The 114209-nt window shown below is 61.4% G+C and carries 105 protein-coding genes, 3 tRNA genes and 1 other annotated feature (2 of these 109 only partly in view); of the genes, 78 read left to right on the top strand and 30 right to left on the bottom strand.

Translation table 11 applies throughout. From position 1 onward, the window contains the following. Together ACSBQQ_RS15750 and ACSBQQ_RS15745 are read right to left on the bottom strand one after the other, a co-directional pair. Nucleotides 1–602 carry the 5' portion of an MFS transporter gene (locus ACSBQQ_RS15750; protein WP_060428705.1) on the bottom strand. It extends 586 nt beyond the left edge of the window, so the window shows 602 of its 1188 coding nt (coding positions 1–602); its start codon is at nucleotides 600–602; its stop codon lies beyond the left edge, outside the window. 139 nt (nucleotides 603–741) lie between these two features. Next, complete coding sequence (locus ACSBQQ_RS15745; RefSeq protein WP_033636963.1) at nucleotides 742–1389, bottom strand: helix-turn-helix transcriptional regulator; 648 nt, start codon at nucleotides 1387–1389, stop codon at nucleotides 742–744. Between the two features lie 482 nt (nucleotides 1390–1871). Here ACSBQQ_RS15745 and ACSBQQ_RS15740 point away from each other — a divergent pair, with 482 nt between their 5' ends. The 7 genes from ACSBQQ_RS15740 (at nucleotide 1872) to ACSBQQ_RS15710 (ending at nucleotide 9333) form a co-directional block, all read left to right on the top strand. Beyond that, nucleotides 1872–3584: an arylsulfatase gene (locus tag ACSBQQ_RS15740; protein ID WP_060428703.1), complete on the top strand. Its 1713-nt coding sequence runs from the start codon at nucleotides 1872–1874 to the stop codon at nucleotides 3582–3584. Continuing rightward, on the top strand, nucleotides 3581–4765 hold the full coding sequence (locus tag ACSBQQ_RS15735) for an anaerobic sulfatase maturase (RefSeq protein WP_060428701.1): 1185 nt from the start codon (nucleotides 3581–3583) through the stop codon (nucleotides 4763–4765). The genes ACSBQQ_RS15740 and ACSBQQ_RS15735 overlap by 4 nt, the downstream gene beginning before the upstream one ends. 129 nt (nucleotides 4766–4894) lie before the next feature. Beyond that, nucleotides 4895–6388, top strand: coding sequence for an APC family permease (locus ACSBQQ_RS15730; RefSeq protein WP_033636966.1), 1494 nt, complete (start codon nucleotides 4895–4897; stop codon nucleotides 6386–6388). Continuing rightward, nucleotides 6363–6953 (top strand): DUF3156 family protein, encoded by a 591-nt coding sequence (locus tag ACSBQQ_RS15725; protein WP_060428699.1) that lies wholly within the window; start codon nucleotides 6363–6365, stop codon nucleotides 6951–6953. The genes ACSBQQ_RS15730 and ACSBQQ_RS15725 overlap by 26 nt, the downstream gene beginning before the upstream one ends. Continuing rightward, the gene (locus tag ACSBQQ_RS15720) at nucleotides 6946–7728 is read left to right on the top strand and encodes an SDR family NAD(P)-dependent oxidoreductase (protein WP_033648535.1); all 783 of its coding nucleotides are present in this window, start codon (nucleotides 6946–6948) and stop codon (nucleotides 7726–7728) included. The genes ACSBQQ_RS15725 and ACSBQQ_RS15720 overlap by 8 nt, the downstream gene beginning before the upstream one ends. 11 nt (nucleotides 7729–7739) lie before the next feature. Then, nucleotides 7740–8537, top strand: a complete 798-nt coding sequence (locus ACSBQQ_RS15715; protein WP_060428698.1) for a MoaF C-terminal domain-containing protein — start codon at nucleotides 7740–7742, stop codon at nucleotides 8535–8537. Between the two features lie 4 nt (nucleotides 8538–8541). Then, nucleotides 8542–9333 carry an SDR family oxidoreductase gene (locus ACSBQQ_RS15710; protein WP_060428695.1) on the top strand — a complete coding sequence of 264 codons (792 nt, stop codon included), beginning with the start codon at nucleotides 8542–8544 and terminating at the stop codon, nucleotides 9331–9333. Between the two features lie 56 nt (nucleotides 9334–9389). Here the strand turns inward: ACSBQQ_RS15710 and hpaR are convergent, their stop codons facing one another. After that, nucleotides 9390–9842: a homoprotocatechuate degradation operon regulator HpaR gene (gene hpaR, locus ACSBQQ_RS15705; protein ID WP_004933183.1), complete on the bottom strand. Its 453-nt coding sequence runs from the start codon at nucleotides 9840–9842 to the stop codon at nucleotides 9390–9392. A gap of 327 nt (nucleotides 9843–10169) precedes the next feature. Between hpaR and ACSBQQ_RS15700 the strand changes: the two genes are divergently transcribed. Next, nucleotides 10170–10802, top strand: coding sequence for a fumarylacetoacetate hydrolase family protein (locus ACSBQQ_RS15700; protein ID WP_060428693.1), 633 nt, complete (start codon nucleotides 10170–10172; stop codon nucleotides 10800–10802). Then, nucleotides 10799–11563 (top strand): fumarylacetoacetate hydrolase family protein, encoded by a 765-nt coding sequence (locus ACSBQQ_RS15695; RefSeq protein WP_033648528.1) that lies wholly within the window; start codon nucleotides 10799–10801, stop codon nucleotides 11561–11563. Before ACSBQQ_RS15700 ends, ACSBQQ_RS15695 begins: the two co-directional genes overlap by 4 nt. A 58-nt stretch (nucleotides 11564–11621) precedes the next feature. On the opposite strand, the gene ACSBQQ_RS15690 is transcribed toward ACSBQQ_RS15695, so the two are convergent. Beyond that, complete coding sequence (locus tag ACSBQQ_RS15690; RefSeq protein ID WP_071883866.1) at nucleotides 11622–12743, bottom strand: RNA-guided endonuclease InsQ/TnpB family protein; 1122 nt, start codon at nucleotides 12741–12743, stop codon at nucleotides 11622–11624. A 108-nt stretch (nucleotides 12744–12851) separates the two neighbouring features. Here ACSBQQ_RS15690 and hpaE point away from each other — a divergent pair, with 108 nt between their 5' ends. From hpaE to hpaC, 9 genes are all read left to right on the top strand, one after another. Beyond that, the gene (gene hpaE, locus ACSBQQ_RS15685; RefSeq protein WP_039567503.1) at nucleotides 12852–14306 is read left to right on the top strand and encodes a 5-carboxymethyl-2-hydroxymuconate semialdehyde dehydrogenase; all 1455 of its coding nucleotides are present in this window, start codon (nucleotides 12852–12854) and stop codon (nucleotides 14304–14306) included. A gap of 37 nt (nucleotides 14307–14343) precedes the next feature. After that, the gene (gene hpaD / locus ACSBQQ_RS15680) at nucleotides 14344–15417 is read left to right on the top strand and encodes a 3,4-dihydroxyphenylacetate 2,3-dioxygenase (protein WP_004933173.1); all 1074 of its coding nucleotides are present in this window, start codon (nucleotides 14344–14346) and stop codon (nucleotides 15415–15417) included. A gap of 50 nt (nucleotides 15418–15467) precedes the next feature. Next, nucleotides 15468–15854 (top strand): 5-carboxymethyl-2-hydroxymuconate Delta-isomerase, encoded by a 387-nt coding sequence (locus ACSBQQ_RS15675; protein WP_004933172.1) that lies wholly within the window; start codon nucleotides 15468–15470, stop codon nucleotides 15852–15854. 14 nt (nucleotides 15855–15868) lie between these two features. Then, nucleotides 15869–16672 (top strand): 2-oxo-hept-4-ene-1,7-dioate hydratase, encoded by an 804-nt coding sequence (gene hpaH, locus ACSBQQ_RS15670; protein ID WP_033636984.1) that lies wholly within the window; start codon nucleotides 15869–15871, stop codon nucleotides 16670–16672. 76 nt (nucleotides 16673–16748) lie between these two features. Further along, on the top strand, nucleotides 16749–17543 hold the full coding sequence (gene hpaI / locus ACSBQQ_RS15665) for a 4-hydroxy-2-oxoheptanedioate aldolase (RefSeq protein WP_060428691.1): 795 nt from the start codon (nucleotides 16749–16751) through the stop codon (nucleotides 17541–17543). Between the two features lie 3 nt (nucleotides 17544–17546). Then, nucleotides 17547–18917, top strand: a complete 1371-nt coding sequence (gene hpaX, locus ACSBQQ_RS15660) for a 4-hydroxyphenylacetate permease (protein ID WP_033636986.1) — start codon at nucleotides 17547–17549, stop codon at nucleotides 18915–18917. Nucleotides 18918–18951: 34 nt separating this feature from the next. Then, a complete protein-coding gene (gene hpaA, locus ACSBQQ_RS15655) occupies nucleotides 18952–19848 on the top strand; it encodes a 4-hydroxyphenylacetate catabolism regulatory protein HpaA (RefSeq protein ID WP_033636987.1) in 897 nt (298 codons plus the stop codon). Nucleotides 19849–20026: 178 nt separating this feature from the next. Further along, nucleotides 20027–21589 carry a 4-hydroxyphenylacetate 3-monooxygenase, oxygenase component gene (gene hpaB, locus ACSBQQ_RS15650; RefSeq protein WP_033636988.1) on the top strand — a complete coding sequence of 521 codons (1563 nt, stop codon included), beginning with the start codon at nucleotides 20027–20029 and terminating at the stop codon, nucleotides 21587–21589. 16 nt (nucleotides 21590–21605) lie between these two features. Continuing rightward, nucleotides 21606–22121, top strand: coding sequence for a 4-hydroxyphenylacetate 3-monooxygenase, reductase component (gene hpaC / locus ACSBQQ_RS15645; protein ID WP_033648527.1), 516 nt, complete (start codon nucleotides 21606–21608; stop codon nucleotides 22119–22121). A 33-nt stretch (nucleotides 22122–22154) separates the two neighbouring features. Here the strand turns inward: hpaC and ampH are convergent, their stop codons facing one another. Both ampH and ACSBQQ_RS15635 read right to left on the bottom strand, forming a co-directional pair. Then, nucleotides 22155–23297, bottom strand: coding sequence for a D-alanyl-D-alanine-carboxypeptidase/endopeptidase AmpH (ampH, locus tag ACSBQQ_RS15640; protein WP_060428689.1), 1143 nt, complete (start codon nucleotides 23295–23297; stop codon nucleotides 22155–22157). A gap of 125 nt (nucleotides 23298–23422) precedes the next feature. Continuing rightward, complete coding sequence (locus ACSBQQ_RS15635; RefSeq protein ID WP_033648525.1) at nucleotides 23423–24181, bottom strand: FadR/GntR family transcriptional regulator; 759 nt, start codon at nucleotides 24179–24181, stop codon at nucleotides 23423–23425. A gap of 235 nt (nucleotides 24182–24416) precedes the next feature. Here ACSBQQ_RS15635 and ACSBQQ_RS15630 point away from each other — a divergent pair, with 235 nt between their 5' ends. The 7 genes from ACSBQQ_RS15630 to fucP are packed head-to-tail and all read left to right on the top strand — an operon-like array spanning nucleotide 24417 to nucleotide 30578. Beyond that, a complete protein-coding gene (locus tag ACSBQQ_RS15630; RefSeq protein WP_016929185.1) occupies nucleotides 24417–25157 on the top strand; it encodes an SDR family oxidoreductase in 741 nt (246 codons plus the stop codon). Nucleotides 25158–25182: 25 nt separating this feature from the next. Next, a complete protein-coding gene (locus ACSBQQ_RS15625) occupies nucleotides 25183–26028 on the top strand; it encodes a fumarylacetoacetate hydrolase family protein (RefSeq protein ID WP_033648523.1) in 846 nt (281 codons plus the stop codon). Between the two features lie 14 nt (nucleotides 26029–26042). Then, nucleotides 26043–27320, top strand: a complete 1278-nt coding sequence (locus ACSBQQ_RS15620) for an L-fuconate dehydratase (protein WP_060428687.1) — start codon at nucleotides 26043–26045, stop codon at nucleotides 27318–27320. Nucleotides 27321–27334: 14 nt separating this feature from the next. After that, the gene (locus ACSBQQ_RS15615; protein ID WP_060428685.1) at nucleotides 27335–28198 is read left to right on the top strand and encodes an amidohydrolase family protein; all 864 of its coding nucleotides are present in this window, start codon (nucleotides 27335–27337) and stop codon (nucleotides 28196–28198) included. Beyond that, entirely contained in the window at nucleotides 28176–28952 is a 777-nt protein-coding gene (locus ACSBQQ_RS15610) for an SDR family oxidoreductase (RefSeq protein WP_060428683.1), read from the top strand. Before ACSBQQ_RS15615 ends, ACSBQQ_RS15610 begins: the two co-directional genes overlap by 23 nt. Then, nucleotides 28949–29308: an L-rhamnose mutarotase gene (locus ACSBQQ_RS15605; protein WP_060426860.1), complete on the top strand. Its 360-nt coding sequence runs from the start codon at nucleotides 28949–28951 to the stop codon at nucleotides 29306–29308. Before ACSBQQ_RS15610 ends, ACSBQQ_RS15605 begins: the two co-directional genes overlap by 4 nt. A 40-nt stretch (nucleotides 29309–29348) precedes the next feature. Beyond that, nucleotides 29349–30578, top strand: coding sequence for an L-fucose:H+ symporter permease (fucP, locus tag ACSBQQ_RS15600; RefSeq protein WP_047569422.1), 1230 nt, complete (start codon nucleotides 29349–29351; stop codon nucleotides 30576–30578). Between the two features lies 1 nt (nucleotide 30579). Here fucP and ACSBQQ_RS15595 read toward each other — a convergent pair whose 3' ends face one another. Further along, nucleotides 30580–31782 carry an MFS transporter gene (locus ACSBQQ_RS15595; protein ID WP_060428681.1) on the bottom strand — a complete coding sequence of 401 codons (1203 nt, stop codon included), beginning with the start codon at nucleotides 31780–31782 and terminating at the stop codon, nucleotides 30580–30582. 108 nt (nucleotides 31783–31890) lie between these two features. Between ACSBQQ_RS15595 and ACSBQQ_RS15590 the strand changes: the two genes are divergently transcribed. Next, nucleotides 31891–32802, top strand: coding sequence for a LysR family transcriptional regulator (locus ACSBQQ_RS15590; protein WP_060428679.1), 912 nt, complete (start codon nucleotides 31891–31893; stop codon nucleotides 32800–32802). Nucleotides 32803–32812: 10 nt separating this feature from the next. On the opposite strand, the gene ACSBQQ_RS15585 is transcribed toward ACSBQQ_RS15590, so the two are convergent. Beyond that, on the bottom strand, nucleotides 32813–34009 hold the full coding sequence (locus tag ACSBQQ_RS15585; RefSeq protein ID WP_060428677.1) for an MFS transporter: 1197 nt from the start codon (nucleotides 34007–34009) through the stop codon (nucleotides 32813–32815). Between the two features lie 137 nt (nucleotides 34010–34146). On the opposite strand from ACSBQQ_RS15585, the gene ACSBQQ_RS15580 reads away from it, so the two are divergent. Next, the gene (locus ACSBQQ_RS15580) at nucleotides 34147–34743 is read left to right on the top strand and encodes a TetR/AcrR family transcriptional regulator (RefSeq protein ID WP_060428676.1); all 597 of its coding nucleotides are present in this window, start codon (nucleotides 34147–34149) and stop codon (nucleotides 34741–34743) included. Between the two features lie 13 nt (nucleotides 34744–34756). On the opposite strand, the gene ACSBQQ_RS15575 is transcribed toward ACSBQQ_RS15580, so the two are convergent. After that, nucleotides 34757–35659, bottom strand: coding sequence for a GGDEF domain-containing protein (locus ACSBQQ_RS15575; RefSeq protein WP_370739131.1), 903 nt, complete (start codon nucleotides 35657–35659; stop codon nucleotides 34757–34759). Nucleotides 35660–36101: 442 nt separating this feature from the next. Here ACSBQQ_RS15575 and ACSBQQ_RS15570 point away from each other — a divergent pair, with 442 nt between their 5' ends. Then, a complete protein-coding gene (locus tag ACSBQQ_RS15570) occupies nucleotides 36102–36386 on the top strand; it encodes a DUF1435 domain-containing protein (protein ID WP_033637006.1) in 285 nt (94 codons plus the stop codon). Between the two features lie 89 nt (nucleotides 36387–36475). Here the strand turns inward: ACSBQQ_RS15570 and ACSBQQ_RS15565 are convergent. From ACSBQQ_RS15565 to ACSBQQ_RS15550, 4 genes are all read right to left on the bottom strand, one after another. Then, nucleotides 36476–36562 (bottom strand) — tRNA-Leu (locus ACSBQQ_RS15565). A gap of 42 nt (nucleotides 36563–36604) precedes the next feature. Continuing rightward, nucleotides 36605–36691, bottom strand: a tRNA-Leu gene (locus ACSBQQ_RS15560). Between the two features lie 36 nt (nucleotides 36692–36727). After that, nucleotides 36728–36814 (bottom strand) — tRNA-Leu (locus ACSBQQ_RS15555). A 72-nt stretch (nucleotides 36815–36886) separates the two neighbouring features. Continuing rightward, entirely contained in the window at nucleotides 36887–37831 is a 945-nt protein-coding gene (locus ACSBQQ_RS15550; protein WP_041037819.1) for a LysR family transcriptional regulator, read from the bottom strand. Between the two features lie 118 nt (nucleotides 37832–37949). Between ACSBQQ_RS15550 and ACSBQQ_RS15545 the strand changes: the two genes are divergently transcribed. Next, a complete protein-coding gene (locus ACSBQQ_RS15545; RefSeq protein WP_033649117.1) occupies nucleotides 37950–38942 on the top strand; it encodes an aldo/keto reductase in 993 nt (330 codons plus the stop codon). Nucleotides 38943–38992: 50 nt separating this feature from the next. On the opposite strand, the gene rsmC is transcribed toward ACSBQQ_RS15545, so the two are convergent. Then, nucleotides 38993–40033: a 16S rRNA (guanine(1207)-N(2))-methyltransferase RsmC gene (gene rsmC / locus ACSBQQ_RS15540; protein WP_060428674.1), complete on the bottom strand. Its 1041-nt coding sequence runs from the start codon at nucleotides 40031–40033 to the stop codon at nucleotides 38993–38995. Between the two features lie 146 nt (nucleotides 40034–40179). Here rsmC and ACSBQQ_RS15535 point away from each other — a divergent pair, with 146 nt between their 5' ends. From ACSBQQ_RS15535 to yjjJ, 14 genes are all read left to right on the top strand, one after another. Next, nucleotides 40180–40617, top strand: coding sequence for a DNA polymerase III subunit psi (locus ACSBQQ_RS15535; RefSeq protein WP_033637012.1), 438 nt, complete (start codon nucleotides 40180–40182; stop codon nucleotides 40615–40617). Beyond that, nucleotides 40562–41005 carry a ribosomal protein S18-alanine N-acetyltransferase gene (rimI, locus tag ACSBQQ_RS15530; protein WP_033649119.1) on the top strand — a complete coding sequence of 148 codons (444 nt, stop codon included), beginning with the start codon at nucleotides 40562–40564 and terminating at the stop codon, nucleotides 41003–41005. Before ACSBQQ_RS15535 ends, rimI begins: the two co-directional genes overlap by 56 nt. A gap of 151 nt (nucleotides 41006–41156) precedes the next feature. After that, nucleotides 41157–42746, top strand: a complete 1590-nt coding sequence (gene prfC, locus ACSBQQ_RS15525) for a peptide chain release factor 3 (protein ID WP_004933094.1) — start codon at nucleotides 41157–41159, stop codon at nucleotides 42744–42746. A 516-nt stretch (nucleotides 42747–43262) separates the two neighbouring features. Then, nucleotides 43263–43877 carry a molecular chaperone OsmY gene (osmY, locus tag ACSBQQ_RS15520; RefSeq protein WP_033637016.1) on the top strand — a complete coding sequence of 205 codons (615 nt, stop codon included), beginning with the start codon at nucleotides 43263–43265 and terminating at the stop codon, nucleotides 43875–43877. Nucleotides 43878–44038: 161 nt separating this feature from the next. After that, nucleotides 44039–44200, top strand: a complete 162-nt coding sequence (locus tag ACSBQQ_RS15515; RefSeq protein WP_004857650.1) for a DUF1328 domain-containing protein — start codon at nucleotides 44039–44041, stop codon at nucleotides 44198–44200. Between the two features lie 68 nt (nucleotides 44201–44268). Continuing rightward, complete coding sequence (locus ACSBQQ_RS15510; protein WP_033649120.1) at nucleotides 44269–44454, top strand: CsbD family protein; 186 nt, start codon at nucleotides 44269–44271, stop codon at nucleotides 44452–44454. 10 nt (nucleotides 44455–44464) lie between these two features. Then, nucleotides 44465–45583, top strand: coding sequence for a patatin-like phospholipase family protein (locus ACSBQQ_RS15505; protein WP_033649121.1), 1119 nt, complete (start codon nucleotides 44465–44467; stop codon nucleotides 45581–45583). Then, nucleotides 45580–46362 (top strand): TatD family hydrolase, encoded by a 783-nt coding sequence (locus tag ACSBQQ_RS15500; protein WP_033649122.1) that lies wholly within the window; start codon nucleotides 45580–45582, stop codon nucleotides 46360–46362. Before ACSBQQ_RS15505 ends, ACSBQQ_RS15500 begins: the two co-directional genes overlap by 4 nt. Before the next feature lie 183 nt (nucleotides 46363–46545). Beyond that, entirely contained in the window at nucleotides 46546–47823 is a 1278-nt protein-coding gene (locus ACSBQQ_RS15495) for a NupC/NupG family nucleoside CNT transporter (RefSeq protein WP_033637021.1), read from the top strand. Nucleotides 47824–48193: 370 nt separating this feature from the next. Then, nucleotides 48194–48973 (top strand): deoxyribose-phosphate aldolase, encoded by a 780-nt coding sequence (deoC, locus tag ACSBQQ_RS15490; protein WP_033641793.1) that lies wholly within the window; start codon nucleotides 48194–48196, stop codon nucleotides 48971–48973. Nucleotides 48974–49039: 66 nt separating this feature from the next. Further along, nucleotides 49040–50362, top strand: a complete 1323-nt coding sequence (deoA, locus tag ACSBQQ_RS15485; RefSeq protein WP_033649123.1) for a thymidine phosphorylase — start codon at nucleotides 49040–49042, stop codon at nucleotides 50360–50362. 70 nt (nucleotides 50363–50432) lie between these two features. Then, entirely contained in the window at nucleotides 50433–51656 is a 1224-nt protein-coding gene (gene deoB, locus ACSBQQ_RS15480; protein ID WP_033637026.1) for a phosphopentomutase, read from the top strand. Nucleotides 51657–51822: 166 nt separating this feature from the next. Next, a complete protein-coding gene (deoD, locus tag ACSBQQ_RS15475; protein WP_004933059.1) occupies nucleotides 51823–52554 on the top strand; it encodes a purine-nucleoside phosphorylase in 732 nt (243 codons plus the stop codon). Between the two features lie 137 nt (nucleotides 52555–52691). Further along, complete coding sequence (gene yjjJ / locus ACSBQQ_RS15470; protein ID WP_033649126.1) at nucleotides 52692–54035, top strand: type II toxin-antitoxin system HipA family toxin YjjJ; 1344 nt, start codon at nucleotides 52692–52694, stop codon at nucleotides 54033–54035. Between the two features lies 1 nt (nucleotide 54036). Here yjjJ and ACSBQQ_RS15465 read toward each other — a convergent pair whose 3' ends face one another. Beyond that, nucleotides 54037–54720: a YtjB family periplasmic protein gene (locus ACSBQQ_RS15465; protein ID WP_033637029.1), complete on the bottom strand. Its 684-nt coding sequence runs from the start codon at nucleotides 54718–54720 to the stop codon at nucleotides 54037–54039. Nucleotides 54721–54830: 110 nt separating this feature from the next. On the opposite strand from ACSBQQ_RS15465, the gene serB reads away from it, so the two are divergent. From serB to ACSBQQ_RS15445, 4 genes are all read left to right on the top strand, one after another. Continuing rightward, complete coding sequence (serB, locus tag ACSBQQ_RS15460; RefSeq protein ID WP_016929162.1) at nucleotides 54831–55808, top strand: phosphoserine phosphatase; 978 nt, start codon at nucleotides 54831–54833, stop codon at nucleotides 55806–55808. A gap of 19 nt (nucleotides 55809–55827) precedes the next feature. Next, the gene (gene radA / locus ACSBQQ_RS15455) at nucleotides 55828–57213 is read left to right on the top strand and encodes a DNA repair protein RadA (protein WP_025159617.1); all 1386 of its coding nucleotides are present in this window, start codon (nucleotides 55828–55830) and stop codon (nucleotides 57211–57213) included. Between the two features lie 58 nt (nucleotides 57214–57271). Then, nucleotides 57272–58546, top strand: coding sequence for a multifunctional transcriptional regulator/nicotinamide-nucleotide adenylyltransferase/ribosylnicotinamide kinase NadR (gene nadR / locus ACSBQQ_RS15450; protein WP_049213066.1), 1275 nt, complete (start codon nucleotides 57272–57274; stop codon nucleotides 58544–58546). A 132-nt stretch (nucleotides 58547–58678) separates the two neighbouring features. Further along, complete coding sequence (locus tag ACSBQQ_RS15445) at nucleotides 58679–60112, top strand: glycosyltransferase family 39 protein (RefSeq protein WP_043148175.1); 1434 nt, start codon at nucleotides 58679–58681, stop codon at nucleotides 60110–60112. 31 nt (nucleotides 60113–60143) lie between these two features. Here ACSBQQ_RS15445 and ACSBQQ_RS15440 read toward each other — a convergent pair whose 3' ends face one another. After that, on the bottom strand, nucleotides 60144–61145 hold the full coding sequence (locus ACSBQQ_RS15440) for a zinc-binding alcohol dehydrogenase family protein (RefSeq protein ID WP_049213067.1): 1002 nt from the start codon (nucleotides 61143–61145) through the stop codon (nucleotides 60144–60146). Nucleotides 61146–61242: 97 nt separating this feature from the next. Here ACSBQQ_RS15440 and ACSBQQ_RS15435 point away from each other — a divergent pair, with 97 nt between their 5' ends. After that, nucleotides 61243–62154, top strand: a complete 912-nt coding sequence (locus tag ACSBQQ_RS15435) for a LysR family transcriptional regulator (protein WP_033637033.1) — start codon at nucleotides 61243–61245, stop codon at nucleotides 62152–62154. Nucleotides 62155–62195: 41 nt separating this feature from the next. On the opposite strand, the gene ACSBQQ_RS15430 is transcribed toward ACSBQQ_RS15435, so the two are convergent. Both ACSBQQ_RS15430 and ACSBQQ_RS15425 read right to left on the bottom strand, forming a co-directional pair. Then, complete coding sequence (locus ACSBQQ_RS15430) at nucleotides 62196–63191, bottom strand: NADP-dependent oxidoreductase (RefSeq protein WP_049213068.1); 996 nt, start codon at nucleotides 63189–63191, stop codon at nucleotides 62196–62198. A 13-nt stretch (nucleotides 63192–63204) separates the two neighbouring features. After that, entirely contained in the window at nucleotides 63205–64173 is a 969-nt protein-coding gene (locus ACSBQQ_RS15425; RefSeq protein WP_060428672.1) for an SDR family NAD(P)-dependent oxidoreductase, read from the bottom strand. Between the two features lie 163 nt (nucleotides 64174–64336). Between ACSBQQ_RS15425 and ACSBQQ_RS15420 the strand changes: the two genes are divergently transcribed. Then, on the top strand, nucleotides 64337–65242 hold the full coding sequence (locus ACSBQQ_RS15420) for an AraC family transcriptional regulator (protein ID WP_060428670.1): 906 nt from the start codon (nucleotides 64337–64339) through the stop codon (nucleotides 65240–65242). Between the two features lie 29 nt (nucleotides 65243–65271). On the opposite strand, the gene ettA is transcribed toward ACSBQQ_RS15420, so the two are convergent. The 4 genes from ettA to ACSBQQ_RS15400 all read right to left on the bottom strand — a co-directional run bounded on the left by ettA (nucleotide 65272) and on the right by ACSBQQ_RS15400 (nucleotide 69473). Beyond that, complete coding sequence (gene ettA / locus ACSBQQ_RS15415) at nucleotides 65272–66939, bottom strand: energy-dependent translational throttle protein EttA (protein ID WP_033649135.1); 1668 nt, start codon at nucleotides 66937–66939, stop codon at nucleotides 65272–65274. A gap of 142 nt (nucleotides 66940–67081) precedes the next feature. Next, nucleotides 67082–67579, bottom strand: a complete 498-nt coding sequence (locus ACSBQQ_RS15410) for an OmpA family protein (protein ID WP_033649136.1) — start codon at nucleotides 67577–67579, stop codon at nucleotides 67082–67084. 38 nt (nucleotides 67580–67617) lie between these two features. After that, entirely contained in the window at nucleotides 67618–68865 is a 1248-nt protein-coding gene (locus ACSBQQ_RS15405) for a diguanylate cyclase domain-containing protein (protein ID WP_033649137.1), read from the bottom strand. Beyond that, on the bottom strand, nucleotides 68862–69473 hold the full coding sequence (locus ACSBQQ_RS15400) for a YfiR family protein (RefSeq protein ID WP_369783288.1): 612 nt from the start codon (nucleotides 69471–69473) through the stop codon (nucleotides 68862–68864). The genes ACSBQQ_RS15405 and ACSBQQ_RS15400 overlap by 4 nt, the downstream gene beginning before the upstream one ends. Nucleotides 69474–70106: 633 nt before the next feature. On the opposite strand from ACSBQQ_RS15400, the gene sltY reads away from it, so the two are divergent. Then, a complete protein-coding gene (gene sltY / locus ACSBQQ_RS15395) occupies nucleotides 70107–72035 on the top strand; it encodes a murein transglycosylase (RefSeq protein WP_060428669.1) in 1929 nt (642 codons plus the stop codon). Nucleotides 72036–72089: 54 nt separating this feature from the next. Beyond that, nucleotides 72090–72419: a trp operon repressor gene (gene trpR, locus ACSBQQ_RS15390; protein WP_004933017.1), complete on the top strand. Its 330-nt coding sequence runs from the start codon at nucleotides 72090–72092 to the stop codon at nucleotides 72417–72419. Between the two features lie 11 nt (nucleotides 72420–72430). On the opposite strand, the gene yjjX is transcribed toward trpR, so the two are convergent. Continuing rightward, a complete protein-coding gene (gene yjjX / locus ACSBQQ_RS15385) occupies nucleotides 72431–72949 on the bottom strand; it encodes an inosine/xanthosine triphosphatase (RefSeq protein WP_033637040.1) in 519 nt (172 codons plus the stop codon). A 101-nt stretch (nucleotides 72950–73050) separates the two neighbouring features. Between yjjX and gpmB the strand changes: the two genes are divergently transcribed. Next, complete coding sequence (gene gpmB, locus ACSBQQ_RS15380; RefSeq protein ID WP_025305227.1) at nucleotides 73051–73698, top strand: 2,3-diphosphoglycerate-dependent phosphoglycerate mutase GpmB; 648 nt, start codon at nucleotides 73051–73053, stop codon at nucleotides 73696–73698. Here gpmB and robA read toward each other — a convergent pair. Further along, on the bottom strand, nucleotides 73695–74564 hold the full coding sequence (gene robA / locus ACSBQQ_RS15375) for an MDR efflux pump AcrAB transcriptional activator RobA (protein ID WP_033637041.1): 870 nt from the start codon (nucleotides 74562–74564) through the stop codon (nucleotides 73695–73697). The genes gpmB and robA overlap by 4 nt on opposite strands. 342 nt (nucleotides 74565–74906) lie before the next feature. Here robA and creA point away from each other — a divergent pair, with 342 nt between their 5' ends. Continuing rightward, nucleotides 74907–75386, top strand: coding sequence for a protein CreA (creA, locus tag ACSBQQ_RS15370; protein WP_033637043.1), 480 nt, complete (start codon nucleotides 74907–74909; stop codon nucleotides 75384–75386). A gap of 51 nt (nucleotides 75387–75437) precedes the next feature. Here creA and arcA read toward each other — a convergent pair whose 3' ends face one another. After that, nucleotides 75438–76154 carry a two-component system response regulator ArcA gene (gene arcA, locus ACSBQQ_RS15365; RefSeq protein WP_004933003.1) on the bottom strand — a complete coding sequence of 239 codons (717 nt, stop codon included), beginning with the start codon at nucleotides 76152–76154 and terminating at the stop codon, nucleotides 75438–75440. Nucleotides 76155–76783: 629 nt separating this feature from the next. Here arcA and ACSBQQ_RS15360 point away from each other — a divergent pair. The 5 genes from ACSBQQ_RS15360 to thrC all read left to right on the top strand — a co-directional run bounded on the left by ACSBQQ_RS15360 (nucleotide 76784) and on the right by thrC (nucleotide 82515). Continuing rightward, nucleotides 76784–77470 carry a tRNA/rRNA methyltransferase gene (locus ACSBQQ_RS15360; protein WP_033652888.1) on the top strand — a complete coding sequence of 229 codons (687 nt, stop codon included), beginning with the start codon at nucleotides 76784–76786 and terminating at the stop codon, nucleotides 77468–77470. 194 nt (nucleotides 77471–77664) lie between these two features. Beyond that, nucleotides 77665–77751 (top strand): thr operon leader peptide, encoded by an 87-nt coding sequence (gene thrL, locus ACSBQQ_RS15355; protein ID WP_071525951.1) that lies wholly within the window; start codon nucleotides 77665–77667, stop codon nucleotides 77749–77751. Further along, nucleotides 77690–77807: a sequence feature (Thr leader region), on the top strand. Its footprint overlaps the gene before it by 62 nt. A 24-nt stretch (nucleotides 77808–77831) precedes the next feature. Then, nucleotides 77832–80291, top strand: a complete 2460-nt coding sequence (gene thrA / locus ACSBQQ_RS15350) for a bifunctional aspartate kinase/homoserine dehydrogenase I (protein WP_041033169.1) — start codon at nucleotides 77832–77834, stop codon at nucleotides 80289–80291. Nucleotide 80292: 1 nt separating this feature from the next. Continuing rightward, entirely contained in the window at nucleotides 80293–81222 is a 930-nt protein-coding gene (gene thrB, locus ACSBQQ_RS15345; RefSeq protein ID WP_016929148.1) for a homoserine kinase, read from the top strand. Between the two features lie 3 nt (nucleotides 81223–81225). Further along, a complete protein-coding gene (gene thrC / locus ACSBQQ_RS15340; protein WP_033649143.1) occupies nucleotides 81226–82515 on the top strand; it encodes a threonine synthase in 1290 nt (429 codons plus the stop codon). A 46-nt stretch (nucleotides 82516–82561) separates the two neighbouring features. Here the strand turns inward: thrC and yaaA are convergent, their stop codons facing one another. Further along, on the bottom strand, nucleotides 82562–83338 hold the full coding sequence (gene yaaA, locus ACSBQQ_RS15335) for a peroxide stress protein YaaA (RefSeq protein ID WP_033638662.1): 777 nt from the start codon (nucleotides 83336–83338) through the stop codon (nucleotides 82562–82564). Nucleotides 83339–83444: 106 nt separating this feature from the next. Next, nucleotides 83445–84881, bottom strand: a complete 1437-nt coding sequence (locus ACSBQQ_RS15330; RefSeq protein WP_033637048.1) for an alanine/glycine:cation symporter family protein — start codon at nucleotides 84879–84881, stop codon at nucleotides 83445–83447. Between the two features lie 383 nt (nucleotides 84882–85264). Between ACSBQQ_RS15330 and tal the strand changes: the two genes are divergently transcribed. From tal to ACSBQQ_RS15315, 3 genes are all read left to right on the top strand, one after another. Then, a complete protein-coding gene (gene tal / locus ACSBQQ_RS15325) occupies nucleotides 85265–86218 on the top strand; it encodes a transaldolase (protein WP_043148160.1) in 954 nt (317 codons plus the stop codon). A 150-nt stretch (nucleotides 86219–86368) separates the two neighbouring features. After that, nucleotides 86369–86956, top strand: coding sequence for a molybdopterin adenylyltransferase (gene mog, locus ACSBQQ_RS15320; protein WP_004932980.1), 588 nt, complete (start codon nucleotides 86369–86371; stop codon nucleotides 86954–86956). Nucleotides 86957–87080: 124 nt separating this feature from the next. Continuing rightward, entirely contained in the window at nucleotides 87081–88388 is a 1308-nt protein-coding gene (locus ACSBQQ_RS15315) for an MFS transporter (RefSeq protein ID WP_033637050.1), read from the top strand. Between the two features lie 44 nt (nucleotides 88389–88432). Here ACSBQQ_RS15315 and satP read toward each other — a convergent pair whose 3' ends face one another. Then, complete coding sequence (gene satP, locus ACSBQQ_RS15310) at nucleotides 88433–89032, bottom strand: acetate uptake transporter (RefSeq protein ID WP_043148271.1); 600 nt, start codon at nucleotides 89030–89032, stop codon at nucleotides 88433–88435. Between the two features lie 325 nt (nucleotides 89033–89357). Here satP and dnaK point away from each other — a divergent pair, with 325 nt between their 5' ends. The 4 genes from dnaK to nhaR all read left to right on the top strand — a co-directional run bounded on the left by dnaK (nucleotide 89358) and on the right by nhaR (nucleotide 94997). Further along, the gene (gene dnaK, locus ACSBQQ_RS15305; protein WP_004932972.1) at nucleotides 89358–91271 is read left to right on the top strand and encodes a molecular chaperone DnaK; all 1914 of its coding nucleotides are present in this window, start codon (nucleotides 89358–89360) and stop codon (nucleotides 91269–91271) included. 106 nt (nucleotides 91272–91377) lie between these two features. Then, complete coding sequence (dnaJ, locus tag ACSBQQ_RS15300) at nucleotides 91378–92502, top strand: molecular chaperone DnaJ (protein WP_033637051.1); 1125 nt, start codon at nucleotides 91378–91380, stop codon at nucleotides 92500–92502. A 236-nt stretch (nucleotides 92503–92738) separates the two neighbouring features. Then, nucleotides 92739–93905 carry a Na+/H+ antiporter NhaA gene (nhaA, locus tag ACSBQQ_RS15295; protein ID WP_033649145.1) on the top strand — a complete coding sequence of 389 codons (1167 nt, stop codon included), beginning with the start codon at nucleotides 92739–92741 and terminating at the stop codon, nucleotides 93903–93905. Between the two features lie 192 nt (nucleotides 93906–94097). After that, nucleotides 94098–94997, top strand: coding sequence for a transcriptional activator NhaR (nhaR, locus tag ACSBQQ_RS15290; protein ID WP_004932962.1), 900 nt, complete (start codon nucleotides 94098–94100; stop codon nucleotides 94995–94997). A 71-nt stretch (nucleotides 94998–95068) separates the two neighbouring features. Here the strand turns inward: nhaR and rpsT are convergent, their stop codons facing one another. Then, on the bottom strand, nucleotides 95069–95332 hold the full coding sequence (gene rpsT, locus ACSBQQ_RS15285; protein WP_004932960.1) for a 30S ribosomal protein S20: 264 nt from the start codon (nucleotides 95330–95332) through the stop codon (nucleotides 95069–95071). A gap of 390 nt (nucleotides 95333–95722) precedes the next feature. Between rpsT and ribF the strand changes: the two genes are divergently transcribed. Genes ribF through ispH form a run of 5 tightly spaced genes read left to right on the top strand, consistent with a single transcriptional unit; the run spans nucleotide 95723 to nucleotide 101439 of the window. Further along, nucleotides 95723–96661: a bifunctional riboflavin kinase/FAD synthetase gene (ribF, locus tag ACSBQQ_RS15280; protein ID WP_033649147.1), complete on the top strand. Its 939-nt coding sequence runs from the start codon at nucleotides 95723–95725 to the stop codon at nucleotides 96659–96661. Between the two features lie 32 nt (nucleotides 96662–96693). Continuing rightward, a complete protein-coding gene (gene ileS, locus ACSBQQ_RS15275; RefSeq protein WP_033649149.1) occupies nucleotides 96694–99510 on the top strand; it encodes an isoleucine--tRNA ligase in 2817 nt (938 codons plus the stop codon). 13 nt (nucleotides 99511–99523) lie between these two features. Further along, nucleotides 99524–100033: a signal peptidase II gene (gene lspA, locus ACSBQQ_RS15270; protein WP_033637056.1), complete on the top strand. Its 510-nt coding sequence runs from the start codon at nucleotides 99524–99526 to the stop codon at nucleotides 100031–100033. A 1-nt stretch (nucleotide 100034) separates the two neighbouring features. Further along, complete coding sequence (gene fkpB, locus ACSBQQ_RS15265) at nucleotides 100035–100505, top strand: FKBP-type peptidyl-prolyl cis-trans isomerase (protein WP_033637057.1); 471 nt, start codon at nucleotides 100035–100037, stop codon at nucleotides 100503–100505. Then, nucleotides 100486–101439 carry a 4-hydroxy-3-methylbut-2-enyl diphosphate reductase gene (gene ispH, locus ACSBQQ_RS15260; RefSeq protein WP_033637058.1) on the top strand — a complete coding sequence of 318 codons (954 nt, stop codon included), beginning with the start codon at nucleotides 100486–100488 and terminating at the stop codon, nucleotides 101437–101439. Before fkpB ends, ispH begins: the two co-directional genes overlap by 20 nt. A gap of 274 nt (nucleotides 101440–101713) precedes the next feature. Here the strand turns inward: ispH and ACSBQQ_RS15255 are convergent, their stop codons facing one another. Next, nucleotides 101714–102619 carry a LysR family transcriptional regulator gene (locus ACSBQQ_RS15255; RefSeq protein WP_223182365.1) on the bottom strand — a complete coding sequence of 302 codons (906 nt, stop codon included), beginning with the start codon at nucleotides 102617–102619 and terminating at the stop codon, nucleotides 101714–101716. A 211-nt stretch (nucleotides 102620–102830) separates the two neighbouring features. Between ACSBQQ_RS15255 and pvcA the strand changes: the two genes are divergently transcribed. The 8 genes from pvcA to kefC form a co-directional block, all read left to right on the top strand. Beyond that, the gene (pvcA, locus tag ACSBQQ_RS15250; RefSeq protein WP_033649152.1) at nucleotides 102831–103796 is read left to right on the top strand and encodes an L-tyrosine isonitrile synthase; all 966 of its coding nucleotides are present in this window, start codon (nucleotides 102831–102833) and stop codon (nucleotides 103794–103796) included. A 96-nt stretch (nucleotides 103797–103892) separates the two neighbouring features. Beyond that, nucleotides 103893–104756 (top strand): TauD/TfdA dioxygenase family protein, encoded by an 864-nt coding sequence (locus tag ACSBQQ_RS15245; RefSeq protein ID WP_033649154.1) that lies wholly within the window; start codon nucleotides 103893–103895, stop codon nucleotides 104754–104756. Nucleotides 104757–104780: 24 nt separating this feature from the next. Next, a complete protein-coding gene (locus ACSBQQ_RS15240; RefSeq protein WP_033649155.1) occupies nucleotides 104781–106040 on the top strand; it encodes a glycosyltransferase in 1260 nt (419 codons plus the stop codon). 263 nt (nucleotides 106041–106303) lie between these two features. Next, nucleotides 106304–107125, top strand: a complete 822-nt coding sequence (gene dapB, locus ACSBQQ_RS15235) for a 4-hydroxy-tetrahydrodipicolinate reductase (protein ID WP_033649157.1) — start codon at nucleotides 106304–106306, stop codon at nucleotides 107123–107125. Nucleotides 107126–107595: 470 nt separating this feature from the next. After that, a complete protein-coding gene (gene carA, locus ACSBQQ_RS15230; RefSeq protein ID WP_071883765.1) occupies nucleotides 107596–108744 on the top strand; it encodes a glutamine-hydrolyzing carbamoyl-phosphate synthase small subunit in 1149 nt (382 codons plus the stop codon). Nucleotides 108745–108761: 17 nt separating this feature from the next. Then, entirely contained in the window at nucleotides 108762–111986 is a 3225-nt protein-coding gene (carB, locus tag ACSBQQ_RS15225) for a carbamoyl-phosphate synthase large subunit (RefSeq protein ID WP_060428667.1), read from the top strand. A 176-nt stretch (nucleotides 111987–112162) separates the two neighbouring features. Further along, the gene (kefF, locus tag ACSBQQ_RS15220) at nucleotides 112163–112720 is read left to right on the top strand and encodes a glutathione-regulated potassium-efflux system oxidoreductase KefF (protein WP_033637069.1); all 558 of its coding nucleotides are present in this window, start codon (nucleotides 112163–112165) and stop codon (nucleotides 112718–112720) included. After that, nucleotides 112713–114209, top strand: partial view of a glutathione-regulated potassium-efflux system protein KefC gene (gene kefC / locus ACSBQQ_RS15215; protein ID WP_033637070.1) — the 5' portion only. The gene runs 357 nt beyond the window's last position; only the first 1497 of its 1854 coding nucleotides appear in the window; it begins with the start codon at nucleotides 112713–112715; its stop codon lies beyond the right edge, outside the window. The genes kefF and kefC overlap by 8 nt, the downstream gene beginning before the upstream one ends.

Here is a 114209-nt window from a genome sequence, read left to right as displayed (position 1 = left end):
GCGGCGCGGGCAGCGGTGAAACCGTTGGGGAACGCCGGGATGAGCGGCAGGCAGCACAGCATGATGGCCGCCAGAATCAGGTAGACCGCCATCAGGCCGAAGTGCGCGAACAGCGGCGGCAGCACCAGCAGCCCGACCGCGCCCAGCACCAGCTGGCCGAGCACCCAGAAGGCATAGACCCGGCTGGGATTGGCGGTGCCGGCGGCGCAGGTGATGCACAGGATCATCAGGGTGCCGCCCGCCAGCGAGGCGATAAAGCGCAGCGGCAGCAGCAGGGTAAAATCCTGTGCCAGCGCCGAAGCCAGGTTGCCGGCGATAAACACCAGCGCCGACAGCGTAGCGACCCGCCGCCAGTTGATGCGCCCGATCCACCACCACGCCGGCAGCGTGGCCAGGCTCATGGCGCCGAGTTCGGTGGAGAACAGGTGGCCGATCTGCGCCGGGCCGAGCTGCCACTGCGCGGCGAGCTGGGCGGCCACGGCGGGGGCGGTCATCAGAATGCCCGGCGCGATGGCGGCGAAGACGATAATGGCGGTCAGCAGCCGCGGCGGGCAGGGGAGCGCCGCGCCGACGGCGGGCGCGGAAACCGAATCACTGGACATAAACCTTTTCCCCAAGCGTTGAGTGACGATGAAATATCCCGCCCGGCCCGATTGCGGGCAGGGGGAGGCCGCGCCATAAATGGCGAAGACGTTTTGGCGTTATTTTCCGGCCGTCGGCAGCGGCGGCCGTTATCGGGCGTTAACCGTGGGCGAGAAAGCCGCCGGCGACCAGTTCGGTGCGGTTCACCACGTCGGTTTTGGCGAAAATATTGCGCATATGGGTTTTCACCGTGGACAGCGAAATGCCCAGCTTCAGGGCGATGCGCTTATTGCTGGCGCCTTCGCGCACCAGGTTGACGATCTCTTGCTCTTTGGCGGTCAGCATCTGCGCCTCGCCGTCGGGCAGCAGATCGCGCGTCGCCAGCTCGATCAGCGGCAGCACCGCGCGCAGGCGGCCGCGCTCCACTTCGGTAAACGGCGTATCGCGGATCAGCGATACCCCGGCGACGATGCGCTTGCGCTGGCGGATGAAGATCTCCGTCATGTCGCGCATATCGTTCGGCAGCATAAAGTCGTGGTAATAGCGGCGGTTGCCGGCGATCGCCGCCGGGCTCATGCCGACCATGGTGATGTCCTGGCGATGGAAATTGGCCGGTTGCAGCGGGTCTATCTGCTGGAAGTGGTTCAGATACTGCTGATGCGTTTTATCGGGCATGCCATACAGGATGTAATGATCCGGCCGCAGGTCGCGATCGACCAGATAAAACACCCCGGCGGACACCGGGATCAGGTGCGTAATGGTCGCCAAACAACTGTTGATAAAGGCATCGGATGCTGTGCTGTGCATGATTCGTGTTCCTCCCTTTATCGTTCAATCTGGAGAAGGTTGGCGGTCAATATATGAACGATACAAGCATAGTTGTAGCAATTTGGCAACACAATAAAAACATATTAACAACGTGAGGCCGATTGCAATAAAACACATAAATAACAAGATGACACTGCGTTAATCAGGGCTTTTCGGTTCGGATTTATCGCGATTTTCATTAATAGGTTAATGAAATAATTCACCGCTTTTCCCGCTGAATTTACAGCGCTTTTCAATGTTTGCCCGGACGAAGCCCTCACCGCCCTGCGCGTGCTACAGCCGATGCCGTCGCCGTCGTCCCTCGTTCTTAAGAACGATAGCCAGGCTTTTCCGCCGCTTCCTACACTGCGAATTGAAGATAGCGCCAGGCGGCGCCAAACGTATAAGACGAAAAAATGATGACCTTTCTCGGGCTGAGGCGTCGGGTTGTTCAGTCCGCATGACCATACGGGGAACGAACGATGCAGAAAAAAACGTTGGCGGTGGCGTTGAGCGGCGCCTTATCGGGCCTGGCGCAGGGGGCGGACGCCGATCGCCCCAATGTGCTGATCATTCTGGTGGACGACATGGGCTACTCCGACATCAGCCCGTTCGGCGGTGAGATACCGACGCCCAACCTGCAGGCGTTGGCCGAACGGGGCGTGCGCATGAGCCAGTACTACACCTCGCCGATGTCGGCGCCGGCGCGGTCGATGCTGATGACCGGCAACACCAATCAGCAGGCCGGCATGGGCGGCATGTGGTGGTATGAGAGCACCGCCGCGCAGCCGGGCTATGAAATGCGCCTGACCGACCGCGTGACCACGCTGCCGGAGCGCTTTCGCGACGCGGGTTATGCCACCATGATGGCGGGCAAATGGCACCTGGGCTATGTCGACGGCGCCAAACCGACCGATCGCGGCTTCGAGCGCGCCTTCGCCTTTATGGGCGGCGGCACCAGCCATTTCGACGATGCGAAACCGCTGGGCACCGTGGAGGCGTTCCACACCTTCTACACTCTGAACGGCAAACGCGTGTCGTTGCCCAAAGATTTCTACTCCAGCAAGGCCTATGCCGATCAGCTGGAACAGTGGATCCGCGATACGCCGCAAAATAAGCCCGTCTTCGCCTATCTGGCCTTCACCGCGCCGCACGATCCATTGCAGGCGCCGGATGACTGGATCGCCAAATTCGACGGCAAATACGACGCCGGTTACCAGCAGGCCTATCAGCAGCGCATTCAGCGCCTGAAAGCGCTGTGGCTGATTTCCGAGCGCACGCCGATGCCGACGCTGGCGCTGGATAAGGCCTGGAACGCGCTAACGCCCGAGCAGCAAAAATATGAAGCCAAGACCATGCAGGTGTACGCGGCGATGATCGCTTACATGGACGATCAGGTCGGCGCGGTGCTGAACACCCTGAAGCAGACCGGCCGCGACCAAAATACGGTGATCGTGTTCGCCACCGACAACGGCGCCAACCCCGCCAGCGGCTTCTACTACGGCTCGAAGCCGGAGTATTGGCGGCAGTTCGACAACAGCTACGCCAACCTCGGCCGCAAGGGCTCGTTCATCTCCTACGGGCCGCACTGGGCCAACGTCAGCAACGCGCCGTACGCCAATTACCACAAAACCACCAGCGCGCAGGGCGGCATCAATACCGATTTCATCATCTCCGCGCCGCGGCTGAAGGGGCGCGGCGGCATCGACCGCACGCCGATGGCGGTGTATGACATCGCCCCGACGCTGTATGACTATGCCGGCATCGACGCCAACAAACCGCTGAAGGCCAAACCGACGCTGCCGATGGTCGGCGTCAGCTTCAAACGCTATTTCAGCGGCGAGGCTGACCGCGTGCCGCGCGCGACCTACGGCGTGGAGCTGCATAACCAGGCCGCCTATGTGGACGGCGTCTGGAAGCTGCGGCGGTTGGTGAAGGCCGGGCCGACGGCGCAGATGGCGCCGTGGGGGCTGTTCAACCTGCATGACGATCCGCTGGAAACGCGCGATCTGGCCGCCGCCAACCCGGAGCGAGTCAAACGGCTGAGCGAGGCGTATCGCCGCTTTGCGCAGCAGGGCATGGTCATTGAAGCCAAAGGCGCAGCGATCGACTACCTCGGCGTCGACGCCAGCACCGGCGACTACATCGGCCTGGATCCGTTGACCCACAAACCGTTGCCGCAGGCGGCGCCATGAACCTGGCCCAGCTGCGCGCGCAGCAGATCCCGGTAGAGAGCGAACCGCGCGCGGCGGTGCCTTTTCATCTGTTGGTGAAGCCGATCGGCGCCGGCTGCAACCTGGGCTGCCGCTACTGCTACTATCCGCAGCGCCAGCAGGAGCGGACGCGCAAGATGGACGACGACCTGCTGGCGGAATTTATCCGCGGCTACATCGCCGCCCAGCCGCGTTACAGCCGCGAGATCAACTTCGTCTGGCAGGGCGGTGAGCCGCTGCTGGCGGGGATCGGTTTTTACAAGCGCGCGCTGGCGTTGCAACGCCGCTACGCGCCGCCGGGCGTGCGGATCAGCAACAGCCTGCAGACCAACGGCACCCTGCTGAACGACGCCTGGTGCCGGCTGTTCCGGCAGCATCACTTTATCCTCGGCGTCAGCCTGGACGGCGATCGCGAGGTGCAGGACGCCCACCGGCCGGACAAGCGCGGCGGTGCCAGCTATGACGCCGCGCTGCGCGGCATTGCGCTGTTGCAGCGCCATCAGATCGATTTCAACCTGCTGATGGTGGTGCACGACGGCGTCGCGGATCGCGCCGAGGCGATCTACGATCATGCGGTGGCGATCGGGGCGCGCTATCTGCAGTTCCAGCCGCTGATGCTGGAAGGGGATGCGCCCACCGCCGGCTATGGGCTGAGCGCCGCCAACTGGGGGCGTTTCATGCTGGCGGTATACCGCCGCTGGCGCAGCCGCGGGCACGTCGGCCAGGTGTTTGTGATGAACATCGAACAGGTCTACGCGCAGTATTTCACCCACGTCAGCCCCAGCTGCGTACACGCCGAACGCTGCGGCGGTAATCTGGTGATGGAGCCGGACGGGCGGCTTTACGCCTGCGATCATCTGATCAACGCGCAGCACCTGCTCGGCCATGCCGATCGCCACACGCCGCTCGCCACCCTGGCGGCAAGGGCGGCGGAGATGCCGTTCGGTAAAAACAAGAGCCTGCGCCGCGAGTGCCAACGCTGCAGCGTGAAAAGCGTCTGCCAGGGCGGCTGCCCGGCGCATGTGGGCGAAGATCGCTACAACCGGCTGTGCGCCGGCTATTACGCCTTCTTTTCCGCGCTGCTGGCGCCGCTGCGCGCCTACCCGCGCAGCCCGCAGGGAGCGATGCAGTGGCGCGCCGCCGTGAGCGCGGCCGCAGGTTGAAACCGTCTCGTCCTTAAGGACGATAGTCAGCATTTTCCTTTCCTCTCTATAGTGAGATGACCGCCGCTGGCGGTGAAAAACCTGCAAGCACCTGCATGCATCAGGCCAAAACTATAAGAGGAAATAACCATGAACCTGTCGTCGCGGTTGCACGCCCACCTGGCTCGAGGCAAGGTCGGCTTTCCCACCACCCTGGCCAGTTCGGTCGGGGTGATCATGGCCAGCCCGGTGATCCTGACGGTCACCAGCGGCTTCGGCATCGGCGGCGACACCTTCGCGCTGGCGATGCTGATCGCCTTCATCATGATGCAGGCGCAGCTCACCACCTTCTCCGAAGCGGCGGCGCTGCTGCCGACCTCCGGTTCGGTTTACGACTACATCTCCTGTGGCATGGGGCGCTTTTTCGCCATTACCGGCGCGCTGTCGGCCTACCTGATCGTGCACATCTTCGCCGGTACCGCCGAGACCATTCTCTCCGGCATCATGGCGCTGGTGAACTTCGAGCACCTCAACACCCTGATGGAAAGCCACAACGCCTCCTGGATGGTCGGCGTCGGGCTGGTCATCGTATTCGGCCTGCTCAACGCGTTCGGCATCGAGGCCTTCGGCAAGGCGGAGATCGTGCTGACCTTCGCCATGTGGAGCACGCTGGTGATTTTCGGCATCGTCGGGCTGCTGTCGCCGCATGCGGTGCCGCTCGAGGGCTGGTTCGGCAGCACGCTGAGCCTGAACGATCCCTTCGCGGTGTTCAGCCTGATCGGCATGGCGATGTTCATGTTCGTCGGCTGTGAGCTGGTGACGCCGATGGCGCCGGAGATCAAACGCTGCGATCGGGTGATCCCGCGCGCGATGGCGCTGGGGCTGTGCGGCGTGGCGGTGTGCATGGCGCTGTATGGCGCGGCGCTCAGCCACCAGGTGGAAAACGTGGTGATCGACGCCGCCAGCGGCGCGCGCCTGCTGGAAACGCCGATGGCCATCCCGGCGTTCGCAGGCCAGGTAATGGGCCAGTTCGGCAAATACTGGCTCGGCGTCGGCCTGCTGTTGGCGGGCGCGGCGACCATCAATACGCTGATGGCGGCGGTGCCGCGCATTCTGTACGGCATGGCGCTGGACGGCGCGCTGCCGCGCATGTTCGCTTATCTGCACCCGCGCTTTAAAACGCCGGTGGTCGGCATTCTGGTGGCGGTATTGATCCCCTGCGTACACGCCTTCGCCATTCAAGGCAACCTCGACAGGATCATTCCGCTGGTGCTGGCGGCGGTGTGCGCCTGGGGCGTGGCCTACCTGCTGGTGACCTGCTCGGTGGTGATCCTGCGCGTACGCCGCCCCGATCTGCCGCGCGCCTATAAATCGCCGTGGTTCCCGCTGCCGCAGATCGTCTCCAGCGTCGGCATCGTGTTGGCCATCGTTTACATCACGCCGCCGGGAATGAACCCGAGCGACATCTACATTCCCTTCGGCTGGATGATCGGCCTGACCGCCGCCTATGCGCTGTTCTGGACGCTGTGCGTGCAGAAAGTGAATCCGTTCAAGCCGGTGCCGGTCGAGCAGGTGCTGGAAAACGCGTTCGCCAAAGGTGAAAACGAGGAGGCGCAGTTTGATCGGCTTACTTCCCTCACTTAATCGCGCCTGGCGGCGAGCGCCGTCGGGCTATCGGCCGGGCGCCGCGCTGGATCGTCTGGCGCGCAACCTGGAACCCTACGCGTGCGAACGCCTGGCACCGGGCCTGCTGCGGCTGACGCTGCCGCAGGGGCCGCAGATCGAGATCGGCGAACAGGTCCAGGGGCTGTTTATGGCGCATATCGTCAGCCACCGCTTTCGGTTGCAGGGCGCGTGCGCAGCGCAGCCCCCGTTGACGCTGGACGTGGTGACCGGCGGCTGGCTGCGGCGGCGCGGGGTGCGTTATCTGCTGCGCCAGCGCCATGCGGCCGCGCAGCGGTTGCTGGACGGCCTGCAGCGCTACCCGCAGATCGGCGAGACGCTGGCGCAGCTGGATTTTCGCCGCGTGCGGCTGACGGCGAACGATGGGCGCTGGCAGGTGGATATTGAGCATTTCGCCGCGTCGGAGGTGGTCAGCCGTTTGCCGGCCGGCCGCCGCTACCTGCGGCTGGATGCCGAACAGCGGCGGCTGCTGTTGAGCAGCCTGCTGATGATCGGCCAACTGATGGAGAAGCTGAATCATGAATAGAGTGGTTGTGATTACCGGCGGCGGCACCGGCGTCGGTGCCGCCTGCGCCCGTCTGCTGGCGGCGCAGGGCGATCGGGTGTTCATCATCGGCCGCCGCCCGGAACCGCTGGCGGCGCTGGCGCAAGAGATCGGCGCGCAGGCGCTGGTGGGCGATGCCGCCAGCGGCGAGAGCTGGAACCACGCGCTGCTGCCGGCCATTCTGCGCGAAGCCGGGCGCATCGACTGCCTGATCGGCAGCGCCGGCGGCATGGGCTTCAAGCGCATCACCGAGATGACCGACGCGCAGTGGCAAGGGGCGATGGACAGCAACCTCAACAGCGCTTTCGCCAGCGCGCGCGCCTGCCTGCCGGAGCTGATTAAAAGCGGCGGCAACCTGCTGTTCGTGGCCTCGATCGCCTCGCTGGCCGCCGGGCCGGAGGTCTGCGGTTACGTCACCGCCAAGCACGCGCTGATCGGGCTGATGCGCTCCATCGCCCGCGACTATGGCCCGCTGGGCGTGCGCGCCAACGCGGTGTGCCCGGGCTGGGTGACCACGCCGATGGCGGACGAAGAGATGCAACTGCTGATGGACGCCCATCAGATTTCGCTGGAGCAGGCTTACCAGATGGTCTGCCGCGACGTGCCGCTGCGCCGCCCGGCCAGCGCCGAGGAGATCGCCCGCGTCTGCCGTTTCCTGTGTTCCAGCGAGGCTTCAATCATTACCGGCGCGGCGCTGGTGGCCGACGGCGGCTCCACCATCGTCGATGTGCCGACCCTGGCTTTCACTTCCCTGTAAGGAGCATTTCCATGAGTTCAGAAGCGGTATTCATTCAGGTTGGCGCGTTGGCGGAAGGCTTTGCGCCGCACAGCAATACGCTGGAACGGCAGCACGGGCTGGCGGGCGCCACGCTGACGCTGTGCTTTAGCGACGGCGCGACACAGCGCTGCCGGTTTACCGACGAGCAGACGCTGGAGTGGGGCGAACGGCGCGGCGTCGCCTATCGCGCCACCAGCATTCGCCCCGGCGTGCTGTTCATCGATTTTCTCGATCCCGCCCGCGCCAACGCCAGCATTACGCTGGTATGCGACCGCAATCAGGGCAACTTCACCGCGGTATACGGCCAGCTGCCGGACGAAGCGCAGGCGCGGCTCGATGCCTTCAGCCGGGTGGAGCAGGGGCTGCCGCTGACCGCGGTCGGGGCCGAATTCCGCTTCGGTACGCTGGACGACGCCGACGTGGCGCCGCCGGGCTTTACCGATGAGCTGATCGGCATGCGCAACATGTACACCTACAGCCCGACCGAGCGGTACGAGCACATCTACCTGAACGATAACTTCTACGCCTGGCAGTGTCTGGACGGGGTGGAGAAAGGGCTGGCGGACGTCGATCGCTGCCACTACGTGAAGGTGGCGGAGCAGCTTTATCTGTTCGTCTGGCGCGAGAAGATCATCCCGACGTTGGGCGTGGTGATGATCGATCTGCAGGGCATGCGCACCGACGGCAAGATCCTCGGTTATCAGGGCAGCGATTTCAGCGCGCTGAGCAACTTTGCGGTCGGCGCCCATGCGCAGGTGCTGAACACCACGCGCCACCCGCGAGAATAGGGCGATGAGCGCAACCTATGCGGCCGACGCCTTCGCGGGGCAGGCGGTGCTGGTGACCGGCGGCGCGCAGGGCATTGGGCTGGCGATCGTCAGCGCCTTTGCCCGGCTGGGCGCCGAGGTGACGATCGCGGACGTGCAGCTGCCGCAGGCGCAGGCGGCGGCGCAGGTGCTGCGGGATGAAGGGCTGAGCGTGCAGGCGCTGGCCTGCGATCTGGCCGAACCGGGGCAGATCGCCGAGCTGGTGGCGGCGGTGGGCGAGCGGCATCAACGGCTGGACGTGGTGATCCACAACGCCGCTTACTTTCCGCTGACGCCGTTCGCCGCCATCGACGCGGCCCTGCTGCAACGCACGCTGAGCGTCAATCTGATGGCGCCGTTCTTTCTGGCGCAGGCGGCGCTGCCGTGGATGCGCCGCCGGGGCAGCGGCTGCCTTCTGGTGACTTCGTCGGTGACCGGCCCGCGGGTGGCCTACCCGGGGCTGGCGCACTACGCTGCCTCCAAGGCCGGGGTGAACGGGTTTATTCGCGCGGCGGCGCTGGAGCTGGCGGCGGAGAAAATTCGCGTCAACGGCGTGGAGCCGGGGATGATCCGCACGCCGGCGATGGCCAACCTGGGTGACGCGCAGGTGAATCAGGCGATCGCCGCCTCGGTGCCGCTCGGGCGGCTGGGGGAACCGGAAGACATCGCCGCGGCGATGGTGTTTCTCGCCTCGCCGGCGGCGGCCTACATCACCGGCCAGACGCTGGTGGTGGACGGCGGCGCGCTGCTGCCGGAAACGAATTCTCTGCTTACCTGACGCTGCAGCGTTGTTGGCTGCAACGTCAATTAATTTGAGAATTCCGGTTGGTTAAATCACTGCTTGGCGGGATGCGCGGTAACGTTGGCGGGCAGGCTGTCGCCCAGGGTGATCAGCTCGTCCAGCAGCGTCATCAGCTGATCCATCTTCTGCCGCGAAAAGGCGGCTTCAATCTCGGCGTAGCCCTGTTCCACCTGGTGGCGCGCCACTTCATACAGATCCTGGCCCTGCTGGGTCAGCGACACGTACAGCTTGCGCTGATCGTTGACCGGCTTGAGGCGGAAGATCAGCTTGTCACGCTCCATGCGCGACAGAATGCCGGTCAGGCTGGGGCGCAGGATGCAGGTTTCCGCCGCCAGCTCGTGGAATTCGATCGAGCGGCTGTTGGCCAGCACGCGGATGATGCGCCACTGCTGTTCGGTCAAATTGTGGCTTTTCAGGATCGGGCGGAAGAACCCCATGGCGGTTTCACGCGCCTGCAGCAGGGCGATGGTTAACGATTCATGCATAAGTTTGGCCTTAGCTATCAAGGTGTTCGTTGTTACGGCGCTCGTTATGGGGGCGCCCGCCCCGCAAAGCCCGATTTTGTTAATAACTTAATAGTAGCCAAAGTTACCCGTAGGGATAAAGCAAAAATGCGTGCCGCAGCGAAAAATGGCGATAAAAATGATTAATACGTTGAATAATCACGCTAATGTTCGTTATTTGTGAATATTTTGTTATCACGATCACAAATCACTCCAAGAGCGTTGCGTAAAAGCTGCACAGCGTATAAAAGTAATCATTAATATATTAATGAATGCCGGTTGTCATGTTTTGCCATTGGAGGAGTTCGCATGAAAGGCACCGTATTTTCCGTTGCGCTGAACCACCGCAGCCAACTGGACGCCTGGAATCAGGCGTTTCACCAGCCACCGTATCAGACCCCGCCCAAAACCCCGGTGTGGTTTATCAAACCGCGCAACACCCACCTCGCCAACGGCGGGGCGATCCCGTTTCCGGCCGGTGAAACCGTGCAGAGCGGCGGCACGCTGGCGGTGATCATCGGCGATACCGCGCGCAAGGTGCCGGTTGAGCAGGTGAGCCGTTATCTGGCCGGCTACGCGTTGGCCAACGACGTCAGCCTGCCGGAAAGCAGCTTCTATCGCCCGGCGATCAAGGCCAAATGCCGCGACGGGTTCTGCCCGCTGGGGGAGATCGGCCAGCTGGAGGCTGCCGATCGGCTGGAGATCGTCACCGAGATCAACGGCGTGGAGCAGGATCGCTGGTCCACCGCCGACCTGGTGCGCTCGGTGCCGGAGCTGATCGCCGCCATCAGCGATTTCATCACCCTGCAGCCGGGCGATGCGGTGCTGATCGGCACCCCGCACCAGCGGGTGGAGATCAAACCGGGGGATGAGGTGACGGTGCGCGCCGCCGGCCTGCCCACGCTGACCAACCGCGTCACCCAAGCAGGAGCCGCATCATGAAACATGCCCGTATTCGCCATCATGGCCAGGCCGTCAACGTCCAGGTGGACGACCAGCTGCGCGTCACGCTGCCGAACGGCGAGGTGCTGCAGGAGCGCGAAGTGGAATGGCTGCCGCCGGCGCAGGGCACGGTGTTCGCCCTCGGGCTGAACTATGCCGACCACGCCAGCGAGCTGGAATTCAAGGCGCCGGAGGAACCGCTGGTGTTCCTCAAGGCGCCGAACACCCTGACCGGGCACCGCCAGGTGTCGGTGCGCCCGGCCGGCGTGGAGTACATGCATTACGAAGCCGAGCTGGTGGCGGTGATCGGCAAGACCGCGCGCAACGTCAGCCGCGAGCACGCCATGGAGTACGTGGCGGGTTACACCCTGTGCAACGACTACGCCATCCGCGATTACCTGGAAAACTACTACCGGCCGAATCTGCGGGTAAAGAGCCGCGACACCCTGACGCCGATCGGACCGTACATCGTCGATCGCGACGACGTCGCCGATCCGCACCGGCTGGCGCTCAGCACTTACGTCAACGGCGAGCTGCGCCAGCGCGGCAGCACCGCCGACATGATTTTCGACATTCCGTTCCTGGTCGCCTACCTGAGTGAATTCATGACGCTGCAGCCGGGCGACATGATCGCCACCGGCACGCCGAAAGGGCTGGCCGACGTGCAGCCGGGTGACGAAGTGGTGGTGGAGATCGAGGGCATCGGCCGTCTGGTTAACCACATTATCAGTGAAAAAGATTACGAGGAGAGCCTGCGTTGACTTCCCTGGCTTCAAAGAAACAAGGGTTCCCATTTCAGTGCAACGAACCAAGGCCGCATCACGCGACTTGAGGATTTACCGTCGCTCCATGGGCTAACACTGCCAGCCCGGCAGCTTTGATATTTCGGGCCGCGTTGATATCGCGGTCATGGTGACTCTGACATTTGGGGCACAGCCAAAAGCGAATATTCAGGGGTAAAACTTGCATGGTGTATCCGCAGCAGGAACAGCGCTTAGATGATGGGAAGAATGGGTCGACCGCGATGAGACGACGGCCAGCCCACTCACTTTTATACCTGAGCTGTCGGATGAGTTCCGACCAGCCTGCATCAGCAATGCTTTTTGCCAACTGTGGATTACGCATCATGTTTTTCACGCTTAGCGACTCGACGCACACAACTTGGTTTTCGTTAATGAGTGTGCGGGACAACTTATGCAGGTTGTCCAGGCGGCAATCCGCAATTTTTGCATGCAACCGGGCAACTTTTTGGCGAGCTTTAGTGCGGTTTTTTGAACCCAGTTGTTTCCTGCTTAATCGGCGCTGTAGCAATGCAAGCCGCTTGGCATTCTTGGCTGTATTGCGTGGGTTGTCAGCTTTAAATCCGCTGTCCGTGACCAATAGACGAGTTAGACCAACATCTATTCCCACTATTGATGACGTAACAGGTAATGGCTCCGGCTGGACTTCGCATAGACAGCTGACGAAGTATCGACCTGCAGAGTCCTTGCTCACAGTGACTGTCGAAGGGGACGACGGCAGTTTACGCGACCAGCGGATGTTCAGAGGCGTTTTGCTTTTCGCTATGTATAGATGCCCTTCTCGGTACCTAAAAGCACTGGCGGTTAACTCAGCGACTTGCTTGTGGCGTTTAGATTTAAAGGCCGGATATGAAGTTCGACCTTCAAAGAAGTTTTTAAAAGCAGTCTGTTGGTGGCGTAAGCATTGCTGGAGTGGGACGCATGAAACGTCATTTAACCAAGCGAATTCAGGTGTTCTCTTGAGGATGGTTAATCGTGCGCTAGCTTGGGCATAACTGACTTTTTCTTTCCGTTGACGAAAGGCATCGGTGCGCCAATTCAGGATGAAGTTATAAACGAAACGTACGCAGCCAAATGTATGAGCTAAAAGTTGAATTTGCTCAGTTGAGGGATAGAACCGGAACTTATAGGCACGTTTCATGGCGTAACAAATTACAGAGAGATGTGGACAGATGCAAAGAGATTTTAGGTTAAAAATTACTCAGTCCCTTTTTTGGCTTTCACGCCAAAAGTTGCAGGAGAAGTGCTAATGAAAACCATCAACCATTGGATCAACGGCAAGAATGTCACCAGCAAAGAGTATTTCACCACCACCAACCCGGCGAACGGCGAGGTGCTGGCGGAAGTGGCCTCCGGCGGCCAGCTGGAGATAGACCAGGCGGTGGCGGCGGCGAAAGAGGCGTTTCCCAAGTGGGCCAACACGCCGATGAAAGAGCGCGCGCGCCTGATGCGTCGCCTGGGCGAGCTGATCGACCAGAACGTGCCGCAGATCGCCGAACTGGAAACCGCCGACACCGGCCTGCCGATCCACCAGACCAAAAACGTGCTGATCCCGCGCGCCTCGCACAACTTCGAGTTCTTCGCCGAGGTGTGCCAGCAGATGAACGGCAAGACCTACCCGGTGGACGACAAGATGCTCAACTACACGCTGGTGCAGCCGGTGGGGGTATGCGCGCTGGTGTCGCCGTGGAACGTGCCGTTCATGACCGCCACCTGGAAAACCGCGCCTTGCCTGGCGCTGGGCAACACCGCGGTGCTGAAGATGTCCGAACTGTCGCCGCTGACCGCCGATCGCCTGGGCGAGCTGGCGCTGGAGGCCGGCATTCCGGCCGGGGTGCTGAACGTGGTGCAGGGCTACGGCGCCACCGCCGGCGACGCATTGGTGCGCCATAAAGACGTGCGCGCGGTCTCCTTCACCGGCGGCACCGCCACCGGCCGCCGCATCATCGAAAGCGCCGGGCTGAAGAAATTCTCCATGGAACTGGGCGGCAAGTCGCCGGTGCTGATCTTTGAAGACGCCGACATCGAGCGGGCGCTCGACGCCGCGCTGTTCACCATCTTCTCGATCAACGGCGAGCGCTGCACCGCCGGTTCGCGCATCTTCATTCAGGAGAGCATCTACCCGGAATTCGTCAAACGTTTCGCCGAGCGCGCCAACCGTCTGCGCGTGGGCGATCCGCAAGATCCCAATACCCAGGTGGGGGCGCTGATCAGCCCGCAGCACTGGGAAAAAGTCTCCGGCTATATCCGCCTCGGGGTGGAAGAAGGGGCGACCCTGTTGGCCGGCGGTCCGGACAAACCGGCCGGTTTGAGCCACGGCAACTTCCTGCGCCCGACGGTGCTGGCGGATGTCGACAACCGGATGCGCGTGGCGCAGGAAGAGATCTTCGGGCCGGTGGCCTGCCTGCTGCCGTTCAAGTCGGAAGAAGACGGCCTGCGCATGGCCAACGACGTGGAATACGGCCTGGCGTCGTACATCTGGACGCAGGATGTGAGCAAGGTTCTGCGCCTGGCCCGCGGTATCGAAGCGGGCATGGTTTTCGTCAACACCCAAAACGTACGCGATCTGCGCCAACCGTTCGGCGGTGTGAAAGCCTCCGGCACCGGCCGCGAAGGCGGCGAATACAGCTTCGAAGTGTTCGCCGAAATGAAGAACGTGTGCATTTCCATGGGCGACCACCCGATCCCGAAATGGGGCGTCTAAGCCTCGGGCCACAATAATAACGAAAGAGATGAGAACAATGACGACAAAACTTACCACTAATGCTGTCCCTGCTCCCGACGTCGTGCGCTGTGCCTACATGGAAATTCAGGTCACGAACCTTAAAGCCGCACGCGAATTTTACGTCGATATCCTCGGCCTGGTCGTGACCGCCGAGGATGACAAAACCCTCTACCTGCGTTCGATGGAGGAGTTCATTCACCATAACCTGGTGCTGCGCGAAGGCCCGGTCGCCGCCGTTGCGGCGTTTGCTTTCCGCGTGCGCACGCCGGAAGACGTCGATCGCGCCGAAGCGTATTTCAAGGCGCTTGGCTGTCGCACCGAGCGTCGGGTGAACGGGTTCGCCAAAGGCATCGGCGATGCGGTGCGGGTCGAGGATCCGCTCGGCTTCCCGTATGAGTTTTTCTACGACGTGCAGCACGTCGAGCGTCTGGCCTGGCGCTACGATCTGTATACGCCGGGCGCGCTGGTGCGCCTCGATCACTTTAACCAAATCACCCCTGACGTGCCGCGCGCCGTGGAATACATCCAGGGGCTGGGCTTTCGCGTAACGGAAGACATCCGCGATGAAGACGGCGTGGTTTACGCCGCCTGGATGCGCCGCAAGGCGACGGTGCACGATACCGCGATGACCGGCGGCGCCGGGCCGCGCATGCATCACATCGCCTTCGCCACCCATGAAAAGCACAATATTTTGGCCATCTGCGACAAGCTCGGCGCGCTGCGCAAATCCGATTTGATCGAACGCGGCCCCGGCCGTCACGGCGTCTCCAACGCGTTCTACCTCTACCTGCGCGATCCCGATGGTCACCGCGTGGAGATCTACACGCAGGATTACTACACCGGCGATCCGGACAACCCGACCGTGACCTGGGACGTGCATGACAACCAGCGCCGCGACTGGTGGGGCAATCCGGTGGTGCCGAGCTGGTATACCGAAGGATCGCTGGTGCTGGATCTCGATGGGCAGCCACAGCCGGTCATCGAGCGCAGCGCGCCCAGCGAAATGGCCGTCACCATCGGCGCAGACGGTTTTTCCTACACCCGTGAGGGCGATACGGAAAAAGGTTTCAAACTTGGCAATACGCTGTAAATGCCGCTGCGCGGGCTGCGCCCGCGCCTATGCGCCGTCTGGAGAACGCTATGCCCCATTTTTACGCTGAATGTACCGACAACATCCGCCGCGAGGCGGATTTGCCCACCCTGTTCGCCAAGGTCAACGAGGCGCTGGCGGCGACCGGCATCTTTCCGCTGGCCGGCGTACGCAGCCGCGCCATCTGGCTCGACACCTGGCAGATGGCCGACGGCAAGCAGGACTACGCCTTCGTGCACATGACGCTGAAGATCGGCCACGGCCGCAGTCTGGAAAGCCGGCAGCAGGTGGGCGAGATGCTGTTTGCGCTGATCAAGGAACACTTTGCCGCGCTGATGGCGCAGCGTTACCTGGCGCTCTCTTTCACTATGGAAGAGCTGGATCCGGTGCTGAATTACAAACAGAACAATGTCCACGCGCTGTTCAACAAGGCGTGAATAAGGGGTCGTAAATGCTGGATAAAGAGCAGGTTAACCGCGCCGTACAGCGCCTGCATCAGGCGGAAAAGAGTCGTGAACAGATCCGCGCGCTGTCGCTCGATCATCCCGAGATCACCATCGAGGACGCCTACGCCATTCAGCGGCAGTGGGTGGAGCTGAAGATCGCCGAGGGGCGCACGCTCAAGGGCCACAAGATCGGCCTGACCTCGCGCGCCATGCAGGTGAGCTCGCAGATCACTGAGCCGGACTACGGCGCGCTGCTGGACGACATGTTCTTCAACGACGGCAGCGACATTCCGATCGATCGCTTTATCGTGCCGCGGGTGGAGGTGGAGCTGGCGTTCGTGCTGGCCAAGCCGCTGCGCGGGCCGAACTGCACGCTGTTCGACGTCTACAACGCCACCGACTACGTCATTCCGGCGCTGGAGATCATCGACGCGCGCAGCCACAACGTCGATCCCGAGACGCAGCGGCCGCGCAAGGTGTTCGACACCATCTCCGACAACGCCGCCAACGCTGGGGTGGTAATGGGCGGGCGGCCGATCAAGCCGGATGCGCTGGACCTGCGCTGGATAGCTGCGCTGCTGTACCGCAACGGCGTGATTGAAGAGTCCGGCGTGGCGGCGGCGGTGCTCAACCACCCGGCCAACGGCGTGGCCTGGCTGGCCAACAAGCTGGCGCCGTATGAGGTGGAGCTGGAAGCGGGGCAGGTGATCCTCGGCGGCTCCTTCACCCGGCCGGTGCCGGCGCGGCGCGGCGACACCTTCCACGTCGACTACGGCCCGATGGGCTGCATCAGCTGCCGCTTTGTCTAATGCAGGCTCGGCGAACCGGGCCGCAATAAACCGGGCGGGGAGCCATGCGCTACGCCCGCTTGTCAGGGAGAATGCGATGTTAACCAACCACTTCAAGCGTGCGCTGCAGGAAAAACGCCCGCAGATCGGGCTGTGGCTCGGGCTGTGCAGCAGCTACAGCGCCGAGCTGCTGGCCGGCGCCGGTTTCGACTGGCTGCTGATCGACGGCGAACATGCGCCCAACAACGTGCAGACGGTGCTGGGGCAGCTGCAGGCGGTCGCGCCTTACCCGAGCCGGCCGGTGGTGCGGCCGCCGTGGAACGACGCGGTGATCATCAAGCAACTGCTGGACGTCGGCGCGCAAACCTTGCTTATCCCGATGATTCAAAACGCCGAACAGGCGCGCGATGCGGTGCGCGCCACGCGCTATCCGCCGCACGGCGTGCGCGGCGTCGGCAGCGCCCTGGCGCGCGCTTCGCGCTGGAACCGGGTGCCCGATTACCTGCAGCAGGCCGACGAGCAGATGTGCGTGCTGGTGCAGATTGAAACCCGCGAAGCGGTAAAAAACCTCGACGCCATTTTGCAGGTGGAAGGGGTGGACGGCGTGTTTATCGGCCCGGCGGATCTCAGCGCCGATATGGGCTTCGCCGGCAATACGCAGCACCCGGAGGTGCAGCGCACCATCGACGACGCGATTGCCCGCATCCGCGCCGCCGGCAAGGCGCCCGGCATTTTGATGGCCAACAAGGCACTGGCGCAGCGCTATCTGGAAGCCGGCGCGCTGTTCGTCGCGGTGGGGGTGGACACCACCCTGCTGGCGCGGGCGGCGGAAGCCCTGGCTGACGAGTTCAAACAGGGCGGGGTGCAAGCGCCTTCATCGGGAGTTTACTGAACCATGAACCACGTCGATTCGCTGCCGCCGGCCAACCCGGCGCAGCAACATAAAGCGTTAACCGCCGCCGAGCAATCGGTGATTAAAAAGTTGTTTCGGCGCCTGATCATTTTCCTGTTCGTGTTGTTTGTTTTCTCTTTCCTCGACCGTATCAACATCGGCTTCGCCGGGCTGACGATGGGCAAAGATCTCGGCCTCAGCTCGACCATGTTCGGGCTGGCGGCGACGTTGTTCTATGTCACCTACGTGATCTTCGGCATTCCGAGCAACATGATGCTGAGCCGGGTCGGCGCGCGGCGCTGGATCGCCACCATCATGGTGCTGTGGGGCATCGCCTCCACCTGCACCATGTTCGCCACCGGGCCGACCAGCCTGTACGTGCTGCGCATGATCGTCGGCATCACCGAGGCCGGTTTCCTGCCGGGCATTCTGGTGTACCTCACCTACTGGTTCCCGGCGTTCTACCGCGCCCGCGCCAACGCCTTGTTCATGATCGCCATGCCGGTGACCATGGCGATCGGCTCGCTGGTCTCCGGCTATATCCTGGCGCTGGACGGGGTGATGAACCTGAAGGGCTGGCAGTGGCTGTTTCTGCTGGAAGGCATTCCGTCGGTGCTGCTGGGCGTGGTGGTGTGGTTTTACCTCGACGATACGCCGGCCAAGGCCAAGTGGCTGACCGACGAGGAAAAATCCAGCCTGCAGGCGATGATGGAGGCCGATAAGCTGCAGCTGGTGCAGCCCAACGGGCCGAGCAGCCACCGCGCGCTGCAGCAACGCAGCCTGTGGCGCGAAATTTTCACGCCGATCGTGCTGATGTACACGCTGGCCTATTTCTGCCTGACCAACACCCTGAGCGCGATCAACATCTGGACGCCGCAGATCCTGCAAAGCTTCAACCAGGGCAGCAGCAACGTGACGATCGGCATTCTGGCGGCGATCCCGCAGATCTGCACCATCGCCGGCATGGTGTGGTGGAGCAAACGATCCGACAGGCTGCAGGAGCGCAAGCATCACACCGCGCTGCCGTATCTGTTCGCCGCCGCCGGCTGGCTGCTGGCGTCTGCCACCGATCACAGCCTGATCCAGCTGCTGGGGATCGTGATGGCCTCGGTCGGCTCCTTTACCGCCATGGCGATCTTCTGGACCACGCCGGATCAGTCGATCAGCCTGGAAGCGCGCGCGGTGGGGATCGCGGTGATCAACGCCACCGGCAATATCGGATCGGCGCTCAGCCCGCTGTTGATCGGCTGGTTCAAGGATCTGACCGGCAGCTTCAACTCCGGGCTGTATTTCGTCTCGGCGCTGCTGATCGTCGGCGCCGTGCTGGTGTGGCGCATCCCGATGAAGGATTCGCGCCCGAGGGCGACGCCTTGATGCGCAAGTGGGCATGATTGCAGGAGGTCATGAGGTGCGGAAAAGTACCGGCTTTATCGCCAACATCGATATTTGCAAAGAGTATGACGCGCGCTACGCCGCCGACGAGGTGCACTACGAAACCTTCGCCGGGCTGGCGGCATTCTTCGGCCGCGACATGCAGGTGCACTGGCACGACTGCTTCTTCCAGGTGCATTTCCTGGAAACCGGCAAGATAGAGCTGCAGCTCGACGATCAGCACTATTCGGTGCAGGCGCCGCTGTTCATCCTTACGCCGCCGTCGGTGCCGCATGCGTTCTTCACCGAACCGGACAGCGACGGCCATGTGCTGACGGTGCGCCAGGAGCTGATTTGGCCGCTGCTGGAGCGCCTGTATCCCGGCAGCAACCTGGCGCTGGACATGCCGGGCATCTGCCTGTCGCTGGCCGATGCGCCGCAGGAGCTGACGGCGCTCAGCCACTACTGGGCGCTGATCCGCCGCGAGTTCGGCCAGAACCTGGCCGGGCGCGAACAGACGCTGGCGCTGCTGGCGCAGGCGGTGTTCACGCTGCTGCTGCGCAACACCGCGCTGGAAGACAACGCCAACAGCGGCGTGCGCGGCGAACTGCAGCTGTTTCAGCGGTTCAACAAGATGGTGGACGAGCGTTTTCGCGAGCACCTGCCGGTGCCGGAGTATGCGCAGGCGCTGGGAGTGACCGAATCGCGGCTCAACGATCTGTGCCGGCGCTTCGCCAACCGGCCGCCCAAGCGGCTGATCTTCGATCGGCTGCTGCGCGAGGCCAAACGCATGCTGCTGTTCAGCGCCTGCACGGTGCATGAAACCGCCTACAGCCTCGGCTTCAAGGATCCGGCCTATTTCGCCCGTTTTTTCAATCGGCTGGAAGGCTGTTCCCCCTCGACCTACCGCGCGGCGCAACACGCCCTTTCGTAACCGCGATCACAGTTTGCCGCGAAAGCGGCAAACTGACCTGAAAAGTACCGGCGATTGCCGCAAAAGTCTCTTCTCGAAACCGGCTTTGGCAGCTTCAATTAAGAAACCAAAAGAAAACATTATTTTAACAAATGGCCGGATCCACGGCCTGAAAAATGCCGATGACGAGGAAGACCCGATGAAACCAGAAGACTTTCGTGCCGACAGCAAACGCCCGTTTACCGGCGCCGAATACCTGAAAAGTTTGCAGGACAGCCGCGAAATCTACATTTACGGCGAGCGCGTGAAAGACGTCACCACCCACCCGGCGTTCCGCAACGCGGCGGCGTCTGTCGGCCAGCTGTATGACGCGCTGCACGATCCGGCCAGCCAGGATCGCCTGTGCTGGAATACCGACACCGGCAACGGCGGCTATACCCACAAATTTTTCCGCTACGCCCGCAGCCCGGAAGAGATGCGCCAGCAGCGCGATGCCATCGCCGACTGGTCGCGTCAAAGCTACGGCTGGATGGGGCGCACGCCGGACTACAAGGCGGCCTTCGGCTGCGCGCTGGGCGCTTATCCGGAGTTCTACGGCCAGTTCGCCGACAACGCGCGCCACTGGTACAAACGCATTCAGGAAACCGGGCTCTATTTCAACCACGCCATCGTCAACCCGCCGATCGACCGCCACAAGCCGGTCAACGAGGTGAAGGACGTTTACATTCAGGTGGAGAAAGAGACCGACGCCGGCATCGTGGTCAGCGGCGCCAAAGTGGTGGCCACCAACTCGGCGTTGACCCACTACAACTTCATCGGCTTCGGTTCGGCGCAGGTGATGGGCGATAACCCGGACTTCGCGCTGATGTTCGTGGCGCCGATGGACGCCGAAGGGGTGAAGCTGATTTCGCGCGCCTCCTACGAACTGGTGGCCGGCGCCACCGGATCGCCGTTCGACTACCCGCTCTCCAGCCGCTTCGACGAGAACGACGCGATCCTGATTATGGATCATGTGCTGATCCCGTGGGAAAACGTGCTGATCTACCGCGATTTCGACCGCTGCCGGCGCTGGAGCACCCAGGGCGGTTTCGCTCGGCTGTTCCCGCTGCAGGCCTGCGTGCGCCTGGCGGTGAAGATGGACTTCATCACCGCGCTGCTGCAAAAGAGCCTCTCGTGCACCGGCGTGCTGGAGTTCCGCGGCGTGCAGGCCGATCTGGGCGAAGTGGTGGCCTGGCGCAACCTGTTCTGGTCGCTGAGCGACGCGATGTGCGCCGAAGCCACAAAATGGGAAAACGGCGCCTACCTGCCGGATTCCGCCGCGCTGCAAACCTACCGCGTGATGGCGCCGATGGCCTACACCAAGGTGAAACACATCATCGAGAAGAACGTCACCAGCGGCCTGATCTACCTGCCGTCCAGCGTGCGCGACATGAACAACCCGGAGATCGACAAGTACCTGGCGCGCTACGTGCGCGGATCGGACGGTATGGATCACGTCGAACGCATCAAGATCCTCAAGCTGATGTGGGATGCGATCGGCAGCGAATTCGGCGGCCGCCACGAGCTGTATGAGATCAACTACGCCGGCAGCCAGGATGAGATCCGCCTGCAGTGCCTGCGCCACGCGCAGGGATCCGGCAACATGGATCGCATGATGCAGATGGTCGACAAGTGCCTGGCCGATTACGATCAGCACGGCTGGAAGGTGCCGCACCTGCGGAACAATGACGATATTAATCAGTTGGATAATCTGCTGAAGTAATTCAGGAGGAGGTTGTATGTCTCAGGAAAATGAACAGCGCCTGCGCTTTCGCGACGCCATGGCCAGCCTGTCGGCGGCGGTGAATATCGTCACCACCGACGGCCCGGCGGGGCGCTGCGGCATCACCGCCACGGCGGTGTGCTCGGTAACCGATACGCCGCCGACGCTGCTGGTGTGCATCAACCGCAACAGCGCGATGAACCCGGTGTTTCAGGAAAACCGCAGGCTGTGCGTCAACGTACTCAACCACGAGCAGGAGCTGATGGCGCGCCACTTCGCCGGCATGACCGGCGTCAGCATGGAAGATCGTTTCCGGCTGAAAGAGTGGCAACTCGGTGCGCTGGGGCAGCCGGTGCTGCGCAATACCCTGGCCAGCCTGGAAGGGGAGATCGAGCAGATCCAGAGCATCGGCACCCACCAGATGTACCTGGTGCAGATCAAGCAGATCGCACTGAGCGAAGCCGGCAACGGGTTGATCTACTTCAAGCGCAATTTCCATTCGGTGATCCACCCGATGGCGGTGCCGGCCTGAGGCGTTGGGGCGCAGCCCGCTGCGCCCCGCATATCAACTCTTGTTGGCCGCCAGATCGCTCACCAGGCGGTTGACCGGATCGCTCATGTTGGTGAACTTGCTCAGTTCCGAGCGGGTCACCACCACGAACACCCCGACGTTTTTCGCCGGGATCATCGCCATGTAGGTAATGAACCCGCCGCCGCCGCCGGTCTTCTGAATGATGCCCGGCAGCCCGTCCTTCGGCGCCATATACACCCAGCCCAACCCCAGCGCATCCGCTTGCCCCGGCACGTCCATGCCCTTCAGCGACACCAGATCGTGGCGCTGGAAGTACATGGTTTGCTCGCTGGCGGCGGTGGCTTTGCGCGGGCCGCTGGCGCTGGAGGAGAGGAACTGCTGCATCCAGCGCTGCATGTCGCGCGGGGTGGAGTAGACGCCGCCGCTGCCGGCCGCGGCGGTGGTGTCGCGGCAGGCGCTCGGGCCGGCCGCCGCCACCATCAGGCGCGAGCACTGCTCGGGGCTCGGCGTCAGCGTGGTGTCGACCATGCCGAGCGGCGCGGTGATTTTCTCTTTCAGCAGCGCGTTGTAGGGCTTGCCCGCGGCGCGCGACAGCGCGTCGGCCAGCAGGTCATACGCCAGGTTGGAGTAGGCGGCGCGTACGCCCGGCGGCACCGTGACGTTGGCATGCGCCAGCCACTGCCAGCGCTGGGCCTTGGTCGGCCAGGTGAACACCGGCGTCTTCGGCGGCTTTTTGCCCGGCTGCTCGCGCGGCAGCGAGCTGGTGTGCGTCGCCAGGTTTAGCAGGGTGATCGGCTGCCCGGCGTTGTAAGCCGGCACATAGGCGCCTTTGGGGGCGTACTTGCGCAGCGGATCGGTCAGTTTGACCTGGCCTGCCGCCGCCATTTTCACCATCACTTCGCTGGTCATCAGCTTGGTGATCGAGGCGATGCGGATCAGCGAATCCGGGCGCGGGCGCAGGTTGTTGCCGGGTTTGGTATCGCCAAAGCTGCGGTTAACCACCTGATTGCCGTCGATCACCACCAGCGCCATGCCGGTGGCGCCGCTGTTGTAGAAAATATGTTCGGCATACTGGTCGACGATTTGCGAAGCCAGCTGCGGGGGGGCGGCCAGCGCGGCCAGCGGCGCGGCGCACAGGCCCAGCGCCAGCAATAAAGCGGAGACAGAGTTCTTCAACGGTCGTTATCCATTTAACAATGCAGCGGGAAAGGGCGTTATTCGTCGCCCAGTGTAATGCGCTCAGGCCCCGGCTGCATGTAGAAAAAAGAGCGGTGACGATAAATTTTTTAACCGCCGGCGGCCTACTGCGCGCGGGCGAAAATGGCGATCACTTCATCGAGGTGCGCCTTCATCGCCTTGCGGGCGCCGCGCACGTCGCGCGCTTCGATCGCCGCCAGGATCGCCCGGTGTTCCTGCTCGGAACGGTGCGGCATGTCGTCCGGCGTATAGTGGCGCTGCAGCACGCGAAACATGCTGCCGTAACGGTGGCCGAGCAGGTGGCCGATAATGAACGCATAGGCCGGGTTGCCGCTGGCCTGGGCGATGCGGATGTGGAACAGCCGATCGCCGGGGTGAGTGGCGGAGCCGGCGCGGTTATCGCGGCAGTTCTGCTCGTAGGCGGCGCGGATGCCCGCCAGCTCTTCGTCGGTGGCGTGGCGCGCGGCCAGCGCGGCGGTCTCCGGTTCGATCAACAGGCGGGTTTGCAGCAGTGAAAACGGCGGCAGCTCGGCGTTGAAATCCAGTTCAATATTCAGTTCGTCGTCGATCTCCGCCCATTGGTTGCGGCCGGCCTGCGCCATCACCGGCTCCTGCGACGGCGCCAGCGGCGTTTGCGAGCGCACGATCACCCCGTTGCCGACCTTGACGTCCACCAGGCCGATCACTTCCAGCGCGATCAGCGCTTCGCGCACCGACGCGCGGCTGACCTGCAACTGCTGGGCGAGATCCCGCTCCGAGGGCAGGCGGCTGCCCGGCGGAAATTCGTTATTTTCGATCAGACGTTTGAGCTGGTCTGCTATCTGTCTGTAAATTCTTGGGTTTTCCAGTCGGGTAATCGGCATTTTTGACCTTTGACGATTCGGCGTTCAGTGATTTGGCGCACAATTATGCGACAAGGCGCTTGAGTAATCGTTATTCAAGTGTAAAAAAATGGTTAATTGAAATGCGGTTTCAAGGCTGTTTTATTAACTTCTTCCCCCAACGATAACGCGTAAAGCGTCTTTTGTCATGTTAGAGGCCTGACCTTTAACCGCCTTTAGTGGCCTGACCATTAGACCTTTAGGCCGAGGAGTCAAGATGGATTTAACCGGGAAACGCGTACTGATCACCGCCGCCGGGCAAGGGATCGGTTTTACCACCGCCAGGCTGTTCGCCGCCGCCGGTGCCGAGGTGATCGCCAGCGACATCAACCTCGAGCGCCTGCAGGGCTGCGCCGGGATCCGCGCGCTGACGCTGAACGTCACCGATCCGGCCGCCATCGCGGCGGCGGCGGAAGCGATCGGCCCGATCGACGTGCTGTTCAACTGCGCCGGCGTGGTGCACAGCGGATCGATCCTCGATTGCAGCGAAGATCAGTGGGCGTTCGCGCTCGATCTCAACGTTACCGCGATGTTCCGCATGATCCGCGCCTTCCTGCCGGGCATGTTGGCGCGCGGCAAAGGCTCGATCATCAACATGTCCTCGGTGGCCTCGAGCGTGAAAGGGGTGCCGAACCGCTTCGCTTACAGCGCCAGCAAGGCGGCGGTGATCGGCCTGACGCGCTCGGTGGCGGCGGACTACGTCACGCAGGGCATCCGCTGCAACGCCATCTGCCCCGGCACGGTGGAGTCGCCGTCGCTGCGCCAGCGCATTGCCGAGCAGGCGCGCGAGCAGGGGCGCAGCGAGCAAGAGGTGTATCAGGCGTTCGTCGCCCGTCAGCCGATCGGGCGCATAGGCACCACCGAGGAAATCGCCCAACTGGCGCTGTATCTGGCCTCCGACGCCAGTTCGTACACCACCGGCACGGTGCAGATCATCGACGGCGGCTGGAGCAACTGAGCCGCAATTTTTGAGAGAGGAACGCATGAAACTTTTACGTTACGGGCAACCCGGGCAAGAGCGCCCCGGCATGTTGGATGCGCAGGGCCGCCTACGCGATCTGTCGCAGCATATCGCCGACGTGGGGGGCGCCGCGTTATTGCCGGCGTCGCTCGCCAAACTGCGCGCGCTGGACAGCGCCGCGCTGCCGCTGGTCGAAGGGCAGCCGCGCCTCGGCGCCTGCGTCGGCGGCATCGGCAAGTTTATCTGCATCGGCCTGAACTACGCCGATCACGCGGCGGAAACCGGCGCGGCCATTCCTGAAGAACCGGTGGTGTTCAACAAATGGACCAGCGCGGTGGTCGGCCCCTATGACCAGGTGGAGATCCCGCGCGGCTCGCAGAAAACCGACTGGGAAGTGGAGCTGGGCGTGGTGATCGGCCAGGGCGGGCGCTACATCAGCGAAGCGGACGCCATGCGCCACGTCGCCGGCTACTGCGTGATCAACGACGTTTCAGAACGCGAATATCAAATTGAACGCGGCGGCACCTGGGACAAGGGCAAAGGCTGCGACACCTTCGGGCCGATCGGCCCCTGGCTGGTCACCGCCGATGAGATCGCCGATCCGCACAGCCTGAACCTGTGGCTGGAGGTGGACGGCAAGCGCTATCAGGACGGCAACACCAGCACCATGATCTTCCGCATTCCGCAGATCGTCAGCTACCTCAGCCGCTTTATGAGCCTGCAGCCGGGCGACGTGATCTCCACCGGCACGCCGCCGGGCGTCGGCATGGGGCAGAAACCGCAGCCCATCTATCTGCGGGCGGGCCAGACGATGCGTCTGGGCATCGAAGGGCTGGGCGAACAGCGCCAGCAAACCGTACAGGCCTAACCGGGAGCGCCGCCATGACCACCATTACCGCACTGCGGGTTGAAGACATTCGTTTCCCCACGTCGCTGGGGCTGGACGGATCCGACGCCATGAATCCGGATCCCGACTATTCCGCCGCCTACGTGATCCTGGAGACCGATCGCGCGGATCTCAGCGGCCACGGGCTGACGTTCACCATCGGCCGCGGCAACGAGATCTGCTGCGCGGCGATCCGCGCGCTGGAGCATCAGATCGTCGGCGAGCGGCTGGAAGATATCGCCGCCGACATGGGCGCCTTCTGGCGGCGCTTCACCAGCGACAGCCAGCTGCGCTGGATCGGGCCGGACAAGGGGGCCATTCACCTGGCGACCGGTGCGGTGGTCAACGCGGTGTGGGATCTGTGGGCCAAATCGGTCGGCAAGCCGGTGTGGCGGCTGGTGGCGGAGATGACGCCGGAGGAGCTGGTGCGCTGCATCGACTTCCGTTACATCACCGACTGCATCACGCCGCAGGAAGCGCTGGCGCTGCTGAAACAGCGTGCCGAGGGCAAAGAAGAGCGCCTGGCGCGGCTGCTGCAGGAGGGGTATCCCTGCTACACCACCTCCGCCGGTTGGCTGGGTTATCCGGACGACAAGCTGCGTCGCCTGTGCCAGGAAGCAGTCGACGCCGGTTTCTCCTACCTGAAGCTGAAGGTCGGGCGCGATCTGGAAGATGACATCCGCCGGGTGCGCATCGCCCGCGAGGTGATCGGCCCGGATCGCCGGCTGATGATCGACGCCAACCAGGTGTGGGAGGTGAACGAAGCCATTCCGTGGGTGAAGCATCTGGCGTTCGCCAAACCCTGGTTTATCGAAGAGCCGACCAGCCCGGACGACGTGGAAGGGCACCGCCGCATCCGCGAAGGGGTGGCGCCGGTCAAGGTGGCCACCGGCGAGATGTGCCAGAACCGCATCATGTTCAAGCAGTTCATCATGCGCGGCGCGGTAGACGTGGTGCAGATCGACGCCTGCCGCCTCGGCGGCGTCAACGAAGTGCTGGCGGTGATGCTGATGGCGGCCAAATACCAGCTGCCGGTCTGCCCGCACGCCGGCGGCGTCGGGCTGTGCGAGTACGTGCAGCACCTGTCGATGATCGACTACCTGTGCATTGCCGGCAGCCACGAAGGCCGAGTGATCGAGTACGTCGATCATCTGCATGAACACTTTGTCGATCCCTGCGTGATCAACGGCGCGGCCTACATGCCGCCGAGCCGCCCCGGCTATTCGATCGAGATGCATTCGTCGTCGATCGAGCAGTATCGGTTCCGCGGGTGAGGCGGGAGGATCGCATGCCGCGCATCGATGCTCACCAGCACTACTGGCGCTATCACCCACAGCACTACCCGTGGATCGACGAGCGGATGCGCGTGCTGCGGCAGGATTTCGATCCGCCCCGGCTGCGGCCGCTGTTGCAGGAACAGGGGTTCGACGGCGCTCTGGCGGTGCAGGCGCGCCCCAGCGAGGAAGAGACGCTGGCCCTGCTGGCGCTGGCTGAGCAGAGCGAGGGCGTATGCGGCGTGGTGGGCTGGCTGGATATCGCTTCGCCACAGCTGGCGCAGCGTCTGGAGGCCTTGCGGCCTTATAGCGCGCTGCGCGGGGTGCGCCATCAGGTGCAGGACGAAGCGGATCCGGCGGCCTGGCTGGCGCGGCCGGAAGTGAAGCGCGGCATGCAAACGCTGCAGCGCGCCGGGTATGTGTACGAGATCCTGGTGACGCACCGGCATCTGGCGGCCGCGGCGGCGTTCGCCGCCCGCCACGATGAGCACTGGTTGGTGTTGGATCATCTCGGCAAGCCGGATATCGCGCGCGGCGCGCGGCACTGGGCGCAGCAAATTCGGCCGCTGGCGGCGCTGCCGCACGTGGCCTGCAAGCTGTCGGGGCTGATCACCGAGGCGCCGGGTGGCCGGTGGCGGGCGGAAGAACTGCTGCCGTTCTTCGACGCCGCGCTGGAGGCGTTTGGCCCGCAGCGGCTGATGTTCGGCTCCGACTGGCCGGTGTGCCTGCTGGCCGGCGATTACCGCCAGGTGGTGCAACTGTGCGAACGGGCGCTGTCGACGCTGGGGGCCGCCGAGCAGGCGGCGATTTGGGGCGACACCGCCTGGCGAATTTACGGTTTAACGGAGTCTGGTTATGGATCTGTATCTGCAAGATAAGGTGGTGCTGGTCACCGGCGGCGGTGCCGGCATCGGCGCGGCGATTGCACATGTGCTGGCCGAAGAAGGGGCGATCCCGGTGTTGGTCACCAACACCGCGCCGGAGGCGGCGCTGCTGGCCGATTTGCAGCGGCTGCAGCCGCGCACCGAGGTGATCCTCACCGAACTGTGCGACGAGGCGGCCTGCCGCCGCGCGGTCAGCCAGACGCTGGCGGCCTTCGGCCGCATCGACGGGCTGGTGAATAACGCCGGAGTCAACGACGGCGTCGGGCTGGAGGCGGGGCGCGAAGCCTTCGTCGGCTCGCTGGAAAAGAACCTGGTGCACTACTACCTGATGGCGCACCTGTGCCAGGCGGCGCTGCAGGAAAGCCGGGGCGCTATCGTCAACATCGCCTCCAAGACCGCGCTCAGCGGCCAGGGCGGCACCAGCGGCTACACCGCCGCCAAGGGCGCGGTGCTGGCGCTGACGCGTGAATGGGCGGTGTCGCTGCGCCATGACGGCGTGCGGGTGAACGCGGTGGTGCCGGCGGAGGTGATCACCCCGCAGTACCAGCGCTGGCTCAACACCTTCGCCGAGCCGCAGCGGCAGATGGCGAAAATCACCGCGCGCATTCCGCTCGGGCAGCGCATGACCACGCCGCAGGAGATCGCCGATACCGTGGCGTTTCTGTTGTCTTCGCGGTCATCGCATACTACCGGGCAGTGGCTGTCGGTGGACGGTGGCTACCTGCATCTCGATCGGGCGCTGACGTGAGCGGCGCGACGGCAGGGCGGCGCCGTTTCTGCCAGGCGCTCGATCTGATTGACTCACCGGCGCTGATTGCGGAGTACCTGCAGCATCATCAGCGCATCTGGCCGGGCATCGCCGCGCATTTGCGCGAGCACGGCATTCTGGACATGGAGATTTACCGGTTGGGCACCCGGCTGTTCATGATCGTGGAGGTCAGCGCCGATTTCGACGCTGCGCGCTTTGACGCCGCCAGCCTGAACAACCCCGAAGTACAGCGATGGGAAGCGCTGATGTGGCACTACCAGGCCGCCACCCCCTGGACGCCGCAGGGCGAAAAATGGGTGGAAATGGCGCGGATATTTTCTCTGCAACAGCAATAACGCCAACATCATCATCGCCAGACGATACGAGGGTATCACCATGCTTGCTGAAAAAAGTGCGGCCTCCGCGCAGCCGGGCGTCGCCGTGACCGCCAATCTGCGCTGGGCCTTTATCCTGGTCACCAGCCTGTTCTTCATGTGGGGGCTGTCCTATGGCCTGCTGGACGTATTAAACAAACATTTTCAGGAGACGTTGCACGTCACCAAGGCGCAATCAGGGCTGCTGCAGGCGGCCTATTTCGGCGCCTATTTCCTGGTGGCGCTGCCCGCCGGGTACTTTATGGACCGCAAGGGCTATAAGGCGGGCATTCTGGTCGGGCTGTGCCTGTATGCGCTGGGGGCGCTGCTGTTCGTGCCGGCGGCGTCGGCCAACAGCTTCGGCGTGTTCCTGTTCGCGCTGTTCGTTATCGCCAGCGGTTTGGGCTGCCTGGAAACGGCCGCCAACCCGTACGCCACGGTGCTGGGCGACGCGCAGGGCGCCGAACGGCGGCTCAACCTGGCCCAGTCGTTCAACGGCCTCGGGCAGTTTATCGGCCCGCTGATCGGCGGCACGCTGTTCTTCTCCGCCAGCCAGTCCGCCGGCGGCGGCGATCAGAGCGCGGTGAAGATGACCTATGTGGCGATCGCCGTGCTGGTGCTGCTGATCGCGCTGTTGTTCAGCCGCACCCGGCTGCCGGCGATCCGAGAAGAGGAAAAACCGGTGCACGGCGTGATAGCGCAGGGATTATGGCAGCATCCGCATTTCGTCGGCGGGGTGATCACGCAGTTCTTCTACGTGGCGGCGCAGGTGGGCGTGGGGGCGTTCTTCATCAACTACGCCACCGAACACTGGCGCGATGTGTCTAACCAAAGCGCCTCTTACCTGCTGTCGATCGCCATGATCTGCTTTATGGTCGGGCGCTTCTTCAGCACCTGGCTGATGGGGCGAGTCAAACCGGCGACGCTGCTGGCGGCCTATGCGCTGATCAACATCGCGCTGTGCGGCGTGGTGATGCTGAGCGTCGACGGGGTGTCGGTGGTGGCGCTGATCGCGGTGTTCTTCTTTATGTCGATCATGTTCCCGACCATTTTCGCCCTGGGGGTGAAAAACCTGGGTAAACACACCAAGCGCGCCAGCTCCTTTATGATCATGGCGATCGTCGGCGGCGCCATCATGCCGTACTTTATGGGGGCGCTGGCCGACCGTTACAGCACCGCGCTCTCTTATCTGCTGCCGCTGCTGTGCTTCGCGGTGGTGCTGGTTTACGGCCTGCGGCAGCGCCGCGCCTGATTCAACCCGGCGGCGAATCGGCCTTCGCCGCCGTTGTCAGCGCCTGTGGGCGCGTTCGCATCAGGATCGCCAGCGCCAGCAGCAGCACGATGCCGGACAGCACGCCGTTTATCGTCAAGCCTCCGGCATCCACCACCAGCCCGCCCGCCAGTGAACCGCAGGAAATCGCCAGATTAAACAGCGCGATATACAGCGAAGAGGCGACCTCGACCGCGTCGGGGGCCGCCTTGAGCATCCACGCCATCAGCGACACGGAAACGCCGCCGTAGGCGATGCCCCACAGCAGGAGGAAGGCACCGCCGCTCAGCGGCGCGCGGCCCAGCAGCGGCAGCAGCAGGACGGCGAGCGTCAGCCCGAAGGCGATCAGCGCCAGGGTGCGGCGCAGCCGTTTGGCGGCGGCCTGGCCGGCGATGAAATTCCCGACGATACCGGCGGCGCCGTAGGCGAACAGCAGCGGCCCCACCCAGCGGCTCTCGATGCCGGCGACCGTCTGCAGCAGCGGGCGGACAAAGGTGTAAGCCATAAAGTGGCCGGCGACCAGCAGAAACGTCAGCAGCAGCCCGAGGAGCAACCGGCGATTCGCGCGCTGCGCGGTGAACGACCGCCAGCTCACCGCCTGAGTGATCGGCAGCGGCGGCAGCACGCACAGCAGCAGGAGCAGGGTCAGCGCTGCCAGGACGGCGACGGCCAGAAACGCCATGCGCCAGCCCAGCGCTTCGCCGAGGAACACCCCGAGCGGCACGCCGAGCACCGAGGCCGCCGCTACGCCGCCGAAGATGACGGACAGCGCCAATCCGACGGAGGCCGGCGGCACCAGACGTTCCGCCAATCCGCCGGCGATGACCCAGATACCGCCGATGCAAAAGCCCAGCAGGATGCGCGCAGCGAACAGCAGCGCCATGGAGGTAGCGGCGGCGGCCAGCAGGTTGGCGGCGATAAGCAGCAGCAGAAAGACGATCAGCAGGCTGCGGCGATCCGTGCGCCGGGCGCCCAGCACCACCAGCGGGGCGAACAGCGCGGCGAACAGGGCAGGCAGGGAAATCAGCAGCCCGGCGCGGCCTATCGATGCGTTCAAGGTGCTGACTATCGGGGTCAGCAGCCCGACGGGCAGCATTTCTGCCGTGACGACGGTAAAGGTGGATAGGCCGATGGCGAAGGTCGCCAGCCAGGGTTTTGCGCCGCCGCCGGCTTGTAAGGCACTCATAATGACTCTCCCAACAGATGAAGAGCCTCAGTGTATCCGCGCCAAAATGGCTGATAAACTGGCCTGAATGCGCAACATTGGGGACAAATCGTGGCTAATTTACCGTCTATGCCGTTGGATAACCTGACCGACCTGCTGGTGTTCATTCGCGTCGCCGACGCCTGCAGCTTCACGCTGGCGGCCGAGAGGCTGGGCATCTCCCGCTCGGCGGCGGGCAAATGCGTGATCCGATTGGAGGAGCGATTGGCCACCCGGTTGCTGCAGCGCACCACGCGCAGCGTCAGCCTGACCGAAGACGGCGCGGTGTTTTACGAGTATGCGCAGCGCATCCTGTCGCAGGCCGAAGAGGCGGAAACGGCGCTCAATACGCGGCGGCAAACCCCACGCGGGCGGCTGCGGCTGGATCTGCCGGTTTCGTTGGGGCGGTTGCATATCCTGCCGATTCTGCGGGAGTTTTTGGCGCAGTGGCCGGAGGTGGACGCCGACGTCAGCTTCTCCGAAGATTACAGCGATCTGGTGCGCGACGGCATCGACGTGGCTGTCCGCGTCGGCGGCAACGACGACAGCCGGCTGGTGCGGCGGGTGCTCGCGCCACATCGCCTGATCACCTGCGCGGCGCCGGATTATCTGGCGCGGCACGGCACGCCTGCAAAACCGGAGGCGTTGGGCGATCACGAGACGCTGGTCTTCAGCCATCAGGGGCTGCCAGCGCCCTGGCGCTATTTGGTCAACGGCCAACTGCACGAACAGCCGGTGCGCGGCCGGATGCGTTTCAACAACGTCGAGGCCTTGCGGGATGCGGCCGTCGCCGGAGCCGGCCTGTGCCAGGTGGGGGCGTTTCTGGTCGGAGAGCAGATTGCGGCCGGCACGCTGGTGCCGGTGCTGGAGCGCTATTGCCGCCCGGGGCCGCCGATCTGCGCCGTGTATCCCAGCCGGCGCCATCTTTCCCCCAAGGTGAAACTGTTCCTGGCGGCGATCGAACGGCGCTGGCAGGGCAAGGCGATTTGGGAAACCGCTTAGCGCGAGCGATTCACGCCGCTTTCAAGGCCAGCGTTCGCCGCATCAAGCGGTAGCCGCCGGCCGCCACCAGCAGCACGATCAGCCCGGCGGTGAGCGTGACGCCGAAGCCGGCCGCTATCCCGGCGGCATCGATCGCCAGGCCCGCCAATGCGGCGCCGAACGCCACGCCTATCCCCAGACCGGTGACCATCCAAGTTAACCCCTCCGTCAGCCGGGAGGGCGGCACGATGTTTTCAACCAGCCCCATGGCAATGATCATGGTCGGCGCAAAAAACAGTCCGGCGACAAACATCGCCGCCGCCAGCGTCAAGACATCGTGCACCCACACCAGCGGCAGGGTGGTGAAGGCGGTGGCGAACGCCGCGTATAAGAACAGGCGAGGCAAGGGGACGGGGATCTTCATTGCGCCGAAAATCAGCCCGGCCAGGCAGGAGCCGAACGCATAAACCGACAGCACGATGCTGGCGGCGGCCGGCTGTCCTTGCTGCTCGGCGAAGGCCACGCTGATGACGTCCACGGTGCCGACGATGGTGCCCAGGGCGATCAGCGCCAGCAGCAGGATCTGCATTGACGGCATGGCCAGGATGGCGCGCTGCCGCTGGTTATTGCGGGTGTAGACCGGGGGCTGAGTGCTTTTTTGCGAGGCGAATGCCGCAACGCCCGCCACCAGAAGCAGCGCGGCCACCAGAGGGCCGGCTTCTGGGAAGAGTGAAACGCTAAGCCCCACGGCGATCGGTGGGCCGACGATAAAGGCCACTTCATCTAACACGGACTCGAATGAAAATGCCGTGTGCAGCTGTGGCGTGCCGCGATAAATTTCGCTCCAGCGGGCTCTGACCATCGCGGAGATGCTGGGCATGCCACCCGCAAGCGCGGCGAAGACGAACAGCGTCCAGTCCGGCGCCCGATAGTGGGTGCAGAGCAACAGCAGTAGCAGGGCGAGCGTGCTGATCCCGGTGGCATATGGCAGCACGCGGCTTTGGCCGTGACGATCCGCCGCGCGCGCGATTTGCGGCGCAAGCAGCGCCATGGAAAAGGCGAACGTCGCCGCCACCGCGCCCGCCAACCAATAAGAGCCGCGTACCTGTGAGAGCATGGTAATGATGCCGATACCGGTCATCGAGACCGGCAGGCGCGCGATCAGCCCGGCAGAGGAAAACGCCTTGCTGCCCGGGGCGTTGAACAGGTTGAAATAAGGATTTGCCATGGAAAGGGCTCCAGAAGTTGGCGGCTCAGTATTTGCTCAATGGCCATCATTGACATACGCCACGTATGTTACGTTAATTGACATACATGGCGTATGTCAATTATAACGCTCATCAATAACGAGGCGGGAGTGGACCCATGGCACGTAAAGCGCGCGCAGAAATGATTGAAGAAACCCGACAAAAACTGGTGGCGGCCGCCCGTCAGCAGTTCGGCAGCGTGGGGTATGCCGAGACGGTGATGGATGAACTCACCGCGCAAGCCGGCATGACGCGCGGTGCGCTCTATCACCATTTTGGCGATAAAAAGGGGTTGTTCCTGGCGGTTGTGAAGGCGATTGATGCTGAAATGGATGCGCGTCTTGCCGACATTACCGCGCGTACGGCGGATGGTTGGGAGGCGTTTGCGGCGCGTTGTCGCGGTTATTTGATCATGATGACGGAGCCGCAAGCGCAACGCATTTTGTTGCGCGATTCACCTTCGGTGCTGGGGGCTGAATATTTGCAGGCCAGTAAGCTGCAATGCATTGTCTGGATGACGGGCGCATTGCAGGCGTTGATGGCGCAGGGGCGCATCGCCGTCGCCGAGCCGGAATCGCTGGCGCATTTGATCAACGGCGGCCTGATGGATGCCGCGCTTTGGATCGCGCACCAGCCGGATGAGAAAACCGCTTTGGAGCAGGCGTTGGCCGGTTTGTCGCTGTTGCTGAACGGCTTGCGGCCAACGGCCGCTTAACCGGGCAGGGTATTTACTCCTGCGGCAGCAGCAGGGCGGGCTGGACGTTTTGCGCCAGCTGAATATTGTTGCGGCCGCTGTGCTTCGCCAGATAGAGCGCGGCGTCGGCCGCGCCGATCGCCGATTCGACGTCCAGTTTTTCCAATGCCGAGATGCCGGCGCTGAGCGTCAGCGTACCGCTGTGCTGCGAGCTGGCGCCGTGCGGGATATTCAGTTCCGCCACCCGTTGGCGCACCCGTTCGGCCAGCTGCGCCGCGTAGCCTTCGTGCACGTTGGTCAGCAGCACCAAAAACTCTTCCCCGCCGTAGCGCACCACGATGTCGCGCGAACGCACCGCATCGCGGATGGCGATCGCCACCTGCACCAGCGCCCGGTCGCCCATGGCGTGGCCGTAGCTGTCGTTGTAGACCTTGAAGTGGTCGATATCCAGCAGCAGCACGTAGTGGCGGCCGGTTTGCGGTTCCAGCAGCATGTTGATCTTATTCTCCAGCCCGCGACGGTTATAAAGGCCGGTCAGGGGATCGAGCATGCTCAAATTATTGAATTTGTCCCGCTCGTTATACAGGTTGGCCACCAGCGCGTGGGTAAAGATTTCACTGCGTTTCAACATCAGGTGATGAATGGAGAAAGCGATAATAGGCAATAGCGTGGTGAATAATATCCGCAGGGTATTATGCATACCGTCTAAAGCCAGGATCATCATTGCGGAAGGCACGGCGTGTAAACAAAAGGCGGTAAAGTTATCCGTCAGAGAAATAGCGCTGATAAAAAAGATGCTGAACAAACTAATTAATAAAAAATCTTGGTTATTCGGCAGGCAATATTGACTTTTAACGTAGATATGTGCAGCCCACAGCAGGCCGAGCACGCTGGCGAACAGGTTGAGTTTGTACAGGTATTGCCGCGGCGTATGCAGAGAAAATAGCGCCGCCGCCAGACAAAATAACGGGATGCATAATAAAGGCAGAGTAAAAGAAGGGACATCCCTAAAAGGGAACAATAACGTAAATATGGAAGAGGCGGCATTCATCATTAGAAAAAGAAATAATGCCAGGCGCTGCTTGCTGTTCAGTAATTCCTGATAAGAACGGGCGTTCATACGGAGGTCACTCTTTGCAAAGTCGTACTGTCGAATAATTAAGGTTGAGAAGCATTCCCTTGGCGCGAAATATCCACTTGAATTGCATGGTTGACCGTTGTGATTATTATCATGCAAACAGGACTAGGAATTTTCTTATGTCAAATTATCATTTTTTCCTGCTGGTGTCATCTGGGTTTGGTCATCGCAGCGAAAATGATGCGGCGGCCAAAAAAGTGTTATATGATATTGGTTATCATTATCACTTAAGGGGGTTGTCATGCTCACTGCCATGATTGCCGCATGCGGGCTGTGGGGCGTCAGCTGGTGCCTCGGCGATCGCCTGGCCAGCGCCTGGGGCGTTTTGCTGCCATGCGCGCTGATGCCGCTGCTGGCCTTGATCGATCTCGATATGATGCAGCTGCGCAGCCTGATCGTGATAGCGATGTTGGCGACGCTGGTGATGCTGTTCAACAGCCGGTTGCGTCATTATCTGCTGCTGCCTTCCTGCATGGCGCTGGCGGGCGGCCTGGCGGCGGTCAGCCTCAACTTCAGCTTCGGGTAAAACGCCGGAAACGGCAAAATCACGCTTAGGCGTGTTTTTCATCAATGCGTTGGGATTTTTTCGAAGGAACTACCGGAGAGATCATCAATTGGTGCGAAGAGAGGGACTTGAACCCTCACGTCCGTAAGGACACTAACACCTGAAGCTAGCGCGTCTACCAATTCCGCCACCTTCGCACAGTCGATGTTGTTGCTTTGATTTATATTACGTCGCCAGCGTGGTGCGAAGAGAGGGACTTGAACCCTCACGTCCGTAAGAACACTAACACCTGAAGCTAGCGCGTCTACCAATTCCGCCACCTTCGCATCGATGCTGAGTGCAATATAAATCATGTGGTTATTTGGTGCGAAGAGAGGGACTTGAACCCTCACGTCCGTAAGGACACTAACACCTGAAGCTAGCGCGTCTACCAATTCCGCCACCTTCGCGTACCAGAAACATTACCGGAGTAACGTTACCACGGAGGCGAATTCTAGAGATTTTGGCGGGCACGTCAACAGTTATTTCCCCGCATTGCGGGCGTTTGCTGGAAAAACAGCCATATCGCCGCTTTTCCGCTGGTCAAACAGCCAAATCAGCCAATCAATCAACACCCTGACCCGTGGCGCCAGGAAACGGCCGGGCGGATACATGATGTAAATCGGCATCGGCGGCGGCGGCGTGTCCGCCAGCACTTCCACCAGTTCGCCCCGTTCCAGCCAGGGGGCAAGCGAATAGCGCGCCGCCTGAATCAACCCCATGCCGGCCCGCGCGCCGGCGATGTAGGCGTCGGCGCCGCTGACGCTCAGCCGGGCGGGCAGCTCGCGCAGTTCCACTTTGCCGCCGCGGCAGAATTCCAGCGGGTAATCGCGGTTGCTGGCCAGGGAAAAATACCCTACCGCGCGGTGCGGCTCCAGGCTATCAATGTCGCGTGGCATGCCGCAGGCCTGCAGGTAAGCGGGAGAAGCGCAGGTGACCTGTGGCAGCTGGGCGATGCGCCGCGCCACCAGGCTGTCGTCTTCGGTTTCCCAGGCGCGTAGCACGCAGTCCACGCCTTCGCGCAACAGATCGACGTGGGTGTCGTTGGCGCCCAGCGCCAGCGTGATGTCGGGATAGCGGCGGTAAAAGTCGTCCAGCGCCGGAATGACAATCTGGCGCGCCAGCGAATGGGGCATATCGATGCGCACTTTGCCGGACGGCTGCAGCTTATGGTGGCTGAACAGCGTGTCCGCCTCCTCAAGCGCCCCCAGCAACTGTACGCAGCGTTGATAGTAGAGGCTGCCTTCGCTGGTCACCTGCACCTGGCGGGTGGTGCGGATCAGCAGGCGCACGCCCAGCCGCTGCTCCAGCCGTTTCAACGCGTTGCTGACCGTGGCGCGCGGCAGCTGCAGGCGCTCGGCCGCCCGGCTGAAGCTGCCCAGTTCGACGATGCGGGTAAAAATGCGCATGGCTTGAACCTGATCCATGTCCACTCCGGATTGTTGGTGATTTTTGAACAGTGATGTGCAATCTGCATTATTTATCTTTGTAGCGTAAACAACCAGACTTTGCTTCGTTATCCGTTCATCGCATGAGGGCAGCACAATGCAACAACGTAAACTGGGTTCTCACGGCCCCCTCGTCTCCGCCTTGGGGCTGGGATGCATGGGCATGAGCGACTTCTACTCCACCGGCGCCGATCGGCAGGAAGCCATCGCCACGCTGCACCGGGCGCTGGAGCTGGGTGTCACGCTGCTCGACACCGCCGACATGTATGGCCCGCACACCAACGAGGAGTTGGTGGGGGAAGCGATCAAGGGCAAACGGCAACAGGTGTTCCTGGCCACCAAGTTCGGCATCCTGCGCGATCCGGCGGATCCTTCGGCGCGCGGCGTCAGCAGCCGGCCCGAGTATATCCGGCGCTCGGTGGAAGGCAGCCTGCGGCGCTTGGGCGTAGAAGAGATCGATCTTTATTATCAGCATCGGGTCGATCCGCAGGTGCCGATCGAAGACGTCGTGGGCACGATGGCGGATCTGATCCGCGAAGGCAAGATCCGCCATATCGGCCTGAGCGAGGCGTCGGTCGCCACGCTGGAGCGGGCGCACAAGGTGCATCCGATCACCGCGCTGCAGACCGAGTATTCGCTGTGGACGCGCGATGCCGAACAGGGCGTGCTGGCGGCCTGTGAGCGCCTCGGCATCGGCTTTGTGCCTTACAGCCCGTTAGGGCGCGGTTTCCTCACCGGCGCTATCCGGCGGCCGGAGGATCTGGCCGAGGACGATTTCCGCCGCGGCAACCCGCGCTTCCAGGGGGAAAACTTCGCCCGCAACCTGGCGCTGGTGGAGAAGGTGGGTGAGCTGGCGGCACAGAAGGGCGTCAAGCCTTCACAGCTGGCGCTGGCCTGGGTGTTGGCGCAGGGCGAGCACATCGTGCCGATCCCCGGCACCAAACGCCGTCGCTATCTGGAAGAGAACGTCGCGGCGGCGGAGATAACGCTGAGCGCGGCCGAGCTGGCGGCGATAGACGCGGTGTTTCCGCTGAGTGCGGCGGCCGGCGATCGCTACGGCGCGGAGTCGATGACCTATATCAACGGCTAAAAAAAAGCGCGGCCTCAGGCCGCGCTCTGTCGTTTTCCGCCAACGGCGAATTATTTCTTCTTCGGCGCGCGCGGCGGGCGGCCGACGGTGGCCTGATACACCTTGAAGCGGCCGTTCTGCGCCAGCACTTCGTGGCTGCCGAAGGTGGCGTCCAGAATGTCCGGGTACGGCAGGAAGGCGTTGGCGACGATGCGCAGCCGGCCGCCGATCGGCAGGTGTTTCACCGCGCCGCGGATCAGGGTTTCGGCGGCGGTCAGGCTGGTCTGCAGCCCGTCGTGGAACGGCGGGTTGGAGATGATCATGTCGAAACGGCCGGTGATGTCGGAGTAAACGTTGCTGACGATCACTTCGCCTTCGATGCCGTTGGCGGCCAGCGTCGCGCGGCTGGATTCCACCGCGGCGGCGTTGACGTCGCTGAGGGTAAGTTTCACCTTCGGCGACAGCTTGGCCATCACCGAGGCCATCACGCCGGCGCCGCAGCCGATGTCCAGCACCTTGCCTTTCATGTGTTTTTCCAGCGTCGACAGCAGCAGCGAGCTGCCGACGTCCAGGCCGTCGCGGCTGAACACGCCCGGCAGCGTTTTCACTTCCAGATCGTGCAGCTGATAGCTGTCCCACCAGTCGTCCAGGCTGAACTCGGTCTGTGCGTCCAGGCGGCCGTGATACAGGCCGCAGCGGCGCGCGCTGTCGATTTTCACCAGCGTGGCATGGCCTTCCAGCGTTGGCTCGGCGCTGCGCACGCCGCTGCGGTTTTCTCCGACCACGAACACGTCCGCGCCCACCGGCAGCAGCGCCAGGATGTTGCACAGCTGGAATTGCGCTTCCTGCTTACTCTTCGGCCAGTAGTAAACCAGCGTGTCGCAGTCGGCGACGTAAGCGGGATCGACGGTCAAACCGAACTGCACGTTATCGCCCATCGTCCGGTTCAGTAACTGCCAGTGATGGTATTGCTGGGTGTGGACGCGCACGTCCGCGGCCTCGAATTGGGCCGGCAGGCTGTCCTGCAGGTCGCCGGCAAACAGCACGCGGCGTTCGATAAATTCATCACTGTGGCGCAGCATGACTTCACTGGCGGGGGTTAATGCAGACATCAGATATTGGCTCCTGGAAATGAGACCGGGGATTATAGAGCTTTGTGGCGATATGTTCGACGGGTTTGTTGGCGCGGGCTGCGCGGGTTTGTTAGCATAGCGCGGCGCATGGCAGGCATGGCGCACCACAACGGGTAGGAATCGGCATGGCATCAAAACGCGACTGGCTGTTACAACAACTGGGTATTACGCAGTGGACATTGCGCCGCCCGGGCGTGTTGCAGGGCGAAGTGGCGGTCAGTCTGCCGCCCGAGGCGCGCCTGCTGGTGGTGGCGCAGACGCTGCCCGCACCGGACGATCCGCTGTTTTGCGACGTGCTGCGCAGCCTGGGGCTGACGCCGGCGCAAACCTACAGCCTGACGCCGGAACAGGCGGCGATGCTGCCTGAAGAGACCGCATGCAACAGTTGGCGGCTGGGCGTGGCGGAACCGCTTGCGGTCGCCGGTGCGCAGCTACACAGCCCGGCGCTGGCCGAGCTTTCCCAAGACGCGGGGGCCAAACGCGCCCTCTGGCAGCAGATTTGTCATCATGAACACGATTTCTACCCTGACGGCGGCCGACCTGGCCACGGCCTTCACCATTGAGCAAGCCAGCCACGCTTTCCCCTGGACGGAAACCACCTTCGCCAGCAATCAGGGCGATCGCTATCTTAACCTGAAGCTGAGCGCCGACGGGGAGATGGCGGGGTTCGCCATCACGCAGATCGTGCTGGACGAAGCCACGCTGTTCAACATCGCCATTCATCCGCAGTACCAGCGCCGTGGCTTTGGCCGCCTGTTGCTCAACGCGTTGATTGAACGGCTGGAGAGCCGCGGCGTGGTCACGCTGTGGCTGGAAGTGCGCGCCTCCAACCAGGCGGCGATCGCGCTGTATGAAGATCTCGGTTTCAACGAGGTCACCGTGCGCCGCAATTATTACCCGAGCGCCCACGGCCGCGAAGACGCGATCGTGATGGCGCTGCCGCTGGCGTAATCCGCCCGGCCGGTAAAAGCATTGATTGTCACCGGTTGGCAAATCGGCGAAAATGCCCGGCTGTTATCTTTTATTCACCGCTTTGCCCGGCGCCGCGATCGGCGCGTTCTGATGATGTCGCAGGGCGGACTAACCGTAGAACCTGAAAACCATGTCTCCTAGTGAATTTGCCCGCGAAGTCTCCAAAAGAAGAACTTTCGCCATCATCTCGCACCCCGATGCCGGTAAAACCACCATTACCGAAAAAGTACTGCTGTTCGGACAGGCGATCCAGACCGCCGGTACGGTAAAAGGCCGCGGCTCCAGCCAGCACGCCAAATCCGACTGGATGGAAATGGAAAAGCAGCGTGGGATCTCGATCACCACCTCGGTGATGCAGTTCCCGTACCGCGACAGCCTGGTCAACCTGCTGGATACCCCGGGGCACGAAGACTTCTCCGAAGATACTTACCGTACTCTGACCGCCGTCGACTGCTGTCTGATGGTGATCGACGCCGCCAAGGGCGTTGAGGATCGCACCCGCAAGCTGATGGAGGTTACCCGTCTGCGCGACACGCCGATCCTGACCTTCATGAACAAACTGGACCGCGATATCCGCGATCCGATGGAAGTGATGGATGAAGTCGAGCGCGAACTGAAGATCGCCTGCTCGCCCATCACCTGGCCGATCGGCTGTGGCAAGCTGTTCAAGGGTGTTTACCACCTGTACAAGGATGAAACCTACCTGTACCAGACCGGTAAAGGCCACACCATTCAGGAAGTGCGCATCGTCAAAGGCCTGAACAACCCGGAGCTGGATGCGGCGGTGGGTGAAGATCTGGCGGCGCAGTTGCGCGATGAGCTGGAGCTGGTGCAGGGCGCTTCCCACGAGTTCGATCAGGAGGCTTTCCTGAGCGGCGAGCTGACCCCGGTGTTCTTCGGTACCGCATTGGGCAACTTCGGCGTGGATCACATGCTGGACGGCCTGGTGGCCTGGGCGCCGGCGCCGATGCCGCGCAAAACCGACACCCGCGAAGTGACGGCGGCGGAAGAGAAATTCACCGGCTTCGTGTTCAAGATCCAGGCCAATATGGATCCGAAACACCGCGACCGCGTGGCCTTTATGCGCGTGGTTTCCGGTCGCTACGAGAAGGGCATGAAGCTGCGCCAGGTGCGCACCGGCAAAGACGTGGTGATCTCCGACGCGCTGACCTTTATGGCCGGCGACCGTTCGCACGTGGAAGAAGCCTATCCGGGCGACATCATCGGCCTGCACAACCACGGCACCATTCAGATCGGCGATACCTTCACCCAGGGTGAAGACATGAAGTTCACCGGCATCCCGAACTTCGCGCCGGAACTGTTCCGCCGCATTCGCCTGCGCGATCCGCTGAAGCAGAAACAGCTGCTGAAGGGGCTGGTGCAGCTGTCCGAAGAGGGCGCGGTGCAGGTGTTCCGTCCGATCGCCAACAACGATCTGATCGTCGGTGCGGTCGGTGTGCTGCAGTTCGACGTGGTGGTAGCGCGCTTGAAGAGCGAGTACAACGTGGAAGCGTTGTACGAGTCGGTCAACGTGTCGACCGCGCGCTGGGTCGAGTGCGACGACGTGAAGAAGTTCGAAGAGTTCAAGCGCAAGAACGAGATCAACCTGGCGCTGGACGGCGGGGACAACCTGTCCTATATCGCGCCGACCATGGTGAACCTCAACCTGACGCAGGAACGTTATCCTGATGTGACCTTCCGCAAGACGCGCGAACACTGATCAATCGGCAGGGCGCCCAGTGCGCCCTGCACGCCTCTCCTATTCCCACTGCGCTAATTAATAAACCTCCCTCATATTTTTCTTGCGAACCTAGGACACCAGGCGATGTTCGTTCGGCCTGCATTTTCCGTCTAATGGTCTATCTTTAACGGGATGTCCGCACATTGCTTGAGAGTAAATCACTGCAATACGCTATTTGTTTGGTGAGTTATTCTGATGTGTTGCCGATAGGAGACAGTCAGTGTCTTTAAATATCAATGAGATAGCTATATTTCAGTTTTGTGTGACTTAGCCTGTCGTCAATAGGCGACAGTTTTTTGGCTAAAAATCCAACGTCTGATTTATTTTCTTTGATTTTTAAGGGTTTTTTTGAGTTGGCACGGCCGTTGCAATATTCCTGTCGTGAACGCTTAATCGTATAGCGATGATGAAGTATTTACCGAGAAGGCCGCGTGAAGGTGGCCGCAGGGTTCCGGCGCTCTGGCGTTGTGAGCCCCCAACAAAAGGAAGAGATCGATGAAAAAGACCAAATTTGCACACTCGCTGATGGCTGTTGTATTGGGTTCTGTGTTGGTCAGCGGCAGTGCGCTGGCCGAAGAGAGTCTGCTCAACAAGGCGTCTAACGCCGCGGACAGTGCCGGTGCCAAAATCGATAGCTCCATGAAAAAAGTTGACGGTTACATGGATGACAGCGCGATAACGGCTAAAGTTAAAAGTGCGTTGGTGGAAGATAAAACCATCAAAAGTTCCGACATTTCGGTGAAAACCGAAAAAGGCGCCGTGACCCTGAGCGGGTTCGTCGGCAGCCAGGCGCAGGCGGAGCATGCGGTCGCTGTCGCCGGCAAGGTGGAAGGCGTCAAGACCGTCAGCGACAAGCTGCACGTGAAAGATGAAGCCAACCAGTCGATCAAATCGTATGCCGGCGACACCGCCACCACCAGCGAGCTGAAAGCCAAGCTGCTGGCCGATGACATCGTGCCGTCGCGCAATGTGAAAGTGGAAACCACCGATGGCGTGGTGCAGCTTTCCGGTGAGGTGAAAACGCAGGCGCAGTCTGAGCGTGCGGAAAGCATCGCCAAGGCCATCGACGGCGTGAAAAGCGTGAAAAACGACCTGGTGGTCAAGCCGTAATCCCGCCAGGCGCCCGTAACAAGTAACAACAAGCCGCATCGGTCGGGCCGTGAAGGCGGCCCGACATGTACCACCAAAAAAAGAAACTGATTTGCCGTCGACGTCCCGTTGTCGGGGCGGTAGACGGCAGCGAATTTTTTCACAATGGTAAGGAGAAGCTTATGTTTCGTTGGGGCATTATCTTTTTAGTCATCGCGCTTATCGCTGCGGCACTGGGGTTCGGTTCGCTGGCGGGCACCGCCGCCTGGGCGGCTAAAATCGTGTTTGTCGTCGGCATTATCCTGTTCCTGGTCAGCCTGTTCACCGGCCGCCGGCGCCCTTAGCCGGCCGGTATTTTCCTGCAAACTGTAACAAAGCTTAATTCCTTTTCTCACGTCGGGGAGGGCCGGCCATGAACAGCGACATCATCGTCGGGCGCTGGAAACAGCTGAAAGGCCAGGTATGGCAGGCATTGGCCGAATGGTCCGGCAGCGATTGTGTCTGGCTGGCCGGCAGTAATGATTTCCTCGCCGGCGTGCTGCAAGAGGATTACGGAAGAGAGCGAGACGCGGTATCCTCGGAGAAAACGTCTCACTGAGGATGCCAAGTTGGGATACAGAATACCCATCACGCTCGGCAATATAGAACCGCTGGCGTCTAAGCCCTTTCGGCCAGGCAAGATGGCGCTGGTCTGCGAAGGCGGCGGCCAGCGCGGCATTTTCACCGCCGGCGTGCTGGACGAGTTTCAGCGCGCGGGCTTTAACCCTTTCGACCTGCTGATCGGCACGTCGGCCGGCGCCCAGAATCTGTCCGCCTACATTTGCGGGCAGGTGGGCTACGCGCGCCGGGTGATCACCCGTTACACCACCTCGGCTCAATTCTTCAATCCGCTGCGCTTCGTGCGCGGCGGGCATCTGATCGATCTCGATTGGCTGGTTGATACGGCGGCGGCGCAGATGCCGCTGGCGATGGACGTAGCGGAACGGCACTTTACCGACGGGCGCGAGTTTCTGCTGTGCGCCTGCCGCAGCGACGATTTCGAACCGACCTATCTGCCGGCGCAGCGCGAGCGCTGGCTGCCGGCCATCAAGGCGTCCAGCGCCATTCCCGGCTTCTATCGCCAGGGCGTGGAGCTGGACGGCATCAGCTATCAGGACGGCGGCATCAGCGATGCGATCCCGGTGGAAGAGGCCTATCGCCGCGGCGCCGACACCATCGTGGTGATCCGCACCGTGCCTTCGCAGATGTACTACACCCCGCAGTGGATGAAGCGCATGGAACACTGGCTGAGCGACAGCAGCCTGCAGCAGATGGTGCGCATCCTGCAGCATCACGAGCAAAGCTATCACCGCATCCAGCGCTTTATCGAGAAGCCGCCGGGCAAGCTGCGCATCTTCGAGATCTTCCCGCCGAAGCCGCTGGCCAGCAATGCACTGGGCAGCCGACTGGGGTCGCTCAATCAGGATTATCACCTGGGGCGCCGCTGCGGCCGCTATTTCCTGGCCACCGTCGGCCAGTGGATGGCGCAGCCGGAGCCGGACGGCATGAAGGTGAAAAAAGCGCTGTCGCGCCGCCTGATCCAGCCGGAGAACGTCAGAATGCCTTCGCCGATCGTGACCGACATCGTCATGCCGTCCGATCTTGGCGCGCAGCCGGAGGCCGCGGTGGTGGCGCCGAAGATCATTCTGCCGGGCGATCTGCCGCCGGGTGAAGGGGGCGCGCTGTGAGCTATGCCTTTACCGACACCCACTGTCATTTCGATTTCCCGCCCTTTACCGGGCATGAGGGCGAGAGCCTGGTGCGAGCGGCAAGCGCCGGCGTCACGCGCATCATCGTCCCGACGGTCACCGCCGATCGCTTCGCGCGGGTGCTGCGGCTGGCGCAGGATCACGCGCCGCTGTTCGCCGCGCTGGGGCTGCATCCGCTGTATATCGCGCAGCATCATGAGCCGCAGTTGGAGCAACTGGCGGCGCTGCTGGCCGAACGGCCGCGCAAGCTGGTGGCGGTGGGGGAGGTCGGGCTCGATCTGTATATGGACAACCCGCAGTTCGAGCGCCAGCAAAGCGTGCTGCTGGCCCAGCTGCGGCTGGCGAAACAGCATGACCTGCCGGTGATCCTCCATTCGCGCCGCACCCACGATCAGCTGGCTGCGGCCCTGCGGCGCGTGCAGCTGCCGCGTCGCGGCGTGGTGCATGGCTTCGCCGGCAGCCTGTCGCAGGCGCAGGCGTTTATCCGCCTCGGCTATTACATCGGCGTGGGCGGCACCATCACCTATGAGCGGGCGCAGAAAACGCGCGGCGTGATGGCGCAGCTGCCGCTCGAGGCGCTGTTGCTGGAGACCGATGCGCCGGACATGCCGCTGGCGGGCTATCAGGGGCAGCCGAATCGCCCCGAACGCGCCGCCGAGGTGTTTCAAACGCTGTGCGAGCTGCGGCCGGAACCGGCCGACGAGATCGCCGCCCATCTGCAGCGCAATGCTCAGGCGCTGTTTGCCATGCCGGATTGATGAGGTGATAACGTGACCTGCGTCACGTTATAAGATTTTCATTTGCGTCTCGTTGTATGCATTTGTGACATAAATCGGTGCGAGAGTGACCTCGCTCAGTATAATCCCCCCGAAACTCTCCAATAGCAGACCTCTCTTTATGAGCAGGGATGTATTTTATTTTTTGCAACAGGGAAACTTTGCATGCAACTCATCATGAGCCTAGTCGGCATGGCGGTGCTGATCGCCATTGCGGTGCTGCTCTCCAGCAACCGCCGGGCCATCAAACTGCGCACCGTCGCGTGGGCGTTCATCATTCAGGTCGGCATCGGCGCGCTGGTGCTGTATGTGCCGCTGGGCCGCAGCATCCTCGGCAGTATGTCGAACGGCGTGGCAAACGTTATCGCCTACGGCAATCAGGGCATTTCGTTCATTTTCGGCGGGCTGGTGTCCGACAAGATGTTCGAGGTGTTCGGCGGCGGCGGCTTCGTGTTCGCGCTGCGCGTCCTGCCGGTGATCGTGTTCTTCTCCTCGCTGATTGCGGTGCTGTACTACCTCGGCATCATGCAGTTGGTGATCCGCGTGCTGGGCGGCGGGCTGCAAAAGCTGTTGGGCACCTCGCGCACCGAATCGCTGTCGGCGACCGCCAACATTTTCGTTGGTCAGACCGAAGCGCCGCTGGTGGTGCGTCCGTATATCGCCACCATGAGCCAATCAGAACTGTTCGCGGTGATGTGCGGCGGCCTAGCCTCGGTGGCCGGTTCGGTGCTGGCAGGGTACGCGCAGATGGGCGTGCCGCTGGAATATCTGATCGCCGCGTCCTTCATGGCCGCGCCGGGCGGGCTGCTGTTCGCCAAGCTGATGGTGCCGGAAACCGAGCAGACCCACGATAAAGACGATGCGATGAAGCTGATCGCCGAAGAGGATCGTCCGGCCAACGTGATCGACGCGGCGGCTTCCGGCGCGGCCTCCGGCATGCAGTTGGCGCTGAACGTCGGTGCGATGTTGCTGGCGTTTATCGCGTTGATCGCCTTGCTTAACGGCATTCTCGGCGGTATCGGCGGCTGGTTCGATTATCCGCAGCTGTCGCTTGAACTGATCCTCGGCTGGGTGTTCTCGCCGATCGCCTTCCTGATCGGCGTGCCGTGGAGCGAGGCGATGACCGCCGGTTCGTTCATCGGCCAGAAGATCATCGTCAACGAGTTCGTCGCCTACATGAACTTCGGCGCCTATCTGCGTCCGGACGACGTAGTGGCGGCGGAAGGCCTGCAGGTGCTGTCGGCCCATACCAAGGCGATCATCTCCTTCGCGCTGTGCGGCTTCGCCAACCTTTCCTCGGTGGCGATCCTGCTGGGCGGTCTGGGCAGCATGGCGCCCAATCGTCGCCACGACATCGCGCGCTTCGGTCTGAAGGCCGTGGCGGCGGGCACGCTGTCCAATCTGATGAGCGCCACCATCGCCGGCTTCTTCCTGGCGCTGTAAGCCATCCCGAGGCCCGCGACGGCGCGACCGATCGCGGGACTCCGCCTATACTCTAAGCAACGCGGGTGCGTGCCGCACCCGCGATCTTCAGCCGCTTCTTTAGCGAATTTGTGAACGATATCGCGTTATTTTGTGATGTTCTTCACATATAATTCCGGTCTGTTACAGTGCTATTTCATATAGTGTGACGATGAACGCGAATCGCCTCCGGCATTCGTGTTCAAATAGCTATTACTGGCCGGCCGCAAGGCGGGTGGCCATGTGCGGTGAGAAGGATCTCAGTTGCCGCCGCGGGAACGCCGTTCCCCAGCGCTATCTTCATGGAACCAAGTCCGCTCGCCAACACCCAGGTACTCAGTTGGAGAGTTTTATGACCGAATTAACCGCAGCAGCGCAACGTGCGCTGAATTTGATGGATTTAACCACGCTGAATGATGATGACACCGACGAGAAAGTGATCGCGCTCTGTCGTCAGGCCAACAGCCCGGCCGGCCACACGGCGGCCATCTGCATCTACCCGCGTTTTATCCCGGTGGCGCGCAAGGCGCTGCGCGAGCAAGGCACGCCGGATATCCGCATCGCCACCGTGACCAACTTCCCGCATGGCAACGATGATATCGACATCGCGCTGGCGGAAACCCGCGCGGCCATCGCCTATGGCGCGGATGAAGTGGACGTGGTGTTCCCTTACCGCGCGCTGATCGCCGGCAACGAACAGGTCGGCTTCGAGCTGGTGAAACAGTGCAAGCAGGCTTGCCAGGCGGCCAACGTGCTGCTGAAAGTGATCATCGAAACCGGTGAGCTGAAGCAGGCCGATCTGATCCGCAAGGCGTCCGAGATCGCCATCAAGGCCGGGGCGGACTTTATCAAGACCTCCACCGGCAAGGTGCCGGTCAACGCCACGCTGGAAAGCGCCGAGCTGATGATGTCGGTGATCCGCGATATGGGCGTGGCGAAGACGGTGGGCTTCAAGCCGGCCGGCGGCGTGCGCACCGCGGAAGACGCGCTGCATTATCTGCAGCTTGCCGATCGTATTCTGGGCGAAGGCTGGGCCGATGCGCGGCATTTCCGCTTTGGCGCTTCCAGCCTGCTGGCCAGCTTGCTGGCCGCGCTGGGCCACCAGACCCAGACCGCCGGCGGCGGCTACTGATCGATTTCGTTGGCGGGCGCCAGGCGCGCCCGTCTGCACCGACTCTCGGCGACACAGGGGGATGCCTTGTTCCTGGCTCAAGAAATTATTCGTAAGAAACGCGACGGCCAGCCGTTAAGCGAAGCGGAAATCCGCTTTTTCATCAACGGCATTCGCGACAACGTGGTGTCGGAAGGGCAGATCGCCGCGCTGGCGATGACCATTTATTTCCATGACATGAGCATGCCGGAGCGCGTGGCGCTCACCATGGCGATGCGCGATTCCGGCACCGTGCTGGACTGGAAAAGCCTGGCGCTGAACGGCCCGATCGTCGACAAGCATTCGACCGGCGGCGTGGGCGACGTGACCTCGCTGATGCTCGGCCCGATGGTGGCGGCCTGCGGCGGCTATGTGCCGATGATCTCCGGCCGCGGCCTGGGGCATACCGGCGGTACGCTGGACAAGCTGGAAGCCATTCCGGGCTTCAATATTTTCCCGGACGATAACGCCTTCCGCAAAATCATTCAGGACGTCGGCGTGGCGATCATCGGCCAGACCAGCTCGTTGGCGCCGGCGGACAAACGTTTTTACGCCACCCGCGACATCACCGCCACCGTGGATTCGATCCCGCTGATCACCGCCTCCATTCTGGCCAAGAAGCTGGCGGAAGGGCTGGATGCGCTGGTGATGGACGTGAAGGTCGGCTCCGGCGCCTTTATGCCGACCTATGCGCTGTCACAAGATTTGGCGCAGGCGATCGTCGGCGTGGCCAACGGCGCGGGCTGCAAGACCACCGCGCTGCTGACCGACATGAACCAAGTGTTGGCCTCCAGCGCCGGCAACGCGGTGGAAGTGCGTGAAGCGGTGCGCTTCCTGACCGGCGAATACCGCAACCCGCGCCTGCTGGAAGTGACGCTGGCGCTGTGCGTGGAAATGCTGCTTTCCGGCGGCCTGGCGCAAGACGAGGCCGACGCGCGCGCCAAACTGCAGGCGGTGCTGGACAACGGCAAGGCGGCGGAGGTGTTTGGCCGCATGGTGGCGGCGCAGCAGGGGCCGATAGACTTCGTCGAACGCTACGATAGCTATCTGCCGGCGGCAACGTTGAGCAAGCCGGTGTATGCTGAAAAGCCGGGCATCGTCAGCGCCATGGATACCCGCGCGCTGGGCATGGCGGTGGTTGCGCTGGGCGGCGGCCGTCGCCGGGCGAGCGACGCCATCGATTACAGCGTTGGCCTGACCGAGGTGGCGCGCCTGGGCGAGAAAGTGGGTGCCCAGCAGCCGCTGGCGATGATCCACGCCAACGATGAAGAGAGCTGGCAGCAGGCGGCCGATGCGGTGCGCAGCGCGATGACGCTGAGCGACAAGGCGCCGGAAGCGACGCCGGTGGTGTATAAGCGCATCACGGAATAACCCAAGAATCAGGAACGGCCGCGGCTTTTTCGCGGCCGTCCAAAGCGTGAGAACACGCAGGAGAGCACAGATGAAACGCACATTTATTATGGTATTGGACTCCTTCGGCATCGGCGCCAGCGAAGACGCCGAACGTTTTGGCGATCAGGGTTCCGACACCCTGGGCCACATCGCCGAGGTTTGCGCGCGCGGTGAGGCCAACGTGGGCCGCCAGGGCCCGCTGACGCTGCCTAACCTGAGCCGTCTGGGCCTCGGCAAAGCGGCGGAAGAGTCCACCGGCAACTTCCCGCAGGGGTTGGATCGCAACGCCGACATCATCGGCGCTTACGCTTACGCCAGCGAACTCTCTTCCGGTAAAGACACGCCGTCGGGCCACTGGGAAATCGCCGGCGTGCCGGTGCTGTTCGACTGGGGCTATTTCAAGGACGAGCACAACAGCTTCCCGCAGGCACTGCTGGACAAACTGGTCGAACGCGCCAAGCTGCCGGGCTACCTGGGCAACTGCCACTCATCCGGCACCGTGATCCTCGATCAGCTGGGTGAAGAGCACATGAAAACCGGCAAGCCGATTTTCTACACCTCCGCCGACTCGGTATTCCAGATCGCCTGCCATGAAGAAACCTTCGGCCTGGATCGCCTGTACGAGCTGTGCGAAATCGCGCGTGAAGAGCTGACCGAAGGCGGGTATAACATCGGCCGCGTGATCGCGCGTCCGTTCGTCGGCGACAAGCCGGGCAACTTCCAGCGCACCGGCAATCGTCACGATCTGGCGGTAGAGCCGCCGGCGCCGACCGTGCTGAAAAAGCTGGTGGACGAGAAGGGCGGCGAAGTGGTGTCGATCGGTAAAATCGCCGACATCTACGCCAACGTCGGCATCACCAAGAAGGTGAAGGCGACCGGCATCGACGCGCTGTTCGACGCGACCCTGATCGAAATGGAAAAGGCCGGCGACAACACCATCGTGTTCACCAACTTCGTGGACTTCGACTCCTCCTATGGCCACCGCCGTGACGTGGCGGGCTACGCCGCCGCGCTGGAGCTGTTCGACCGCCGCCTGCCGGAGCTGCTGAAGCTGGTGAAAGACGAAGACATCATCATCTTCACCGCCGACCACGGCTGCGACCCGACCTGGCCGGGCACCGACCACACCCGCGAACACATTCCGGTGCTGGTTTACGGCCCGAAAGTGAAACCGGGCTCGCTGGGCCACCGCGAGACCTTCGCCGACATCGGCCAGACCGTCGCCAATTACTTTGGCCTGTCGCCGATGGATTACGGTAAGACCCTGTTCTAAGCCCTGTCTTTCAAGCCGCAGCGTTGTTAGCTTCACGCGTGAACCCCAGTCACTTACTCAAGTAAGCTCCTGGGGATTCACCCGCTAGCTGCCTGGCTGCAACTCGAAATTCAAGGCTTAGATGTTTGACGTTTTTATTAAATAAGATTTCTAAAGGAAGAAAATTATGGCTACGCCGCACATTAATGCTGAGATGGGTGATTTCGCTGACGTAGTACTGATGCCGGGCGATCCGCTGCGTGCAAAATACATCGCCGAAACCTTCCTGGAAGGCGCGGTGGAAGTGAACAACGTGCGCGGCATGTTGGGCTTCACCGGCACCTATAAAGGCCGCCGCATCTCCGTAATGGGCCACGGCATGGGCATCCCGTCCTGCTCCATCTATGCGCGCGAGCTGATCGCAGAATTCGGCGTGAAGAAGATCATTCGCGTGGGCTCCTGCGGCGCGGTGCGTGACGATATCAAACTGCGTGACGTGGTGATCGGCATGGGCGCGTGCACCGACTCCAAGGTGAACCGTCTGCGCTTCAAGGACAACGACTACGCGGCGATCGCCGACTTCGACATGGTGCGCAACGCGGTCGACGCAGCGGCGGCGCAGGGCATCCCGGCGCGCGTGGGCAACATCTTCTCCGCCGATCTGTTCTACACCCCGGATCCGGACATGTTCCAGGTGATGAAGAAGTACGGCATCCTGGGCGTGGAAATGGAGGCGGCCGGCATCTACGGCGTGGCGGCAGAGCTGTACGAAGAGTTCGGCTGCAAGGCGCTGACCATCTGCACCGTGTCCGACCACATCCTGCGTCACGAAGCGACCACGGCGGCGGAGCGCCAGACCACCTTTAACGAAATGATCGTTATCGCGCTGGAATCCGTGCTGCTGGGCGACAAAGCGTAATACCCCGGCGGGCGTCATCATGGCGCCCGCCCATCAATCTATTCATTCCGCTTGGCCAGTTTTGGCTAACGCTTTACCTTTCTGCCATTTAACGCTATTACTTCCTTTATCAATCTATTCACCAATCTATTCATCCGATGCTCACCGTTGAACAAGTTTTGCGTCATGGGCCGGCTACGGCTCGTCAACTGACAGAAGCGTTAGGCATCAGCCAGCCGACGCTATCGCGCCGTCTCCGTGAACTGGCGGGCGCCGTATTGATCCTCGGTAAAGGTAAGGCGACGCGCTATGCGTTGCGGCGCGGGATCGGCGGTGAGAGGCAGTTTCCGCTATATCGGGTTGATGAACGGGGTAAGGCGCACCTGTTTGCCACGCTTTGCCCGCTGTATCCTGCCGATAACAGTGCGGTGTGCGATGAGCGCAGCGGAGAGTGGCAGCTCTATGACGGCATGCCATGGTATTTGAACGACCTACGGCCGATTGGCTTTCTCGGGCGAGCCTGGGGAAAAGCAGCGGCGCGCGAGTTGAATTTGCCGGAGGATGTGCGGCGATGGGATGAAGGTCAACGCTTGTTGGCGCTCTGCCGTTATGGCGAAGACATGACCGGCGATCTGTTGCCTGGTGCCGACAGCTATCAGCGTTGGTTAATGCGGGATACTGCCGTCGCCATCACGGTGGAAGATAAAACCGAGCGTTACGCCGCATTGTCTGTCCAGGCGCTAGCCGGGGAGCTGGTAGGCTCTTCCGCCGGTGGCGAGCAACCCAAATTTGCCGCCTATGCTGAGCTGGCGCCTGGGCGCCGTGCGCATGTTTTGGTGAAGTTCAGCCTGGCGCCGACGCATGTCATTGCACAGCGCTGGAGCGATTTGCTGATCGCCGAGTCGCTGGCATTGCAGACGGTCGCCGCTGCGGGATTGCCTGCCGCATCGGCGCAAATCCTGTTCGGTGCTGACCGACAATGCTTTTTAGAGATCGAGCGCTTTGATCGCATCGGTGAAGAAGGGCGGGTAGCGATGGTGTCGCTGGAGGCGCTGGATGCCGAGTTCAGCGGCAGCGGCCACGCCAACTGGGTCGTGGCCGCCGAGCGGTTATTGCAGCAAGGGGTGATCGATCACTCAGTCTACCAACGGGTTGCCCTGTATTGGGCCTTTGGCCGGTTGATCGCCAACAGCGATATGCACCAAGGCAACCTGTCGTTCTTGCGGATAACCCAGCGGCCGGTCATGTTGGCGCCTTTGTATGATATGTTGCCGATGGCTTTTGCCCCGGCAAGCAGCGGTAATCTGCGCCACGACGCGCTGGAGATCCGTTTGAGCAACGAGGTGAGCGGCGCCGTCTGGCGGCAAGCGGAGCTATTGGCTCTCGAGTTCTGGCGGCGAACGGCGCAACATGACGACATCAGCGAGGCGTTCCGGGCGATTGCCGAGCAAATGTTGGTGCAACTGCAGAAGCTGCACGATCACATTCAGCGCCTGGCCTGAGTTACCCCTTCTTCGGCGCTTCCTGTTTTGCCTCAGGCGCATCCTCTTCGTCGTCTTCCACCGTATTGCCTTCTGCCAACGGCGTGTTGGCGGTCAACAGGTACGGCGACTGCTGCCAGCGGCTGCGGCGGTGTTGCAGCAGGGTGCGCGCCAGAATGATGCCGATCGCCAGCGCCAGCAGGATCATCAGGCGCAGCAGGTTGGTGGTGTTGTCCACCTGCTTGGATTCGGTCGCCAGCACGTGGGTGTCGAGGGTGATGCGGATAAAGCCGATCGGGCCGTCTTTGCCCTGAATGGATTCGACCAACTGGTGGTTGAAGTAGCTGCCGGCGCGTTTGCCGTCGAGCGACAGGCGATCGCGTATACTTATCTGCTCCCCGGCGTGGGAGACCAGCGTGCCGTCCAGCTGATACACGCTGACGTCGAGAATGCGGCTGTGATCGGTGAGCTGCTTGAGGATGGCGTCGATGCGCGGGTTGTTGCCGTCGTCGTCCAGCAGCGGCGCCAGGCTGTAGGCGACCTGTTTGGTCAGCGTCTGCGCCAGCTCTTCGACCTGTTCGGATCGCGCCATTTGGTGACTCAGGCTAAAATAAGAGGCACCCTGCATCAGGAGCACCAGCAAAGCCAGGCAAATCAGGATAATAGCGGTACGGTGCAGGCGAAATTTCAGTTTAGCGCGAGCCATGCAGGTTCCTTGGGCATCGGGGACACTTTATGTTGCCAGAACCGCTGGCGATAGGATAGCTTGATGCGTCGTTTTATCATGCAGCGTTTTTGTCCATTCAGGAGTCAATGATGTCAAACAGTCTGACCTATTGCGATCTTCCGGCGGAGATCTCTCAATGGCCGGGTCTTCCCCTTTCGCTCAGCGGCGACGAAGTGATGCCGCTGGACTACCGGGCGGGCAATACCGGATGGCTGTTATACGGCAGAAAGCTGGACAAGGCGCGCATTACACAATTCCAACGCAAGCTGGGCGCGGCGATGGTGATCGTCACCGCCTGGGGCGTGGACGACTATCAGGTGGTGCGCCTGGCGGGCACCTTGACGCCGCGTGCCAAGCTGCTGGCGGCGGAGAGCGGGCTGGACGTGGCGCCGCTCGGCAAGATCCCGCACCTGCGCACGCCGGGGCTGCTGGTGATGGACATGGATTCGACGGCGATCGAGATCGAGTGCATCGACGAGATCGCCAAGCTGGCGGGCGTCGGCGAACAGGTGGCGGAAGTCACCGAACGCGCGATGCGCGGCGAGCTGGACTTTACCGCCAGCCTGCGCCAGCGCGTCGGCACGCTGAAAGGGGCCGACGCCAACATCCTCAAGCAGGTGCGCGACGAGCTGCCGCTGATGCCGGGGCTGACCAGTCTGGTGGGCAAGCTGCAGGCGATGGGCTGGCATGTGGCGATCGCCTCCGGCGGCTTCACCTACTACGCCGAATACCTGCGCAACCGGCTGCGGCTGGTGGCGGCGGCGGCCAATGAGCTGGAGATCCGCGACGGCAAGCTGACCGGCGAAGTGCTGGGGCCGGTGGTGGACGCGCAGTTCAAAGCCGATACGCTGCTGCGACTGGCAGAGAAGCTGGAGATCCCGCTGGCGCAGACCGTAGCCATCGGCGACGGCGCCAACGATTTGAAAATGATGCAGGCGGCGGGGTTGGGCATCGCCTACCACGCCAAGCCGAAAGTGTATGAAAAAGCGCAGGTGGCGATCCGGCATGCGGATCTGATGGGCGTGCTGTGCATTCTCACCGGCAGCCTGAAACACGAAGTGCGATAACGAAAGATTGAGGTAAGACGTGGCAAAAGCGGCAAAACGGGCATTTGTGTGCAATGAGTGCGGGGCGGACTATCCGCGTTGGCAGGGGCAGTGCAGCGCCTGTCATGCCTGGAACACCATCACGGAAGTGCGTTTGGCCGCGTCGCCCGCAGCGGCGCGCAACGATCGCCTCAGCGGCTATGCCGGCGACGCCGGCGTCAGCAAGGTGCAGAAGCTGTCGGAAATCAGCCTTGAGGCGCTGCCGCGCTTCACCACCGGCTTTCTCGAGTTCGATCGCGTGCTGGGCGGCGGCGTGGTGCCCGGCAGCGCCATTCTGATCGGCGGCAACCCCGGCGCCGGCAAGAGCACCCTGTTGCTGCAGGTGCTGTGCAAACTGTCCGAGCAGATGAAAACCCTGTACGTCACCGGCGAGGAGTCGCTGCAGCAGGTGGCGATGCGCGCTCATCGGCTGGGGCTGCCGACCGGCGGCCTGAACATGCTGTCGGAAACCAGCATCGAGCAGATCTGCCTGATCGCCGAGCAGGAACAGCCGAAGCTGATGGTGATCGACTCGATCCAGGTGATGCACATGGCGGACATTCAGTCTTCGCCGGGCAGCGTGGCCCAGGTGCGCGAAACCGCCGCCTATCTGACGCGCTTCGCCAAGACGCGCGGCGTGGCGATCGTCATGGTCGGCCACGTCACCAAAGACGGCTCGCTGGCCGGGCCGAAAGTGCTGGAACACTGCATCGACTGTTCGGTGCTGCTGGACGGCGACGCCGATTCCCGCTTCCGCACCCTGCGCAGCCACAAGAACCGCTTCGGCGCGGTCAACGAGCTGGGGGTGTTCGCCATGACCGAACAGGGGCTGCGCGAAGTCAGCAACCCTTCGGCGATCTTCCTCAGCCGCGGCGATGAAGTCACTTCCGGCAGTTCGGTGATGGTGGTGTGGGAAGGCACCCGGCCGCTGCTGGTGGAGATCCAGGCGCTGGTGGATCACTCGATGATGTCCAACCCGCGCCGCGTGGCGGTGGGCCTGGAGCAGAACCGGTTGGCGATCCTGCTGGCGGTGCTGCACCGGCACGGCGGGCTGCAGATGTCGGATCAGGACGTGTTCGTCAACGTGGTCGGCGGGGTGAAGGTCAGCGAGACCAGCGCCGATCTGGCGCTGCTGATGTCGTTGGTGTCGAGCCTGCGCGATCGGCCGCTGCCGAACGATCTGGTGGTGTTCGGCGAAGTGGGGCTGGCGGGAGAAATCCGTCCGGTGCCGAGCGGCCAGGAGCGCATCTCCGAAGCGGCCAAGCACGGTTTCAAGCGCGCCATCGTGCCGCACGGCAACATGCCGAAGAAGCCGCCGGCCAACATGCAGGTGTTTGGGGTCAAGAAGCTGGCGGACGCGCTCGACGTGCTGGAAGAGTTTTATTAATGTCGCCGACGGCGAGTAAGATATGCTATTTTGTTTAGCATACTAAACGGAGGTGGCCATGCCGCAATTTGATTACCTGAAGACGTCCATTAAGCAAAAGGGCTGTACTTTGCAGCAGGTGGCGGATGCCAGCGGCATGACCAAGGGCTATCTGAGCCAGCTGTTGAACGACAAAATCAAAAGCCCGAGCGCGCAAAAGCTCGAGGCGCTGCACCGTTTTCTCGGGCTGGAGTTCCCGCGTAAAGAGGTCAAAGTCGGCGTGGTGTTTGGTAAATTTTACCCGCTGCACACCGGCCACATCTATCTGATCCAGCGCGCCTGCAGCCAGGTGGACGCACTTCACGTTATCTTGTGCCACGATGAACCGCGCGACCGCGAGCTGTTCGAGAACAGTTCGATGTCGCAACAGCCAACGGTCAGCGATCGCCTGCGCTGGCTGCTGCAGACCTTCAAGTACCAGAAAAACATCCATATCCACTCGTTCGACGAGCAGGGCATCGAACCCTATCCGCACGGCTGGAACGTGTGGAGCGACGGCATGAAGGCCTTTATGGAACAGAAGGGCATCGTGCCGAGCTTCATCTATTCCAGCGAAGCGCAGGATGCGCCGCGCTACCGCGAGCATCTGGGCATCGAAACCATCTTGGTCGATCCCGAGCGTTCGTTCATGAACATCAGCGGCAATCAGATCCGCCAGGATCCGTTCCGCTATTGGGACTACATCCCGACCGAGGTGAAGCCGTTCTTCGTGCGCACCGTGGCGATCCTCGGCGGCGAGTCGAGCGGCAAGTCGACGCTGGTCAACAAGCTGGCCAACATCTTCAACACCACCAGCGCCTGGGAATATGGCCGCGATTACGTGTTTTCGCACCTGGGCGGTGACGAGATGGCGCTGCAGTACTCCGACTACGACAAAATCGCTCTCGGGCAGGCGCAATACGTGGATTTCGCGGTCAAGTACGCCAACAAGGTGGCGTTTATCGATACCGATTTCGTCACCACCCAGGCGTTTTGCAAAAAGTACGAGGGGCGTGAACACCCCTTCGTGCAGGCGCTGATAGACGAATACCGTTTCGATCTGGTGATCCTGCTGGAAAACAACACGCCGTGGGTGGCGGACGGCCTGCGCAGCCTCGGCAGCACCGCCGATCGCCTGGCGTTCCAGCATTTGCTGGAGGAAATGTTGTGCGCCAACAACATCGAGTACGTGCACGTCGAGTCCAGCGATTACGAAGAGCGTTTCCTGCGCTGCGTCGAGCTGGTGCAGCAGCTGCTGGCGGCGGACGCCGGCCGGTTGGCGAATGCGCCCACCCATCGCCACGCCGCAGGCTGAGAAAATTAGCGGAATGTGCGGTCGCGGCGGCAGAAACGCCTCTGTGGCGCACATTTAACGGCTTGTTTAAACATGGTTCATTCGGTAGCGACTAGGTTAAGATTTTCTTTACAATAACGCTCAGAAGAAGACATGTCTTATCGCTTACTCGCTCTCTGGTTGATCTGCTATGCCGCAGCCTGGACGCTGCTGACCGTTCATCTCGATCCCACCCTGCCTTACGACGCCGTCGAGGCGCTCAACTGGGGCCTTAACGCCGAGTGGGGCTCACCGAAAAATCCTTGGCTGGTCGGTGCGGCGATGCAGCCGGCGATCTGGCTCTCATGGTTGCCGCTGAACCTGTACTGGTATGGCGGGCACTTCATCGCCATCGCCATCGGCATGTTGGGCGTCTGGCTATTGGCGCGCCGCCTGAGCGGCAGCACCTCGCTGGCCTGGATGGCGCTGCTGACGCTCAACCTGTCCGGCATCATCAATTTCGACATCATTCCCTACAACGACAATTACCTGTTGGTGATGCTGTGGCCGTGGATGGCGCTGTTCTTCCACCTGGCGATCTCGCGTTCGGCCAACTGGTGGCCGGCTTTCGCATTGGTGGCCGGTCTGGCGATGATGGCGAAATACTCGACCTTCGCCTTCGTCTATTTCGCGGCGCTGTCGACGCTGTTCGTACCGCAGATCCGCCGCTGCTATCGCCAGCCGCAGTTCTATCTGGCGGTGGCGATCTGGTTGGCGCTGGTGCTGCCGAACCTGTTCTGGCTGTGGAACCATGACTTCGCCGCCTTCAAGTGGGTGGATTCGCAGATCAAGATGCAGCTCAACCTCGATATGCTGCAGTCGCTGCTGCTGGTGTTCTATCCGTCGCTCGCGCTGTGGGTGATCCTGCGGCGCAGCGGGGCGGTGCTGGCCTGGCCAGCGGCGTTGCCGATGCGGGTGTTGCTGTGGGTCTACCTGTTGCCGCTCGGCATCATTACCTTCTGGTTCTCTTTCAACGTCGGCGGCCGGCTGACCGAGTGGCTGCAGCCGTTCTTCATGCTGGCGCCCGCGCTGCTGGTCGGCTGCGTGCGCCAGCCGCCGGTGCGTTCGCTGCGCGCGGCGACCATCGGGCTGATGTGCGCGGCGCTGGCGGTCTATCTGGGGTATGCCGCGGTGATGCTGGGCAACGTGCGCAACGCCGGCCAGAAAATGGTGGGTATCAAGGCGTTCAGCGTCGGAGTGGAGCGGCTGTGGCAGGAGCGGTATGGCGTCAGCCTGCGCTACGTCGGCGGCGAATACCTGTCGCAGTGGATGACGGTGTACGCCGGCTCCCGGCCGCAGACCATTACGCGCTGGTCCAATCATACGCGCCCGAATATCTACAACGTCAACATCAGCTATCCGCAGATTGCGCAGCACGGCGTCGCTCTGTTCGGGCGGTTGGGTGAAGACTGCGCGCACAGCGACTTCGGCGGCGAGCTGGCCCACTGGCCGAAGATGCGCCTCGATTGGCAGCAGACGCTGACGTTCCGCGCCGATCCGCATGCCGACGAGCAAGCGCTGTGCGTCGGCTTCGTTCGTCCGCAGTAACGGCGGCGCAAAACGCCGCCGCGATTCAGGCTTAGTAAGCGATAACCAGCTTGCCTTGCATATGGCCGCCGAGCAGCCGTTGATGCGCGGCGGTCAGCGTTTCTACCGACAGCCCGTGCAGGGTTTCGCTCAGCGTGGTGCTCAGCTTGCCCTCGTCCAGCAGCTGCGCCACCTGTTGGAGGATCTGGCCCTGCTGCGCGATGTCCGGGGTGGTGAACATGCTGCGGGTGAACATGAATTCCCAGTGCAGCGCGGCGCTTTTCAGCTTCAGCGCGTTTTGATCCAACGGCTGCGCGTTCTCGACGATGGTGCAGATATGGCCCAGCGGCGCGACCAGCTCGGCCATCGCCGGCCAGTGACCGTCGGTATCGTTCAGGCACAGGATGTAATCCACCTGCTCGATGCCGTGCTGCGCCAGCTCGCCCTTCAGATCGCGGTAGTCCACCACCAGATCGGCGCCGCGCTCACGGCACCAGGCGGCGGATTCCGGCCTTGAGGCGGTGGCGATCACTTTCACCTTGCTGCGCAGCGCGGCCAGCGGAATGGCCAGCGAGCCGACGCCGCCGGCGCCGCCGATGATCAGCAGCGTCTTGTGCTCCGGCGCGTCCTGAATGTTCAGGTGTTCGAACAGCGCTTCCCAGGCGGTGAGGGCCGTGAGCGGCAGGGCGGCGGACTCGGCCCAGTTCAGGCTGCGCGGCTTGTGCGCGGCGATGCGTGAGTCGATCAGCTGGTGGCTGCTGTTGCTGCCGGGGCGGGTGATGTCGCCGGCGTACCACACTTCATCGCCGGGCTTGAAGCCGCTGACGCCGCTGCCCACGTCTACCACCACGCCGCTGGCGTCCCAGCCGAGGATGCGCGGCTGCTGCAGGCCGCTCTTTTGCAGACCGGCGTGCACTTTGGTGTCCACCGGGTTGACCGACGCCGCTTTCACTGCCACCAGCAGATCGTACTGGCCGGGAACCGGCATCTCCGGTGAGATTTCGATGAAACCGGCGGGGTTCTGCGGGTCTACGGCAATGGCTTTTATCGACATGATTGTGCTCCTTTTAAATGATGTCCCCAGTGTAGACCCGCGGCAGTGGGGTGATAAGATGGACAATATCTAACGGAGTGTTCGTTTAAGGTGAACAATGGAATTCAAACAGCTGCAGGACATGGCGCTGTTCGCGCTGGTGGCGGAGTGCGGCAGCTTCACCGCCGCCGCGCAGCGCGTCGGGTTGCCGAAGTCCAGCGTCAGCCAGCGCATCAGCCAGCTCGAACAGACGCTGGGGCTGCGCTTGCTCAATCGCACCACGCGCCAGCTGAACCTGACCTTCGCCGGTGAGCGCTATCTGGAACATTGTCAGGCGATGATGTCCGCCGCGGAACGCGCCGATCTGGCGTTGCAGCGGCTGCGCGATAACCCGAGCGGCCGCCTGCGCATTTCAACGCCCGCCGGGCTGGGGGCGACCCTGGTGGCGCGGCTGGCGGCGGATTTTCAGCGCCAATACCCGGACGTTTCGCTGGAGGTGTCGGTGTCCGACGCCATGGTGGATCTGGTGCAGGAAGGCTTCGACGCCGCGCTGCGCACCGGCAAGCCGCAGGATTCTTCGCTGATCGGTCGCCGTCTCGGGTATGCGCCGCGCTATCTGTTGGCCGCGCCGTCCTATCTGGCGCAGCATCCGCCGATCGAACACCCGCAACAACTGCAACAGCATCGCTGCATTGCCCACCGCGCCTGGACGGCCTGGAACCTGCGCTGCGGCGACGACTACTACCGTTGGCAGCTGCCGCTGGCGCACACCACCGACAACCTGCTGTATGCGCGTGAATGCGCTATCGCCGGCGCGGGGATCACGCTGTTGCCGGCGTTTCTCAGCCGCGAGGTGGTGGCGCAGAAGCTGTTGGTGGAAGTCTTGCCGGCGTGGCGCGCGGAGGGCAACGAGCTGTATCTGGTTTACCCGAGCCGCAAGCTGAACTCCCCGGCGCTGGCCTGCTTCATCGATGTGGTGCTGCAGCATCCGGCGTTCGACGACTACGCCCGCGAGCTGCCGCGGGAATAAGAACCAAGGAAGCCCAGGCCGCTCCTGGGTTAAACAAGATATTACGTCACTTGCACGATGCGCTTTCCTGTGTTCTCCCCCGCCAGCAGGCCAACCAAGGCCGCGGGCAGCAGCTCAAAACCGGCGATCAGATCTTCGATGACCGCTAATTTCTTCTCCGCGACCCAGGCCGTGAGCGCCGTCAGCGCCTGTTCTTGTCGGTGAAGGAAGTCGGCCAACAGGAACCCCCGCATCGTCAAGCTGTTGACGATCAGCAAACCGGGGATCCCGGCCGGCGCGGCCGGTGGGGAGGCCGTATCGTACTGCGACACCGCGCCGCAGCAAACAATGCGCCCCTGTTTCGCCATGTGCGGCAGGCAGGCCGCCAAAATATCGCCGCCGACGTTGTCGAACAGCACGTCAATGCCGTTGGGGCACGAGCGGCGCAGGCCGTCATGCAGATTCCCCGCCTTATAATCTATCGCCGCGTCGAAACCCAGCCTGTCCGTCAGCAGAGCCGTTTTGGCGGCGCCGCCGGCAATGCCCACCGTGCGGCAGCCGTGGAGCCGGGCGATTTGTCCGGCGAACATGCCTACCGCCCCTGCGGCGGCAGAAATGACGACGGTTTCACCGGCCTTGGGGCGTCCGCATTCCAGCAGGCCGAAGTAAGCGGTGAGTCCGGGCACGCCGTAAACGCTGAGCAAGTGCGTATGCGGAACGATGTCCGGCTGTTTGAGCGCCTCAGCCGCCGGCAGGGCCGTGAAGGTTTGCCAGCCGGTTTCCGCCAACACGATATCGCCGGCGGCCAGCAGGGAAGAGCGCGACGTGACGACTTCGGCCAGCGTCGTCGCGGCCATGATGTCTCCTGGCTGCAATCCGGAACGATAGGTGACGCCCTGCATCCAGGCTCTGCTGGCCGCATCCAAAGGCACGTAAAGCGTGCGCAACAGAACCTCTCCGGGGCCGGGGATCGGCATCGGGGTCTCGCGAGTCTGAAAACAATCGACGGTCAGCTTTCCCTGTGGGAGTTTACCGAGGATGATTTGGCGATTCTGCATAGGGGGCTCCTGTTTAAATCTTGCCGAAGATGTCGATGCCGGTGAGTTGCGCCGACAATTCCCACAGGCGTTGGGCCTGTTCAGGATCGACGGCGTAGCTTTTTACGCCGCTGAAGGAAAGGCCCTCGTCATCGTTGCGCCGGGCGATATCGCAGTCTTCGCAATACAATCCGCCAAGGCCATTGAGTTGAGGCGATGTCGCCGCCCACACCTGGGTTGCCGCACCCTGTTGCGGCGTTTTCAGCATTTCCGGGTGTGCGGGTTTGCCGTCGGCGTCGATCCAGTCCAATGCGAGCATCTCTTCCTGCGAGAGGTAACGCTGCAGTGGCGTGGGGATCATGCCGGGATGCAGCGTGAAGGCGCGTACACCGGCGGCTCGTCCTCGTTTGTCGAGGTGCACGGCGAATAACGCATTAGCGGTTTTCGACTGGCCGTAGGCCCGCCACTTGTCATAGCCGCTGTGAAACTGCACGTCATTCCAGCGTATGGCGCTGGCATGGTGGCCGGAAGAGGAGATGACGACAACGCGGGCGCCGCCCGCCAATGCCGGCCAGAGGTGGTTCACCAGCGCGTAATGCCCCAGGTGGTTGATCGCGAATTGAGCCTCCCAGCCTGGGCCGATGCGGGTTTCAGGACAGGCCATGATGCCGGCGCCGCAGATCACCATATCGAGGTGGACGCCGGTCGCCAGAAGATGTTGCGCGAACTCTCTGATGTTGTTCAGATCGGCCAAATCAAGCTCATAAATGTCGACGTTGCTGATACCAGCGAGGGCCAGACGAGTGCGGGCGATGACGGGATCGCGGGCGGCGACAATCACCTGTGCTCCCGCCTGCGTCAATGCGCGAGTCGTTTCCAACCCCAGGCCGGAATGGCCGCCGGTGACCAGCGCCGTCATGCCGGCCAGTCGACGATCTTTGAGCACGTCGGCGGCGGTGGCGGTGGCGTTGAAGCCAGAGCCGATGGGCGTTTGTTTGTTCATTGGGGATTCCTCGCTGTGGTTGGCTGTGACACAGGGAGTGTAAATCGGCGCTATCCGGCGGATGAATGCAACAAAAACCTAATTTCTGTCGCCATCGTCCTAAAGTCTTCGGCCAGCGCATCGCGCGGGTTATGCTCTTGCAAGATCTTTATGGGGAGAGGATATGGATCCTTTATCGGAAGTGCTGGCGCCACTGAACAGCCAGAATGCGTTTTTCGGCGGTCTGAAGGCCGGCGGCGACTGGGCTGTTCATTTTCCCGCTCCGCAAGGCGGGAAGTTCAACGCGGTGGTGCGCGGCGGCTGTTGGTTGGCGGCGGAAGGGCTGGCAGAACCGCTGTGGCTGGCGGCCGGCGACTGTTTACTGCTGACTCGCAGCCTGCCGCTGACCGTCGGCAGCGACTTGTCTCTTCCGGCGCTCGACGCCGACGCGCTTTATCTGCAGGCGCAAAACGGCGTGGCGAGCTGCGGCGAGGGGGAAACGTGCCTGTTTATCGGCGGCCGTTTTAGCTTTGGCGAGGAGGTGGAGCGGCTGTTCGGCAGCCTGCCCGCGTTGATGGTGATCCGCGGGGGCACGGAAGAGGCGGCCGTGCTGCAATGGGCGCTGCAGCGGCTGGCGGATGAGCTGGTGAGGCCTTCGCCGGGCAGTACGTTGATGGCGCATCATCTGGGGCAAATCATGTTGACCCAGGCGCTGCGGATTTACCTGATGGGGGAGGAGAGTGCGGCGTCCGGCTGGCTACCCGCTTTGTTCGATCCGCGCATCGGCGCCGCGATGCAGGCGGTACATGCCGATCCGGCCCGGCGCTGGACGGTGGCGGCGTTGGCCGACGCGGCGAGCGTTTCCCGTTCGACGTTGGCGCTGCGCTTCAAGCAGAAAGCCGGCATGGCGCCGCTCGAATATGTGTCGCGCTGGCGCATGCTGCTGGCGGCGCGGGCGCTGCGTACCGGCGGCGAACCGGTCTCCGCTATCGCGCAGCGTTTGGGGTACGATTCCGATAGCGCTTTCAGCCACGCGTTCAAACGCGTGATGGCGCGCTCACCGCGCGACTATCGCCGGGCGCAGGCGTAAAAAAGGCGCCGCATGCGGCGCCTTGGGTATTACTTGGCGATCTTCTTGTACTTGATGCGGTGCGGCTCGAGCGCATCGGCGCCCAGCGTACGCTTCTTGTACTCTTCGTACTCGGTGAAGTTGCCTTCGAAGAATTCCACTTTGCCTTCATCCTGGTAGTCCAGGATGTGGGTGGCGATACGGTCGAGGAACCAACGGTCGTGCGAGATCACCATGGCGCAGCCAGGGAATTCCAGCAGGGCGTTTTCCAGCGCGCGCAGGGTTTCGATATCCAGGTCGTTGGTCGGTTCATCGAGCAGCAGCACGTTGCCGCCAACCTGCAGCAGCTTGGCCAGGTGCAGACGGCCACGCTCACCGCCGGACAGCTCGCCCACGCGTTTGCCCTGATCGACGCCCTTGAAGTTGAAGCGGCCGACATAGGCGCGGCTCGGCATCTCGGTGTTGCCGATGCGCATGATGTCCTGCCCGCCGGAGACTTCTTCCCACACGGTTTTCGAACCGTCCATGCTGTCGCGGAACTGATCGACGGACGCCAGCTTGACGGTGTCGCCCAGCACGATGCTGCCGGAATCAGGCTGTTCCTGGCCGGACATCATGCGGAACAGCGTGGATTTACCCGCGCCGTTCGGGCCGATGATGCCGACGATTGCCCCTTTCGGCACCGAGAACGACAGGTCGTCGATCAGCAGGCGGTCGCCGTAGGACTTACGCAGGTTGCTGACTTCGACCACTTTGTCGCCCAGGCGTGCGCCAGGTGGAATGAACAGTTCGTTGGTTTCGTTACGTTTCTGGTATTCAGTGTTGTTCAGCTCTTCGAAGCGGGCCAAACGGGCCTTGCCTTTGGACTGACGGCCTTTGGTGCCCTGACGCACCCACTCCAGCTCTTTCTCGATCGACTTGCGGCGAGCGGCTTCGGCGGACGCTTCCTGCGCCAGACGCGCGTCTTTCTGCTCCAGCCAGGAAGAGTAGTTGCCTTCCCATGGAATGCCCTCGCCGCGGTCCAGTTCGAGGATCCAGCCGGCCACGTTATCCAGGAAGTAACGGTCGTGGGTGATCGCCACCACGGTGCCTTCGAAGTCGTGCAGGAAGCGTTCCAGCCAGGCCACGGACTCGGCGTCCAGGTGGTTGGTCGGTTCGTCCAGCAGCAGCATGTCCGGTTTTTCCAGCAGCAGGCGGCACAGCGCGACGCGGCGGCGTTCACCCCCGGACAGGTGGGCGATTTTGGCGTCCCAGTCCGGCAGGCGCAGCGCGTCGGCGGCGCGTTCCAGTTGGGCGTTGAGGTTGTGACCGTCGTGCGCCTGAATGATCTCTTCCAGGCGGCCCTGTTCGGCGGCCAGCTTGTCGAAGTCTGCACCTTCTTCGGCGTACAGCGCGTACACTTCGTCCAGGCGCTTCAGCGCGCCGACCACTTCCGCCAGCGCTTCTTCCACCGACTCACGCACGGTGTGTTCGAGGTTAAGCTGCGGCTCCTGCGGCAGGTAACCGATCTTGATGCCCGGCTGCGGGCGCGCTTCCCCTTCGATATCGGTATCGATGCCGGCCATGATGCGCAGCAGGGTGGACTTACCGGCGCCGTTCAGGCCCAGTACGCCGATTTTGGCCCCGGGGAAGAAGCTCAGGGAGATGTTTTTCAAAATATGACGCTTCGGCGGTACCACCTTGCCGACGCGGTGCATGGTATAGACGTATTGAGCCACGTTGCTCTAAGCCTCTCTATATCAGTATTTATAGGATGTCTGGCGGCATGAGTGTAGCCCGTTTCGATCTCGGATCCCAGACATCGCTCAGCGATCGCTAAGTATAACCGTTTATGCGCCGATAAAGGCGCATATTGGTGGCTTATGGCGTGACGACGATCGCGACGCGGCGGTTTTCCGCGCGGCCGCTGGAGGTGCGGTTGTCGGCAACGGGATCGCGCTTGCCCATGCCGCGGGTTTCGATATTGGCGCGCGGAATGCCGACGCTGGCCAGCAGATCGGCCACCGCATCGGCGCGGCGCAGAGAGAGCTGGTCGTTATAGCTGTCTTCACCGTAGTTGTCGGTATGACCGTCCAGGCGGAACTTGGTGATGCCGACGCTCAGCAGCGCGCGGCCCATCTTCTGCACCGTCTCGGTGCTTTCCGGGTTCAGCTTGCCGATGTTGTTGCCGAACAGCACTTTATCCGACAGGCCGAACTCCCAGCCGTTATCGGTCAGTTTGAAGCCCTGCGATTGCAGCAGCGCGATCTGCTCGGGCGTCAGGCCCTGCGGTTTGCTCTGGCAGCCGGCGAGCGCCAGCAGGGCGACGAACACCATCGTCAGCAGTGAAAAACGACCTTTAAACAGTTGCTGTATCATAGTCAAAATCCCTAGTTCAAGTGTTATAGCCGGGGCTCTTATTTATGTATAGCCAGCCGCCAGCCTCCGTTATAACGATGCTTTGCCTGATACATCGCATCGTCAGCTTCGTGCAAAAGACCCTGAGGCGTCGACGCGTGATCAGGGTACAGCGCAATACCGATACTCAGAGAGGTAATGACCGCCTCGTCGTTCGGCAAAATGACCGGTTGCGTCATGCAATCGATGATGTTGTCAGCGATCTGCAGGACATCTTCCGTGCCGTGTACCGGCGCCAGCAGCACGGCAAATTCATCCCCGCCCAGACGCGCGACCAGATCGGTCTCGCGCAGCTGCGCGCGAATGCGCCCGGCAATGGTGGTCAGCACCGCATCGCCTGCGGCGTGGCCATAACTGTCGTTCACCTCCTTGAAGCGATCGCCGTCGATAAACAGCACCGCCAATTTCGCCGGCGGTTCGATATCGCCCAGCGCCCGGCTCAGCCGCCCTTCGAAGAAGGCGCGGTTCGGCAATCCGGTCAGGCTGTCGTGCGTCGCCCGGTGAGCCAGCGAGTCGTTCTCCTGCTTCAGATGGGCCTGCCAGGCCTCCAGCTCGTCGAGCAAGCCGTTGAAATCGTTGCTGAGCTCATGCAGCTCGGCGATCGGCGCCGACGGCACCCGCAGGCCGAAGGTGCGATCGCGGCGCACCGCGTGCGCCACGTTGGCGATGTCGTCCAGCGAACTGACGATGCCGACCAGCATACGGCGCGACAACACCAGAGCGCACAGGGTGCTGAGCACCATGCAGGCGATCATGCCGACCAGGCCGCGCAACAGGAAACGCAACAGGCTGCCGCCGTTGCCGCTCAACCAGACCTGGCCGACCTGTTTGCCCCCGTGAGAAATAGGCAGGATGACCGGCTCGGGCAGCGCCCAGTGCGCAACCATCTGCTCCAGACCGTGCAGCGGGCTGTCGGAGGGATGGCGCCAGCTGGCCAGCATCTTGCCTTTATTATCCAGAATGCGCGCCTCCAGGATCTCTTCGTTGGAGGCGATCAGCATCAGCGCCTCACGCGCGGCGGCGCCGTCTTCAAACACCACGGCGGCCTCGACGGTATAGCTGATGGAGCGCGCGATCAGGTGCAGGTTGTGGTCGGCATAGGCGCGCAGCGCAAACAGCGCCACCAGCGTCAAAAAGATGCCGGCGGTGCCGACGGCGATCAGCGCCAGCCCAAGATGCACCCGCTGCAGCACTCGGCCCAGCGTCGGACGCGCATTGCCGGCGCGGTTTCTGTGCAACAGCCTCATAGCGGCGGCGCCTGTTTGCGTGCCAGCTGCAGCACGTTGGGGTGAACGCGCACGCCGCTGCGCGCCAGAGCGTCCAGGTTGACCTTGAAACTGGCCTGGTCCCCATCGATCTGCAGGCAAAATGCGCTGCCGGCGGAGCATTCGCTATCGTTCTCGCTGATGCTGAGAATGGAGTTGCCGGAAATGCGCTGCATGAAATTTTGTCTCTGCGCGGCGGTGATGTTCCCTAAGTAGATGACATCGCAGCCGGTACTCAGCGTTGGGCTGTCGAACGGCACACGCTCGGCTTTAATCGGACGCGGGGCGCTCAGCAGGATCGGATCGAACAGCCCTTCGGCATACTGGGTGGGTGCGGTCACGCACAAGCGGATCGGATTGGGTTCACGCGACCAGCGGGCGTAGCTGATGATGCCTACCACCACGGTCGTCACGGCGTGCGTGCGTTTTTGATAGGGATCATCGGCGGCGCGCGCAGGCCCGGACAACGTCAGCAGCACCAACAACACGATCAGCAGCAGGCGACCGATATTCAGACGTGCGCCAAGGAAGCCCGGCACGGGGCTTTTTGCGCAACGCATCGCTATCGCGGTCTTATTCGCCATCTTCACCCGCCATTCCGGCCTGATCCACCGCCCGCAGGCCGTGGCCTGACAAGGAAAAGTTCGGCCCGCTTGAAGGGACAATCGTTTTGCTGAAAGCTGTCAGTCGCACTGCCTAATGAACACTATCTCACCCATAATTGGCGCGGATTGTATTATAAGATGTCTTCGTTGGGCGCTTTATGTGCTGTTTTCTCGGAATTATCCTACTTATTTTTGATAGTATAAAAATGCCTACCCGGGTTTGCCACCGCTTTTCTGCAAAGTTGGCGCGTTTGGCCAGCTGTCAGGCGATTTGCGCAACGGCGGCGTCATCTCACAAATGCAATAATGTCATAGCTAATAATTAAAAATTATTTTACTTCTCTTATAAATGCCGGGGTGGCTAATAAAAATCCGGTGGCTGGAAATATCCCGTCGGCCTGATTTGTCAGCCAAAGTAAACGTTTTTTACCTGGCTCCCGTCATGGCGATACACTTCTTCTTCTACAGTATTGAATGGATGAGCGATTGCGCTGTCTATGGTAGATATCTGCGTCCGGGCCGTGCGCCCGGCTTTATTTTGTCCCGCTGCGCCGTGGCGCGGCGGTCACCGGGGAGCTGGGCGGCTCCTGCGGTCCAACCAGTGAGGAAAGAGCGAGGATGGTCAAGGTGGACAAGCGACGGCTGTTGGCAATGGGCCTGTGCCTGACGGCGTTTTCAGGCGCGGCGCTGGCGGATTCTCTGGATGCGCAACGTCAGCGCTACCAGCAGATCAAACAGGCGTGGGACGGCAATCAGATGGGCGTGGTGGCGCAGCTGATGCCGACGCTGCGCGATTATCCGCTTTATCCTTACCTGGAATACCGCGAGCTGACACAGGATCTGAGCCAGGCGGGGTTCTCCGAGGTGAACGACTTTATCAAACGCAACCCGACGCTGCCGCCGGCGAAATCACTGGCCCCGCGCTTCGTCAATGAGCTGGCGCGGCGCGAAGACTGGCGCACCCTGTTGGCCTTCAGCCCGCAGCCGCCCAAACCGGTGGCGGCGCGCTGCAACTATTACTACGCCAAGTGGGCCACCGGCGATCAGCAGGCGGCCTGGAGCGGCGCCGACGAACTGTGGCTGAACGGCAAAACGCTGCCGGGCGCCTGCGATCGGCTGTTCAGCGTCTGGCGCGGCGCAGGCAAGCAGACGCCGCTGGATATTCTGGCGCGCATGAAGCTGGCGTTGAAGGAGGGCAACAGTTCGCTGGTCAGCAACCTCTACAGCCAGCTGCCGGCCGACTACCAGACCATGGGCAACGCCCTGGTGCGCTTGCAAAACGATCCGACCACCGTGGAAGCCTTCGCCCGCAGCGTGGGGCCGACCGACTTTACCCGCGCCGCCACCGGCATCGCCTTTGAGCGCCTGGCGCGGCAGGATGTGGAAAACGCGCGGGCGATGATCCCGACGCTCGCGCGGCTGCAGAAAATGAGCGACGACGAGCGGCTGGGGCTGGAAGAGGCGGTGGCCTGGCGCCTGATGGGCAGCGATGCCACCTATGAACAGGCGCAGTGGCGCGATCGGGTGATTCTGCGCAGCCGTTCGCCTTCGCTGCTGGAGCGCCGGGTGCGCATGGCGTTGGGCAACGGCGATCGGCAGGGCGTGGCGACCTGGCTGGCCCGCCTGCCGGAAGCGTCGCGCAACAAGGATGAGTGGCGCTACTGGCGCGCCAGTCAGTTGATGGACGAAGGCAAACGCGCCGAAGGCGAGGAGATATTGCGTAACCTGATGACCGAACGCGGCTTCTATCCGATGGCGGCGGCGCAGAAGCTGAACGCCACTTACCCGGTGATGGTGGCGGTGGCGGCCAAGCCGCGCGCGTCGCTGGTCGACGGGCCGGAGGTTGCCCGGGTGCGCGAGCTGATGTACTGGAACATGGACAACCTGGCCCGCAGCGAGTGGGGCTCCTACGTCGCCAGCCGCAGCCGACCGGAACAAGAGGCGCTGGCGCGCTACGCCTTTGAGCAAAAATGGGCCGATCTGAGCGTGCAGGCGACCATCGTCGGCAAGCTGTGGGATCACCTGGAGGAACGCTTCCCGGTCGCCTGGCCGCAGGAGTTCCGCCGCGCCACCGATAACAAGGGGATCACCACCAGCTATGCGATGGCGATAGCGCGCCAGGAGAGCGCCTGGAATCCGAAGGCGCAGTCGCCGGTTGGCGCTTCCGGCCTGATGCAGGTGATGCCGAGCACCGCGCAGCATACGGTGCAGATGTTCAATATTCCCGGCTACGTCGGCCCGAGCCAGCTGTTCGATCCGCAGACCAACATCACCATCGGCACCAGCTATCTGGAGTCGGTCTATCAGCAGTTCGGCCGCAACCGGATCCTGTCGAGCGCCGCCTATAACGCCGGCCCGTCACGGGTGAACACCTGGCTGGGCAACAGCGCGGGGCGTATCGATCCGGTGGCGTTCATCGAAAGCATTCCGTTCTCGGAAACCCGCGGCTACGTCAAGAATGTGCTGGCCTACGATGCGTTTTACCGCTATCTGACGCACCGGCCGGCCAAGGTGCTGACCGACGCCGAGTGGCAGAGACGTTATTGATTTTGACGGCCCTATGGTATGCTGCTGTACTAGTTAAATAGTATGGTGGCTGCCATGACGCAATTATCGTTAAACGACCCCGCTCTTTCAGAACAAGGCAATGAGGATTGGCTGCGCTTCGTCGCGCTGCTGCAGAATTCGTTTGCGCAAGAGCTGCATCAACCGCTGCTGCAGCTGATGCTGACGCCGGACGAGCGCACCGCGCTGGGCACCCGGGTGCGGATCATTCAGGAACTGATGCGCGGCGAGATGAGCCAGCGCGAGCTGAAAAATGAACTGGGCGCGGGGATCGCCACCATCACCCGCGGCTCGAACAGCCTGAAAGCGGCTTCACCCGAGCTGAAACAGTGGCTTGAGCAGCAGCTGTTGCACGACGCGCCCTAGCGGGATCGGTGCTATTGCTGATAGATGGCGTTGTGAAACGGCACCAGCGCCAGCAGCAGCGCCTGGTGGTAAACGCTGGTGCGGCTCAGCCGGCCGTCGGTGAAGACGCCGATGGCGCCGCCCTGGCGCTTCACCTCGGCATTGCCGGTGATCGCCGCCATTTCGCTGCCCAATTCGCGACCGGCGCGAATACCTTGTAAGATGACTTCCGGCAGCATCAGGCTCGCCGAGCGGGATTCGCCGCGGATGTGCGGGTTCTCGATGGTCATCCAGGCGAAGGTCATATTCTCTTCAATCCCGGCTTCCACGCCGACCCAAAAATCGGCCTCGGGTCTGACCTGGCGCGCTTCCATGACGCGTTGACGCGAACCGGTGCGGGTTTCGTGGTTGCCTATCGGCTGCAGCGAGACGCCGCTGGCGACGTCAACGGATTCAATGCGGTATTGGTTCGCGCCAAAGACGTCATCGAAGGCCAGTTGAATAGCCTTGATCTTTGCCGGGTTGGTAGTTGCAGCGACAACATGGTACATAACGGGTTTGATATCCTTCTGGCCGATACACCGGGCAGCGGCAAAAGCGCCGCCGGGCCGGGGATAAACGCAAATTTCACGCAGTATAACGGAAAACAAAAATGTTACAGGTATACCTCGTTCGCCATGGCGAAACGGAATGGAACGCGGCTCGCCGCATCCAGGGTCAGTCCGACAGCCCGTTAACCGCCATGGGTGAACACCAGGCCCGTCTGGTCGCCAGGCGCGTCAGCAAGGAAGGCATTACGCACATCATTACCAGCGATCTGGGGCGCACGCGCCGCACCGCGCAGATCATCGCCGAAGCCTGTGGCTGCGAAGTGATAGGCGATCCGCGTTTGCGTGAGCTGCACATGGGGGTTCTGGAAGAACGCCTGATCGACAGTTTGACGCCGCAGGAAGAGCAGTGGCGCAAACAGATGGTCGATGGTACTCCTGACGGCCGTATCCCTCAAGGCGAATCCATGGAGGAGCTGGGCGAGCGCATGCGCGCCGCGCTGGAGAGCTGCCTGATGCTGCCTGAAGGCAGCAAGCCGCTGCTCGTCAGCCATGGCATCGCGTTGGGGTGTTTGATCAGTACGGTGCTGGGGTTGCCGGCCTATGCGGAACGCCGTTTGCGCTTGCGCAACTGTTCACTGTCGCGCGTCGATCACCAGCAGAGCCCGTGGCTGGCTTCCGGCTGGATCGTGGAGACGGCGGGCGATGTCACGCATCTGGACATGCCCGCGTTGGACGAACTGCAGCGTTAACGCCGAATCGGGATCAGGTAATCGCACTTGATCTCGATAGGTGCCTGATGCGGACGGCGCTCGCCTTTCGGGTAGAAGCGTTCGATGTCGTGCCCTTTGCGGCGCGTCAGCTGGAGCGCCGGCAGGCAGGTGCCGTAGACCGTCAGAATAAAGTCTTGCAGGCCCTCAGTGGGTCCTTCGTAGCTGAACATCGCAAACTCACCGCCCGGCAACACCAGCGGCTGGCCTTCCTGCGCCTTGTCAGGCACCTGATCCGGCTCCAGCGCCGTGGTGTACAGCACTTCCTGTTCGTCGTCCTTCTCCTGGCTCGGCCGCGAGTGGTGCAGCCCGTACAGCACCGGCGGCAGGGTTTCGACGTCACCGAGGAACTGGCGCCAGAACTGCGAGCGCAGCTCGGTGCGCACGGTGGTGATCTGTTCCAGCGTACAGGAGTAGCTTTGGGTCAGGCCGACCAGGCGCTTGTCCGGCAGCGAGACGAATTCCGGCTGCGGCAGGGTAAAAGCCCCCAGACGGATCGGCGGGCAGATGCCGAATGCGTTCCAGTCTTCGGCGCGGCGGTACAGCGCCGGCGTTTGCGCAAACTGTTTTTTGAAGGCGCGGGTGAAGGTCTGCTGCGAGTCGAAGCGATACTGCAGGGCGATATCCAAAATCGGCCGGCTGGTCAAACGCAGCGCGACGGCGGCTTTGGACAGCCTTCTTGCCCGGATGTAAGCACCGATGGCATTACCGGTAATATCTTTGAACATCCGTTGCAGATGCCATTTGGAGTAGCCGGCCTTGGCCGCCACGTTATCCAGCGACAAGGGTTGGTCCAAATGGCTTTCCAGCCAGCTAAGCAGATCACGAATGATACCGGCTTGATCCATAGATCTTCCTCGTAAAGCTTGGGGGTAGGAACCCGAACTGTTGATTCGTCACGCTGGTGCTGCGCTATCAGACCGATCCATGAGCCATTATGCGTTGCACTCTTTGCCTCTGCTGCGCTTGCCGCGCCAGAGTTGGATTGGGGTACACCGTAGTGGGCGCAAAGAAATAACGACGCCGCATCATAGCAATTTTTTTACTCCGCGACTCTCAAAGATTTTTGTCACGCTCTGTGCTAAAACGGTCGGTGCGGACCCGTAAAAAACCGATTCCGTGAGCTTAGACATAAATAATGGCGATCGCCGAACCTATTTTTGCGGCAAGGTTATATCGGAGTTAAGTAAATGAAAAAAGGCTGGATATTTTTATTCGGTTTGGTTTGCGCAACCGTTGGCAGCGCGCAGGCGGAGCAGGTGGGCTCCGTTGATACCGTGTTTAAATTGTTGGGGCCGGACCACAAAATCGTGGTGGAAGCGTTCGACGATCCGGATGTTAAAAATGTAACTTGTTATATCAGCCGCGCCAAAACCGGCGGCATCAAAGGCGGTCTGGGGCTGGCGGAAGACACCGCCGACGCGGCCATTTCCTGCCAGCAGGTGGGGCCTATCGAGCTGAGCGACAAGATCAAAAACGGCAAGTCGGAAGGTGAGGTGGTATTCCAGAAACGCACCTCGCTGGTGTTCAAGAAGCTGCAGGTGGTGCGCTTCTACGACGCCAAGCGCAATTCGCTGATTTACCTGAGCTACTCCGACAAGGTGATCGACGGTTCGCCGAAGAACGCGCTGAGCGCGGTGCCGATCATGCCGTGGGCCGAGACGAAATAAAAAAACGGGGTTCAGCATGCTGAACCCCGTTTTCATGACGGCAGGCCGGAATTACTCTTCCAGATCGCCGCAGAAGCGGTAGCCTTCGCCGTGAATGGTGGCGATGATTTCCGGCGTGTCCGGCGTCGATTCGAAGTGTTTGCGAATGCGACGGATGGTGACGTCCACGGTGCGGTCATGCGGCTTCAGCTCGCGGCCGGTCATTTTCTTCAGCAGTTCGCCGCGGGACTGGATCTTGCCTGGGTTTTCGCAGAAGTGCAGCATGGCGCGGAATTCGCTGCGCGGCAGCTTGTACTGTTCGCCGGCCGGGCTGATCAGCGAGCGGCTGTTGATGTCCAGCTCCCAACCGTTGAACTTGTAGCTCTCGACCAGGCGGCGCTCTTCGCCGAGGCTGCCCAGGTTCATGGTGCGCGACAGCAGGTTGCGCGCGCGGATGGTCAGCTCACGCGGGTTGAACGGCTTGGTGATGTAATCGTCGGCGCCGATTTCCAGGCCGAGGATTTTGTCCACTTCGTTATCGCGACCGGTCAGGAACATCAAGGCGACGCTGGCCTGTTCACGCAGTTCGCGCGCCAACAGCAGGCCGTTTTTGCCTGGCAGGTTGATGTCCATGATGACCAGATTGATATCATTTTCAGACAGGATATTGTGCATCTCTGCACCATCATTGGCTTCATGAACAATGTAGCCTTCCGCCTCGAAAATGCTCTTCAGGGTGTTACGAGTGACTAACTCGTCTTCGACAATCAGAATGTGCGGGGTCTGCATATTTGCTACCTAAAATTGCCAACAAAATAGAAAATAGGAAGTACAGAAGTCTTTGTTTTCTTAGAGGAGGGCAGAGATAGCGCCACGTTCCCTCTCAGCAAATGACTAAAGTACGTAAACTCGTTCTTGATGCACTTTCCATCTCATGTCAACAAGATCGCTAGCCTGGTGGGGATGCTGTTCCCTACAACCCCTGGGGTGCCAAATTGGCGCATATCCTAACCCCATTAACAGCAATATAACAGCGCGTGCCGAATTCATCACCCAACAAAACTACGCTTTGTTGACATATATCAAATTCAATTGTAGCACGTTAACAGATTTGTGAAAAACACTTACAGAAATGCCAGTTTAAGTCACAGAACCTCAAATTCTGTGAACGATTCAGCATTATCCGGCCCGATAGGATACAATTATTCGCTTATTGATCATCGCCTTGTTTTAACTCATTGATAAATAAATGCAGTAAAACATAAGCACGAATAATGACTATTACGACGGGTTTATTAGCTCAACGAGCCGTTTAATCTTGTTTGTTGCTATTAACGCGTTTATTGTTACGCAATTGTAAATATAAGCGGGCGCTGCGCCATCGTCAAAAGTGCAGGCCTGCCTTCGGTGGAAGAGTGATGCAGCTTCATATTGTTTTAGTGGCTCCGGCGCGGCCGGAAAATGTCGGCGCGGCGGCGCGCGCGATGAAAACCATGGGCTTCACGTCGTTGCGCATCGTCGACAGCGAGGCGCACCTGCAGCCGGCGGCGCGCTGGGTGGCGCACGGAGCCGGCGAGATCCTCGACGGCGTGCAAACGTTCGCCACGCTGGAACTGGCGCTGGCGGACGTGGATTTCACCGTCGCCACCACCGCCCGCAGCCGCGCGCGTTTTCACTATTACTGCACGCCGCCCGAGCTGCTGGAACAGCTGAGCGAGCGCAAGCAGTGGGTCGGCCAGGCCGCGCTGGTGTTCGGCCGCGAAGATTCCGGCCTGACCAACGAAGAGCTGGCGCTGGCGGATTTGCTGACCGGCGTGCCGATGCAGGCGGACTATCCGTCGCTTAACCTGGGCCAGGCGGTGATGGTTTACTGCTACCAGCTGGCGAGCCTGATGGGCGTCAGCACGCCGCAGGAAACGGCGGCGTCGGAAGGGCAGCTCAAGGCGCTGCGCCGCCGCGCCGATGCCTTGTTGAACGCATTGGATGTCGGCGATGACCAAAAATTGCGCGACTGGCTGCACCAGCGGCTCGGCGCGCTGCAACAGCGCGATACGGCGATGTTGCATACGCTGCTGCACGACATCGAAAAAAAACTCGCCAAGTGATAGCGGCTCCATCAGACGGTTACCCAGCGTGATCCACTGGTAAATCGGCTTTAAGTTGTTTTTTTGTTCTGTCGTTTTGCTTTTCACCTGTTGCATCGCGCATTACCACCGCTGAACGGAAAATAAGCAAAAAAAAGAAATCGTTTGACTTGGGATAGCGATTGCTTTAACCAATAGAGGGGACAGAGTATTTCATGAGACAGACAGACAACATGCGCAACATCAGCCTGAAAACCACAATTATTACCACCACCGATACCACAGGTAACGGGGCGGGCTGACGCGCACAGGAAACACAGAAAAAAGCCCGCACCTAATCAGTGCGGGCTTTTTTTTCGGCTTAAATTCGGAGAGATCACACATGCGAGTGCTGAAATTTGGCGGAACCTCGGTGGCGAATGCAGAACGTTTTCTGCGCGTTGCCGACATCATGGAGAGTAATGCGCGTCAGGGACAGGTAGCCACGGTCTTGTCCGCCCCCGCAAAGATCACCAACCATCTGGTGGCGATGATCGACAAAACGGTGGCGGGCCAGGACATTCTGCCGAATATCAGCGACGCCGAGCGGATCTTTGCCGATCTGCTGAGCGGCCTGGCGCAGGCGCTGCCGGGCTTTGAATACGATCGCTTGAAAAGCGTGGTCGATCAGGAGTTCGCGCAGCTCAAACAGGTGCTGCACGGCGTTTCGCTGCTGGGGCAGTGCCCGGATAGCGTAAACGCGGCGATCATCTGCCGCGGCGAAAAGCTCTCCATCGCCATCATGGAAGGGGTGTTCCGCGCCAAGGGCTACCCGGTCACGGTGATCAACCCGGTGGAGAAACTGCTGGCGCAGGGCCACTACCTGGAGTCCACCGTGGACATCGCCGAGTCCACGCTGCGCATCGCCGCGGCGGCGATCCCGGCTGACCACATCGTGCTGATGGCTGGTTTCACCGCCGGTAACGACAAGGGCGAGCTGGTGGTGCTGGGCCGCAACGGCTCCGACTATTCCGCCGCCGTGCTGGCCGCCTGCCTGCGCGCCGACTGCTGCGAGATCTGGACCGACGTCGACGGCGTGTATACCTGCGATCCGCGCACCGTGCCGGACGCCAGGCTGCTGAAATCGATGTCGTATCAGGAGGCGATGGAACTCTCTTATTTCGGCGCCAAAGTGCTGCACCCTCGCACCATCACGCCGATTGCCCAATTCCAAATCCCTTGCCTGATTAAAAACACCTCCAACCCGCAGGCCCCCGGCACGCTGATCGGCAAAGACAGCACCGATGACGCGATGCCGGTGAAAGGCATCACCAACCTGAACAACATGGCGATGATCAACGTCTCCGGCCCGGGCATGAAAGGCATGGTTGGCATGGCCGCGCGGGTGTTCGCCGTGATGTCGCGCGCCGGCATTTCGGTGGTGCTGATCACCCAATCCTCTTCCGAATACAGCATCAGCTTCTGCGTGCCGCAGGGCGAACTGCTGCGCGCGCGCCGCGCGCTGGAGGAGGAGTTCTATCTGGAGTTGAAAGACGGCGTGCTGGATCCGCTGGACGTGATGGAACGCCTGGCGATCATCTCGGTAGTCGGCGACGGCATGCGCACCCTGCGCGGCATCTCCGCGCGCTTCTTCTCCGCGCTGGCGCGCGCCAACATCAATATCGTCGCCATCGCCCAGGGCTCTTCCGAGCGTTCAATCTCGGTGGTGGTCAGCAATGAATCCGCCACCACCGGCGTGCGTGTCAGTCACCAGATGCTGTTCAACACCGATCAGGTGATCGAAGTGTTCGTTATCGGCGTCGGCGGCGTCGGCGGAGCGCTGATCGAACAGATTTACCGCCAGCAGCCGTGGCTGAAGCAAAAGCATATCGACCTGCGGGTGTGCGGCATCGCCAACTCGCGCGTGATGCTGACCAACGTGCACGGCATTGCGCTGGACAGCTGGCGCGACGAACTGGCCGGCGCGCAGGAGCCGTTCAATCTCGGCCGCCTGATCCGGCTGGTGAAGGAGTATCACCTGCTGAATCCGGTGATCGTCGACTGCACTTCCAGCCAGGCGGTGGCCGATCAGTATGTGGATTTCCTGGCGGACGGTTTCCACGTGGTGACGCCGAACAAAAAGGCCAACACCTCGTCGATGAACTATTATCAGCAACTGCGCGCGGCCGCCGCCGGTTCGCACCGCAAGTTTCTCTACGACACCAACGTCGGCGCCGGTTTGCCGGTGATTGAGAACCTGCAAAACCTGCTGAACGCCGGCGATGAGCTAGTGCGCTTCTCCGGCATCCTGTCCGGCTCGCTGTCCTTTATCTTCGGCAAGCTGGATGAAGGGCTGTCGCTGTCGGCGGCGACCCTGCAGGCCCGGGCCAACGGCTACACCGAGCCGGATCCGCGCGACGATCTGTCCGGTATGGACGTGGCGCGCAAGCTGCTGATCCTGGCGCGCGAGGCCGGTTACAAGCTGGAGCTGAGCGATATCGAGGTCGAGTCGGTGCTGCCGCCGTCCTTCGACGCGTCGGGCGACGTGGATCAGTTCCTGGCGCGCCTGCCGGAGCTGGATAAAGAGTTCGCGCGCAACGTGGCCAACGCCGCCGAGCAAGGCAAGGTGCTGCGCTATGTCGGCCTGATCGACGAAGGCCGCTGCAAGGTGCGCATCGAGGCGGTGGACGGCAACGATCCGTTGTATAAAGTGAAGAATGGTGAGAACGCGCTGGCCTTCTACAGCCGCTACTATCAGCCACTGCCGCTGGTGCTGCGCGGCTACGGCGCCGGTAACGATGTGACCGCAGCGGGCGTGTTCGCCGATCTGCTGCGCACACTGTCATGGAAGTTGGGAGTTTAATATGGTTAAGGTGTATGCACCGGCCTCGATCGGTAACGTCAGCGTCGGTTTCGATGTGCTGGGCGCGGCGGTTTCGCCGATCGACGGCACGCTGCTGGGCGACTGCGTCAGCGTAGAAGCCGCCGAGACGTTCAGTTTGCAGAATGCCGGGCGCTTCGTCAGCAAGCTGCCGGCCGAGCCGAAAGAGAACATCGTTTATCAATGCTGGGAGCGCTTCTGCCAGGAGATCGGCCGCGAAGTGCCGGTGGCGATGCGGTTGGAAAAGAACATGCCGATCGGATCGGGGCTGGGCTCCAGCGCCTGTTCGGTGGTGGCCGGGCTGATGGCGATGAACGAATTCTGCGATCGCCCGCTGGATAAGACGACGCTGCTCGGCCTGATGGGCGAGCTGGAAGGCCGCATTTCCGGCAGCGTGCATTACGATAACGTGGCGCCATGCTACCTTGGCGGCCTGCAGCTGATGCTGGAAGAAGAAGGCATCATCAGCCAGGAGGTGCCGTGCTTCGACGATTGGCTGTGGGTCATGGCCTATCCGGGCATCAAGGTCTCCACCGCCGAAGCGCGCGCCATTTTACCCGCGCAATACCGTCGTCAGGATTGCATCAGCCACGGTCGCTATCTGGCCGGCTTTATCCATGCCTGCCACACCCGTCAGCCGCAGCTGGCCGCCAAATTGATGCAGGACGTGATCGCCGAACCGTACCGCACCCGGCTGCTGCCGGGCTTCGCCGAAGCGCGCAAGGCGGCGCAGGACATCGGCGCGCTGGCCTGCGGCATCTCCGGCTCCGGCCCGACGCTGTTCGCCGTCTGCAACGACGGCGCCACCGCGCAACGCATGGCCGCCTGGCTGCAACAACACTATCTGCAAAACGACGAAGGTTTTGTTCATATTTGCCGTCTGGATACCGCAGGCGCTCGACTACTGGGATAACGCATGAAACTGTACAACCTTAAGGATCACAACGAGCAGGTCAGCTTCGCGCAGGCGATCAAACAAGGCCTGGGCAAGCAGCAGGGGCTGTTCTTCCCGCTGGAGCTGCCGGAGTTCGAACTGACCGAGATCGACCAACTGCTGGAGCAGGACTTTGTCACCCGCAGCAGCCGCATTCTGTCGGCCTTTATCGGCGAAGAGGTACCGGAAGCGGCGCTGAAGAAACGCGTGCAGGCCGCTTTTGAGTTCCCGGCGCCGGTGGCGAAAGTGACCGAAGACGTCTCCTGCCTAGAGCTGTTCCACGGCCCGACGCTGGCGTTCAAAGACTTCGGCGGCCGCTTTATGGCGCAGATGCTGGCGGAAGTGGCCGGCGATCAGCCGGTGACCATTTTGACCGCCACCTCCGGCGACACCGGCGCCGCCGTGGCGCACGCCTTCTACGGCCTGAAAAACGTCCGGGTGGTGATCCTCTATCCGCAGGGCAAAATCAGTCCGCTGCAGGAGAAGCTGTTCTGTACTCTGGGCGGCAACATTCACACCGTAGCGATCGACGGCGACTTCGATGCTTGCCAGGCGCTGGTGAAGCAGGCGTTCGACGATCGGGAATTGAAGGACGCGCTGCACCTGAACTCGGCCAACTCGATCAACATCAGCCGCTTGCTGGCGCAGATCTGCTACTACTTCGAAGCGGTGGCGCAGCTGCCGCAGGAAGCACGCAATCAGCTGGTGATTTCGGTGCCGAGCGGCAACTTCGGCGATCTGACCGCCGGGCTGCTGGCCAAGTCGCTGGGCCTGCCGGTGAAGCGCTTTATTGCCGCCACCAACGCCAACGACACCGTGCCGCGCTTCCTGACCAGCGGCCAGTGGCAGCCGCACGCCACGGTCGCGACGCTGTCCAACGCCATGGACGTCAGCCAGCCGAACAACTGGCCGCGCGTGGAAGAGCTGTTCCGTCGTAAGGTCTGGCAGCTGAAAGAGCTGGGCCACGCGGCGGTCAGCGATGAGACCACCAAGGAAACGATGCGTGAACTGGCCGAGCTGGGTTATATCTCAGAACCGCACGCGGCCATTGCCTATCGCGCGCTGCGCGATCGGCTGCAGGAAGGGGAGTTCGGTCTGTTCCTCGGCACCGCACACCCGGCCAAGTTTAAAGAGAGCGTGGAAGCGATCCTCGGCCAGGAGCTGCCGTTGCCGAAAGCGCTGGCGCTGCGGGCCGATCTGCCGCTGCTGTCGCACACGCTGCCGGCCGGCTTTGCCGAGCTGCGCAAGTTCCTGATGGCGCTGCCGGCCTGAGGTTCGGCAGGCTAGAATGCGAAAAGCCGTCTTGCGACGGCTTTTTTTATGCCTGCTCCGGACGTTTGAACACCAGTTCATTGCCCTGCGAGGCGGCTTCGTCGAAGGCGTAGCCTTCCAGGTTGAAGTCCACCAGCTGCTCGCTGCGCGTCAGGCGATTTTTGATGATAAAGCGGCTCATCAACCCGCGCGCTTTCTTGGCGTAGAAGCTGATGACCTTGTACTTGCCGTTCTTCTCGTCGAGGAACACCGGTTTGATCAGCGCGCCGTGCAGTTTGGCCGGCTTCACCGCCTTGAAATACTCGTCGGACGCCAGGTTGACCACCACGTCGTCGCCCTGCTGCTCCAGCGCTTCGTTGAGTTTTTGGGTGATTTTATCGCCCCAGAAGCTGTACAGGTCTTTGCCTTTCGGGTTTTCAAGCCTGATGCCCATCTCCAGCCGGTACGGCATCATCAGATCGAGCGGGCGCAGCACGCCATACAGGCCGGACAGCATGCGCAGATGCTGCTGGGCGAAGTCGAAATCGGCTTCGCTGAAATCCTGCGCCTGCAGGCCGGTGTAAACGTCGCCCTTGAACGCCAGCAGCGCCTGACGGGCATTGTCCGGGGTAAATTTCGGCTGCCACTCGCTAAAGCGCGCGGCATTCAGCCCGGCCAGCTTGTCGCTGATGCTCATCAGGCTGGCGATTTGCGCCGGCGTCAGCTCGCGGCAAATTTTGATCAGCTGTTTCGACTTGTCCAGCATTTCGGGCTGCGTGAAGCGTTCTGTCGCCAGCGGGCTGTCGTAATCGAGAGTTTTTGCAGGGGAAATAATAACGAGCATGGCCAGATCCTGTTTATCCAAGTGCGGATACTGTAGCAAAAAGCGCGGGAAAAAGGGGCAATCGGTCCAATAGGCAGGGGCGCGCACCGCACGCGCCCCGAAAAACTCAGCGCGGCGGCTTTTGGTCGTCCCACACGCCCGGCTCCAGCTGCGACTTCAGCTCCGGATAACGGTTGGCGTCGAAGGTCGGCAGCTTGCCCAGACGGCGTTGGCGATGGTAGTCGTCGGCCAGCTTAAGCGCCACCCGCGACAGCAACAGGATGGCCGTCAGGTTGGTGATGGCCATCAGCGCCATGGAGGTATCCGCCATTTTCCACACCAGCGGCAGCTCCGCCAGCGCGCCGAACATCACCATGCCCAACGCCACGCAGCGGAAAATCAGCAGGCCGCCCGGATGGTTGTGCTCGAGGAACACCAGGTTGCTCTCGGCATAGGCGTAGTTGGCGATGATCGAGGTGAAGGCGAAGAAGAAAATGGCGATGGCGACGAACGGCGCCCCCCAGCTGCCGACGGCGGTCGACAGCGCGCGCTGGGTCAGATCGATGCCGCTGATGCTGTCGGTCGGCTGATCGAGAATGCCGGAGGAGAGGATGATCGCCGCGGTGGCGCTGCAGATGACGATGGTATCGATAAACACACCGAGCATTTGCACATAGCCCTGTGAGGCCGGATGCGGCGGATAAGGCGAAGCGGACGCCGCCGCGTTGGGCGCCGAGCCCATGCCGGCTTCGTTGGAGAACAGGCCGCGCTGCACGCCCTGGGTCATCGCCTGGGAGATGCCGTAACCGACGGCGCCGGCCGCGGCTTCCTGCAGGCCGAAGGCGCTTTTGAAGATCAGCGTCAGGATCGCCGGCATGTGTTCGATGTTATGGCCAATCACCCAGAGGGCCAGCAACAGGTAGGCGCCGGCCATCAGCGGCACCACCAGCTCGGCCACTTTGGCGATGGAGCGGATGCCGCCGAAGATCACCACGCCGCTCAGCAGCACCAGGCCGATGCCGACGTGCAGCGGCTGCAAATGGAAGGCGACGGCGGAGGCCTGCGCGATGGAGTTGGCTTGCACGGCGTTGAACACCAGGCCGAACGCGATGATCAGGAAGATCGAGAACAGCACGCCCATCCAGCGCATGCCGAGGCCCTTTTCCATGTAGTAGGCCGGGCCGCCGCGGTAGTTGCCGTTATCGTCTTTGGTTTTGTAGAGCTGCGCCAGCGAGCTTTCCACAAAGGAGGTGGCCATGCCGATAAACGCCACCACCCACATCCAGAAGATGGCGCCGGGGCCGCCGGCGGTCAGGGCGATGGCGACGCCGGTCAGGTTGCCGGTGCCGACGCGCGCCGCCAGCGTGGTGCACAGCGCCTGGAAAGAGGAGATGCCGGCGCTGTCGCTCTTATTGCTGTTTTTCAACACCGAGAACATGTGGCTGAAGTGGCGGAGCTGGATAAAGCGGGTGCGCAACGTGAAGTAGATGCCGGTGCCGAGCAGCAGATAAATCAGCACCGACCCCCACAAAATGTTGTTTATAAAATTCATCAGGTCCGTCAAGGGATCCCTCCTTTTATCGAAATTTAATGCGCACCTTGCAGCATCCACCGCAGGTGAAAAACATTGGCCTATTTTTTACAAGAGCTTAGCTGGAATCTGTCCGGCGTCAGTCGATTAAGATTTTTCGCAGATTAGCGGACGAATTGCATCAATTTTTTCGAATTTAACATAATTTATTCGGACAATAGCACGTTATTGCCTTTCCATCCGCTCGGTAATGGCGAAAGATATCGGCGTAAACGGTTGCTCGCCCAAGGATAAAACAGATGCCTGCGCGCCGCGGTTTTCCAGCCTTGCACCGGGCTTGGCGCATGTTATTATCAGGGCAGGGCATGGTTGAACAATGCCAAAAGTTCATGCACAAACGATGAGATAATGCCAACATGACCGACAAATTAACTTCCCTGCGCCAGCTGACCACGGTGGTTGCAGATACGGGTGATATCGCGGCAATGAAGCTGTATCAACCGCAGGACGCCACAACCAACCCTTCGCTGATCCTCAATGCAGCCCAAATTCCTGAATACCGTAAACTGATTGACGAAGCCATCGCCTGGGCGCGCGGCCAGAGCAGCGATCGCGAGCAGCAGATCGCCGACGCCGCCGACAAGCTGGCGGTCAACATCGGTCTGGAAATCCTCAAACTGGTTCCGGGCCGCATCTCCACCGAAGTGGATGCACGTCTGTCTTACGACACCGATGCCAGCGTGGCCAAGGCCAAGCGCCTGATCAAGCTGTACAACGAAGCCGGCATCAGCAACGATCGCATTCTGATCAAACTGGCCTCGACCTGGCAGGGCATCCGCGCGGCGGAGCAGTTGGAGAAAGAAGGCATCAACTGTAACCTGACGCTGCTGTTCTCCTTCGCTCAGGCTCGCGCCTGTGCCGAAGCCGGCGTTTACCTGATCTCGCCGTTCGTCGGCCGTATCCTCGACTGGTACAAAGCCAACGGCGACAAGAAAGAGTTCGCCCCGCATGAAGATCCGGGCGTGATCTCCGTGACCGAGATTTACCAGTACTACAAACAGCACGGTTACAACACCGTGGTGATGGGCGCCAGCTTCCGTAACGTCGGCGAAATCATCGAACTGGCCGGCTGCGACCGTCTGACCATCGCCCCTGCGCTGCTGAAAGAGCTGGCGGAGAGCGAAGGCGCGCTGGAGCGCAAACTGTCTTACTCCGGTGAAGTGAAGGCGCGTCCTGCCGCACTGACCGAACCTGAGTTCTACTGGCAGCACAACCAGGATCCGATGGCGGTTGAGAAACTGACCGACGGCATCCGCAAGTTCGCCGTAGACCAGGGCAAACTGGAAAAAATGATCGCCGACCTGCTGTAATTCCGGCAGATCGCGCAGTAAAAAGGTGGCTCAGGCCACCTTTTTTTATGCCCGACGCACCCGCTGGCGAGGGAAGCCCTTATACTCTCGGCAATGACAACAGAACGGGGACGAACCCGTTCGGACCCCATCAGGCTGTAGAGGTTACGCATGGATATTTTACGTATTGGTTTGGTTTCCGTTTCCGACCGCGCTTCCGGCGGCGTTTATCAGGATAAAGGCATTCCGGCGCTGGAGGAATGGCTGAGCGGCGCGCTGGCGACGCCGTTCAAGCTGGAAACCCGGCTGATCCCCGATGAGCAGACGCAAATTGAACAGACGCTGTGCGAGCTGGTGGACGAAATGGGTTGCCATCTGGTGCTGACCACCGGCGGCACCGGGCCGGCGCGACGCGACGTCACCCCCGACGCCACGCTGGCGATCGCCGATCGCGTGATGCCTGGCTTCGGCGAGCAAATGCGTCAGATCAGCCTACACTATGTGCCAACGGCAATTCTTTCTCGCCAGGTGGGGGCGATCCGCAAGCAGGCGCTGATCATCAACCTGCCCGGCCAGCCGAAGTCGATCAAGGAAACGCTGGAAGGGGTAAAAGATGAGCAGGGCAATGCGGTGGTGCACGGCATCTTCGCCAGCGTGCCTTATTGCATTCAACTGCTCGACGGGCCTTACGTCGAAACGCACGCCGCGGTGGTAGCAGCATTTCGGCCAAAGAGCGCGCGTCGCGAGATAAACCTCTAAATTTCAGCGTTCTGCGAGATCGGCTTCAGCCCGTCTGGTGTGAAAATAATTTGCCGCTATAGTAAGGATTCTTTTACAGAAAGCCTGCGGCTTTTATTTTTACAGCCTTTACCGACGGTGCCCTATGCCTCACGACAATAATCGCCGGCTGAACCGGCAAGACTACAAAACGCTGACGTTGGCCGCGTTGGGCGGCGCGCTGGAGTTTTACGACTTCATCATCTTCGTGTTCTTCGCCGCCGTGGTCGGCGATCTGTTCTTCCCGGCGGACATGCCGGAATGGCTGCGGCTGGTGCAAACCTTCGGCATCTTCGCCGCCGGCTATCTGGCCCGTCCGCTGGGCGGCATCGTGATGGCGCACTTTGGCGATCTGGTCGGCCGCAAAAAGATGTTTACCCTGAGCATTCTGCTGATGGCGTTGCCGACGCTGGCGATGGGCCTGCTGCCGACCTACGCCAGCATCGGCATCGCTGCGCCGCTGCTGCTGCTGTTGATGCGCGTGCTGCAGGGGGCGGCGATCGGCGGTGAGGTGCCGGGCGCCTGGGTCTTCGTCGCCGAACACGTGCCGCGTCGGCGCATCGGCTTCGCCTGCGGCACGCTGACCGCCGGGCTGACGGTGGGCATCCTGCTGGGCTCGGTGGTGGCGACGGTGATCAACACCACGCTCAGCCCGCAGAGCATTGCCGGCGGCGGCTGGCGCATTCCTTTCCTGTTGGGCGGCATGTTCGGTCTGGTGGCGATGTACCTGCGCCGTTGGCTGCAGGAAACGCCGATCTTCATCGAGATGCAGGCGCGTAAAGCGCTGGCCGAAGAGCTGCCGCTGAAGTCGGTGGTGCTCAACCACAAACGGGAGGTGGCGGTATCGATGCTGCTGACCTGGTTGCTCTCCGCCGGCATCGTGGTGGTGATCCTGATGACCCCGACCTATCTGCAAAAGCAGTTCGGCATCGCGCCGGCCTTGACGCTGCAGGCCAACAGCATCGCTACCATCATGCTGATCGCCGGCTGCATCGTCGCCGGTTTGTCGGCCGATCGCTTCGGCGCCAGCAAAACGCTGGTGGTCGGCAGCGTGCTGCTGGCCGGCTGCAGCTGGCTGTTCTATCAAACGGTGGGCGTGCGCCCGGAAATGCTGTTCGCCTGCTATGCCTTGGTGGGGTTCAGCGTAGGCGTGGTGGGGGCCGTGCCGTACGTGATGGTGCGGGCTTTCCCGGCGGAAGTGCGGTTTACCGGTATCTCGTTCTCATATAACGTCTCGTACGCTATTTTTGGCGGTCTAACCCCTATTTTTGTGACGCTGATCATGAAATTAACCCCGTTAGCACCCGCTTACTACGTGTTGGCGCTGTCGCTCATCGGGCTGTTGCTCGGTGTCTACCTGCATCGCGACCTGAACAGCGAAGCCGGGGAGCGGCAAGCCGATTCCTACAGCTAAAAAAAAGCCCTGCAATGCAGGGCTTTTTCGTCAGGGAAGGGCGATTATGCGGTGACCGGTGAGGTCGCGACGCGTGCCGGGGCCGGTTCGCCAATCGGCAGCACGGTGCGGCCGTATTGCTCGTTGAGCACTTCGGCCATCGCCAGGTAAATGGCGCTGGCGCCGCAGATGATGCCTTCATAACCGGCGAAGGTCAGCAGCGCGTGGTTGCCGGTGATGTTGCCGACGGCCAGCAGGGCGAACAGCAGCGTCAGGCTGGCGAACACGAACTGCAGTACGCGGTTGGCGCCCAGGGTGCCGAAGAACATGAACAGGGTGAAGATGCCCCACAGCGCCAGGTAGATGCCCAGCACGTACGCCTCGGTGGCCTCAGCCAGGCCCAGACGCGGCAGCAGCAGCAGGCCGACCAGGCTCAGCCAGAAGCTGCCGTAGGCGGTGAAGGCGGTCATGCCGAAGGTGTTGCCCTTCTTGTATTCCAGCAGACCGGCCAGGATCTGGGCCAGGCCACCGAAGAAAATCCCCATGCTGATGATGGCGGAGTTCAGTGGGAAAAAGCCCGCGTTGTGCAGGTTCAGCAAGACGGTGGTCATCCCGAAGCCCATCAGGCCGAGAGGGCCGGGATTCGCCAACTTGTTGGTGTGCATAAGTCCTCTGCGATAACAGAAAATTAACGGAAACAGCGAAGTAAAATAATAAATGGTCTGAATGGCCAAAAAATCGAAGTTTTCCACCAGAGCGCGCGCATCATAATGATCCCCGCAGCCGGAAACAATGATCTGAATGACGATAAAAAAAAGAAATTTTTTTCGCCTTGCCCCTTGATGCCGGATTGGATGGCCCCATCTTATTTGCAACCGCAGCTGCTAACCGCGGGCCGCACTGAGATATCGGGCAGTTGAAAAGCAAAAAATCGCCCGCATATAGGTTAGCAACCTGACTGATTATGAATTTTTTAGTGGAGACGTTTAGATGGGCAAAATTATTGGTATCGACCTGGGTACTACCAACTCTTGCGTAGCAATTATGGATGGTGCCAAGGCACGCGTGCTGGAAAACGCCGAGGGCGACCGCACCACTCCTTCTATTATCGCATATACCCAGGACGGTGAAACTCTGGTTGGCCAGCCGGCTAAGCGTCAGGCAGTGACCAACCCTGAAAACACCCTGTTCGCCATCAAGCGCCTGATCGGTCGCCGCTTCCAGGATGAAGAAGCGCAGCGCGACAAAGCGATCATGCCGTACAAAATCGTCGAAGCCGACAACGGCGACGCCTGGCTGGAAGTGAAAGGCCAGAAAATGGCTCCGCCGCAGATCTCTGCGGAAGTGCTGAAAAAAATGAAGAAAACGGCGGAAGATTACTTGGGCGAACCGGTAACTGAAGCGGTTATCACCGTACCGGCTTACTTCAACGACGCCCAGCGTCAGGCGACCAAAGACGCCGGCCGCATCGCGGGTCTGGAAGTAAAACGCATCATCAACGAACCGACCGCTGCGGCTCTGGCCTACGGCCTGGACAAAGAAGTCGGCAACCGCACCATCGCGGTTTATGACCTGGGCGGCGGTACTTTCGATATCTCCATCATCGAAATCGACGACGTTGACGGCGAAAAAACCTTCGAAGTGCTGGCGACCAACGGTGACACCCACCTGGGTGGCGAAGACTTCGACAGCCGTCTGATCAACTACCTGGTGGAAGAGTTCAAGAAAGATCAGGGTATCGATCTGCGCAACGATCCGCTGGCGATGCAGCGCCTGAAAGAAGCCGCTGAGAAAGCGAAGATCGAACTGTCTTCCGCTCAGCAGACCGACGTTAACCTGCCGTACATCACTGCAGACGCGACCGGTCCAAAACACATGAACATCAAAGTGACTCGCGCCAAACTCGAGTCGCTGGTTGAAGATCTGGTTGCGCGCTCTATCGAGCCGCTGAAAGTGGCGCTGAAAGACGCAGGCCTGTCGGTTTCCGACATTCAGGACGTGATCCTGGTGGGCGGCCAGACCCGTATGCCAATGGTGCAGAAGAAAGTCGCAGACTTCTTCGGCAAAGAACCGCGTAAAGACGTGAACCCGGACGAAGCGGTTGCCGTGGGCGCGGCGGTACAGGGCGGCGTGTTGGCCGGTGATGTGAAGGACGTTCTGCTGCTGGACGTGACCCCGCTGTCGCTGGGTATCGAAACCATGGGCAGCGTGATGACGCCGCTGATCACCAAAAACACCACGATCCCGACCAAGCACAGCCAGGTGTTCTCTACCGCTGAAGACAACCAGTCTGCGGTAACCATCCACGTGCTGCAGGGTGAGCGCAAGCGTGCCAGCGATAACAAATCTCTGGGCCAGTTCAACCTGGACGGCATCCAGGCGGCACCGCGCGGCATGGCGCAGATCGAAGTGACCTTCGATATCGATGCCGACGGCATCCTGCACGTGTCCGCCAAAGACAAGAACACCGGCCGTGAGCAGAAGATCACCATCAAGGCATCTTCTGGCCTGAACGAAGACGAAATCCAGAAAATGGTGCGCGACGCCGAGCTGAACGCTGAAGCCGACCGCAAGTTCGAAGAGCTGGTGCAGACGCGTAACCAGGCGGATCACCTGATCCACGGCACGCGCAAGCAGCTGGAAGAAGCGGGCGACAAACTGCCGGCGGAAGACAAAACGGCGATCGAAGCGGCGCTGAAAGATCTGGAAGCGGCAGTGAAAGGCGAAGACAAAGCCGAGATCGAAGCGAAGACTCAGGCTCTGGTGCAGGTTTCCGGCAAACTGCTGGAAATGGCTCAGGCGCAGCAGGCTCAGCAGGGGGCTGACGCCGGCGCGGACAACGCGGCGCAGAAAGACGACGACGTGGTTGACGCTGAGTTCGAAGAAGTTAAAGACAAAAAATAATCGCCCTTAAGCGGGCACGGGGCGGCCGAGGTGCCGTTCCCGGAAACCAGCACGGGCGTCGAGGCAACTCTGCGCCCGTGCACGCATGTTAAGGGTAAGCAAAAGAATGGCGAAGAAAGACTATTACGAGATTCTCGGCGTCAGCAAGACGGCGGATGAACGTGAGATCAAAAAGGCGTACAAACGCCTGGCGATGAAATACCATCCTGACCGCAACCAGGAACAAGACGCCGAAATCAAGTTTAAAGAAGTTAAAGAAGCTTACGAAGTCCTGACCGACGACCAGAAACGCGCGGCCTACGACCAGTATGGGCACGCGGCCTTTGAACAGGGCGGCATGGGCGGCGGCGGCTTTGGCGGCGGTGCCGACTTCAGCGATATCTTTGGCGACGTGTTTGGCGACATCTTCGGCGGAGGCCGCCGTCAGCGCGCCAGCCGCGGTTCCGATCTGCGCTATAACATGGAGCTGACCCTCGAGGAAGCGGTACGTGGCGTCACCAAAGAGATCCGCATCCCGACGCTGGAAGAGTGCGACGTCTGCCACGGCAGCGGCGCCAAGCCGGGCAGCTCGCCGGTGACCTGCCCAACCTGTCACGGCCAGGGCCAGGTGCAGATGCGCCAGGGCTTCTTCACCGTACAGCAGGCGTGTCCGCACTGCCATGGCCGCGGTCAGATCATCAAAGATCCGTGCAACAAGTGCCACGGCCACGGCCGGGTAGAGAAATCCAAAACGCTGTCGGTGAAAATTCCGGCCGGCGTCGATACCGGCGACCGCATCCGCCTGGCGGGTGAAGGCGAAGCCGGCGAGCACGGCGCACCGGCGGGCGATCTGTACGTTCAGGTGCAGGTGAAGGCGCACCCGATCTTCGAGCGTGAAGGCAATAACCTGTACTGTGAAGTGCCGATCAACTTCGCCATGGCGGCGCTGGGCGGCGAGATTGAAGTGCCGACGCTGGACGGCCGGGTGAAACTGAAGGTGCCTTCGGAGACCCAAACCGGCAAGCTGTTCCGCATGCGCGGCAAGGGTGTGAAATCGGTGCGTGGCGGCAGCCAGGGCGACCTGCTGTGCCGCGTGGTGGTGGAAACCCCGGTCAATCTGAACGACAAGCAGAAGCAGCTGCTGCGTGAGCTGGAAGAGAGCCTGGGTGGCCCGTCCGGCGACAAGAACAGCCCGCGTTCGAAGAGCTTCTTCGACGGGGTGAAAAAGTTCTTTGACGATCTGACTCGCTAACCTGCTGTTTCTGTTGGTTTATGTTCTAACCCCGGGCGTTTGTCCCGGGGTTTTTATTTGCACGCCATGCCCCTAATTCCCTATAAATAATGTGACTTATTCGTGCTTTTGATCGGTTTTATCGAGCTATTTAGCATTTATAAACTTATTTTTTCGAACTAAAACGCCCTCTATACTCACTTCATGACTGTGGTTTGCAGGGCGCTACGCCCTGCACAGATTTGGAGAGACGTACTGTGACCAATATCATTCGTCAATTTTTACGTCAGGAAGCTGCGGGCGGCATCATTCTGATCGCGGCGGCAATCGTCGCCCTGATCATGGCCAACACCCCGGCGCAGGGGATCTATCAGGCATTCCTTAACCTGCCGGTGATGGTGAAGATCGCTTCGCTGGAGATCGCCAAGCCGCTGCTGCTGTGGATCAACGATGGCCTGATGGCCATCTTCTTCCTGGTGGTGGGGCTGGAGGTCAAGCGCGAGTTGATGCAAGGCTCGCTGTCCGGGCGCGACAAGGCGGTGTTTCCGGCGATCGCCGCGCTGGGGGGCATGCTGGCGCCGGCGCTGATTTACCTGCTGTTCAACGGCGCGGATGAAGTCACCCGCCAGGGCTGGGCGATCCCGGCCGCGACCGATATCGCCTTCGCGCTGGGCGTAATGGCGCTGCTGGGCAACCGGGTGCCGACCAGCCTGAAAGTGTTCCTGCTGGCGTTGGCGATCATCGATGACCTGGGCGTGATTATCATCATCGCGCTGTTCTACACCCACGAAGTGTCGATGGTGGCGCTGGGCGTGGCGGCGGCGGCGACGGTGCTATTGGCGGTAATGAACTGGCGTGGCGTGGGTAAAACCTCGCTGTATATGATGGTCGGCCTGGTGTTGTGGGTAGCGATCCTCAAGTCCGGGGTGCATGCGACGCTGGCCGGGGTGATCGTCGGCTTTATGATCCCGCTGAACGTGAAGAAGGGGCCGTCGCCGTCGGAAACGCTGGAACATGAGCTGCACCCCTGGGTTGCGTTTATGATCCTGCCGCTGTTCGCTTTCGCCAACGCCGGGGTTTCTTTGCAGGGCGTATCGCTGGAAGGATTGACGTCGCTGCTGCCGGTTGGGATTGCGGCCGGCCTGTTTATCGGTAAGCCGCTGGGGATTTTCCTCTTCAGCCTGCTGGCGGTGAAAATGGGCATCGCCCGTTTGCCTGAAGGCATCGGCTTCAAACAGGTGTTTGCCGTTTCGGTGCTCTGCGGCATTGGTTTCACCATGTCGATTTTTATCGCCTCGCTGGCGTTCGGCGATGCGGATGCGGCGCTCAGCACCTATTCCCGCCTGGGGATCTTGTTGGGCTCCACCGCTGCGGCGGTGGTAGGGTATGGATTGCTGCGTCTGGCGTTGCCGCGCGTACGTTAATCCTGAATGTGCCCGGTAAGGGCACATAATAAAATGGCTGGTCGGAGCTGCACGGTATAAAATATGTGCAGCTTCGGCCGTTGTTCGTTGGGACTAATGGGGCTATACGTTGTCTGAAGCAGGGAAAGGAAGTTTGTCGCTCGTCACGGCACACCGTTTGCCGCTGCGAAACGTTGTTAAGGAGAGCCGCTCGTGAGGATGTCGCATATCAACTTTAATCACCTTTACTATTTCTGGCAGGTCTGCAAGGCCGGTTCCGTGGTCGGTGCCGCCGAAGCGTTGTTTCTGACGCCGCAGACCATCACCGGCCAGATCAAAGCGCTGGAAGAACGGTTGGACGGCAAGCTGTTCAAACGCCAGGGGCGCGGGTTGGTGCCTTCGGAGCTGGGGCAACTGGTGTTTCGTTATGCCGACAAGATGTTTATGCTCAGCCAGGAAATGCTGGATATCGTCAACTACCGCAAAGAGTCGAATCTGCTGTTCGACGTCGGCGTGGCCGATGCGTTGTCGAAGCGCCTGGTCAGCCAGGTATTGGAAACGGCGGTGGTGGTGGACAACGAACAGATCCACCTGCGTTGCTTTGAATCGACGCACGAGATGCTGCTGGAGCAGCTCAGCCAGCACAAGCTGGATATGATCCTGTCGGATTGTCCGGTGGACTCCAGCCAGCAGGAAGGGCTGTTCTCGCTGAAGCTGGGCGAGTGCGGCATCAGCTTCTTCTGCCGCCAGCCGGCGCCGGAGCTGCCGTTCCCGGCTTGTCTGGAGCAGCGCAAACTGCTGATCCCCGGCCGCCGCTCGATGCTGGGGCGCAAGCTGCTCAACTGGTTCAATACGCAGGGCATTCAGGTGGAGATCCTGGGCGAGTTCGACGATGCGGCGCTGATGAAGGCCTTCGGCATGTATCACAATGCGATTTTCGTGGCGCCGACGTTGTATGCGCAGGATACCTACAACGATGACAACGTGGTGGAGATTGGGCGCATCGACAGCGTGCAGGAGGAGTATTACATCATCTTCGCCGAGCGCATGATCCAGCATCCGGCGGTGCAGCGCGTGTGCAACAAAGATTTTTCTGCGCTGTTTTCCTGCTAGCGGTTCACTGAACGCAGGACGTAAAAAAACCGGCCTGAGCCGGTTTTTTTATCAAGCAGATAACGAAATGCTTATTGCATTGCGTTGATGCGTGCAGTCAGGTTTGACTTATGACGCGCTGCTTTGTTTTTGTGGATCAGGCCTTTAGCTGCCTGACGGTCCACCAGGGGCTGCATTACCAGGAATGCATTTTGTGCTGCTTCTTTGTCGCCAGCTGCGATAGCTGCGTCTACCTTCTTGATGAAGGTACGCACCATTGAGCGACGGCTTGCGTTATGCTTGCGGCGTTTCTCAGACTGTACGGCGCGTTTCTTAGCTGATTTGATATTAGCCAAGGTCCAACTCCCAAATATATTCTATTGAGGACAATTCAAAGGCCGAGGAATATGCCCTTTTAGCCTTCGTTTGTCAATGGATTTGTGCAAATAAGCGCCGTTTGTACAGGCGGCACTCGCTACGTTGTGATGGCGCAGGATTTTACCAGCTTCGCTCTTGGGAATACAGTGTTTCGCGAGAAAATTCGCCAATGTTTTGCCGCGGCGGGCGCAAGCCGTTGGCTGCGGTCGAGAATCGGCCCGGCGGCGCCGGATAAACTGCGGCGAAGCCGTTTCACGCGCAGATTATCTCCGGTATGGTGTGTCTATTACATAAAGGCACCAATCGCGGGTTAACCTTACCGGCTGTACAAGGTATAATCCGCCGATTTCCACTGTTTTGAGCCAGCTATGGAGCTAATTCGCGGCATTCACAATATCCGGGCGCGCCACCATGGTTGCGTGCTCACCATCGGCAACTTTGACGGCGTGCATCGCGGTCATCAGGCGTTGCTGGAGCAGTTGAAGCAACAAGGGCAACGCCTCGGGCTGCCGGTGATGGTCATGATCTTTGAGCCGCAGCCGCTGGAGATGTTCGCCGCAGACAAGGCGCCGGCCCGCTTGACGCGCCTGCGCGACAAGGCCAACTACCTGGCGCAGGCGGGCGTCGATTACCTGCTCTGCGTCAAGTTCGATCCGCGTTTTGCCGCCAACACCGCGCAGGCGTTCGTCGCCGAGCTGCTGGTGGAAAAGCTGGGCGTCAAATTCCTGATGGTGGGGGATGATTTTCGCTTTGGCGCCGGGCGCCAGGGCGATTTTCCGCTATTGCAGCAGGCCGGAAAAGAGTACGGCTTCGAGGTGGTCAGCACCCCGACCTTCCGCGAAGGCGATCGGCGCATCAGCAGCACCGCGATCCGCACCGCGCTGAGCGAGGACGATCTGCCGCTGGCGGAGACCCTGCTGGGTCACCCGTACAGCATCTCCGGGCGCGTGGTGCATGGCGACGAGCTGGGCCGCACCATCGGCTTCCCGACAGCCAACCTGCCGCTCAAGCGCCTGGTAGCGCCGGTGAAAGGGGTGTATGCGGTGGAAGTGTACGGCCTGGGGCCGCAGCCGCTGCCGGGCGTGGCCAATATCGGTACGCGCCCGACCGTCGCCGGCGTGCGCCAGCAGCTGGAAGTGCATCTGCTGGATGTCACAATGGATCTTTACGGGCGCCATATTGAGGTGGTGCTCCGCGCAAAATTGCGCAATGAACAGCGGTTTGCTTCGCTCGATGCCCTGAAGCAGCAAATCGCCAATGATGTGGTGACGGCCCGGAAGTTCTTCGGGCTACAGACACCGGTTTAATCTCTATAGCCGAAAACGGAACCGAGAATCTAATGAGTGACTACAAGAATACCCTGAACTTGCCGGAAACAGGGTTCCCGATGCGCGGCGATCTCGCCAAGCGCGAACCTGGCATGCTGCAACGTTGGTATGAACAGGATCTGTACGGGATTATTCGTACTGCCAAAAAGGGCAAAAAAACCTTCATTTTGCATGACGGCCCTCCGTATGCGAACGGCAGCATTCACATTGGTCACTCGGTTAACAAGATTCTCAAAGACATTATCATCAAGTCGAAAGGGATGGCCGGCTTCGACTCGCCTTATGTGCCGGGTTGGGACTGCCACGGCCTGCCGATCGAACTGAAGGTTGAACAGCTGTACGGCAAACCGGGCGAGAAGCTGACGGCGGCCGAGTTCCGCCAGAAGTGCCGCGAGTACGCGGCCGAGCAGGTTGAAGGCCAGAAAAAGGACTTCATCCGCCTGGGCGTACTGGGCGACTGGGATCGCCCATACCTGACCATGGACTTCAAAACCGAAGCCAACATCATCCGCGCGCTGGGCAAGATCATCAGCAACGGCCACCTGCTGAAAGGCGCCAAGCCGGTTCACTGGTGCACCGACTGCGGATCGTCGCTGGCGGAAGCGGAAGTGGAGTATTACGACAAGACTTCGCCGTCGATCGACGTGACTTTCCATGCGGCCGACGCGGCTGCCGTGGCGGCCAAGTTCGGCGTGAGCAACTTCAGCGGCGCCATCTCCCTGGTTATCTGGACCACCACCCCGTGGACCCTGCCGGCCAACCGCGCGATCTCGCTGCACCCGGACTTCACCTATCAGCTGGTGCAGGTTGACGGCCAGTGCCTGATCCTGGCGGCCGAGCTGGTGGAAAGCGTGATGAAACGCGCCGGCATCACCGAATGGACGGTGCTGGGCAGCTGCAAAGGCGCCGATCTGGAGCTGCTGCGCTTCAAACACCCGTTTATGGGCTTCGACGTGCCGGCCATTATGGGCGAGCACGTGACGCTGGACGCCGGTACCGGTGCGGTGCATACCGCAGGTGGCCACGGTCCGGATGACTTCGTCATCAGCCAAAAATACGGTCTGGAGATCGCCAACCCGGTAGGGCCGAACGGCTGCTACCTGACCGGTACCCATCCGCTGCTGGACGGCAAGTTCGTCTTCAAGGCCAACGATCTGATCGTCGACCTGCTGCGTGAGAAAGGCGCGCTGCTGCACGTCGAGAAGTTCCTGCACAGCTACCCGTGCTGCTGGCGCCACAAGACGCCGATCATCTTCCGCGCCACGCCGCAATGGTTCATCAGCATGGATCAGAAAGGCCTGCGTCAGCAGTCGCTGGAAGAGATCAAAGGCGTGCAGTGGATCCCGGATTGGGGCCAGGCGCGCATCGAAATGATGGTGGCCAACCGCCCGGACTGGTGCATCTCGCGTCAGCGCACCTGGGGCGTGCCGATGTCGCTGTTCGTGCATAAAGAAACCGAGCAGCTGCACCCGCGCAGCGTTGAGCTGATGGAAGAAGTGGCCAAGCGCGTCGAGCAAGACGGCATTCAGGCCTGGTGGGATCTGGACGCCGCCGACATCCTCGGCGCGGACGCCGCCGACTACGTGAAAGTGCCGGATACGCTGGACGTGTGGTTCGACTCCGGTTCCACCCACGCTTCGGTGGTCGACGTGCGTCCTGAGTTCCACGGCCACAGCGCCGACATGTATCTGGAAGGCTCCGACCAACACCGCGGCTGGTTCATGTCATCGCTGATGATCTCCACCGCGATGAAAGGCAAGGCGCCTTATAAAGAAGTGCTGACCCACGGCTTCACCGTTGACGGCCAGGGCCGCAAGATGTCCAAGTCGATCGGCAACACCGTCAGCCCGCAGGACGTGATGAACAAGCTGGGCGGCGACATTCTGCGTCTGTGGGTGGCGTCGACCGATTACACCGGCGAGATTGCGGTGTCCGACGAGATCCTCAAGCGTTCCGCCGACTCTTATCGCCGCATCCGCAACACCGCGCGCTTCCTGCTGGCCAACCTGAACGGGTTCGAGCCGAGCACCGATTGCGTCGCGCCGGAAGACATGGTGGTGCTGGATCGCTGGGCGGTCGGCCGTGCGCTGGCGGCGCAGCAGGATATCGAGCAGGCTTACGCCAACTACGATTTCCATGAAGTGGTGCAGCGTCTGATGCAGTTCTGCTCGGTCGAGATGGGCTCCTTCTACCTGGATATCATCAAGGATCGTCAGTACACCGCGAAGAGCGACAGCGTCGCCCGCCGCAGCTGCCAGACCGCGCTGTATCACATCGTGGAAGCGCTGGTGCGCTGGATGGCGCCGATCATGTCGTTCACTGCGGACGAAATCTGGGGCTTCATGCCGGGCAAACGCGCGCAGTACGTGTTCACCGAAGAGTGGTACGACGGCCTGTTCGGGCTGGCGGAAGGCGAGCCGATGAACGACGCTTTCTGGGCCGAGTTGCTGAAAGTGCGCGGCGAAGTGAACAAGGTGCTGGAGCAGGCGCGTGCCGACAAACGCCTCGGCGGTTCGCTGGAAGCGGCGGTGACGCTGTATGCCGACAGCGAGCTGGCGGCGCGCCTGAACAGCCTGCAGGATGAGCTGCGCTTCGTGCTGCTGACCTCTGCGGCAAGCGTTGCGCCATTGGCGGAGGCGCCGGCCGACGCGCAGGCTTCCGAGCTGCTGAAAGGGCTGAAGATCGCCTTCAGCACGGCACCGGGTGAGAAGTGCCCGCGCTGCTGGCATTACACCACCGATATCGGCCTGGTGGCGGAGCATGCAGACATCTGCGGCCGCTGTGTAAGCAACGTCGCCGGTGACGGCGAGAAGCGTAACTTTGCCTGAGAACTCGCGCCTGATGAGTAAATCAATTTGTTCGACCGGCCTGCGTTGGCTGTGGGTTGTGGTGGCGGTGCTGGCGCTGGATTTCGGCAGCAAGCAGTGGATCCTCGCTAACTTTACGCTGGGCCAGTCCCAGCCGTTGATCCCGTCGTTCAACCTGTTTTACGCGCGCAACTACGGCGCCGCGTTTAGCTTCCTGGCCGACCATGGCGGCTGGCAGCGCTGGTTCTTCGCCGGCATCGCCATCGCCATCGTTGCGGTGCTGCTGGTGATGATGTACCGCAGCACCGCGCAGCAGAAGCTGAACAACATCGCCTACGCCTTTATCATCGGCGGGGCGTTGGGCAATCTGTTCGATCGCCTGTGGCATGGTTTCGTAGTCGATTTCATCGACTTCTACGTTGGTGACTGGCACTACCCGACCTTCAACCTGGCGGACAGCTTTATCTGCGTGGGCGCGGCGATGATCGTGCTGGAAGGTTTCCTGTCGCCGGCGAACAAAAGCGCAAAGAGTAAAGGTGAGTAATATGACGGCTCAGGTTATCAGTGACAGCGCGGTGCTGGTTCACTTTACGCTGAAACTGGAAGACGGTTCGACCGCCGAATCCACCCGCAGCAGCGGCAAGCCGGCGCTGTTCCGCCTGGGTGACGGCAGCCTGTCGGCACCGCTGGAAGCGCAGCTGCTCGGCCTGCGCGCGGGCGACAAATGCGCCTTTACCCTGCAGCCGGAAGCGGCGTTCGGCGCGGAGAACCCGGATCTGGTTCAGTTCTTCTCGCGCCGCGACTTCGCGGAAACCGGCGTGCCGGACGTGGGCACCATCATGCTGTTTACCGCCATCGACGGCAGTGAAATGCCGGGCGTGGTGCGCGCGGTGGCAGAAGATTCGATCACCGTCGATTTCAACCATCCGCTGGCGGGCCATCCGGTGACCTTCGATATCGAAGTGCTGGAGATCGATCCGCAGCAGGAGGAGATGCATGCAAATATTGCTGGCTAACCCGCGCGGCTTCTGCGCCGGGGTTGATCGTGCGATCAGCATCGTGGAACGCGCGCTGGAGCTGTATGGCGCGCCGATCTACGTGCGGCATGAAGTGGTGCACAACCGCTACGTGGTCGACAGCCTGCGTGAGCGCGGCGCGGTGTTTATCGAAGAGATCGCGGAAGTGCCGGACGGCTCTATCCTGATCTTCTCGGCGCACGGCGTTTCTCAGGCGGTGCGTGCCGAAGCCAAGGCGCGCGATCTGACCATGCTGTTCGACGCCACTTGCCCGCTGGTGACCAAGGTGCATATGGAAGTAGCGCGCGCCAGCCGCCGCGGCACCGAAGCGATCCTGATCGGCCACGCCGGGCACCCGGAGGTGGAAGGCACCATGGGCCAGTACAGCAACCCGCAGGGTGGCATGTACCTGGTCGAATCGCCGGAAGACGTGTGGAAGCTGCAGGTGAAAGACGAAAACAACCTGTGCTTCATGACGCAGACCACGCTGTCGGTGGATGATACCTCGGACGTGATCGACGCCTTGCGTCAGCGTTTCCCGAAAATTATCGGGCCACGTAAGGATGATATCTGCTACGCCACCACCAACCGTCAGGAAGCGGTGCGCAACCTGGCCGGCGATGCGGACGTGGTGCTGGTGGTGGGGTCGAAGAACTCCTCCAACTCCAACCGTCTGGCGGAACTGGCGCAGCGCGTCGGCAAACCGGCTTATCTGATCGACTCGGCGGCGGATATTCAGGAAAGCTGGCTGAGCGAAGCGCGCAATATCGGCGTTACCGCCGGCGCCTCGGCACCGGACGTGCTGGTGCAGGAGGTGATCTCTCGCCTGAAAGCGCTGGGTGGCCTGGACGTGCATGAAATCAGCGGGCGTGAAGAGAACATCGTGTTTGAAGTGCCTAAAGAGCTGCGCGTGGACGTTCGTCAGATCGACTGACATGCGCCGGCGGATGACAACGGGGAGCTTAGGCTTCCCGTTTTTTTTGGAAAGCGCGCCGCGTAAAAAAATAATATTCCATGCATATTCAAATTTTCTGCTAACTAAAGTCAAATTTATTCTGAGTATTTGAAATAACGTCGATGTGATTAATTATATAGGCTGGCGAAAAGTCATTAATAAAAATATCATTAGGCTGCAATCTAAATGGGGCCCGGTGTTGGCAAGGTGATTACAATAATTACAATAATAGATGTTGCAGATGTTTCTTATTTTATTCCTGCCGAATATGTTCTACGGGGCTTAATCCCTTCTCCTGCAAATAGAGTTTCATATGTTCAAGCAATCGTCTGACTTTTAATGGCTGGATCTCCCTGCGCGGCATAATGGCATAGCAATTAATTTCCGGTAACCGCCAATCGGGCAATATTTCAATCAGCTCGCCGCTGCGCAATTCACGTTCAACGTTGGCGAAGAAATTGCGAATGATACCCTTGCCGGTCAGCGCCAACTCCTTCATCGCCATACCGCTGTTGGTGAACAAGCGCCCGGTCATACGCATGCGGTGTTCACCGCCGTTGCGATGGATCAGGCGGACAAACTGCGGGTTGCCGAGCGGCGTAAAGGTGACCCATTGGTGGTGCGTCAGCGCCTGTGGCGAATCCGGCACGCCGTGATGCGCCAGGTAGGCCGGCGAGGCGCACAGCACTTCGCGGCAGCGCGCCAGCCGCGTGGAAACGTAGCTGGAGTCGGCCAGCACGCCGCCGCGTATCGCCAGATCGATGCGCTGCGTGATGAGATCTATCTTCTCATCGTGAATTTCCAGCCGCAGCGTGAGACGGGGATGTTCGTCGAGAAAACTTTGCAGCGCCGGCACCAGATAGTGAGTGGCGAATTCGGTGGAGGTGGCGACGCGCAGCTCACCGACCAGTTCGCCGCGCAGTGCGGCGATCCGTTGTTGGCCACGTTCGGCGGCGTGGATCATCAGCAGGCAATCTTCATAAAAGCACAATCCGGCTTCGGTCAGACTCAATGAGCGCGTCGAGCGCAGCAGTAATTGAATGCCCAGATGTTCTTCCAACTGGCGAATATGCTGGCTGACGGCGGAAGTCGTCATGCCCAATTCTTTTGCCGCCATGCTGAATGCGCCGCAATCGACCACTTTTGAGAAAATGGCCATGCGTTTTAAAATATTGCTCATAGTTTGTTAAGCACAACTTAACCAAGATTGTGAATTATACGGGCTAATAATATAGCACTATCTCTTCTATATTGCCTGAAGCACATAAACGCCGGGCTGATTATTATTTCGCAGAGTTTTTTCTCTTTTTGATAAATCTTATTGCGCTTATCAATAATGCACCCGCGCCACATCGCAACAGGAGCTCATTGTGGACAGCGCTCAGAAAGAAGAAATATCGTTAAAAATCCTACGTGAATTATTGCAATACCGCCGCCGCTTCCCCGGCGACGATACCTCGATTGCCGAAGAAGAACGGCGGGTCACTCAGGTGCAATTGCCGCGCATTCGGGCATTCATTGAAAACGAGCAACGTATCGAATTCGTGCTGCCGGCCTTTCCCACCAAGTCGCCCAACACCAACAAGGTGATCGGCGCGGTGCCGGACATGGCGGAGCGGCTGTCGCTGATCTTCCTCAACTCGCTGTGCCAGCGCATTCAACTCTATTACCCGCCGGGGGCGCATATCGTTATCTGCTCCGACGGCCACGTGTTCGGCGATCTGATCCGCGTCAGCGATGAAGCGATCAACCACTATCAGCGTGAGATTGAAAGCCTGCTGCATGAAGTGGGCGCGACGCACCTGAGCGTGTTCAACCTCGGCGACGTCAAAGGCCTGGCGGAGCATACCGATGATTACGATCTGCTGCGCCGGCTGTTGGTGGAGGGCTATGCCGAAACGGAAGAGGCGATCAAGCAACAGCTGATGCAGGACGAACAGGGCCTCTTGCTGTACCGCGCCATCACGCGCTTCCTGTATGAAGACAGCCAGCTGCCGGGCTACAGCGGTTCCAACGCCGCGCTGCAGAAAGATGCCAAACAGCGCGCCTGCGGCGTGATCCAGCGCAGCTGGGCCTGGGGCAACCTGCTGGCGCAGCATTTCCCGGCGGCGATCCGCCTGTCGATTCACCCGCAGCCGGCCGACAGCCTGAAAATGGGCATCCACATGATGCCGACCAAAGACGACTGGCTGACGCCGTGGCACGGCGTGGCGGCCAACGTGAACGGCCAGTTCGTGCTGATGAAGCGTAAAGACGCGCAGAGCCTGGACGGCGAACTGGTGGAGATCCGCGGCACGCCGAGCCATTACCTGATCGAACAACCGCAGATGGCCTGAGGCCGTGGCGGGCTTTTGCGCCCGAAATCCTGGCGGGCGCGTTTTTGATGGCACGTTGCCGTGTGAGCAGCACATTCGATGCAAGGAGAATCACCGATGAACAACCAACCGCTTAATTGCCATATTCAACCGAATACCCCGTTTGGCGCGATCCTGACGCCGCAGCATCCGGGGCAAAAGATCGGCGAGCTGCCGGTGGCGGCGCTGCGGGCGCTGGCGCAGGAACACCACTTGCTGGTGCTGCGCGGATTCGACTCGGGTTTCAGCGAGGCGGAAGTTCTGACTCGCTACGCTGAGCAGTGGGGCGAGATCATGATGTGGCCGTTCGGCGCGGTGCTGGACGTGAAGGAGCATCCGGACGCCAAGGATCATATCTTCGACAGCAGCTACGTCCCGCTGCACTGGGATGGCATGTATAAGCCGACCATCCCCGAGTTCCAGCTGTTCCACTGCGTGGCGGCGCCGTCGCCGGACGAAGGCGGATGCACCACCTTCGTCGACACCACGCGGCTGTTGGCCAATGCGGACGAAGCGCTGCTGGATCAGTGGCTGTCGGTCTCGATCACCTACCGCATCAAGCAGGTGGTGCATTACGGCGGCGAAGTCTGTTCGCCGCTGGTGGTGCAGCACCCGAACGGCAGGGGCTTAATCATGCGCTACAATGAACCGCCGACGGAAGGAAAAAAATTCCTCAATCAACATGCGCTGGAATACCACGGCGTGCCGGAACACCAGCAGGAACAGTTCCACCACACTCTGCAGCAGCACCTGTACGATCCGCGTCACTATTATGCCCACCAATGGCAACAGGGCGACGTGGTGGTGGCGGACAACTTCTCGCTGCTGCATGGCCGTGAGGGCTTTACCGCCCGTTCCGCGCGTCATTTGCAGCGCGTGCATATTCAGAGCAACCCGGTGTGTGCCAATCTGGCGCTGAAGCCGGCCAACGCAGAAGCGTAAAGGAGCATTATGGCAAGGATACTGATGGCGGCGGTCGCCACTCCGGGGCACGTCTACCCGATGTTAGCCATCGCTCGCCACCTGATTGCCCAAGGGCATCAGGTGCGGGTGATGACCGGCGCGCTGTTTCGCGAACGCGCCGAGGCGGCGGGCGCGAGCTTCGTGCCGTTCGACGCGCAGGTGGATTTCGATTACCGCCACCTGGAAGAGCACTTCCCCGAGCGCGCCGCGCTGCCGCCGGGCAATGCGCAGATGGCGCTGGCGCTGAAGGATTTCTTCGCCGCGCCGATCCCGTTGCTGGATCGGCAGCTGCGTGCGGCCATCGCCGCCGAAAAGACCGATCTGCTGATGGTGGAGAACTGCTTCTACGGCGTGCTGCCGCTGCTGCAGTCCGCTGAGCGGCCGCCGGTCTTCGGTATCGGCGTTACGCCGCTGTCGTATTCTTCGCGCGATGCTATTTTTTATGGCCCGCGTATCCCGCCGGCGCTGCTGCCGCAGGCGTTGACCCGTGAGCAACTGGTGGATGAGGAAACGCGCGTGCTGATCGATGACGTGCAGCAGAGCTTCGATGCGGCGCTGCTGCAGGCGGGCGGGCGGGCGCTGGATCGCCCGTTCACCGACGCGCTGATCGGCGGCTGCGAGCGTTTCCTGCAGCTGGCTACCACGGCGCTGGAATATGAGCGTGACGATCTGCCGAGCGGCGTGCGATTCGTCGGCCCGCTGCGCAGCGGCGGCCAGCCAGCGGCGGAAGAGACGCTGTGGGAGGCGGACGATCGTCGGCCGCTGGTGATCGTGTCTCAGGGCACGCTGGCCAATGTCGATCTGCATCAGCTGATCGTGCCGACGCTGCAAGCGCTGGCGCATCTGCCGGTGCGGGTGCTGGCCACCACCGGCGGACGGGCGACGGAAGGGCTGATGGACGCGCTGCCGGGCAATGCCAGAGTGCGGGAGTTTATCTCCTTCGAACGCTGGCTGCCGGAGACGGCGCTGCTGATCACCAACGGCGGTTACGGCTCGATCAACTATGCGCTGGACAGCGGCGTGCCGCTGATCGTCGCCGGCACCGGCGAGGACAAGCTGGAGGCGGCCGCGCGCGTGGTGGCCGCTGGCTGCGGCATCAGCCTGCACACCAGCACGCCAAGCGCCGAACAGATCCTGGCGGCGGCGACGCGCATTCTGCAGCAGCCGATCTATCGGCAACGTGCGGCGCTGGTGCGTGAGGACTATGCCCGCCACGACGGGCTGACGGCGATCGCCAACGAAGTGGCCGCCATTACCGCCTGACCTCGCCGTTCTTCCTTCCCCAGGCGCCGTTTTCGGCGCCTTTTTTCCGCATTTTTTTGCCATGGAAACTGCATGATTATGTACAATCGTCGCAGGCCGCCAAATCGGTTGAATGTTAATCTCACGACAGCGCCGCTGATGAAAGCGGGGGAATATCATAATTTTCTAATTATGAAATGAATCCTCTGGCGACGCTGAAGCGGGGCGGTTACCCTGAATCGATAGCCTAATAGGATAGGCGTCAAATCAAGAAGAGAGCAAGCATGAGTGATACACAAATCCGCATTGCGATTGCGGGCGCCGGTGGCCGGATGGGCCGTCAGTTGATCCAGGCGGTGCAGCAGGCGGAAGGCGTGGTATTGGGGGCGGCGCTGTCGCGCCCGGGTTCCAGCCTGATCGGCGTCGACGCCGGTGAGCTGGCGGGCATTGGCGCGCTGGGCGTCAAGGTGAGCGACAGTCTGGAGAAGGTGGCGAACGAGTTCGATATTTTGATCGACTTCACCCGCCCGGAAAGCACCCGGGGCTACCTGGATTTTTGCGTGGCGCACCACAAGGCGATGGTGATTGGCACTACCGGCTTCGATGACGCCGGCAAGCAGGCGATCCGCGATGCGGCGCAGCATATCGGCATCGTGTTCGCCGCCAACTTCAGCGTCGGCGTCAACCTGGTGCTGAAACTGCTGGAGAAGGCCGCGCAGGTGATGGGCGACTATACCGATATCGAAATCGTTGAGGCGCACCACCGCCACAAAGTGGATGCGCCGTCGGGCACGGCGTTGGCCATGGGCGAAGCGATCGCCGGCGCGCTGGGGCGCGATCTGAAAAGCTGCGCGGTCTATGCGCGCGAAGGCCATACCGGCGAGCGCGATCCGAAAAGCATCGGCTTTGCCACCATTCGCGCCGGCGACATCGTTGGCGAGCACACCGCGATGTTCGCCGACATCGGTGAACGGGTGGAAATCACCCATAAAGCCTCTAGCCGTATGACTTTTGCCAGCGGCGCGGTGCGCGCGGCTTCCTGGTTACATAACCGTGATAAAGGTCTGTTTGATATGCGCGACGTGTTGAATTTGGACCAATTATAATTGATTTGCATACCATCGTGATGTGGTTGTATTGATCATAATGCTATGATAATCGGACAATAAATTTATTGTCCTTTTTTTTAACATGAAAAATGAAGTGTTGGTGTGTTTTTGTTGTCGTGATTGTTATTTATCGATGATTATCTCGCTAATCACTCCGTTTTCATCCACCAGATCCCATTTCAGCGTCTTTTTAAGCCCATTCTGGCGCCATTTTCCGTCATTCAGCTTCGCAACCGTTTTCTAGCCTCGGTTTTCTGTGTTTTTATCGACGCTCAAGCCTCATGAGCGCCGAGAACTGCAAAAATAAAACAAAAAACGGCAGTTTGGGTAGACAAGCCGGGCACTCATCATTAAAATGCGCCCAATTTGCCAAAAATTGGCCTCGCGGACGGTTTTTGCATTGATTTAGATCGCGATATCTGAATTAATATGCAAATATTGTGATTGATTATTCCTCGGAGGATGTTTTGATAAAGTCAGCGCTATTGGTTCTGGAAGACGGAACCCAATTCCACGGTCGGGCCATCGGGGCAGAGGGAACGGCAGTGGGGGAAGTGGTCTTCAATACGTCGATGACCGGTTATCAAGAAATCCTCACTGATCCTTCCTATTCCCGCCAGATCGTTACTCTTACTTATCCTCATATCGGCAATGTCGGCACCAATGCTTCCGACGAAGAATCCTCCGCAGTACACGCCCAAGGCCTCGTCATTCGTGACCTCCCGCTGATCGCCAGCAACTACCGCAACGAAGAAAGCCTGTCCGACTACCTCAAGCGTCACAACATCGTGGCGATCGCCGATATCGATACCCGTAAATTAACCCGCCTGCTGCGCGAGAAGGGCGCCCAGAACGGCTGCATCATCGCCGCCGACTCGCCGGACGCCGCGCTGGCCCTGGCCAAGGCGCAAGGTTTCCCGGGGTTGAAGGGCATGGATCTGGCGAAAGAGGTCACCACCCAAGAGGCTTACAGCTGGCAGCAAGGCAGCTGGACGCTTGAAGGCGACCTGCCCGAAGCCAAAACCGCCGCGGAGTTGCCGTTCCACGTGGTGGCTTACGACTACGGCGCCAAGCGCAACATCCTGCGCATGCTGGTGGATCGCGGCTGCCGCCTGACCGTGGTGCCGGCGCAGACCCCGGCCGACGACGTGCTGAAAATGAATCCGGACGGCATCTTCCTGTCCAACGGCCCGGGCGACCCGGAGCCGTGCGACTACGCCATCGCCGCCATCAAACAGTTCCTGGAAACCGACATCCCGGTGTTCGGCATCTGCCTGGGCCACCAGCTGCTGGCGCTGGCCAGCGGGGCGAAAACCATGAAGATGAAGCTCGGCCACCACGGCGGCAACCACCCGGTGAAGGATCTGGACAACAACACCGTGATGATCACCGCGCAGAACCACGGCTTCGCCGTCGATGAAAACAACCTGCCGGCGAACCTGCGCGTCACGCACAAATCGCTGTTCGACCACACGGTGCAGGGCATTCACCGCACCGACAAGGCGGCGTTCAGCTTCCAGGGTCACCCGGAAGCCAGCCCAGGCCCGCACGATGCCGCGCCGCTGTTCGATCACTTTATCGAACTGATTGAGACTTACCGTTCTAACGCCAAATAATCAGGAGCAGTAAAAAAATGCCAAAACGTACAGACATAAAAAGCATCCTGATCCTCGGCGCTGGCCCGATCGTTATCGGCCAGGCGTGTGAGTTCGACTACTCGGGTGCCCAGGCGTGTAAAGCGCTGCGCGAAGAGGGTTACCGCGTCATTCTGGTCAACTCCAACCCGGCGACCATCATGACCGACCCGGAAATGGCCGACGCGACCTACATCGAGCCGATCCACTGGGAAGTGGTGCGCAAGATCATCGAAAAAGAGCGCCCGGATGCGGTGCTGCCGACCATGGGCGGCCAGACGGCGCTGAACTGCGCGCTGGAGCTGGAGCGTCAGGGCGTGCTGGCCGAGTTCGGCGTGACCATGATCGGCGCCACCGCCGATGCGATCGACAAGGCCGAAGACCGTCGCCGTTTCGACGTGGCGATGAAGAAAATCGGTCTGGATACCGCGCGTTCCGGCATTGCGCACACCATGGAAGAAGCGCTGGCGGTCGCCGCTGACGTCGGCTTCCCGTGCATCATCCGCCCTTCCTTTACCATGGGCGGCACCGGCGGCGGCATCGCCTACAACCGCGAAGAGTTCGAAGAGATCTGCGAACGTGGCCTGGATCTGTCGCCGACCAACGAGCTGCTGATCGATGAATCGCTGATCGGTTGGAAAGAATACGAGATGGAGGTAGTGCGCGATAAGAACGACAACTGCATCATCGTCTGCTCCATCGAAAACTTCGACGCCATGGGCATCCACACCGGCGACTCGATCACCGTCGCACCGGCGCAGACCCTGACCGACAAGGAATACCAAATCATGCGCAACGCCTCGATGGCGGTGCTGCGTGAGATCGGCGTGGAAACCGGCGGCTCCAACGTGCAGTTCTCGGTCAACCCGAAAACCGGCCGCCTGATCGTTATCGAAATGAACCCGCGCGTGTCGCGCTCTTCGGCGCTGGCGTCGAAAGCCACCGGCTTCCCTATCGCCAAGATCGCCGCCAAGCTGGCGGTGGGTTACACCCTCGATGAGCTGATGAACGACATCACCGGCGGCCGCACCCCGGCATCGTTCGAACCGTCCATCGACTACGTCGTGACCAAGATCCCGCGCTTCAACTTCGAGAAGTTCGCCGGCGCCAACGACCGTCTGACCACCCAGATGAAATCGGTCGGCGAAGTGATGGCCATCGGCCGCACCCAGCAGGAGTCGCTGCAAAAAGCGCTGCGCGGCCTGGAAGTGGGCGCCACCGGCTTCGACCCGAAAGTGAGCCTGGACGATCCGGAAGCGCTGACCAAAATCCGCCGCGAGCTGAAAGACGCCGGCTCTGACCGCATCTGGTACATCGCCGACGCCTTCCGCGCCGGTCTGTCGGTTGACGGCGTCTTCAACCTGACCAACATCGACCGCTGGTTCCTGGTGCAGATTGAAGAGCTGGTGCGCCTGGAAGAGCAGGTGGCCGATGCGGGCATCAACGGCCTGAACAAAGCGTTCCTGCGTACCCTGAAGCGCAAGGGCTTCGCCGACGCGCGTCTGGCCAAGCTGGCCGGCGTCGCCGAGAGCGAAATTCGCAAGCTGCGCCACAGCCACGGCCTGCATCCGGTGTACAAGCGCGTGGATACCTGCGCGGCGGAATTCGCCACCGACACCGCCTACATGTACTCCACCTATGAAGAAGAGTGCGAGTCCAACCCGACCAACGACCGGCCGAAAGTGATGGTGCTGGGCGGCGGGCCGAACCGTATCGGCCAGGGCATCGAGTTCGACTACTGCTGCGTGCACGCCTCGCTGGCGCTGCGCGAAGACGGCTACGAGACCATCATGGTCAACTGCAACCCGGAAACCGTCTCCACCGACTACGACACCTCCGACCGTCTGTATTTCGAGCCGGTAACGCTGGAAGACGTGCTGGAAATCGTGCGCATCGAGAAGCCGAAGGGCGTGATCGTGCAGTACGGCGGCCAGACCCCGCTGAAGCTGGCGCGTGAGCTGGAAGCCGCGGGCGTGCCGATCATCGGCACCAGCCCGGACGCCATCGACCGCGCCGAAGACCGCGAGCGCTTCCAGCAGGCGGTTAACCGTCTGGGCCTGAAGCAGCCGGCCAACGCCACCGTCACCGCCATCGAGCAGGCGGTGGAGAAGGCGGCGGGCATCGGCTATCCGCTGGTGGTGCGCCCTTCCTACGTGCTGGGCGGCCGGGCGATGGAAATCGTCTATGACGAAACCGACCTGCGCCGTTACTTCCAGACTGCGGTCAGCGTGTCCAACGATGCGCCGGTGCTGCTGGACCGCTTCCTGGACGACGCGGTGGAAGTGGACGTCGACGCCATCTGCGACGGCGAGCGCGTGCTGATTGGCGGCATCATGGAGCACATCGAGCAGGCGGGCGTGCACTCCGGCGACTCCGCATGTTCGCTGCCGGCGTACACTCTGAGCCAGGAAATTCAGGACGTGATGCGTCGCCAGGTGGAAAAACTGGCGTTCGAGCTGCAGGTACGCGGCCTGATGAACGTGCAGTTCGCGGTGAAAGACAACGAAGTCTACCTGATTGAAGTCAACCCGCGCGCCGCGCGCACCGTGCCGTTCGTCTCCAAAGCGACCGGCGTGCCGTTGGCCAAGGTGGCCGCGCGCGTGATGGCGGGCAAAACGCTGGTCGAGCAGGGCGTGACCGAAGAAATTATCCCGCCGTACTACTCGGTGAAAGAAGTGGTGCTGCCGTTCAACAAATTCCCGGGCGTCGACCCGATTCTGGGGCCGGAAATGCGCTCTACCGGGGAAGTGATGGGCGTGGGCCGCACCTTTGCGGAAGCCTTCTCCAAAGCGATGCTGGGCAGCAACTCGGGCATGAAGAAACAGGGCCGCGCGCTGCTGTCGGTGCGTGAAGGCGACAAGGCTCGCGTGGTCGATTTGGCCGCCAGCCTGCTGAAGCAAGGCTTCGAGCTGGACGCCACCCACGGCACCGCGGTGGTGCTGGGCGAAGCGGGCATCAACCCGCGCCTGGTCAACAAGGTGCACGAAGGGCGTCCGCACATTCAGGACCGTATCAAAAACGGCGAGTACACCTACATCGTCAACACCACGGCCGGTCGTCAGGCGATTGAGGACTCCAAGCTGATTCGCCGCAGCGCCCTGCAGTACAAGGTGCACTACGACACCACGTTGAACGGCGGCTTCGCCACCGCGATGGCGCTGAAAGCGGATCCGACCGAGCAGGTGACGTCGGTGCAGGAAATGCACGCGCGCATCGGCAAGTAACCGCGCGATAACACTACGCCAGGGGCGCTGCAGTTCAATGCAGCGCCCTTTTTTTATTCAGCGAATTTGTCGGCAGGCGTTAAAAATTTCCGCTATCAATCAGTGGCCAAACTGTCACCCTGTGTGATTGGTATATGCTTGGTGTATTGGCAAGGAACGAAGGAACGACGATAACAATGATTCTGATAATTTACGCTCACCCGTATCCCCGGCATTCGCATGCCAATCAGCGCCTGCTGCAGGCGGTGAGGGATCTCCCCGAGGTAGAGGTGCGCTCGCTGTATGAGCTGTACCCCGATTTCAATATCGATATCAACGCCGAGCAGCGGGCGCTGGAGCGCGCCGACCTGGTAGTGCTGCAGCATCCGATGCAGTGGTACAGCTTCCCGCCGCTGTTGAAGCTGTGGATCGACAAAGTGCTGGAGCACGGCTGGGCCTACGGCCACGACGGCAACGCGCTGGTGGGTAAAGACTGCCTGTGGGCGGTGACCAGCGGCGGCGACGAGCACCACTTCGAGCTGGGCGACTTTCCCAACTTCGCTGCGCTGGCGCAGCCGCTGCAGGCCACGGCGATCTACTGCGGCATGAACTGGCAACCCTATTTTGCCGTACATAATACTTTTACCTGCAACGAACCGGCGCTGCTCGCCGCCGGCGAAGCCTACCGGCAGCGGTTGGTCGACTATCTGATGGAACATGCCGAAGCGGAAACTCGGGAGGCCAGCCATGGATAATCACCACATGATGATCGAGGGGCTGATCTACCTCGGCTCCGCCGCGCTGTTCGTGCCGATCGCGGTGCGTCTGGGGCTGGGCTCGGTGCTCGGCTACCTGATCGCCGGCTGCATCATTGGCCCCTGGGGGCTGAAGCTGGTGTCGGACGCCGAGTCGATCCTGACCTTCGCCGAGATCGGCGTGGTGCTGATGCTGTTTATCATCGGCCTGGAGCTGGATCCCAAGCGGCTGTGGACGCTGCGCGCCTCGGTGTTCGGCGGCGGCAGCATTCAGATGGTGGGCTGCGGCCTGGCGTTGAGCGCCTTCTGTTACTTCCTCGGCCTCAACTGGAAGGTGGCGCTGCTGATCGGCCTGACGCTGGCCCTCTCATCCACCGCCATTGCCATGCAGGCGATGAGCGAACGCAATTTGACGCCGTCGCCGATCGGCCGCAGCGCGTTTGCGGTGCTGCTGTTCCAGGATATCGCGGCGATCCCGCTGGTGGCGATGATCCCGCTGCTGGCCAGCAGCGGCGCCACCACCACGCTGGGCGCTTTCGTGCTGTCGGCGGCCAAGGTGGTGGGCGCGTTGACGATGGTGGTGCTGCTCGGCCGCTACGTCACCCGCCCGCTGCTGCACTTCGTCGCCCGTTCGGGCATGCGCGAGGTGTTCAGCGCCGTGGCGCTGTTCCTGGTGTTCGGCTTCGGCATCCTGCTGGAGATGGCCGGGCTGTCGATGGCGATGGGGGCGTTCCTCGCCGGGGTGCTGCTGGCGAGCTCGGAATACCGCCACGCGCTGGAGAGCGATATTCAGCCGTTCAAAGGGCTGCTGCTGGGGCTGTTCTTTATCGGCGTCGGCATGTCGATCGACTTCGGCACGCTGTTCCATCACCCGCTGCTGATCGCCTCGCTGCTGCTGGGCTTTATGCTGATCAAGGCGGCGCTGCTGTGGCTGATTGGGCCGCTGCTCGGCGTGCCGAAGCGCCAGCGCGGCCTGTTTGCCATTCTGCTGGGGCAGGGCAGTGAATTCGCCTTCGTGATCTTCAGCGCCGCGCAGCTGGCCGGCGTACTGCCGGTCGAATGGGCCAAGTCGCTGACGCTGGCGGTGGCGCTGTCGATGGCGGCCACGCCGCTGCTGTTGGTGATCGCCGCGCAGCTGGAGAAAAATGCGCCGAAAGAGGAGCGCCCGGCGGACGTCATCGACGACGAAAATGCCAGCGTGATCATCGCCGGCTTCGGCCGTTTCGGCCAGATCGCCGGCCGCTTGCTGCTGGCCAACGGCGTACACACCGTGGTGCTGGATCACGATCCGGACCATATCGAAACGCTGCGCAAATTCGACACCAAGGTGTTCTACGGCGACGCCACGCGCGCCGATCTGCTGGAGGCCGCTGGCGCCGCCCACGCCAAGGTGCTGATCAACGCCATCGATGACGTGGAAGACAGCCTGGCGCTAACCGAGCTGGCCAGGCAGCACTTCCCGCATCTGAAGGTGGTGGCACGGGCGCGC

The sequence above is a fragment of the Serratia sp. G204Y genome, from assembly GCF_051172435.1.
Classification (GTDB): Bacteria; Pseudomonadota; Gammaproteobacteria; order Enterobacterales; family Enterobacteriaceae; genus Serratia; species Serratia sarumanii.
The sequence above is the reverse complement of the archived record's forward strand: the minus strand, read 5'-3'. Positions and strand labels throughout refer to the sequence as shown.

Coding starts and splice junctions, on each gene's coding strand:
- ACSBQQ_RS15745 (WP_033636963.1), bottom strand. CDS start 1,389: ATGCACAGCACAGCATCCGATGCCTTTATCAACAGTTGTTTGGCGACC.
- ACSBQQ_RS15740 (WP_060428703.1), top strand. CDS start 1,872: ATGCAGAAAAAAACGTTGGCGGTGGCGTTGAGCGGCGCCTTATCGGGC.
- ACSBQQ_RS15735 (WP_060428701.1), top strand. CDS start 3,581: ATGAACCTGGCCCAGCTGCGCGCGCAGCAGATCCCGGTAGAGAGCGAA.
- ACSBQQ_RS15730 (WP_033636966.1), top strand. CDS start 4,895: ATGAACCTGTCGTCGCGGTTGCACGCCCACCTGGCTCGAGGCAAGGTC.
- ACSBQQ_RS15720 (WP_033648535.1), top strand. CDS start 6,946: ATGAATAGAGTGGTTGTGATTACCGGCGGCGGCACCGGCGTCGGTGCC.
- ACSBQQ_RS15715 (WP_060428698.1), top strand. CDS start 7,740: ATGAGTTCAGAAGCGGTATTCATTCAGGTTGGCGCGTTGGCGGAAGGC.
- ACSBQQ_RS15710 (WP_060428695.1), top strand. CDS start 8,542: ATGAGCGCAACCTATGCGGCCGACGCCTTCGCGGGGCAGGCGGTGCTG.
- hpaR (WP_004933183.1), bottom strand. CDS start 9,842: ATGCATGAATCGTTAACCATCGCCCTGCTGCAGGCGCGTGAAACCGCC.
- ACSBQQ_RS15700 (WP_060428693.1), top strand. CDS start 10,170: ATGAAAGGCACCGTATTTTCCGTTGCGCTGAACCACCGCAGCCAACTG.
- ACSBQQ_RS15695 (WP_033648528.1), top strand. CDS start 10,799: ATGAAACATGCCCGTATTCGCCATCATGGCCAGGCCGTCAACGTCCAG.
- ACSBQQ_RS15690 (WP_071883866.1), bottom strand. CDS start 12,743: ATGAAACGTGCCTATAAGTTCCGGTTCTATCCCTCAACTGAGCAAATT.
- hpaE (WP_039567503.1), top strand. CDS start 12,852: ATGAAAACCATCAACCATTGGATCAACGGCAAGAATGTCACCAGCAAA.
- hpaD (WP_004933173.1), top strand. CDS start 14,344: ATGACGACAAAACTTACCACTAATGCTGTCCCTGCTCCCGACGTCGTG.
- ACSBQQ_RS15675 (WP_004933172.1), top strand. CDS start 15,468: ATGCCCCATTTTTACGCTGAATGTACCGACAACATCCGCCGCGAGGCG.
- hpaH (WP_033636984.1), top strand. CDS start 15,869: ATGCTGGATAAAGAGCAGGTTAACCGCGCCGTACAGCGCCTGCATCAG.
- hpaI (WP_060428691.1), top strand. CDS start 16,749: ATGTTAACCAACCACTTCAAGCGTGCGCTGCAGGAAAAACGCCCGCAG.
- hpaX (WP_033636986.1), top strand. CDS start 17,547: ATGAACCACGTCGATTCGCTGCCGCCGGCCAACCCGGCGCAGCAACAT.
- hpaB (WP_033636988.1), top strand. CDS start 20,027: ATGAAACCAGAAGACTTTCGTGCCGACAGCAAACGCCCGTTTACCGGC.
- hpaC (WP_033648527.1), top strand. CDS start 21,606: ATGTCTCAGGAAAATGAACAGCGCCTGCGCTTTCGCGACGCCATGGCC.
- ACSBQQ_RS15635 (WP_033648525.1), bottom strand. CDS start 24,181: ATGCCGATTACCCGACTGGAAAACCCAAGAATTTACAGACAGATAGCA.
- ACSBQQ_RS15630 (WP_016929185.1), top strand. CDS start 24,417: ATGGATTTAACCGGGAAACGCGTACTGATCACCGCCGCCGGGCAAGGG.
- ACSBQQ_RS15625 (WP_033648523.1), top strand. CDS start 25,183: ATGAAACTTTTACGTTACGGGCAACCCGGGCAAGAGCGCCCCGGCATG.
- ACSBQQ_RS15620 (WP_060428687.1), top strand. CDS start 26,043: ATGACCACCATTACCGCACTGCGGGTTGAAGACATTCGTTTCCCCACG.
- ACSBQQ_RS15615 (WP_060428685.1), top strand. CDS start 27,335: ATGCCGCGCATCGATGCTCACCAGCACTACTGGCGCTATCACCCACAG.
- ACSBQQ_RS15610 (WP_060428683.1), top strand. CDS start 28,176: ATGGATCTGTATCTGCAAGATAAGGTGGTGCTGGTCACCGGCGGCGGT.
- fucP (WP_047569422.1), top strand. CDS start 29,349: ATGCTTGCTGAAAAAAGTGCGGCCTCCGCGCAGCCGGGCGTCGCCGTG.
- ACSBQQ_RS15595 (WP_060428681.1), bottom strand. CDS start 31,782: ATGAGTGCCTTACAAGCCGGCGGCGGCGCAAAACCCTGGCTGGCGACC.
- ACSBQQ_RS15590 (WP_060428679.1), top strand. CDS start 31,891: ATGCCGTTGGATAACCTGACCGACCTGCTGGTGTTCATTCGCGTCGCC.
- ACSBQQ_RS15585 (WP_060428677.1), bottom strand. CDS start 34,009: ATGGCAAATCCTTATTTCAACCTGTTCAACGCCCCGGGCAGCAAGGCG.
- ACSBQQ_RS15580 (WP_060428676.1), top strand. CDS start 34,147: ATGGCACGTAAAGCGCGCGCAGAAATGATTGAAGAAACCCGACAAAAA.
- ACSBQQ_RS15570 (WP_033637006.1), top strand. CDS start 36,102: ATGCTCACTGCCATGATTGCCGCATGCGGGCTGTGGGGCGTCAGCTGG.
- ACSBQQ_RS15550 (WP_041037819.1), bottom strand. CDS start 37,831: ATGGATCAGGTTCAAGCCATGCGCATTTTTACCCGCATCGTCGAACTG.
- ACSBQQ_RS15545 (WP_033649117.1), top strand. CDS start 37,950: ATGCAACAACGTAAACTGGGTTCTCACGGCCCCCTCGTCTCCGCCTTG.
- rsmC (WP_060428674.1), bottom strand. CDS start 40,033: ATGTCTGCATTAACCCCCGCCAGTGAAGTCATGCTGCGCCACAGTGAT.
- ACSBQQ_RS15535 (WP_033637012.1), top strand. CDS start 40,180: ATGGCATCAAAACGCGACTGGCTGTTACAACAACTGGGTATTACGCAG.
- rimI (WP_033649119.1), top strand. CDS start 40,562: ATGAACACGATTTCTACCCTGACGGCGGCCGACCTGGCCACGGCCTTC.
- prfC (WP_004933094.1), top strand. CDS start 41,157: ATGTCTCCTAGTGAATTTGCCCGCGAAGTCTCCAAAAGAAGAACTTTC.
- osmY (WP_033637016.1), top strand. CDS start 43,263: ATGAAAAAGACCAAATTTGCACACTCGCTGATGGCTGTTGTATTGGGT.
- ACSBQQ_RS15515 (WP_004857650.1), top strand. CDS start 44,039: ATGTTTCGTTGGGGCATTATCTTTTTAGTCATCGCGCTTATCGCTGCG.
- ACSBQQ_RS15510 (WP_033649120.1), top strand. CDS start 44,269: ATGAACAGCGACATCATCGTCGGGCGCTGGAAACAGCTGAAAGGCCAG.
- ACSBQQ_RS15495 (WP_033637021.1), top strand. CDS start 46,546: ATGCAACTCATCATGAGCCTAGTCGGCATGGCGGTGCTGATCGCCATT.
- deoC (WP_033641793.1), top strand. CDS start 48,194: ATGACCGAATTAACCGCAGCAGCGCAACGTGCGCTGAATTTGATGGAT.
- deoB (WP_033637026.1), top strand. CDS start 50,433: ATGAAACGCACATTTATTATGGTATTGGACTCCTTCGGCATCGGCGCC.
- deoD (WP_004933059.1), top strand. CDS start 51,823: ATGGCTACGCCGCACATTAATGCTGAGATGGGTGATTTCGCTGACGTA.
- yjjJ (WP_033649126.1), top strand. CDS start 52,692: ATGCTCACCGTTGAACAAGTTTTGCGTCATGGGCCGGCTACGGCTCGT.
- ACSBQQ_RS15465 (WP_033637029.1), bottom strand. CDS start 54,720: ATGGCTCGCGCTAAACTGAAATTTCGCCTGCACCGTACCGCTATTATC.
- serB (WP_016929162.1), top strand. CDS start 54,831: ATGTCAAACAGTCTGACCTATTGCGATCTTCCGGCGGAGATCTCTCAA.
- nadR (WP_049213066.1), top strand. CDS start 57,272: ATGCCGCAATTTGATTACCTGAAGACGTCCATTAAGCAAAAGGGCTGT.
- ACSBQQ_RS15445 (WP_043148175.1), top strand. CDS start 58,679: ATGTCTTATCGCTTACTCGCTCTCTGGTTGATCTGCTATGCCGCAGCC.
- ACSBQQ_RS15440 (WP_049213067.1), bottom strand. CDS start 61,145: ATGTCGATAAAAGCCATTGCCGTAGACCCGCAGAACCCCGCCGGTTTC.
- ACSBQQ_RS15435 (WP_033637033.1), top strand. CDS start 61,243: ATGGAATTCAAACAGCTGCAGGACATGGCGCTGTTCGCGCTGGTGGCG.
- ACSBQQ_RS15430 (WP_049213068.1), bottom strand. CDS start 63,191: ATGCAGAATCGCCAAATCATCCTCGGTAAACTCCCACAGGGAAAGCTG.
- ACSBQQ_RS15425 (WP_060428672.1), bottom strand. CDS start 64,173: ATGAACAAACAAACGCCCATCGGCTCTGGCTTCAACGCCACCGCCACC.
- ACSBQQ_RS15420 (WP_060428670.1), top strand. CDS start 64,337: ATGGATCCTTTATCGGAAGTGCTGGCGCCACTGAACAGCCAGAATGCG.
- ACSBQQ_RS15410 (WP_033649136.1), bottom strand. CDS start 67,579: ATGATACAGCAACTGTTTAAAGGTCGTTTTTCACTGCTGACGATGGTG.
- ACSBQQ_RS15405 (WP_033649137.1), bottom strand. CDS start 68,865: ATGAGGCTGTTGCACAGAAACCGCGCCGGCAATGCGCGTCCGACGCTG.
- sltY (WP_060428669.1), top strand. CDS start 70,107: ATGGTCAAGGTGGACAAGCGACGGCTGTTGGCAATGGGCCTGTGCCTG.
- trpR (WP_004933017.1), top strand. CDS start 72,090: ATGACGCAATTATCGTTAAACGACCCCGCTCTTTCAGAACAAGGCAAT.
- yjjX (WP_033637040.1), bottom strand. CDS start 72,949: ATGTACCATGTTGTCGCTGCAACTACCAACCCGGCAAAGATCAAGGCT.
- gpmB (WP_025305227.1), top strand. CDS start 73,051: ATGTTACAGGTATACCTCGTTCGCCATGGCGAAACGGAATGGAACGCG.
- robA (WP_033637041.1), bottom strand. CDS start 74,564: ATGGATCAAGCCGGTATCATTCGTGATCTGCTTAGCTGGCTGGAAAGC.
- creA (WP_033637043.1), top strand. CDS start 74,907: ATGAAAAAAGGCTGGATATTTTTATTCGGTTTGGTTTGCGCAACCGTT.
- arcA (WP_004933003.1), bottom strand. CDS start 76,154: ATGCAGACCCCGCACATTCTGATTGTCGAAGACGAGTTAGTCACTCGT.
- ACSBQQ_RS15360 (WP_033652888.1), top strand. CDS start 76,784: ATGCAGCTTCATATTGTTTTAGTGGCTCCGGCGCGGCCGGAAAATGTC.
- thrL (WP_071525951.1), top strand. CDS start 77,665: ATGAGACAGACAGACAACATGCGCAACATCAGCCTGAAAACCACAATT.
- thrA (WP_041033169.1), top strand. CDS start 77,832: ATGCGAGTGCTGAAATTTGGCGGAACCTCGGTGGCGAATGCAGAACGT.
- thrB (WP_016929148.1), top strand. CDS start 80,293: ATGGTTAAGGTGTATGCACCGGCCTCGATCGGTAACGTCAGCGTCGGT.
- thrC (WP_033649143.1), top strand. CDS start 81,226: ATGAAACTGTACAACCTTAAGGATCACAACGAGCAGGTCAGCTTCGCG.
- yaaA (WP_033638662.1), bottom strand. CDS start 83,338: ATGCTCGTTATTATTTCCCCTGCAAAAACTCTCGATTACGACAGCCCG.
- tal (WP_043148160.1), top strand. CDS start 85,265: ATGACCGACAAATTAACTTCCCTGCGCCAGCTGACCACGGTGGTTGCA.
- mog (WP_004932980.1), top strand. CDS start 86,369: ATGGATATTTTACGTATTGGTTTGGTTTCCGTTTCCGACCGCGCTTCC.
- ACSBQQ_RS15315 (WP_033637050.1), top strand. CDS start 87,081: ATGCCTCACGACAATAATCGCCGGCTGAACCGGCAAGACTACAAAACG.
- satP (WP_043148271.1), bottom strand. CDS start 89,032: ATGCACACCAACAAGTTGGCGAATCCCGGCCCTCTCGGCCTGATGGGC.
- dnaK (WP_004932972.1), top strand. CDS start 89,358: ATGGGCAAAATTATTGGTATCGACCTGGGTACTACCAACTCTTGCGTA.
- dnaJ (WP_033637051.1), top strand. CDS start 91,378: ATGGCGAAGAAAGACTATTACGAGATTCTCGGCGTCAGCAAGACGGCG.
- ribF (WP_033649147.1), top strand. CDS start 95,723: ATGGAGCTAATTCGCGGCATTCACAATATCCGGGCGCGCCACCATGGT.
- ileS (WP_033649149.1), top strand. CDS start 96,694: ATGAGTGACTACAAGAATACCCTGAACTTGCCGGAAACAGGGTTCCCG.
- lspA (WP_033637056.1), top strand. CDS start 99,524: ATGAGTAAATCAATTTGTTCGACCGGCCTGCGTTGGCTGTGGGTTGTG.
- fkpB (WP_033637057.1), top strand. CDS start 100,035: ATGACGGCTCAGGTTATCAGTGACAGCGCGGTGCTGGTTCACTTTACG.
- ispH (WP_033637058.1), top strand. CDS start 100,486: ATGCAAATATTGCTGGCTAACCCGCGCGGCTTCTGCGCCGGGGTTGAT.
- ACSBQQ_RS15255 (WP_223182365.1), bottom strand. CDS start 102,619: ATGGCCATTTTCTCAAAAGTGGTCGATTGCGGCGCATTCAGCATGGCG.
- ACSBQQ_RS15245 (WP_033649154.1), top strand. CDS start 103,893: ATGAACAACCAACCGCTTAATTGCCATATTCAACCGAATACCCCGTTT.
- ACSBQQ_RS15240 (WP_033649155.1), top strand. CDS start 104,781: ATGGCGGCGGTCGCCACTCCGGGGCACGTCTACCCGATGTTAGCCATC.
- dapB (WP_033649157.1), top strand. CDS start 106,304: ATGAGTGATACACAAATCCGCATTGCGATTGCGGGCGCCGGTGGCCGG.
- carB (WP_060428667.1), top strand. CDS start 108,762: ATGCCAAAACGTACAGACATAAAAAGCATCCTGATCCTCGGCGCTGGC.
- kefF (WP_033637069.1), top strand. CDS start 112,163: ATGATTCTGATAATTTACGCTCACCCGTATCCCCGGCATTCGCATGCC.